The organism is Martinezella multihospitum (assembly GCF_900094585.1).
GTDB lineage: Bacteria > Pseudomonadota > Alphaproteobacteria > Rhizobiales > Rhizobiaceae > Rhizobium > Rhizobium multihospitium.
The window spans coordinates 804,713-920,055 of sequence record NZ_FMAG01000004.1 but is presented as its reverse complement, the minus strand read 5'-3'; the positions used below and the strand labels follow the sequence as shown (position 1 = coordinate 920,055).

The following is a 115,343-nucleotide window of genomic DNA, read 5'->3' as shown; positions in this document are numbered from 1 at the left end:
GATCTTCGTCATCTTCCTGGCTGCCTTCCTGTCGAGCGTCGTTGCGACCTACCAGGGGGTCATCAGCGTCGACAAGACACTCATCAACGCCGCCCGCGTATTGGGGGCGGGCGATTTCACCATTTTCCGGCGTGTGATCATTCCGGCCTCCACGCCCTATATCATGGTCGGCGTGCGCGTCGGCCTCGGCTCGTCCTGGGCGACCGTCGTTGCGGCCGAGCTCATCGCCGCACAGTCCGGCCTCGGCTATCGCATGCAGCAGGCCCAGCTCTATTATGACCTACCCACTATCTTCGTAAGCCTGATCGCCATCGGCATTCTTGGCCTGCTCATGGATCGGATCGTCATGATGGCCGATCGTATTCTCACCGCATGGCAGGAAAAGCTATGACGCCGAAGATCTCGTTTCAGAACGTTTCGAAAAGCTTCGATCTTGCGGGTCAGGCAGCCTTTACCGCGCTGCAGAACCTCGACCTCGATATCGAGGACGGCGAGTTCATCACCGTCGTCGGCCCTTCCGGCTGCGGCAAGTCGACGGCCATGAATATCGCTGCCGGACTGACATCACCATCGTTGGGGCGGGTATTGGTCGACAATATGCCCGTTAAGGGACCAGGGCCTGAGCGTGGCGTCATCTTCCAGCAATATGCCCTGTTTCCATGGCTGACCGTGCGGCAGAACGTCGAATTCGGGCTTCAAATCTCGGGGCGCCCCAAGGATGAACGCCGCCGGACTGCCGATCACTTCATCGAACTGGTGGGGTTGACGGACTTTGCCGATGCATTGCCGAAGATGCTTTCGGGCGGCATGAAGCAGCGCTGCGCCATTGCCCGGGCCTATGCGGTCAATCCGAAGATATTGCTGATGGATGAACCCTTCGGCGCGCTCGACGCTTTGACGCGCGTGCAATTGCAGGACCAGCTTCTCACCATGTGGAGCAAGGAACGCCGCACGGTGATGTTCATCACGCATGATGTCGACGAGGCGGTCTATCTGGCGAGCCGGGTGATCGTGATGGCAGCCCGCCCGGGCCGGCTCCACAAGATTATCCCCGTGGATCTGCCCTTTCCCCGCACGGAGGAGATGCGGCTTTCGCCGCAGTTTTCCGAGCTGCGCAACGAGGTCTGGCGGGCCGTCTATCACCCCGCCTCAAACTGAAGATCAGCAATCACAGGAGGAAATGATCATGCTGACGAGACGCAGTTTATTGACCACGGCCGCGGCTCTGACGGCCGCCGCCACGATGCCTATGATCGCAAAGCCGGCTCGCGCGGCCTCAAAGCCGATCCGGATCGGCTACCTCTCCGACTTCCCCAATTCGAGCCTGTTTGCGATCGCCAACGATCAGAAGCTTTGGCAGGCCGAGGGGCTGGAGCCGGACCTGAAGGTGTTCACCAATGGTCCCATCCAGATTCAGGCCATGGGTGCGGGGAGCCTCGATTTCGGGACGATCGGGCCGGGTGCGCTGTGGCTTCCGGCCAGCGGCCACGCCAGGGTGCTTGGCGTCAACGATATCGGGTTCAGCGATCGTGTCATCGCGCAGGCAGCAATCAATTCGATCTCAGATCTCAAGGGCAAGAAGGTCGGTGTTCCGCAAGGTACATCCGGAGAGATGATCCTGCGCATGGCCCTCGGCAAGGCTGGCCTGACGATCAAGGACGTGCAGGTCGTACCGATGGATCCGAGTACCGTCGTTGCCGCCTTTTCTTCCAAGCAGATCGATGCGGCGGGCATCTGGTATCCCTTGATCGATGCGATCAAGCCGCGAGTTCCCGATATGAAGGAGCTGGCATCGAACAAGGACTTCTATCCCGATACCTCGTTCATCAATACCTTCGTCGCGCGCAACGAAACGATCCAAAGCGATCCCGATCTTGCCAAGAGCTTCCTGAAGGTCATCAAGAAGGCGATGGACTACCGGGTTGCAAATCTGGATCATTCGATTGAGTTGACGGTCGCCTTTACGCAATCGCCTCCCGATGCGACAGCGAAGGTTGCAAAAAGCCGAAAACTTCTGACGAGCGGCGAGCTGAACAAGTTCACCGAGGACGGCAGCGTCACGAAGTGGCTGGGCGAATTCAACAAGATGTTCGTTGATTTCGGAACCATCAAGGATCCACTGCCACCGGAGAAATATTTCGATGCGACATTGTTCCTCTCCGCTTGATTGACGGATCTGTTCGGCGGCTAGGCTGTCGTGTGATGCGGCAGCTGCGGTCAAACATGTTGGCCTCTCGTAGTGGAGGTGGTCCAATATCTCAGGTTCGGCAGTGGGTGAGGGCAAATTGCAACGCCCCATTAGAGGCTCGCTGGAGTTTCTTGGCGCGCAGAGGAAGGGTAAAACACGATTGATACTTAAGGGTGCGCCAGGTATCGACCTTGATCATGGACGATCCGTATTACATCAAGAGCGGAGTGGAAGCACGGGTGAAGGTACCGACTGCGGAGCAATCGAGAATACTGTGCGTAGCCTAAAAGCTGGCAATAGCCGCTTAGATTGTCATGCCGCCCCGCACTTTGTTTCGATGCTGCCGGAACGCCGCGACCATGCGACACGGCCACCCGTCGTCTCAAAATCCGACAACACCGGCTCATTCAGACCACCCTTTGTGGCGAATTCCTTGCTGAGCAAATGAAATGAATGGATATTGGTCTCATTGGCCTGCTGCGCGAGGCTTTCACACAGCGTTGCGTATAGGCTTGTCCCCTCGATCGAGGTAGCCCGTTCTTTTCCAGCTGATCGTTGTGAATTCCACGACGTCGAAGAAGGTCGACATCATGGCGCTGGCCGCGGCAAGGAGGTCATACTCCTTTCGGGACTCGCATTGAACGGCCCTACCAAGAGTATCGAATAGCGCGGCGATTTCAGGGTCGGGAGGGTAGATGGCAGTCACTCCCCGGCAATCTGCGGACGAATGGCCGGGATTACGATGTCGCTCTGATCGACGACTGCCTGGTTGTCAGCCGCGGCAATTAGCGTGTCGAACTTGGCGGCAAGCCTTGCGGCGAATTCCGCATTGCGAGGCGAGACATGGATATTGAAGGAGTGTGCCGGCTCGGCCAGGCGGCTTTCCACCATGGCTTCCGCGATCGTGCCCGTTCCGACAAAGCCGATTGCTTTCATTCCAGCCTTCTATTCTGCGGCTCGCGCGGATCCGAGCGGAACGTCGGTCGTGTAGTTCTCGCGCATGAAGTTGATGAAGTTGTCCTGGAATTGCCGAGTGTGAGCATGGGCGAGCTCATCCGCCAGATCGACGTTCTTGTCACGGATCGCCTCCAGCATCAGACTGTGCTCATCCGTGAGGAGATATCCCTCATGCGTTCGTTCCAGGTATTCGAAATGCAGGTGCAGCATGCGCTGTCCCTGAGACAGGAGCTTGTCATAGAAAGTCGCCAGATACTGATTTTTGCCGGCATAGGCGATTGCCATGTGGAATTCCTTGTTCGCCTCCGACATCGCCAGATGATTTCCGACCTTGACGGCGGTCGCAAATGCCTTTTCCCGTTTGGCAATCAGCTTCAGATCGGTATCGGTTCGCAGTGCCGCGGCCAGGCGCGTGTTCATCCGTTGGGCGATGTCGAGCGCTTCCACATATTTCGGAAAGGTCGCGACTTCGATCGGCGCAACGATCGTGCTGCGGTTGGACAGTGTGACGACGAGCTCGTCGGCGCCCAGGCGGATCAAGGCCTCTCGGACCGGTGATCGCGACATATCGAAACGCTCGGCCAGGCTCATTTCGTCGAGGAGCTGCCCCGGCGGCAAGGTGAGGGCGAGGATCTCGTTTCGCAGCGTCTCGTAGACGTTTTTCCAGCCGGTTCCCCGGACCCGTTTCACTTCAGTCTCGTCAGACACTTAAGTCCCTTTCGTTCGCACATTTGGCATTGGGCCAGAAAAATAGCGTGTCAGCAATCTTAATTTTTCCGCTTGACTTTGTCGACACGCTGTTGACATAAATTTACCAGTCGACACGCAGCCGACAGAAAATCGAGAAGAACGGCCAAAGCCGACGAGTGGAACCGCGCTTCGCGCACAGCAAAAGAGGAATGCCGATGCTTTCGAAGTTGATCACGTCCGCCTTGCGGGCGTTGCCCGCGCTCGCCCTTATGGCAGGCGTTTCCGCAACCAACGCCCATGCGCAAACTGCCGACGGCTATTGGCAGGGCGTGCAGAAGGCGGGTGTTTTGAGATGTGGAGCAGCGGTCGCTCCACCCTATGTCATGCGCGACCCGGCAACCGGCGAGTATTCGGGTTTCTTTGCCGATCTCTGCAAGGAATTTGCCGACGTCCTCAAGGTGAAGCCGCAATTCGTCGATACGACCTGGGACAATATCGTTGCCGGCCTTCAAGCCGGAAAATGGGACGTTTCTCTGGCGTTGAACCGGACGCCGGCCCGCGCCATGGCCGTCCGGTTTTCCATCCCGGCGATGGAGTATCAGATTTCGCTTGCCTACAATAAGAACAACCCGAAGATTCCGGCGACGGCGGTCTCGGTGGCTGACGTCGACAAAGCAGGCGTGACGATCGCCGTCATGTCCGGGACGGCTCAGGACAAGGCAATTTCGACAGCCGTGAAGAATGCCACCATCATGCGGCTTCCGGGCAACGACGAGACACGCCTGGCGCTTACCTCGAAGCGCGCAGACATCCTGGTCGACGCTTCCGATACCAACCAGCTTCTGACCCAGGCAAATCCAGATTGGGCCGTCGCCCTGAACCCGAAGCCTGCCCTCGCCAAGCAAGGCGTATCCTTCGGCCTGCCACACAACATATCGGCCGCTGATGTCGAGGTCGCAAACATCTTTCTCGAAGAGAAGGTCGCGACTGGTCACGTCGACGAGCTGATCCACAAGGCCGTCGACGAGGTTCTCAAAGGGGCAAAATGACTCTCGCCCGGCGTCGGCGACCGGTCGCCGACGCACTCTCTCGCTTTTCAGACAAACCGAGATCGGCCATGACCATGTCCTTCAGCCTTCCCCTCGTCAAAATGCAGGCGCTCCACAAGAGCTATGGCAATGGAGCCATCCAGGTGCTGAAAGGCATCGACATCGAAATGAAACCTGGCGAACGCGTCGTCGTCATCGGTCCGAGCGGCGGCGGCAAGAGCACGCTGCTCAGGGTAATGATGGGCCTTGAGCAGATAGACAGCGGATCGATCAGCTTCGATGGGAAGGCCTATATCTCGTCTGAAGGCCTTGGCAAGAAGACCCTCATCGATACGGAAGTGCGCCGATCGATCGGCATGGTCTTTCAGCACTATACGCTCTTTCCGCACTTGAATGTCATCCAGAACCTCATCCTCGCGCCCTGCAAGGTACGGGGCGAGGCAAAATCGAAGGCGATGGCTCGTGCCCAAACTCTTCTTGAGCGGTTCGGACTTGGTGCAAAGGCCAATGCGTACCCCGCCCAGCTCTCCGGCGGTCAGAAGCAGCGCGTCGCCATTGCCCGTGCTCTGATGCTGGATCCCAAGCTGATGCTTTTCGATGAGGTCACGTCGGCGCTCGACCCCGAGCTTGTCAGCGAGGTGGAGCAGGTGATCCTCCAATTGGCATCCCAGAACATGCCGATGATGATCGTCACCCACGACATGTGGTTTGCCAAAAACATTGCCTCGCGCGTGATCTTTTGCGCCGGTGGAGTTGTCGTCGAGGACGGCCCTCCTGAACAAGTACTCGGCTCTCCCAGGGAAGATCGCACCAAGGAATTCATCGACCGCGTGTTCCACATCAAGCAGCAGGGGGCGGTTGCGTGAGTTACACCTTCGACTTCAACGCAGTCTCGATCGCGCCGCTGCTCAAGGGGTTATGGGTGTCCCTGGAGCTGACGGCGGCGGCCAATGTCATCGGTATCGGTCTGGGATTTGTGCTCGCTCTTTTGATCATGAGTCCTTACCGGCTAATCCGTCTGCCGTTCATGCTGTTTGTCGAATTTTTCCGCTGCACGCCCGCCATCATTCAGATCGTCTGGATCTTCTACTGCGTTCCGATGATCTTCGACGTCTTCCTCGATCCGATCACGATGGGTGTGATGGCGCTCGGGCTGAACCTGATGGCGTTCAATGCCGAAGCCTATCGGGCGGCGATCCAGGCAGTTCCACGGGAACAGCTCGACGCCGGTATCGCGCTCGGCCTGTCGCCGCTGCAGCGGGTGCTCTGCATCGTTTTCCCGACCGCGTTTCGTGCTTCTATCCCCGTTTTGCTGACGAACGGCATTGTCATTTTCCAGCAGAGCGCGCTGGTTGCGATCGTGGCGATCCAGGACCTCATGTACCAGGGAAAGACACTTGCGACCGAAACATACCGGCCGATCGAAACATTCACGGTCGTCGCGCTGATCTATTTCGTCGTGTCCTTTCCGATCACACAGATCGTCGGCTTCCTGGAACGCCGCCGACAGCTTCTCGTCAGCTAGGAGGCCAGGATGACGCTCGACTTCTCGATCCTTTTCCGCTTCGAGCACGCGCTGTTGCTCGGTCTTTGGATGACCGTCAAATTGACAGTCATTTGCATCGTGCTCGGATGCTCTCTCGGCTTTCTGGTGGGCCTTGCCAGAACCTCCCGCAATGTGGCGCTAAGGGCTGTCTCCAGCATCTATGTCGAGTTCTTTCGCGGCACGCCGGTCCTCATTCAGCTCTTCTGGATCTTCTTTTGCCTACCTTTACTGCTTGGTGTCGAACTGTCGAACCTTGCATCGGGTGTGATTGCGTTGACCCTCTACATGGGTGCGATCACCAGCGAGACTTTCCGGGCAAGCCTGAAGTCGATCGGGCCTGAGCAACTGGACGCCTGCGTTGCGCTCGGGCTTCCGCGTAACATCCAGGTGGTCAATGTCGTGCTGCCGCAGGCCGTGTTGCGTGCGATCCCGACGCTGCTGTCGAACTGCGTCAGCCTGTTCAAGGAAAGCGCCCTGGTTTCCGCTGTTGGCATGGCAGACCTCATGTTCGTTGGCCAAAACATCTCGAACAATACCGCAAGGCCTGTCGAGGTGCTGACGGTTGTCGCCCTGATCTATTTCGTCATCGCATTTCCGCTGACACGAGCCGTCTCTCTCATCGAGGCGCGCATCCTGAAGAAACTCGCCATCTAAACGCAATCGCTTCACATATAGGAGACCTCCATGAAACTGTCCGGCGTCATGCCCGCGCTCATCACCCCCTTCGACGCGAACGGCAAGGTCGATTTTAGGGCTTTCGAACGGCATCTCACGGCGCTGCGCGCCGCCGGAGTGACCGGATGGGTCCCCATGGGATCGACGGGCGAATATTCCGCGCTGTCGAACCAGGAACGTGACGACGTATTGAGATTCGTCAAGGACTTCGCCAGGGAAGACGAAGCTCTGATTGCCGGCACGAACGCGCCCGCAAGCCGCGCGGTCATCGAAAACACACTGCGCGCCAAGGAGATTGGCTACGATACCGTTTTGCTGGCGACGCCCTTCTACACACGCCCGACGCAGGACGAATTGCTCGCGCATTTTCGCAATGTGCTCGATGCGACCGATATCAACCTTGTACTCTATAGCTATCCCTACAAGGACGGCGTCGAGATCGGCTTCGATATCCTCGATGCGCTCGCGGACGACCCCCGTGTCCTGGGCATCAAGGAAAGCTCCGGCTCCCTCCAGCGTGCGATCGACATCCATTCCCGTTACAAAGGCCGCATCGACCTGATCTCCGGCTCGGACGACATCGCTCTCGACTTCATGTTCTGGGGCGCCGACGCCTGGATCTGCGGGCCGGCTAATTGCATGGCAAAGGCCTGTGTCGATCTGGATCGAACCTTCCGCTCAGGAGATCTCGCGGCCGCGCGGGAGAAGATGATCGTGCTCTATCGCGCGATGAACATCCTCGAGAGCGGCAAGTTCGTGCAGAAGGTCAAATATGGCTGCGAGCTTCAAGGCCTGGCCGTCGGCAACAGCCGCGCACCTCTTGGCGAACTTACGGCCGATGAAAAGGCTGAATTCAAGGCCGCCATGCAACCCATCCTGAATTGGTGAGCAGATCGAGTGTCGAGGTGCTTCGATACGCATTTTTGAGGAACTGAAGTGGCTTCAATCGTTGTCGTCGGCGCCGGCATTATCGGGACCAGCCTTGCTTACGAGTTGCAGCGCCGCGGCCAATCCGTCGTGCTCATCGACAGGAATACGCCGGGCCAGGGTGCCTCCTATGGCAATATGGCCAGCATCGCCGTGACGGAATTCATGCCTGCTTCGCGCCCCGGTATCTGGGCGCAGATGCCGAAATGGCTGCTTGATCCACGGGGACCTGTTCGCATCCGGCCCTCCTATGTGCCGCGGCTGATCCCCTGGTTTCTGCGCTTCATAGCCGCAAGCCGTCCATCGAAGCTGAGGGAGCTTGAAGAAGCCGGCGCGACGCTGTGCACGCGCGCCCACGAGGATCTGGAGGCACTCCTCAAGACGACCGGCCTTCAGCACATGCTGAGCGCGGAGGGGTGTCTCAGCCTCTATGTCGACGAAGCCGAGTTTAGAGCCGATCGTGCGCATATCGAAGTTCTCGAACGCTTTGGTTTTAGGTACGAAATCCTTGGCGGCAATGCCATCCGTGATATCGAACCGGCTCTGACGACAAAGATAGGCAAGGCCGTCCTGTTCCCGGACAATCGTTCGATCGCCGACCCCTATAAGCTCGTTCTTGCCATCGCCGAGAGATTCAGGACCTTGGGCGGCGTCGTCGAGCAGGGGACAATGAGCGGCTTCGAACATGGTGAAGACGGCATATCCGCCATTCGGTTGAATGATGGGCGATTGCTCGCAGCGGATAAGTTTGTTCTCGCTGCCGGGGCCTTTACCGCACGGCTCTCGGACATGTTGAAGGAGAATATCCCGCTTGAAACCGAACGTGGCTATCATACCCAAATCATGGATCCTGGTGTTTCGATGCGACACTCGATCATCTGGCCCGCGCGCGCTTTCATGGTTGCGCCTACGGCCGGCGGCATCCGGGTCGGCGGGACGGTCGAAATGGCCGGCCTTGACGCAACGCCGGATTACAGACGCGCGCAGGTGCTTGTGACGCGAGCCAAGGAGGCGCTGCCCGATCTGCAAGTGCGTCAGGCAACGGAGTGGATGGGGCACCGTCCGGCTTTGCCGGATACCGTGCCGGTGATGGGGCAGTCAGCCAAGCGGCGAAACGTCTGGTATGCGACAGGCCACGGCCATCTCGGCCTGACCTATGCGGCAACGACCGCCCGGTTGATGAGCGATATCATCACTGGCCTCGAACCACCCGTGGATATGAAACCTTATCGCGTCGACCGGTTTTAGAGCCGCGGCGATCTATGGCAGCAAGGATATGAAGATGCGAAGCGAACTCTACATTGACGGCAAATGGGTCAAACCTCTCAGGGGTGGCGTATGCGAGGTGATCAATCCGGCAACGGAAGAGGTCATACAGACGATTGCCGCAGCCACCGCCGAAGATGTTGACGTTGCAGTCAGGGCGGCCAGGCGTGCCTTCGACCAAGACGGCTGGCCGAAGCTTTTCGGTACTCAGCGTGCGAAATACCTGAGAGCCATTGCGGAAGCTATTCGCACCCGCCAGGCAGAGATCGCCCGTCTGGAAGTCATCGACAATGGCAAGCCATTGCCGGAGGCGGATTGGGATATTGCCGATGCGGCGGGATGCTTCGATTTCTATGCCGATCTTGCCGAGCAGCTCGACAACAGGCCGGAGGAGATCATCTCTCTTGCTGACGATCGGTTTACGTCCAAGGCGGTCAGAGAGCCTATCGGCGTTGCGGGCGCGATTATTCCCTGGAACTATCCGCTGCTGATGGCCGCCTGGAAGGTTGCTCCTGCTCTGGCCGCCGGTTGCACGGTTATCCTCAAGCCTGCCGAGCTGACGTCCCTGACTGCATTGGAGCTCGCCACCATTGCCGATGAAGCCGGGCTACCTCCGGGTGTTCTGAATATCCTTACCGGCTCTGGTTCGATCGCCGGACAGGCCATCATCGACCACAAGGGCGTCGACAAGCTGGCGTTCACAGGCTCAGGCCCTGTGGGTTCCAAAATCATGGCTGCGGCCGCTCGCGACATCAAGCGAGTGAGCCTTGAGCTCGGTGGCAAGTCGCCATTCGTCGTGTTTGAAGATGCCGATATCGACGAGGCGGTGGAATGGATCATGTTCGGCATCTTCTGGAACCAGGGCCAGGTTTGCTCGGCAACGTCGCGCGTTCTTGTGCAGAAGGCGATATACGAGCGCCTTCTTGCGCGTCTGGTCGCGGAGACGGATAAGATCAAGATCGGAAACGGCTTGGAAGAGGGCGTCTTGCTGGGACCGCTGGTTTCCAAGCGCCAGTACGAGCAGGTCGTTGCTGCGATCGAGGGCGCGCGGAAAGCCGGGGCAACTGTCGCGTGCGGTGGAACGCGGCCGGAAGGGTTTGACAAAGGCTATTATCTTCGCCCGACAATATTGACGGATGTTCCGCTCGACAGCGACGCCTGGGTTGAGGAGATATTCGGTCCCGTCGTGTGCATCCGGCCCTTCGAGAGCGAAGAGGAAGCGATCGAGCTTGCGAACGATTCCCGTTTCGGCCTGGCTGCCGCCGTCATGTCCAAGGACGACGCTCGCGCCGAGCGTGTAGCCGCGGCCTTCCGGGCAGGCATCGTCTGGATCAATTGCTCCCAGCCCACTTTCACCGAGGCACCGTGGGGCGGCTACAAGGAATCCGGAATTGGCCGCGAGCTCGGCCGCTGGGGTCTCGAAAACTATCTCGAGACCAAGCAGATCACCAAATACGTCACCGACAAGCCCTGGGGCTGGTACATCAAGTAAAGGCGCGATCGGATGCATTTCGACAGATCTCTCGAATTGCTGCTCGTTCACTGCCAGGGCGAGCTTGGCCACGTACTTGTCGATGGCGCTCCGGACATTCCTGGCGCAACCATGCTCGACAAGATGAATTACATCAATATGGTCGACGATAGCCTCCGGCGCTTCGTCACCTTCGAGCCGCGCGCCAATGTCGCCATGTCCGTCAATCTGCTCATGCCACCGACGCGTGCTGATGCCGACGCGGGGTTCATCGTCCTGCAAGCGGATCGGGCACATCCGATGTCGGGCAGCAACTGCATATGCGTCGTCACAGCTCTTCTGGAAAGCGGTCGGGTGCCGATGACAGAGCCAGAAACCGTGCTTCGGCTCGATACGCCGGCAGGCCTGATTGTCGCCCATGCCAAGTGTGAGGGCGGACGCTGTATCAGCGTCAGCCTGGACAATGTGCCGAGCTTCGTGGAGCTGCTCGATCATGAAATTGAGACATCGGCCTGGGGCAGGATCAAAGTCGATGTCGCATTTGGCGGCGTCTATTATGCGCTTGTCGATGCGGATCAGATCGGGCTCAAAATCGAGCCAGCGAACGCTCGCGAACTGGCTGAAGCCGGTATCGAGCTCAAGCGTCTTGTTGCCGACCAGGTCAAGGTCACCCATCCCACGCTTCCCGGAGTCGACGAGATTGCCTATGTGATGTTTCGCGACAAGGAGCCGGATGGGGCTATCCGCACGTGTACGACCTTACAACCCGGTCGCGTCGACCGTTCCCCTTGCGGGACGGGCAGCTCCGCCAACCTCGCGACGCTCTACGCACGCGGTATGGTCGCGGTGCATGATGCCCGGATATCTCGCTCCATAATTGGCGGGGAGTTCATCGCCGAGGCGATAGGCATAACGCAAGTCGGCGAACGCAAGGCGGTCCTGCCGCGCATAACCGGCCGCAGTTACGTCTACGGCAGGTCGCAGCTCAGGATCTCGCAGGACGATCCGTTCATGGCCGGCTTTGCATTATCGGATACGTGGGGACCGCAAGTCCGTCTGTTGAAGTGAGGAACAAAGATGAGCAAGACGCTTGAAGGGCAGGTCGTGCTGGTCAGCGGTGCTTCCGGAGGCATCGGGGCGGCGATCGTCGAACGGCTTGCCGCGGAGGGCGCCCATTCGATAATTCACTACGGTCGAGACAAAGACGGTGCCGGAGCGCTGCTTGACCGCATAGGGGGACGGGGATGGCTTGTGCAGTCCGATCTTTCGACACCGGAAGGTGCCTTCGAGCTCTGGCGCAAGTCCGTCGAGGCAGCAGGGCGTATTCATGGCCTTGTCAACAACGCGGGCATCCGTTCTGAAATCTCCATCGAAGCTTCGCCGGAGGACTGGAGGGCTGCGTGGCGGGGGGAGTTTCAGATCAACTTCTTCGCCGCAGCCGATCTTTGCAAAGAGGCTATTCGGCACTTCAAGGGATATGGCAGCGGCCGCATCGTCAACATGACCAGCCGTGCGGGCCAGCGCGGCTACACAGCCGATGCCATGCCATATGGAGCGACCAAGGCGGCGCTCGTCAATCTGACCAAGTCCATCGCACGAAGCTTCGGGGCAGACGGCATCACGGCCGTCGCGATCGCTCCCGGTTGGGTCCGCACCGACATGGCGGAGGACTTCGTCGCCACGCACGGAAAGGCAGCCGCCGTCGCCGACATTCCGATCGGTGAGATGGCGGCGCCATCGGAGGTGGCGGAATTGGTCGCATTCGTTTTGCGTTCAAGCCAGGTGTCGCTCAATGGGGCCACGCTCGATGTCAACGGCGGAAGCTACACTCGATAAATGGGAGATATTGTCATGAAACGCTTTGAAGATAAGGTCGCCATCGTTACGGGCGCGGGTGGCGGTATCGGCTCGGCCATTGCCCGTCGGCTGGCTTCCGAAGGCGCGCTAGTCGTCGTTACCGATGTCAACGCCGAAGCCGCCATGCAAGTCGCAAGTGGTATCGGGGCCGGGGGCGGTGCCGCCATGACGATCGCCGCGGACATCTCAAAGAAGGAAGCATGCTTCGATCTCGTTGAGCAAGCCTTCGCGCTTCGCAGGCGTATCGACGTCCTCGTCAACAACGCGGGCATCAATCGGCGCGGCAACCTGCTTTCGCTGTCGGATGAGGATTGGGATATCAGTTTCACGATAAATCTGGATTCTATGTTCCATCTTTGCCGGGCGGTTCTTCCGCATATGATCTCGGCAGGCGGCGGAGCGATCGTCAACACTGCCTCTCAGTGGGGGCTCCATCCTGCGCCCAATCATATTGCCTACAACACGACGAAGGCAGCCGTTGCCGCATTCACCCAGAATCTGGCTCGCGACTATGCGCCGGATAAGATTCGCGTTAACGCCGTCTGCCCAGGCGAGATCCATACGCCAATGCTGGAAGCGGGGGTCAGGAAGTCCGGCCGCACGATCGCAGATCTGGATCGGCTTGTACCCTTCGGACGCGTTGGCAAGCCTGAGGAAGTTGCAGCTCTTGTCGCGTTCCTTGCGTCAGACGAGGCGGCGTTCATGTGTGGTTCTGTGGTAGAGATCACTGGTGCTCAAGCCGTTGCTTAGCGAGCGGAGACTTTGATCGCGTCCGGTTTGCCGTACAACTAACCGTCTGAGCGGGAAGCAAATTTTACGGCGCCGGATTGAATCCCTTCAAGAGCTAAACATTGAGCTTGGTTCGAATCTTGGCGGCCAACGAGGGCACGTGTTCGCGCCTCCAGTTTTTATTCTTCTATTGTCGCTATTGTCGGCCGCCTTTGAGGAGCGTTGACCGTTGCTCATCGGGCCAAAGAAAGGACGGTCTCGAGCAGTACCGTTGCGCCTGTCTCGATATTTTCTGAGGTGACAAATTCAGCCTCGTTATGACTGATGCCGTCTCGACACGGAACAAAGATCATCGCTGTCGGTGCAACACGGTTGATGAAAAGTGCATCGTGAAAAGCGCCTGAAACCAATTTCATGTTGGCAACGCCAAGCCTTTCGCAAGCATTGCCGATCACGTCGACGATTGTCATGTCGAATTGTCCAGGTGCCAAGTCGAAGCGTTTCTTGATGAGTACATCGACCATATGGCGCTTGGCCGACGCGCGGCACTCCGCATCGATCTGGGCTTCGATGGAGGAAAGCACGTCTGCCCGTGGATGGCGGATGTCGATGGTGAATGTCACCCTGCTCGGAATGACGTTGACGGAACTGGGTTCGACGCTCATTCGACCAACGGTCAGCCGTGCCATCGGATCGGCCGGCATGACGACTAGCTGCAGTTGCGCAATCGCCGCGACGGCCGCCGCCATCGGATCTTTGCGGAATTCCAGCGGAGTCGTGCCAGCATGGGCCGCCTCGCCACTGAAGGAAACCTCGAGCCACCTGGTTCCCTGTACGCCGGTGACGAGGCCAATCGGGATGCCCGCGCGCTCGAGCACGGGTCCCTGCTCGATATGCACCTCGACGAAGGCAGACACAGCATGGCCGACCGGCTGCATATCGGCTTCCGGCAGTGCCTTCAATGTCGCTGCCAATTCATCGCCAAGCCTCACCCCGTCGGTGCCAAGCATATCCTGCCACCCGGCGATGTCACCCGCACCAACAAAGGCCATGGATCCCATGCAGCCGGGGGAGAAGCGGCTACCTTCCTCGTTGGTCCACGCCACTATTTCGACTGATCGCTCCGTGACGACGCCTGCATCCTCCAGGGCTTCCAGTACCTCGAAGGCAGACAGCGTCCCAAGAGCGCCATCGAACCTGCCTCCCGTAGGCTGGCTATCAAGATGGCTACCGATCAAAACGGGTGGCAATGAAGGATCGCGTCCCGCGCGGCGAATGAACAGGTTGGCAATCGCATCCTGATGGACGTTGAACCCGCGGGCAACGGCCAGGTCCGCAAGCCGGCGCCGGGCCGCCCTATCCTCAATGCTCAACGCTTGACGGTTCACCCCTCCCGCTGGCGTTGCTCCTATCGTTGCAAAATCGGCAATGCGCTGCAGCAGACGCTGCGCATTGATCTTTGGGTATGACTTCATCGATGGATGCCTGTCACGAAGTCTTTTACCCGTTGCGGATCGACTGCGTTCCACCAGACGCCATCATACTTCAGTGAGCTTGCAATGATCACGCCATCTGCAACCGAAAGTATGTCGTTACCATTCTCCAAGGTTACTCCGCTGCCGACGAGCGTTGGCAGGCCCGCCGCCTGCTTGATCGTTCTGATGTAATCGAGATCGGCTGCATGTCCTGTCCTTTGTCCTGTGGCGATAACCACATCCGCGTCAAAGAAGACGAGATCCTTGACTTGTTCCTCGACCGGTCGGTCCGCAACGATGGCATGCGCTCCATGTTTGACATGCGCATCGGCGAAGATGCGGATGCCATGGGCATTGAGCCGCGCGCGATAGCGCATTGCACGGGCAGCTTCTCCCTCAATGAAACCTTCATTGGCGACATAGGCGTTTGCCCATTGATTGACGCGGACGAAGCCCGCACCTGCCGCACTGGCGATTGCAAGCGCTGGAATGGCGGCATTCGCAAGAACATTGATGCCGACCGGACCGCCGAGTTCGCGGCGGATGCGATCGGAGATGACGGCCATGTAGGCCGAGGTTTCAGGGCCGATATCATCGGGCTTCGAAAAAGGAATATCGCCATGGTTCTCGATGATCACGGCGTCGCAGCCGCCTGCAAGGTAGGCGCGGGCGTCGTCAAGTCCGCGCTGGTAGACGGTCTCAATCTCCTCGCCGGAGTAGCGTGGCGCACCGGGAAGCGGCGCCAGGTGAACGACGCCGATGATCGCCTTGTCGCGCCCGAAAAGATCGATGAGCGCGTTTCCAGCTACCTGCCCGATGGGCTTCATTGTCCCACTCATATGTTTTCCAGTTCTGATCTCTTGATGATTTCCGAAATTTCCGCCCGCGTGGGATAGGAGGCGAGCGTTCCGAGACGGGTGACGGAGATGCCGGCGGCCTTGGTTGCCACTTTTGCAGCTGCAGTCAGGGATTTTCCCTGTGCGAGCAGGCCGACGAGGACGCCCGCAAAGCAGTCGCCGGCACCGCTGGTATCAACGACCGCACTCTTGGGCGCTGCGAGGATAGCAGGCGCATGATCCGCCCGATCCCATATGAGGCTACCTTGGCTTCCAAGCGTCACGACGAGGCGTCTCGCACCGTTACCGAAAAGCAGGTTTGCCGCTGCAGTTAGGCTTTCCGTGCCTGTCAGCGCCGAGGCCTCGCCTTGATTGACGATGACAAGATCCACATCGGCAAGATCCTCGATCGCCATGTCCGACAGTGGACTGGCATTGAGCACTGTCTTCAGGCCTGATCTTTCGGCAAGCTCCAGGCAGGTGGCGGTGACCTCCCTGGACAGGTTGCCCTGCATCAGAAGGATGTCGCCCTTGCTCCAGGTCCACGTCAGGGCCGATTGCCGGATCGGATCGAAGGCTCGCGCACAGGCGACGGCACTGACGATGGCATTTTCGCCGCCCTCTTCCAACAGGATCGTCGAACGGTCGGTGGAAAGGGGCAGGCGGATCAGTCGATCGACCTCAAGGTCGCTCTTCAGCATCTCGGTCGCGCCATCCGCCATGTCGTCGTCGCCAACTGCGCTCCAGAAGCACACAGCCGCCCCGCTTCGTGCCGCCGCGACGGCTTGATTGGCACCCTTGCCTCCGACGCCTTCAACTATCGAGGTCGCGTTGAGCGTTTCCCCCGGACGCGGCAGGCGCGGCAGGCGGAAGCTCGTATCGACGCAGACATTGCCGACGACATGGAGGCGCATGGGCGTCAGTCCTTGAGCGTTGCCCAGGCCAGCATCTGCTCGAAGAGCGTCTTGTAGCCGTTCCAGGCGATGAACTCGGGCGGCAGCCAGTGCGGGCCGACATCCGACGTCCAGACAAGTGTTTTGCCGGCACCATAGGAGCCAGTTACCAAAAGTGGCTGCGAACCATATTCGCCTGAAACCGTCGCAAGCACTTCAGCTCCCTGCTTCACCTTCACCTCGTTGAAACCGAGAAGGTAGGGCCAATCCTTTCCGAGGCCCTTAAGAACCGGGTGGGTGTCGTTGCCCGTTACGACGGGTGAAAATCCCTCGGGAACTTCAACGCGGTCGTCGATGGCAAGGCAGGTTACCGGCAGCACGTCCTCCACCGGCGTTTTATGATAGCGCGCGCCGCCATTGATGCCCTGGAAGCTGTAATAGCCGCCGAACATCAGCAGCGCGCCGCCATTTGCAACGTAATCGCGCAGCAGCTTCAGCCGGTTCGGCGTCCTCCTGGAATGAATCCAGGTATCAGGGTGCAATAGCAACGTGTTTGCGCCGATATCGGACAGAACGATCGCGTCATATTCCGCCAACGCTTCGGCCGTCAGCGGAAAATCGCGCTGTGCCTCATGGGCCGGCATGAAGGTGACGTCAAAGGCACTGTCCTTCAATGCTTTCAGCAATTCGTCGGCACCGGTATGATAGGTCACCGTCGGAAACTGGTCGAAACCCTTGATATGGGTGGCGGTCGAAACCCATGATTCACCCGCCAGAAGAACCTTTTTCTTGCTCATGTCTGCTCCTTGAATGCACCCGACCTTCAGGCCGAGGCGGAAAATACCGATTGGGGATTGGTGATCAGCATTTGGTCGATCGCCTGCTGATCGACACCATGACGTTTCAGTCGCGGCAGGAAATGCTTGAGAATATAGCCATAGCCGAAGCCGCCATAGCGGGTCAGCATGATCTTGAGAAAGACGTCCTGCGACAAAAGCAGCCGATCGGCAAGGCCCAGGTCTACGAGTGCCCTGATCGCCCTGGCGTTCTCCTCGTCCGATGGCGATTGGGCATCCTGATCGGCGTAGTAATAATCCATGCCGATCATGTCGTATTCCAGGAAAGCGCCACGTTCTGCGAGGCTCTTTTGATAATGAAGATCATTATGGCTGGGATTCATGTGGCAGAGCACAGTGTGACGGAGGTCCGCGCCTTCTTCCTCGACTACATCCAGGACGCGATGGGCAAGGCGCTCCCATCCCGGCAAATGGATGGATAATGGCAGGCCAGTCAACCGTGAGGCTCGCGCCGATGCCCTCAAGGATTTTTGCTCCTCGGCCGTAAAGTCCTTGCTGACGCCGACCTCACCGATGATGCCTGCCAGGATGTCTGGCTGGGTTTCACCACCGCCGACGTCGTTGACGATGAAGGCGGTGACCTCGTCCAGATCCATCCCCTTCAGCCACTCCGGATGCGTATGCTCCAGATAGAAGCCAGTCCCCATGACGATCTTCAGACCAGACATGCGGGCGACGCGTCGCAACTGTTCAGCATTGCGCCCTATGCCGAAGTTGGTGGTTTCCACCACAGTGTGGCCACCAAGCTTCTGGAAGCGGGAAAGCTCGGCGAGGGCCAGATCCTGATCGTCCAGCGAGACGTTGTCGCGGTTCATATAGGGGTTCATCCGCAACTCGCCGATGATCTCTATTCCAACCGGCTGTTCGGCGGTCGCCTTTTCGTCGGGATGGCAAGGGCACTTCCATGAGGTCGCTCCGTCAAGGAAGATGTGCTCGTGCATGAGCGTCACGCCCATATCGGCGACCGGAATGGGGCCAAGCACGGTCATTGCGCATCCGGTGTGAACGCCGATGGCATGACGCGTTCTGGTCCCCTCGGCAAAGAGATGATCCATCATGCTCAGCGGCCCCTTACTGCGCCTTTGAAAAGGCGGAAGTTCAACCAGATCGCCACGAGGATGATGACCCCGGTTACGATCGGCGTGAAGAAGGGTGACATGTGCGAAAGGATCAGGCCGTTGGCGATAACGGCAACGGTCAAGGCGCCGAGTACCGTGCCGACGACCGAACCGCGCCCGCCGAACAGGCTCGTACCGCCCAGTACAACCGCGGCAATGACATCGAGCTCGAAGCCTTGCCCGGCATTTGAGGAGCCGGAACCCAGGCGCGCGGCAAGAATGATGCCGGCGACGGAAGCTGCAACACCCGATATCACATAGACGAACAAGGTGACGCGCCGCGTGTTGACGCCGGCGCGGCGGACCGCTTCGGCATTGGCACCGATGCCGGTGACGTATCGCCCGAAGGGCGTTTCGTTGAAGGCGATATAGGCTGCGATAAGGGCGACGATCGCGATCATCGCGGGGGCAGGGATGCCAAAGAACCAGGCCTGGCCGATCGCGGTAAACGGGCTCTGTGGATCGACCGGAATCGAGTAGCCACCGGTGATAAGCAATGCCAGGCCCCTGATGACCGATAGCCCGGCCAGCGTGACGATGAAGGCGGGGATCCGCTCATAGGCGATGAAATATCCCTGAATCAGGCCGGTTGCTGCGCCCAGAAGCATCATCAGAACAACGACAACCGGCCATGCGATTCCAGCCTGAAGGCAGGCAGCCGAAAGCGTTGCGGCAAGGGCCAATACGGATCCAACCGAAAGATCGATACCGCCTGTAGTGATGACGAAAGTCATCGCCGCCGCCACGATCAACAAGGGGGCGGACTGTCTGACCACGTTCAACAGATTGGGAGCGGTCAGAAAGACGTTTGTGAAGAGAGAGAAGAAAAAGCAGACCGCGATGAAAAACAGGGCGATCGAAACAATGCCGCCATTGGCTATCGCCTTGTCATAGAGGCGTGCCTTGCGCAAACGGGATGAGGGGGCGGTTTGGGCGTGAGAGGATGTCATGGTCATACGGAAGCGCCTCGCTCTGTATGTTGGCCGGCCGAGCGTGCGGAGAACTTGCGACCGACGATCAGGTTGACGACTTCTTCGATATTCGTTTCGGCGATGAGGCGCTCGGCGACGTTCTGCCCTTCATACATCACCTGGATGCGATCGCAGACGAGGAAGAGATCCTGCAGGCGATGCGTGATCAGAATGACGCTGACGCCGCGGGCACTGACCGTGCGGATGAGCTCCAGCACCGCCTCGACTTCAGCAACCGCCAGGGCAGCCGTCGGCTCGTCCATGATGAGGACCGAGGGATTGAATGACGCCGCACGTCCGATCGCGATGGACTGGCGTTGGCCGCCTGAGAGATTCTCGACCTTCAGATGCGTGTCCGGAATGACGATGCCGAGCCCTTCCAGCATATGGCGCGCTCGTTCATGCATGGTCTTCTTGTCGAGGATTGGAATGCCTGCAATCTTCCATTTCGGTTCACGCCCCAGAAAGAGATTTCCAGCCACGTCGACCGTGTCGCAAAGGGACAGATCTTGGTAGACCATCTCGACATGCGCGGCGCGTGCATCAGCGGGCGAGGCAAAGGAAACTGGTTTGCCGTCGATCTCGATCGTCCCCGAATCCGGGATGACCGCGCCCGAAAGCACTTTGCTCAGGGTCGATTTGCCGGCGCCGTTGTCGCCGACAAGGCCGAGGACCTCGCCCGGCTTCAAGGTCAACGATACATTGTCCAGCGACTGCATCGTACCATAGCGTTTGGAAATGCCGGTCATCCTGACGCGGTAGGTATCAGCGTTTGTCATATCAATGCTGCCTTGCGGAAATGGCCTTAGCCATGATGCCACAACGTCATGGCCGAAGCGATCGGCCATGACGTGACGAGGTGCGAGAGCTACTTGAACATGCCCCGGAACTTGTCGACATTTTCCTTGGTGACGATGGTCACTGGCACATTGATGATCGGATCGATCTTGTCGCCTTTTTTCACCTTGACGAGGGCTTCGACGGCCGCCTTGCCTTCGCCGGCCGGATCCTGCTGGATAACGGCCGTAACCCAACCCTGATCGATGCCTTCGATCGCCTGCTTGGTCAGATCCCAGCCGAAGACCTTGACGTTGCCAGTTTTGCCCTGGCTGGTGACAGCCGCAACGGCGCCGAGGAGTGCCGGCTCGCCGGTCGCATAGAGCGTCGTCATGTCGGGATTGGCGGTAATGAGATTTTCCGCCGCACTGAGCGCGACATCCTGCACGTTCTGACCGTCTACGGTATCGAGGAAGTCGACCTTCTGGCCGCCAGCCTTTACCGCCGCCTTAAATCCGTCAAGACGCTGGTTCTGGATGAAGGAATTGAGTGCGCCGACCACGCCGACCTTGGCGCTGCCGCCCATCTTGTCCTTGACGTAATCGGAATAGAACTTGCCGATCTCCTCGCCCGCCTTGGTATTGTCGACACCCACGAAGGCGATGTTGTCGCCGTTCGGAATCTGGGCGTCGATGGCGATGACCGGGATGCCGGCCTTCTTGGCGGCGGTGATTGCCGGCTTCACCCCGTTTACGTCGATGGCGACCAATATGATGCCGTCGACCTTCTGGGTGATGTAGTTCTCGATGGCGTCATTCTGCGCACTGGGTACGTTGTTGGCGTTGAATATGACAAGATCGGCGCCGGCCTTTTTTGCCGCCTCCTTGGCGCCGTCATTGATCTGGTTGAAGAAGAGAGCCTGCTGGTTGATCGTCACGAGAGCCAGCGTATTCGCCATCGCGGTGCCGGCACTGCAGGCAAGTGCGACGGTTGCGCCAATCGCGCAACCGAACAGGTATTTCTTGAAATGCATGATCGTTCCCCATGTTTTTGGATTGCAAGGGGAGTATTCAAGTAACTTGAATGATTGTCAAGTGACTTGAATTGGTGATTTTGAAGATGATCGTAAGTTCGTTTTCAGGACGGTGGCGGCGCTAGAAGGTCGCCGGCGTATTGACCCAGAAGATGCTTGCGCGCTCCGATCCCACATTGCGATACCAATGGGGCAGTTCGGAGTTGAAGACGAAGCTGTCGCCGACGGAAAGCCGGAATGTGCGTTCACCAACCATAAGTTCGATTTCGCCGGCAAGAACGTATCCAACCTCCTCGCCGACATGCTGGATCGGCCCGGCACTTTGGCCGCCAGCCTCGATGTGGTGGATGTTGCATTGAAGCAGATGACCTTGCGAATAGGGGATTATCCGTTCGAGAGAGATGCCTTCCCCTCTGCGCAATGGGTCGAGTCCAATCAGAGGCCTTGTCCCGGAACGGAAGACAATACCCTCTTCACCGTCGGCCTCCTCGAACATCCAGCCAATATTCGTACCCAAAACACCGACAAGTCTATGCAGCATCGGCAGCGAGGGCGAAGCCTTGCCGTTTTCAATTTTCGACAACAGGCTTTCAGAGCAATCCGCAGCCAGGGCGAGAGCCTTAAGAGTCAAGCCCCGGGTTTGCCTGGCGAGCCTCAGACGGCCTCCAAGCCGCGTCGGATTGGTCAGTATCTTTTCCTCGTTGTCTTCTCCCGATTTCCCGGGGGATCCAATCATGTTCATGGTTCTGGTATCGCCGTTACAAAGCCAAAGCTTAACGCCAGCCCTCTGCATCTGTCTAGGTATCACGAACACCAGTGACATGCGCGTCGAGTTGGTGCTTTGCCAGGACGACCTCTCCATCAGCGCTTGTTTTATCGAGAACGGTGATTGTCGTCCTGGATCCGTTGCTCGGTCCTCGCTTCAACCTACGGCGATGTTGCCGGAGCTTATTCGCAGACTTCGCGTTGATTGGCCCGCAACACTCAGCGTCTGCCGATCGATGGGCTGAACACCATCAGGCTCAGGATCTCGAAGAGTACCTGTGCTCCGGCATGTGCTGTGTTGGTCGTTGCGTCATATTGCGGCGCAACCTCGACGACGTCGCCGCCCACGAGGTTTATGCCTTTCAGCCCGCGGATCAGCTCTAGAACTTCTCGCGTCGTCAATCCGCCGACCTCCGGTGTACCCGTACCAGGCGCGAAGCTGGGATCGAGGCTGTCGATGTCGAAGGAGAGGTAGGTCGGGCCGTCGCCGACGATGGATTTAGCCTTGGCGATGACGGCTTCCATCCCTGTTCCGCTGAGGTCCTCGGCGTGGATCACGGTCATGCCTGATTTATAGGAGAACTCCCATAAGTATTCCGCCGACCCGCGGATGCCGATCTGGATTGTCCTTGTCGGATCGAGCACGCCGTCCAGCACGGCATTGCGGAACGGCCCCCCGTGATGAAACTTCGTCTGATCGAAGGCGCCGCTGGTGTCGCAGTGAGCATCGATGTGAATGAGACCGACCGGCTGGTTCCGGCCGACAGCCTTCAAGATGGGATGGGTAATGGAGTGGTCACCCCCGACCGAGAGCGGCGCGACGCCGGCATCGACGATCTGGCCGATGCGTTTCTCGATATCGTCGTGACTGAGCTCCAGCCGATAGCGGCTCTGGAACGGCACGTCGCCAATGTCGGCGACCCTGAGATCGAAAACCGGCGCCGTTCCCAGAACGTGATTGTAAGGGCCGATCCTCTCGATGGCGCGAAGGGCGCGCGGTCCGAAGCGGGAGCCGGGGCGATTGGTGACGCCGAGATCCATCGGTATCCCCGTTATCGCCACCTGGAGATTGCCGAAGTCCGGCTCGTCGGCTGCAACCTGCATGTAGGGTGCGCTGAGGAATGTCGGGACACCGGCGTAGGGCGCCAGCCTCGTACCACTCTTGGAGATGATTTTCTCCGCGACCTTGCGAAACTTCTCGTCGAATATCTCGCCGCCATTGGCGTCTGAAAATTCCGCGCGCAGCTGTTCGAGCCGCATCTTGTCCCACACCATGTGCATGCGTCTCCGCTTGAGGTCTGTCTCACTCAATAAAGAGGTTGAGAAAACAATTGGTATCGTTGTAGCAATCGGTATCAAAGAGAAATCGATATGATCGCTGCAAAATCCAATTCGCTCGTTTCCCGCCTCTCCCCTCCGCCCATCCCGTCCGTCGTTGCCTGGGGTCGCGAATACAAAGGGCAGAAGGGGCCGCTCATCGATTTGTCGCAGGCCGTGCCCGGCTACCCCGCGCATCCGGAGATGCTGCGGCTTCTTGGCGAGACGGCTGGACAACAGGCGATGACCGGATATGGGCCGATCGAGGGCGAGCCTGCGTTGCGAAAGGCCTATGCGGCCCATGTTGCAGAACTTTATGGTGCCGACATATCTGCCGCCAATATCCACATCACCGCCGGCTGCAATCAGGCATTCATGTGTGCAGCGATCGCGCTTGCTGGCGCGGGCGATACCGTAGCGCTCACCAATCCCTTTTATTTCAATCACGACACGACGCTGTCGATGCTGGGGATCGGGCGGCGACTCGTCGATTGCGATCCCACCGCCGGCTTTCTCCCCGATCTCGCTTCAGCCGAGGCCGCACTTGCGGCCGGCGCGAAGATGCTTGCCGTTGTTACGCCCAACAATCCGACCGGTGCCGTCTATCCGCCTGGCCTGCTTCACGCGCTTTTCACGCTGTGCCGAAAATACGGCGCCTGGTTGGTCGTTGACGAAACCTATCGTGATTTCCTCGCCGAAGATTATGGCCGGCCGCACGCCCTGCTGTCGGAGCCGGGCTGGGAGGATACGCTCGTTCTTCTCTATAGCTTCTCGAAATCCTTCTGCATTCCCGGCCATCGGCTGGGTGCCGTCACAGCAGGTCCAAAGCTCATCGCAGAGCTCGCCAAGGTGATGGACAATATGCAGATCTGCGCCCCGCGTTCGGCTCAGGTCGCCGTTGCCTCGGCTCTGCCGGTCCTCGCCGATTGGCGGGCGGGCAACCGGCTGGAGATCGCCCGCCGTGCCGAGGCTTTGAGACTGGCTTTTTCCGGGCTGGCAGGTTGGGAGATTGCAGCGATCGGCGCCTATTTCGCCTTCGTTCGCCATCCTCTGGCGGATCGGTCGTCGTCCGAGGTTGCCGAAGACTTAGCCCGCGAGCGCGGTGTCGTCTGCATACCAGGCGCCTATTTCGGGGAGGGGCAGGAGCGCTACCTCAGGCTTGCCTTTGCCAATGCAGATGTCGCCTCGATCGGGTTATTGCCGGATCGGCTCCGCTAGGCGGCATTCATCGACAGCGGCCGGAAGGTCATGATAGCCGCCCCGCCAATAGAGAAGCGGCCCGATGTCCTGCCGGATTTCCGTCGCACAGATGTGCCCGATCAGAATGGCATGGGAGTGATGCTGGAAAGCGGTTTCGAGCTTGCAGTCCAGGACCGTCAGGGCCTTTTCAAGGGCAGCTGCGCCTGTCTTGAGGCGGTACCATCGCGCACCATCGTACCGGTCAGCGCCCTTGCGTCCGCCAATACCGGCGAAGGATTGCGCCACATGCAGCTGGTCGGCAGCAAGCACGTTGACGCAGAAGCAGCCATAGCGCTGCATCGCCGGCCAGGAGGAGGAGGCCCTGTTGACGCTGACGATCACGGAAGGCCGCTCCGCCGAAAACGAGGAAACCGACGTTGCGGTGAAACCGGTACGATCCTGCCCGTCACCAACCGTTATAACGCTGATCGCGCCGGCCAGATGACGCATCGATAGCCGGAATTCCGTGTCGCTGATCAGAGCCTCGTCTCCCATCGGACTGGCCCTCACGCCTTGGCAAAGCGGTTTGCCGGCATTGAAATGCCGAGGTTTTCGCGCAGCGTCCTGCCTTCATAGTCCTTGCGGAACAGGCCGCGGCGGCGAAGCTCCGGCACGACGAGCCGCACGAAGTCGTCGAGGCTGGACGGCAAGGTCGGAAACATCAGGATAAAGCCGTCGGCGGCACGTGTCTCGAACCACTCCTCCATATAGTCGGCGATCTGGGCCGGCGTGCCTGTTATGCCGTTTCCGGTGTGCTTTTCTGCATAGTGCCGGATCAGCTCGCCGACGGTATGGCCGCTCTTGACGAAATCGACCAGTTCGTCGAACAAGGCGCGCGATCCCTTTGGTGCCGCCGGCAGCCGGTCCATCGGGAAGGGTTCATCGAGAGCCACGCCGCGCAGGTCCGCTTCCAGGAATTCGGAGAGCATCAACCGTCCGACATCCGGGTGCATCTTGTCGATCAGATAGTCGACTTTTGCCCTTGCCTCGGCCTCGGTTTCGCCGACGTTGACGACGATGCCCGGCATGATTTTCAGATCGTCTCTATCGCGGCCATAGGCCGCCATCCGGCCTTTGACATTGTCGTAAAAGGACCGGTTCCGCTCGATGTTCGATGCGAGGCTGAAGACGATCTCGGCGGTGCGTGCCGCCATGTCCATTCCGGGTTCGGAGCCGCCTGCCTGGGCGATGACAGGACGGCCTTGCGGCGTTCGCGCGATATTAAGGGGGCCGCGAACCTTAAAGTGCTTGCCCTTGTGGTTGAGCGTGTGGTGCTTATCCTTGTCATAGTAGACGCCGTTTTCGCGATCGAGAAGGAGCGCGCCTTCCTCGAAGCTGTCCCAAAGGCCGAATACGACGTCGACGAACTCGTTGCCCCGCTCATAACGCAGCGCGTGCGGATCGAGCCCCTCGCGATTGAAATTATAGCCGGTTTCGTCATGGTCGGAGGTGACGACGTTCCAGCAGACGCGGCCCTTGCTCAGATGGTCGATCGAGGAAAACAGGCGGGCGACATTGTATGGCTCGTAGTAGCTCGTTGAGACCGTCGCCACGAGACCGAGATCGTTGGTTGTAACCGCCAGTGCCGAGAGCAGCGAGAGGGGTTCGAAGCGGTTCATCTTTGTGGGAATGCGGGCAAGTGCATTCGGATCGCCGACGGCCGCTGCCGGAGAATCGGCCATGAACATGAAATCGAATTTCGCCGCCTCGGATCTTTTGGCGACATCGAGGAGATGCGCGAAGTCGTTGGCGCCGTTGACATTGCTTGCCGGATGCAGCCAGGAGGCCGGATGAAAGCCGAACGTATAGACGAAAGTTCCGAGTTTCATCTTGTCGGTCCGGGCCATCGAACTCTCCCTTTATGTCGGTCACGCCGTCCCTTTGAAGGCGAATGCGCAAATTATCGCCAGGCGCAAAAATTCATCAATATCGTGCAGCTGAGTTCCGTTTTAGTTTTTCTAAACAGTTGATCTGGGTGCCGACAGAATGGCCTGCTGGCGGGAGACGGCGAGCAGCCAATCGCGGAATTGGCGTCCATGCGGCTTTTCCAAAGCCGCCCTGTCCCAGGCGAGAAAGTAACTTTCGCGCAAGGCGATGCGTATGTCGACGGGAATGACCAGCGTCTGCGCCTCAAGCTCATCCGCGATCATCGACATTTGTGCGAGAACGACGCCGCGTTTGTTAACGGCCGCGTCAATGGCGCTGCTGGACAGCGTGAAGGAGAGGCCGGCGGCGGTCTCCGCGAGAGTGGTCCCCGTTTTCGCGGCGAATTCAAGCCAACTCGGATAGGGCGTGAAATGCCGCTCCCATTCGACATGCAGGAGCGGATATTCGAGAAGCTGTGCGGCAGAGGGCGTCTTGCCCTTGACCAATGCCGGCGAGCAGGCGGGAACCACCCAGTCGCGAAACAGCTCCGTATAGTGTTCATGCTGCAGCACGTCCGATCCGTAGCTGATGCGGAAATCGATGTCGTCGAAGCCCATGCGCGGTTCCTTGTCGCGGCCGACGATCCTAACATGCGCGTTTGGATGAAGGGCCTGCCAGTCGAAGATCCGGCGGCCGATCCATTTGTTGACGACGGAAGACAGGGCGCTGAGGACAAGGGCATTCTCGTTACGTGCCCGTTCCAGGATCTGCTCTGCAGCTGCGAACTGTTCGAATCCTTTCGATACTTCCTGATGATAGAGCCGTCCCCATTGGGTGAGTTCCACCGTGCGGCCATTGCGCTCGAGCAAGGTGACGCCGAGAAAGCTTTCGATCTTGCGGATCTGCTGACTGATCGCTCCGGGCGAAACCTTCAGTTCCAACGCCGCGGCGCTCACGCTGCCACAACGGCCGACGGCTTCGAAGGCCTGCAAGCCCTTGAGCGGAACTGCCCTGCTGATCCGTTTGTCGCTCAAGAGGCGCTTCCTTGCGGCGGTTGATCGATGGCGCCTCTTTCATTGGGATGAAAGTCGCCGGCAAACTGGAAACGGTCGCCGGGATGCACGAATTCGACATAGGTGACCGTGCGACTGCTCTGCCATGTCTGGCGGATAAGCGTCAGGCAGGCTTCGCCACGCTCGGTTTCGAGCAGGCGCGCCGTGTTGGCGTCGGCTGATACGGCTCGAATGACATGCCGGGCCTTCGACCAGGGGACCATGTCCAGCAACCATTTGCCGGGCGGGACCGAAGCGAAGCTCTCGGCTCTTGCTGATGGTACCAGGTCAAGCATGATGATGCGTCGCTCCAGCGCATTGGCCTTGCCGTCAACCGCATGCAGGCAGTGAAGTCGCAAGATTTCCGCTCCCTCGGCTTCGCCGAGCCGCGTCGCGGTGGTAGAGTCCAGCATCTCGATTTTCCGCATCAGGATCTTGTGACTGTGTTCATGTCCTGCCAACTCCGCTTCCGTGGAAATGTCCTGGATGTCCATCACCGTCCGGTCGATCTGCCGCGAGGCGACGAAGGAACCAAGCTTGCGGCGACGTATGATCATGCCACGTTCAGCCAGGGTCGAAAGCGCCTTATTCACGGTCATACGAGAACATTGATATTCTTTCAGCAACTCGTGTTCGACGGGTATTCGGTGACCGGGCGGCCAGATGCCGCTCATGATCCTGCTTTCGATGTCCTTGAGAATTCTCTGATGAATTGGGATCAACGCTCACCTTGCTCCAGCGATGAATTCTGTATCTGTGAAGGCCGCTTCTGTCGGATATCTAGACATCATGCGGCACAAATCTTGCGTCTTTTGAGTTTTGTATTTGACAGTGTAGGCCAGTCTGTATCTATTTGTATAGACAAAAGCGGATCATAGAAATCCGCCTAGACGGGACGACGCTTGGGGAACCTGGACCTTCCAACGGAAGGGCAAAAAACTGGAGAGAAAACATGAGGAAGAATTCGCTTCTGAAGGGGCTGGTTGGCGCAGCGCTTTTGTTTGGTGCAACGATTTCGGCCCATGCGGCTGATACGCTTGCCGCCGTCAAGGCTGCCGGCACCCTGAAGGTCGGCACCGAGACGGCCTTTGCTCCGTTCGATTTCATCGATGCTGGAAAGCATGTCGGCTTGAACGTCGACCTCTTCGATGAGATCGGCAAGGAACTTGGCGTGAAGATCGAATGGGTCACCTTGCCGTGGGATGGCGTCTTCCCGGCGCTCGAAGCCGGCAAGTTCGACGTCGTTGCCGGGCCGGCGACCATCACCAAGAAGCGCATGGAGCGCTATCGCTTCACGCCGCCCTTGGCCGAAGCAACCATCGCGATCCTGAAGAAGGCCGGTGACAAGACGATCAACAAGCCGGAAGACATTGCCGGCAAGAAGATCGGCGTCGGCAAGGCGACCGCCCAGCTTGATCAGCTCAAGGAGTTTTCCGACACTCTGCCGACCAAGGCCGAGATCCGCGAATATCCGGCCTTTACGGAATCCTATGCGGATCTGGCAGCCGGCCGTATCGCCGGCGTCGCCAACTCGCTGCCGAATATTGCTTTTGTCGCCAAGCAGCGTGAAGGCACGTTCGAAGTCGTGCTGCCGCCCTTCGGCAAGAAATCCTATTTCGGCTTTATCGGCCTGAAGGATGCCGATCATGCGCCATTGATGGACGCCATCGATGCCGCCATGTTGAAGATCAAGGCGGACGGCCGCATGGCGACGCTGCAGAAGAAGTGGTTCGGCGCGAGCTTCGATACGCCTGACGCCGTCAAGGACCCTGCGTTCTGATCAGTCCTCGGAGATCGGCCGTGCCCGCGCTTTTGTCGGGCATGGCCGGTAAACGAGATCGCGGCTTTCTGGTCACCAAGCGGGCGAAAACTCAACAATGTCCATCGAGCTCTTCGGGTTGCTTCTGCAGGCATCCATCTACACGGTGACGATCAGCCTCGTGTCGATCCTTATCGGTTTTGCGATTGCGATCCTCATTTCAGGAATGCTGCTGACGAGGCGTAGCCTTTTCGTGCGACCTGCCCAGATTTTCATCAGTTTCTTTCGGGGCGTGCCGCTGCTGGTGCAATTGCTGCTGATTTACAATCTGCTTCCAGCCGTCGGCATCAACGTGCCGAGCATCGTTGCCGCGATCATCGGCTTGTCGCTCTGCACGGCCGCATATCAGGCGGAGAACCTGCGCGGCGGCTTTGCCAGCGTGCCGCTCGGTCTGGTGGAGTCGGCAGAGATGGTCGGGCTGACGCCGCGCCAGATCTTTCGCCGCATCAAGGTTCCAATCGCCCTGCGCCTGACATTTCCTGCTCTCGTCAACGAGGCAATCCTCATTCTGAAGGCGTCGTCACTGGTCTCGGTCGTCGGCATCGTCGAACTGACCCGCATGGCGCAGGATCTTGCCGGCAGTACCTTTCTGCCGCTGCAGCTCTTCGCATCCGCCGGCCTCATCTATCTCGTCATCAACTGGGTGGTGGCGCTTGCCGGCGGCCTGATCGAAAGCAGATTGCCCGGGGTGCCGCGATGACCTTCGACATCAATGTGCTCATCGGGCAATGGCCTGCCATCCTCAGTGGCGCCGGCGTGACGATCATGATCTGGATCCTCGGCACTATCGCTGCGGCCGTCATAGGCTTCCTGATGGCGATCGCCCGGCAATATGGCGGCATGTTGGTCGACAAGATACTGGGTGCCATCGTAGCCGTGCTGCGCGGAACGCCGTTTCTCATCCAGATCTTCCTCGTCTACTATGGCGGCCCCTTCGTCGGCCTCGAGCTCGATCCCCTGCCTGCCGGTCTGATCGGCATTTCGATCTATGGCGCGGCCTATTTCAGCGAAATCTTCCGTTCCGGATTTCGGGCCGTGCCAAAGGGCCATATCGAGGCTGGCGAGTGCGTCGGCCTGACGCGGGGGCAGATCATCCGGCGCATTCTCTTGCCCGAGATGACGATGCTGGTGCTGCCGCCCTCCGTGAACATGGTCGTCATCCTGATGAAGGAGACGGCGGTGCTGTCGATCATCACCGTGCCGGAGCTGACGGCGACGCTAAGCGCGATCGGATCGCAGCAATATGCCTTCGTCGAAGCGCTGTCCGCGCTGGCGCTCTTCTATTGGGTGCTCGTCGAAGTCACCGGCTGGCTTGGCAATCTTGCCGAAACGAAACTTTCCAGATTCAGGTTTTTCAACGCATGAGCGTCCCCGCTATAGCAGTCAGCAATCTCGTCAAGACGTTCGGAGAAACCACGGTTCTTCACGGCATCGATCTTGTCATCGAGCCGGGACAGGTCTCGTGTCTCATCGGTCCATCCGGCTCCGGCAAGAGTACGCTTTTGCGATGCATGGCCTTTCTTGAGGAGGCAACGCGCGGAACGATCTCCATCAACGGCGAGGTCCTTGGCTTTGCCGAGGATTCCCAGGGACGTCGTGAACGCATTTCGGCGGCGACCAATCGCGCGATCCGCGCTCAGATCGGCATGGTGTTTCAGCAGTTCAATCTTTGGCCGCATATGACTGCGCTCGGTAATGTCAGCGAGGCGTTGAAGACGGTTCACAAGATGAGCCGGAAGCAGGCCGAAGATGCGGCCATGGTGCAGCTCGTCAAGGTGGGGCTCGAAGCAAGAGCAGGGCATTATCCCTCGCAGCTTTCCGGCGGACAGCAGCAACGCGTCGCGATCGCCCGCGCCCTGGCATTAAAGCCGAAGATCATGCTGTTCGATGAGCCGACTTCATCCCTTGATCCGGAGCTAACGGGCGAAGTCCTGAACGTCATGCGCGATCTGGCAGCCGAGGGTATGACCATGGTCGTTGTCTCTCATGAAATCGGTTTTGCTGCGACCGTCGGTCAGCAGATCATCTTTCTCGATCACGGCAAGGTACTGTTTAGCGGACCGCCTCAGGAGGTTTTCAAGAAGCCGAGAAACCCTCGTCTTGAGCAATTCCTCGATACCTATCTCGATCGCGGTGCGTCGATGTTGCTCTGACATCGCATCAAGGGCGGCCTGAGCGAGGCCGGGCTATTGCTCCGGTGGGCGTGCTTGGGGCGGCGGCTCGCCGCAGATTACTAGGCGTTGGCAAGGCCGAAATCAAAACCGGCCTGGTGAATGGTGCATGTGAGCGACCGCTGGAAGCGCAGCGCCAATTCTGCGCCCGGCACGCTGACGGCGCCCGGCACATGGTCGCGCACGAATTCCGGAACAGTGCGCGTATCGATGACGATGACGTCTTCCCCCCCATCATGCAGCGCCTTCAGATCCTTAGCTGAGATCACCGGTGTGTTCTTCTCCTTCCGCACCCAGATCGGGAAATCAACACCGGGCGTGTCGAAGGTCGGAAGAGGCGCGCCATTGCTATTTGCCGTCCATGCCGGAATGCCGCCGTCAAGTACATGGATGTCAAGTGCATGGATATTGTACCAGCGGGCTTGACTGGATACGGCGGCGACATTGCCAGGTTATTCTGAACGCCTGTATCGACGGTGGTGTTCTCGAAAAGCGATGGATACTCGCTATCCCCGGTGCCGGCCCCGTTTGGCATGAAGGGGGTCGCGCAGGCATTGATGTAGAGCGGACCTGTATTCGTTCAATCCAATTCAGGCTTTGCACCCGCATCTAAAGCGGACTGCTGCAATCGCCAGAAATGCATCCGCAACTTATCGCCTGTCAATCACTGAAAATCCTGAAGGTAGGTGGATGGAAAGATTTAAGCCAACATTTCGATGAAAGATCGGAATTGGGGAAGATTGATCGGGGGCATCGACAACGGACAAAACTTTCGCAACTTATTTCTTGTGCGCTTGACGCCAAAACAAAGTTACTTAATCTAAGTCGGGCTATGCGATCCGCTTGGAGGAGATGGGGCGCAGGGCTTGCGACCTATTTGCACTGATATGTTCTCTCCTCCGCCGTCAGTTGCCGATTTTCCGATAGGACCCGCCAATGTCTCTCACTATTGCCCAACGCCTTGATCGCCTGAAAGTCCGCACTACGGAGCTTGCGCATTGGCGCGACAGGCAAAGCCTCGCGATCGACGGTTGGACCCTCGATGGGGAGCCGATTGCGCATCACCAGGATTGGCCGCATCGCAAGGGAACGGTTCACTTCGCTGCCACGGCAACGGCGCCGCAGGGCTGGCCGCTCGAGCAGATCCGCCTGCAGCTCGACCTTGGCGGCGAGAGCCTGCTGACGCTGCGTTATCCTGATGGTGAAACGGAGACATTCGGGCTCGACCCCTATCACCAGGAGTTTCCGATCAAGGGTCGGAATTTCCAGATCACGACCGAAAGCGTCGCGCGCTTTCCCTTCGGAGAGCCGAACAGGGCGCCGAAGCTGAACAAGGCGCGGCTGATCTGGCTGGATGAACCGGTCCACCGGCTGCATCTCCTGTTGCAGCAGATCGGCGAGGCGGCCGATATCCTCGAGGGCCATGAAGCCGTGCCACATCTGATCGATGCGGCCGAACGGGCACTGCGCAGCCTCGATTGGCCCTCGGACACGTCAGCCTATATCTCGCGCACGGCCAACGCGGCGATGCAGCAGAAGATCTGGGAGCTGCCGGAGCTTCAGGACAATCCCGCCGGTCTCAGCGAAGCGCAGAGCGCTTCGGCCGCCGCTGCCCATGATGAATTGCTTGCGCAACTGAAAGAGCTTCAAAAGCGCTTCCCGCAGAATGGCGAACTGCTGTTGACCGGCCATGCCCATATTGATCTGGCGTGGCTTTGGCCCTATGGCGAGACGCGCCGCAAGATGCGCCGCACTTTCAACACCGCGCTTTCGCTGATGGAACGCTCCGACGACTTCCGGTTCAATCAATCGACTGCCCATTATTATGCGCAGATGGAAGAGGATGATCCGGAACTGCTTGAGCGGATCAAGGCGAAGGTTGCCGAGGGCAAATGGGAAACCGTCGGCGGCATGTGGGTCGAGCCCGACACCAACATGCCGACGGGCGAGAGCCTGGTGCGCCAGGTTCTCTACGGCCAGCGCTTTTTCGAAAAGCATTTCGGCCTGCGCCATAGCGTCTGCTGGCTGCCCGACTGTTTCGGTTTCTCCGGGGCCCTGCCGCAAATCCTGCGGCTTGGGGGCATCGACAGCTTCTTCACGATCAAGGTGAACTGGAGCGAGACCAACCACATTCCATCCGATCTGTTCTGGTGGAAGGGCCTCGACGGTAGCAAGGTGCTGACCCATACCTTCGACAATCCCATGCAAGGTTATAACGGCTTCGTGCAGCCAGATTGCTTCGTCCCGACATGGAAGAATTTCCGTGGCAAGTTGCAGCATGAAGCGTCGCTGCTGGCCGTCGGCTATGGCGATGGCGGCGGCGGCGTCACGCCGGAAATGGTCGAGCGCGAAGTGCAGCTGCGGGACTTCCCGGCGATCCCGAAGGCGCGCTGGGGCACCGTGAAAGGCTATTACGAAAAGGCGCATCGTACCGCGGCGGAAAAGGAGCTTCCGGTCTGGGATGGTGAAATCTACCTCGAGCTGCACCGCGCGACGCTAACGACGCAAAGTGGCGTCAAGCGCAAGCACCGCCAGGCCGAACGTGCCCTGATCACGGCAGAGACGCTTGCCTCGCTCGCCCATATGCTGGGTGCTGCCAAACCTCAAAGCCTCGAGGAGGATTGGCGCGTCGTTCTGAAGAACGAGTTTCACGATATCCTGCCGGGATCGAGTATCCGCGAGGTCTACGCCGATGCCGAGCGGGAACTTGACGGCGTGATCGGCAATGCTAGGGCGAAGCAGGCAAGTGCTCTGAAGACGCTATCGGCCCATCTTCCGGCGGGCGGCGTCACGGATGCGCTCATTGTCGTCAATCCATCGCTTTCGCCACGCCCGCTCACCGCAACGCTGTCTGATGGAACGGTCCTCGCATCCGCCGATCCGGTCGCGCCTCTTGCCGTCGCAATCTTGGACCGCAAGGCGATAAGGCCGGCCGGGCCACTGAAAGCCGATAGCCATCATCTCGAAAACGAGCATCTGTCTGTCGTGATCGGCAAGGACGGTGCCGTATCGAGCCTTAATCACAAGGCGACGGGACGAGAAGCGATCGAAGGGGCTGCGAACCAGCTCTGGGTCTATCCCGCCGACAAGCCGCGCAACTGGGATGCCTGGGACGTGGATGCCGATTATGCCGAAAAAGGCATCCGTCTGGACCAGCCCGAAAGCATCAGCCTGGTCGAGGAAGGGCCGCATCGCGCCGCGATCCGTGTTATCCATCGATATCGAAACTCGACCGTGATCCAGCTTTATGTTTTGACGGCCAATGCCCGCAGGCTCGATATCGAAACGACCATCGACTGGCATGACCGGCGCACCCTGCTTCGGACCCTGAACCCGGTCGCCGTGCGGTCGCGCACCGCGACTTTCGAATGCGCTTTCGGCATTGTCGAGCGGCAAACCCACACCAACACCTCCTGGGAGCAGGCAATGTTCGAGGCGGCGGCACATCGCTTCGTCGATCTGAGCGAGCCTGGTTTCGGCGTCGCTCTGCTCAACAACGCCAAATATGGTCATAGCGCCCGCGGCAATGTCATCGGCATGAGCCTTGTCCGCTCACCGATCTATCCCGATCCGCTCGCCGATGAAGGCCAGCAGAGTTTTACATACGCGCTGATGCCGCATGAGGGTGCCTGGTATGAAGGCGGCGTTCTGCCGGAGGCGATCGATCTCAACCAGCCGCTGATCAGCATGGAGGCAAGCGGTCTTGCGGCCGGCACCTTGTCGCCGCTTGGCATCGAAGGTACACCGGTCGCCTTCTCGGGCCTGAAGCCTGCCGAGGAAGGGGAGGGCCTCGTCCTGCGACTTTACGAACCGGCCGGCCGGCGCGGCCGTCTGTCGCTGACCCTACCATCGGGATGGCGAGCATCGGACCCGCTGAACATCCTTGAGGAACCGATCGAACGCACCGGACCCGCTGACATCATGCCGTTCGAAATCAGAACCTGGAAGTTGCACCGGGTCTGACGGCAAAGTTCGCTTTTGATGGGCTGCTGCCTTGCTCCGGAGAGCCCCTCGTCAGCGGCTCTCCAATATCCGCATCAGCCGGCCGCGGTAGCTGTCGAGAATGACGGCAAGCACGATGACGGCGCCGATGACGATCGGCTTGATATTGTCGTCGGCGCCCAGGAGTTGCAGGCCGGTGGAGAGCACCTGCAGAATGCAGGCACCGACCAACGTTCCGATAATCGAGCCCTTGCCGCCCGAGAGGCTGGTGCCGCCGATGATGACGGCTGCGATCGCGTTCAATTCATAGCCGATGCCGGCCACCGGACTGCCGACATTGAGGCGGAGCAGGTAGACCATGGCGGCAATGCCGGCCGTCAATCCGGAGATGGTGAAGACCGCGATCTTGTATCGCTTCGGCTCGTGGCCTGAGAGACGAACTGCTTCCTCGTTGGTGCCGATCGCGAAGACGAAACGTCCGAACACGGTGTAGCGCAGCACGAACCAGCCGATGAGAACGACGGCAATCGCGATCAGGAAGATCGATGGAAGGACGCCCCAGAAGATCAGATTGCCGAAGTCGACGAAGGGCTGCGGCAAACCGGTGACGGTGGAGTTGTCACTGACGACGCGGGCAAGGCCGCTTGCGACGTTGAGCATGCCGAGCGTGACGATGAAGGATGGCAGTTTCCACTTCTCGCAGATCCATCCGTTGACGGCACCGAGGATCGCGCCTGCGCCCATTGAGGCGAGCGATGCAAGAGCGATCGCCTGCCAGGGGGAAAGCCGCGGGTCGATCATGATCGTCGCGCCGATAACAGTGCAAAGCGCCAGCAGCGATCCGACCGAAAGATCGATGCCGCCCGTCAGAATGACGAAGGTCATCCCGGCGGCAAGCACGGTGTTGATGGCGATCTGCACGAAGATCTTGAGGAAATTCTCCGGCGTCGCGAAATAGGGCGCCGTCAGCGAGAAGAAGATCAGGATCAGGACGAGGGCGATGGTGACGCCAGCCTCTTTCATCGAGATCCGGATGAGCTTGTCCCAGACGCTGGCCTCTTTCGCCTCGGTCGTCTTTTCAATGTTGCCGGACACGACTGTACTCCTTGTAAGCGAGTGAGAGGATCCTGCTCTCGTCAAATTGCTCCCGGGGTATTTCCCCGGCTATCTTGCCGTCCGAAAAGACGATGATGCGGTGGCAAATGCCCATGAGCTCAGGCAGATCCGAAGAGACCACCAGGACGCCTTTTCCCTCGGCGGCAAATTTCCACAGAAGCTCGTAGATTTCCGCCTTGGCGCCGACGTCGATGCCGCGCGTCGGTTCGTCGAAGATCAGCACTCTGGGGCCGCGAAACAGCCATTTGGCGATAACAACCTTCTGCTGGTTGCCACCCGAAAACGTCCGGACAGCCTGATGGACTGATGGTGTCTTTATCCGCAGTTCGCGCACCAGGCGCTGCGAGGAATCATCCTCCGCCTTGCGCAGGATCAACCCGTTGCGGGAGACCTTGGCGAGATCGGTGATGGTGGTGTTTTGTGCGCAGCTCATATCGAGCATGAGGCCCTGAATCTTGCGATCCTCGGTCGCGAGGCATAGGCCTTCTGTAACGGCGTCCTTCGGCGAGTTGATGTCGACGATTTTGCCGTCGATGCGGATTTCGCCTGCGGCCTTGGTGTCGGCGCCGAATATGGCCCGAACCGCCTCCGTGCGACCGCTGCCGACAAGCCCGGCAATGCCGACGATTTCACCCTTGGCGACGGAAAATGACAGCTCCGGGCTGTGGCGCGCCACCTTGAGGCCGGAAACGCCAAGCGCCTCGCCGGAGATGACGCTATCGCCGCGAAAGGCGTCGTGTTGCGCGAGCGTGCGCCCGACCATCAGTTCAACGATTCTCGGGATTCCCAGCCCTTCGAGCGGCCGCGTGATCACATGCTGTCCGTCGCGCAGGATGGTCACGTCATCGCCCACTTCGAAGATCTCCTCGAGCCTGTGCGATATGTAGAGCGTGGTGACGCCTCGTGCCTTTAGCCGCTTCAGAATTTCAAACAGCCGATCGACTTCCTTGGAGGTCAAGGTTGCCGTCGGTTCATCGAGAACCAGCAGCTTGCTTTCGTTGGAGAGCGCCTTGGCGATCTCGAGCAGTTGAAGCTGTGCGACGCTCAAGCTGCTGGCGAGCGTCGTCGGCGCCACATTGAGGCCGACTTCGGCCAGCAGCTCCGCCGCCCTGGCGTTCATCCGTTTGTAGTTCACCAGTCCGTATCGGCGCGGCAGATGCTCAAAAAGCAGGTTCTCGGCGACGGTAAGATTGGAAAGCGGGTGCAGTTCCTGGTGGATGACACGAATGCCCGCCTTGAATGCCTCGAGCGGCGAGGTTGGGCTATAGATTTCGCCGTCGAAGAGGATGCGGCCATCGTCTGGCTTGAAGACGCCGCCAAGCAGATTGATCAAGGTCGATTTGCCGGCGCCGTTTTCGCCGAGAAGAATGTGGCCCTTACCGCGGCCGATCTCTATGGAAACGTCCTTCAGAGCCACGACACCCGGGAAGCGCTTGCCTATTCCTTCCAGCTTCAGGATGGGATCATCTACTGTCTCTGGCACGTCCACCTCATCAGCATTTCTGTTTCGAATTGGAGATGGCGATCTTCCCAGCGTTCCCCTTCACCGAGACAAAAGCCACCGAGCGGCTCGCTGGAAGATCGAGCGGATGCGCCGGCAAAAAGCCGACGCATCCTTGCCCGCAAGGCGGGTTTATCGGCTACTTGACGTCCTTGGCGGTGACGAGCGTTACATCCGTCTTGACCCAGCCGGTGAACTTTTCGCCGGCATATTCGCGAAGGCCGTACTTGATGCCCATGGCCGCCATTTCCGCGCCATACTGTTCGACGGTCGCCAGCATCTTGCCGTCCTTGAGCAGCGGCTTGACGGACGGAATATTGTCGAAGCCGACGACTTTGATCTTGCCTGCCTGGCCTGACGCGTCGAGCGCCTTGACCACGCCGAGGGCCATGGAGTCGTTGGCGGCCATGACGCCCTGAATATCCTTATATTTGGTCAGGAAATTCGTCATGACGGTGTTGGCTTCTTCTGTCTCCCAATGTGCGGTCTTGCTGTCGAGAAGCTGCAGCTTGCCGTTCTTGATGGAGTCTTCGAAGCCTGCCTTGCGCTCCTTGGCGTTGTCGGCCTCGGGATTGCCTTCCAGGATCACGACCTTTGCGCCGGGACCCAGATCCTTGGCAAGCGCATCACCGGCAAGCTTCGCGCCGGCGGTGTTGTCCGGCCCAAAGAAGGCGAGATCGATACCGGCGGCCTTCTTGGCGTCGGCATCGAGCGGCACGTCGATGTTGATGACCTTTACGCCAGCCTTCACTGCCTTTGCGAGCGGCGTGGCCATGGCCTTGGAATCGGCGGGCGCGACGACGATGATGTCGTATTTCTGCGTCACGAAGTTTTCGACAGCATCGACCTGAGCTGCGAAGTCACGTTCGTCCTTCATGCCGACGGCCTTGAAGTCGAACTTGTCCTTGTTTTCGGCCGCATACTTGTCGGCGCCGGCCTTCATCTGCTTGAAGAACTCATTGGACAGAGACTTCATGATCAGCCCGACCTTCGGCTTGCTCGCGGCAAAGGCAGGCGACACGCCGCAGGACAGCGCGAGCACCAAGGTGCCGGCAAGCCCCAGTTTCAGCGCCGCACGCCGCTTCGCATTGATCAAGACGGATTCATGCTTTGTAGAATTGGTCATTTCTTTCCTCCCGAACGGTCCTGGGCTCAGCTCCACCTGAGTTGTCTGCGACAATGAACCGTTTCCACGCATATTGGGTAGCATGCCGTCAAGAATTGTCAAGGCGCCGAGTTTGTGCTGAAAAACAGCTGAAATTGTAACTTTACCAGCCCAGGAAGATAGGTATGATGAACCGTTTCCATCCGGGCGGCTTTGCTCTCGTAATGGAGGATCAGCTTGACATGAAGCCCTTTGACTAAGGTGGGAGAGACCATTAGCTGAGTGCCTATATCAGGCGCCTCCAAGATGTCTCGGAAGGTGAAATGAAGGGATATTGGTTTCGTTATGCCGAAGGTTGGAATTCGAGACGTTGCCAAGCTGGCGGGAGTTTCCACCGGGACCGTCTCAAGGGTTTTGAATGACCACCCTTCCGTGACGGATGAATTGAGGGCACGGGTCAGAAGCATCATCGAAGAGCTCGGTTATACGCCCGATCCTTCTGCCAGAAGCATGCGCAGCAAGGTCAGCCGTCTCATTGGCATCATCATTCCCGATCTCACCAATCCCTTCTTCTCGGAGCTCGTCCAATCCGCGGAACAAGCGGCAGCGAGACATGGCTATAACATCATCGTCATGACCTCTTTCGACCATGCGGCCAAGGAGGCGGATCGGATCGGCCAACTGACAAGTCGGAAGGTGGATGGCATCATTCTTGTTCCGAGCAACGATTTCCATACGCTCAGGCTGCCGAAGGGGTTGCCAATCGTCATCGTCGATCGCCTCTTGCCGGGATATTCCGGCATTGCCGCCGATCATCGCAGAGGCGTGCGTCTCGGCATCGAGCATCTTGTGAAGCTTGGCCATCGCCGCATCGGCTTCATTTCGGGTCCCAAAGACTCCGTCCCCGCCAATGATCGTCTCAAAGGCTATCTCGATGCGATGAAGTTGGCCTGCGATGGCGAGCAGAATGCGGCGCCGCTGATCGCGGAAGCGGCTTTCGACTATGAAAGCGGGCGATCTGCCGGAAACTATCTTCTCGCGCGTGCCCGTCACGAGCGCCCAACCGCCATATTCGCGAGTTCCGACCAGCAGGCGATCGGCTGCATGCGTGCAGCCCATGATTTGGGTATCCCAATCCCGGCTGCCCTTTCGATCGTCGGCTTTGATGGCATTCCGCTCGCAAGCATGACAACACCACGCCTGACCACTGTAAAACAGCCGATTCAGGAAATAGCAGCAGCGGCAGTTGCTGTTTTGTTGAGTAAGCAGGATGCCCCGGCACTCGGTAAACCACTCCTGTTGGCCTGCGAGATTTCCGAGGGGGAAACAACGTCTTCACCGCAGCCGGATTAAAAGGCGATGCCGGTGGTTGTGGATGACACTACACCTGAATATTGATGAACTACATGCATGTCTTTATCTGCCACTGCCCATGAGACATGTGTTCAGTAGCCTCCGAATTGTATCGGAACCCTTACCACTGCATTGTTTGTACTCGTCAAATACCCAGCGTATTAAGCCAGTCGCTGAAGCTTGATGTCTTCGTCACGCGCGGTAGGTGCTCTACCTTGCATTCTCCCGTATGTCTGCGGACTTCGCTTGGGCTGTAGCCGAATTCATGTGTGAAGGCCCTGCTGAAGTTGGCCGCCGATTCGAAGCCGAGATTGCTGGCGATATCTGCAATTTTCTGACCATTGCTCAGGTCGGCTAGTGCCGCGCGTGCAGCCAGAAGTCGCCTTCTGCGCACATAGTTCAAGACGCCACCCGATGCCTGGAACAATTCGTACAGTCTGGTTCGGGAGATCGCCAATTCACGGCTCAACGCTTCCGGAGTCAGGTCTGCTGATCCGAGATTGCTCTGGATAAAGCGACGAGCTTTCGTCATCAGTCCGATCTCGGAGCTACGATCGCCGGTTGCATGGCCATCCACCAGCGGCGTGACGCTATGAAATATCATCTCTTGCAGCTGGTTGCGTACACTGTGCAGGTCATCCCTTGTCAAACGACTGAGGTTCGCTTCGAGAAAAGCGATGTAGTCGGCCAGTAGCTTGACGCGCGCGCCCCCCAGGACAATGTTGTTGCTTGCTCCCGGCAGTCCGCCGTGATCGGCGAATAAATCGCAAGGTAGAATGAGGGTGACGGACTGCGCGCTTATGGTGCGGCCGTAAAACGGGCAGCCAAGTGCCCGGATTTCCATCATGCCGGGCTCGTTTTCGACCACATGCCCATTGACGCTGGTCCATGTCTTGCCCGTGCGCAGGAAGGTGATTTGCCAATGATCTATGGCGCTGAAGCGTAATTTCTCCGGTGAGCGTTCATAGCTGAAGGCCGGCGTTTGTTGCTGGATGAGAAGCGCCCCTTCAAGATTCCAGATGGTTTGAGTTGCTGCAAAACCATCTCCAGCCTGGCCACTTTCGGGAAGATATGCGTCTATCAGCGGCGCCATATGCTTCTGCCAGGCCGGGAACTGCTGGCTGGGAACCTCATTGGATGTGGAAAATGGCAGTGACACGAGCTCTGGCAGATCTGCGGTCTCGCCGCAAATGGGAGCTTCGGAAATGCGGGGCCACCGGCGCCTTTCGACGAAAGCTGGTTGCCCGGCGGTAATCTCGGTCTTGTTCCACATCATCGTGGTGACCTTTCGACAAAACGTGCCAAATCGGCTGGCAGTCGCCGCGGCATCCTTGCCGCAGGCGAATGAAGAGGACAGGCGCCTATGGGGACGAGTGATGGGCGTCCAAAACGGGCCGCGGGCGGATAGTATGGGCCTCGTCCGGCTACGATCTTTCCCAATCGTCGCAAAACAGCCTGAATTTCAGTCCATCCGGGCGCCCGCCGGTTGGCGGACGGACATAAAGAAAGTGATCGCTTCATGTCTTGAGCAAAGAATTCTACCTCGCGGTGCGCCTTGGCCGGCAAACCAAAGAAGTCTGTGGATGTCTGAGTCGAGGCTCTGTGCATCCGCCGAATGTCGCGCCAAGTTATTATAATCGCAGGCAGCATTGTTGCAGGTCCCCCGCCCGAAGGCTGTAAGGGGAAATTAAGCAGATTTCATTAATATTTTCAAGATATTTATAGAAGTTGCTTAAATATTTTCCGCTGAAATACACGAAGGAAACTTGTCAAGGAGAGTAAGCTTATGGGTTTTTGGAAGAACTCTTGCAATCTATCCGCTGGTAATCGAAAAGCTGGTGCCTATTTATCGATAATACTTGCGATTGCATCTTCGGTAGTCATGCATGAAACTGCAAATGCTGCCGAGAATGCGCACATAAAGAATAAGACGGTTCAGCTGTACATGAAGAAGTATCAAAAGAACAATGTTATCTTCTATAGTGGAAGTTCACTTGCGAAGACGACTTCGGTTTCCGCCGAGAATTACTTCAAAGGTTCTCCCTATATCTGTACGCCAAGTGGATTTGGAAGAACGTCGCATTGCTACAATCGCAGCGCATTTTGAGTTGAGCTGGCTGATGTCGCGCAGTTTGCGCGGCAAAGAATAGGGGCATTTCCCGGATGGCGGTTCGACGGAACAGGTGAGACGCATGCCGCTCGCTATCCAAGAAAAAGCCCCTATGTGAGTATTCGACTTCAACCGGGCAGATGTCTGCGAACATAGTCGCCCGGCCGCAGCTTCAGAACTTCGTCATCGTGTTTGATCGGATTATGACGGAACACATACCATTTTCCGCCTGATGCTCGTTTCTGATAGATGATCCCGGCCTTCTTGCGATGCAAGAAGCAGGACACGTTGGGTGCGGCGCTCTTCTTGCTGTACCAGACAGCGCTCATGCAGAGCCTACCGCGATCGGTCGCATACCAGATGCCCCTTGCGTAGGATTTTTGAGCGCCAGTATGCGACCAGGCCGTAAATCGACGGTGATGACGCGAGAAGAAGCCGGCCCCGTCCTTCCACATCCAGGAACGTCCCGAGTAGAGCTTTTTCAGTTCCTTGGCGCTCATCGGCATGGCCTGATGCGCCGCACGCGCCGTCATTCGATCGATTTGATGCTGTGTCGCCGCGTTCGCGGTGCCAACCAGCAGCATCGCGAACATGGCATTCAAGATGATGAAACGGAACCAAGACATGTGTTTCTCCTCAACCTTTCATCATCGCGGTCAATTCAGGAGGGGTGGCGTGGCAACGCGCCAATCCGGCCTGCCCAGACCATCCGGCCAGGGGTAGACTTCACGGTCGTTGAAGTAGACCACCGCTTTCAGGTCGGGGAATTCGGAATGCGGCTTGTTGGCTTCCTCGGCCCACGCGTGAACGTAGGCCTCATTTCCCTGGTAGCCCAATTCCGCGATCACGATGGGCTTCTTGAAGCGTTTCACACGGTCGTAGCCGGGTTTGGTCGCTTCCACAAAGGTCGAATCCCGCCCGAGCTTGCGCTGATCGAACGGCTGGTAACCGAAGACCGACAGCCCGACGACGTCGACGAATGAATCGCCGGGATAATAGGCTTCAAGCCCGTCCTTGCCCATCGGCGACCACATGTACTTTGCCGAGGGAAGGCTCTTGCGGCAGACGGTGACTGCGTGCCTGTAGGCTTTCACATAGTCCTCCGCATTCCAGTAGGCCCAGGTGAACTGCCCGTTCTTCTCATCCATTTCCTGCGCCCAGCGAATGGTGACGGGCGCATTGAGCTTGGCGGCCGCGGCGCAGATCGCCGTCATGTTGGAATCGTAGTGGCCCGCCAGAATTCCATTGAGTAGATCGGTTGGCGTGACGCGCCAGTCGCGGGCCCATGACCAGGGCTCGATGGTGATCAGCAGCGAACGCCCACGCTTGCGGGCATAATCGTCTGCCGTGCCCAGCGTCGACAGATCGACATCTTCCCAAGGCAGGAAGAGGTGCTCGATCTTCGGATTGGGGTCATTGGAAAAGTCCCCGTTGGGATCATAGGCGCCCCCCGGCAGCGATTGGGGTGTGATGATCGGCCTCTTGTCGTTGAAGAGAGGCCGGGTCTCGGCCCTTGCATCCAGGCCGTTACTGGCAGCGTATACGCCCCCGCAGAGGGCGCCAGCTGCGAGCAAGGCCGTCGTTAGTTTTGATAGGGTTTTCATAGCATTGCCTCCTTCCTCTATTCGGTCTTGCGGACGGTCAAAGAGGTCTTCAAGGCCTCCAGTCGTTGTGAGACCAGATCATCGGCGATCAAGTTTGTCGCCTCATCGGTTTTCTTTGTGACGGGATGGCGAAACACGAACCATGCTCCGCCAGTCTCGCGTTTCTGATAGATCGTTCCATCGAGAATGCGATGGATGAAGCAGGTCTTGGCGGGAAACTGGCCGTTTACGGCGTGCCAGGTTGCCTCGAGACACAGACGGCCGGTGTCTGTCACAGCCCAGCGGCCCTCGGCCCAGGATTGCCCGCCGGTTCCGTCGACCCAGGCCGAAAACCGTCGGTCGGTATTCTGCATTCGGCCTGCGCCATCGGGCCAGCGCCAGCTCTTGTCGTGATAGAGCATGTAAAGTTCAGCTGCCGTCATGGGTCTTGCTCCATCCGGCACCTTGGTGGTCGTCGCGGCTACCGCCGCATTGCTCCCCGCTGCAAGTCCAAGCACGATCGCACATGCCAGCGATGCTGCAGGGACCAGGGAGGTCTGTTTCCTTGATGGCTTCATATTATTTCTCCCGTATCGTGGATTGGAACGAGCTTTGGGGTTGCCGCCTTTACGGCTCGCTGTCGGTTTCGTCGCTTGGCAATGTCGCGCAGGCTGCTATGTGTGCTTCCCGACTTACCTATGGCGCAGACGTGAAAGCCAATCCGGCGGGCGGCTTCCGTATCCAGCGCATTTCGCAGATCTATGAGAACAGGCTGGCGCAGCTTCTGCTTGAGCTGGACCAGGTCGATCTTTCGGATGGCGTCCCATTCCGTCATGACGACGACGGCATCCGCATTTCTCGCGCATTCATAAAGATCCTCATAGAAGTCGACACTGCTGAGGACCTTCGCTGCATTCTCGATGCCGACGGGGTCATATGCCCGGATGCGGGCACCCAGGCGCTGCAGGGTTTCGATGAGCGGTACGGAGGGCGCATCGCGCATGTCGTCGGTATCGGGTCTGAAGGTCAGGCCGAGGATAGCAATGGTCAGGCCGTCAATATCGCCGCCGAGTGCCTTGGTGACCTTACGTGCCATGCGCCGCTTGCGCATCTCGTTGACGGCAAGGGTTTCCTCGACGATACGTAGCGCCACGCCATGGTCCTGCGCCGTCTGCAATAATGCGAGTGCGCTTTTGGGGAAGCATGAACCGCCATAGCCGGGGCCGGCGGCAAGGAGGCTTGCCCCGATGCGCTTGTCGAGCCCCATGCCGAGAGCCAGCTCTCCGACATCGCTGCCCATCTCCTCGCAAAGATCGGCGAGCTCGTTGATGAAGGTGATCTTCGTGGCAAGAAAGGCATTGGCAGCATGCTTGATCAGCTCGGCCGTCCGACGCATCGTGATGATGACGGGCGTATTCTGGCGCTCGATCGGGACATCGTAGAGCTCGACAAGCCGTTTGCAGGCCCACTCTTCCTCTACCCCCAGAACGATACGGTCCGGAACGAGAAAATCGCGCACGGCAACGCCTTCGCGCAGAAATTCCGGATTGGAGGCGACGGCGAAGGTGCCCGGTGTCCGGGCCGAGCCGATGATCCTGTGCACGGCGTCGCCGGTTCCGACTGGCACCGTCGATCTTATCACCACAATGCTATCGGCCGAGATAAGCGCTGCAAGCTCGCGCGCTGCCTGGTAAATGAAGGAAAGGTCGGCGTCCGCTTGTCCCGGATGCGGCAGAGCGGCGAGCGCGATGAAGACGATGGCTGCGCCTTCGACTGCCTTTGCGATGTCGCAGGTAAAGTCCAGCCGCCCTGCGGCATAGTTTCGTTCCACCAGCTCGTCGAGATCCGGCTCGTAGATCGGCATCCTGCCGTGACGAAGGGCAGCGATCTTATCGGCATTCTTGTCCACATAGACGACACGATTGCCCCATTCGGCGAAGCATGTGCCGCTGACCAAGCCCACATATCCGGTTCCAATAACAGCTATCTTCATGTGCGTTCCCGCCAATAGCGTCCTTCCCGTCATGAACCTCAATTGTCCGTGTCACTCACGTGCCAATGCGGATTGAGCACCATTCTGTGCAGTCCACGCCCGCCAATTCCTGCGCCTGCCACCGAAAAGCGATTGTCGAACAGCACGTAGCCGTCGGTGTCCCAGATCAGTGATTGTACTCCGGCGCGGCCGTGCTCCATGATGCCGACAAATGGCAGCGCAGTCAGGGCAAGCAGAGCGCTGGCGAGTGCCGGCCGATAAAAGCGCTTGTTCGTGCCGAGCGTGTTTTCACGCGCATGCTGGACGATGATGACCAGCAGCAGCAAAGTATAGATGGCGGCATTCATCGTTGCGAAGATATAAAAGCCACTGCTCTCCTCCGCGCTGACGGACAGCACCGGCAAGATGGATGCGAGAGAGAGAAGGGCGTAGGGTGCAAGGACCCGGAACGGCAGCGGATCGACCTCCGATGTGCCTTTCGGCGTGACGCGGAAATCCACGAATGATCCGGTCGCCCAATCGCGAATGGCAGCTAAAGCGCCTGCGAGTGCCCACGGCCAGCGGGCAAACAGGAACAATGTCATCTCCCAGCTTAGGATCCTTGCATCGACCGGTCTGAACGTATGCGTACTGCGCCAGCGATAGGCGAACAGGATCAGCAGAACGGATTGCGGCACGAAGTGCAGCAGGAAGTCGGGATAGGAGACATCGACGAAGGTCTTGCCTCTAACAAGCGCGATGATCGGCATGATGAACATCAGCGCCATGAAGAGCGAGAAGAGGGAATACCAGAGCTGCGAAAACAGGAACTGGATCTTGAGACGCAGCGGCAGCCGTTTGATCAAGCTCGGTGAATATTGCAGCAGGATCATCATCAGGCTGCGCGACCACTGAAACTCCTGAGTGATGAGATCGGCAAAGGTGCGTGGGCCATCGCCATGCGCAATGGCATCGAGCGCATGAATGCCACGCCAACCATGCGCATTCATCATCAGCGTGGTGGAGTGGTCTTCCGCCAGCTCTGGCCCCAGTCCGCCAATGCTCTTGAGGGCCTTGGTGCGAACGGCATAGTGCGAGCCGATGCAAAGCGGCGACAGCCCGTGATTGAACCCCGCCTGAAGCGATCCGTGCATGCTGGCTTCCGCATAGAGGCGGCCGCGCGCCGACCAGCTTTCACCGGCATTCTGATCGCAGATGCTCGGCGCGGATACATAGCCGACCGCCGGATCGGCGAAGGGGCGAAGCATCTGGAAAAGATAGCCTTGCTCGGGCACATGATCGGCATCGAGCTGCACGACGAAATCATAGCCTTCATAGCCGTAGTGATCGTAGAAGAAGGCAAGATTGCCTTCCTTGCAGCGGGTGCGCCGCGGCCAGGTCTGGCGATGATAGTCTTCGCGGCCCCTGCGGGTGGAAACGCGGACGCCATGTTTGCGGCACCAATCCAGCGTCGAGGGTGACGGATCTTCATCCGCGAGCCAGGTGTCGTGCGGCACCTCCTGTGCCAGCATGGCATCCAATGTCCGGGCCACCACCGCAAAGGGCTCCGATGGTGCCTTGGTGACCACCATGGCGATGCGGCTGCCGGCAGGAAGCCGCAATTGTCCCGTCGGCTTTTCGGCGCGAAAGAAGACGATGATGAAATAGGCTGGAATGATCGTCACCCAGGCAAGCACCAGGGTCAGCAAGACCGATCCCATGGGGTCGACATGGTGTGCGGGCGTAAACCACCAGTTCCAGAAATAGACAAGTGCCGCAAGCCACAGCGTGGCGCAAACGTCATATTCCGTGCGCTGGCGGCCCTGCAGGACCGGCGTCATCAACGCCCTTTCCTTCATTGCTTCAGCTTGTGTCCGGATCGATGTCATCCTCGCATCTCCAGCCCGAAGAAGGGAGCTGCGGTTCGGATGATCGTTTCGATGTCCGAATGCAGAGCGCGGAAGCCGAGTTTTTCGGCAGCAAGATCCGAAGCGGCATAAAGGGCAGGCGGATCGCCCGGCCGTCGCCTGTGCATGACGACGGGAACCTTGCGCCCGCAAATGCGCTCGATCGCGCCGACTATCTCCTTGATCGATGTGCCGCGGCCGGTCCCCAGATTGACGGCGAGATTGTCACCACCGGCCAATAGATACTCGACTGCCAGGACATGCGCCCTGGCAAGATCCAGCACGTGGATATAGTCGCGCACACAGGTACCATCCGGCGTGTCGTAATCGTCTCCATAGACTTCCAGGGTTTCGATCGCGCCGCCCGTCGCCAGCAATGCGCGGGGAATGAGATGCGTTTCCGGATCATGCCATTCGCCGAGCTCCCGTTCCGGATCGGCGCCTGAGGCGTTGAAGTAGCGCAGCGCCACATAGGAAAGCCCGTAGGCGACCGAATAGTCGGCAAGCATGTGTTCGGCAATCAGCTTCGTTCTGCCATAGGGATTGATCGGTTGAGGCGTCTCGCATTCGCGGATCGGCAGATGGGTGGGAATTCCGTAGATCGCGCAGCTTGATGAGAAGATCAGCTTATCGGTCTGCGTGCGGCGGCATGCCTCCAGAACCGACAGCGTGCCGCTGACATTGTTGGCGTAGTATTTCGCAGGATTTTCAACGGACTCGCCGACATAGGCCGAGGCGGCGAAATGTATGATTGCCGCAGGCTTGTGCCCCTCGATCGCCTCGGCAAGACGGGGCGTGTCGAGAATGTCTCCCTCCACGAAAGACCCCCAGCGTACGGAGGTCAGGTGGCCCGTCGAGAGATTGTCATAGACGACGGGCTCGAAGCCCTGACGATGGAGGAGTTTCGCGGTGTGGCTGCCGATGAAGCCGGCGCCACCCACGACGAGTATTTTTTGCCTGACCATCACGCAACCTCGAAAAGCTCGCTGCTTGGACGAACCAGCTGACGTTCGAAGTAGGCGATGGTGGATTTCAGCCCATCCGCCAGTGCGACCGACGGTTCCCATCCCAATTCGCGTTTCGCGACGCTGATGTCGGGCCGGCGCTGACGCGGATCGTCGATCGGCAAGGGCTTATGGACGATCTTTGAGTTGGAGCCGGTGATTGCAATGACCTGTTCGGCAAGATCACGCACGGTAAATTCCGCCGGATTGCCGAGATTGACAGGCGTATGGATGACCGTTTGGTCGGCCATCAGGCGGACGAAACCATCGATCAGGTCGGCGACATAGCAGAACGAGCGTGTCTGGGAGCCATCTCCATAGACGGTGATGTCCTGGCCCCTGAGTGCCTGGACGATGAAATTGGAAACCACGCGGCCGTCGTCGGGGCGCATGCGCGGCCCATAGGTGTTGAAGATGCGGGCAATCCTGATGTCGACGCCGTGCTGGGCGTGAAAGTCACGGAAAAGCGTTTCGGCGGAACGCTTGCCTTCGTCGTAGCACGAGCGGGGGCCGAAGGAATTGACGTTGCCCCAATAGTTCTCCGGCTGCGGATGCACTTGGGGATCGCCATAGATCTCCGAGGTCGAGGCCTGGAAGATGCGCGCCTGGTGATGCGTGGCTAGCTCCAGCAGATTGAGCGAGCCGAAAACGCATGTTTTCATCGTATGGATCGGATCGGCCTGATAATGCGGCGGAGATGCCGGGCAGGCCAGATTGTAGATCTCGCTGACAGGCAGATCGAGTGATGCTATGACGTCGTGGCGGATAAAGCTGAATGTGTCGTAGCGAAGCAGGTGCCATAGATTGTCCATCCGCCCGGTTGAAAAATCATCCACGCAGATAACTTCGTGACCATCCTGCAGAAGCCGGTCGCAAAGGTGCGAGCCGAGGAACCCCGCGCCTCCCGCAACAAGAATCGTACGTCTCTTGGTATTTTTTGGAGTTATGCCTGCAGATTTGAACGCTATGCCCATCAAACCCTCCCGGTAATTTAGACACGCAGCCGAGTATTCAGGGCGAAGTAAGACTTCCGCCCCAGTGCAAGGCTTTTACAACTGGGAATTATTGCTGCAATTTACAGTTATAGTTTACTAATGTTTAACTATGCTGTCGTTATCAGGGAATGCAGAAGTTTTACATTCTGTCCATTTTTGTAGCCAGCGGCGCAGGCAGATAATAAAAAATATTATACATATAATTATTTATTTTAGATGCAGTTTTTATTATAGAAATTCTACTCTATTTTCCAATAGCAAGTAATGAAATCCTATAATAGGATATTTATACTTTATACCTAGACAGGTAGGCCGATAGATGTAAGGGAGAGCTAACCAAATTCGTCTTCAAACAAACCCGCGCGATATGTTGTGTCACGATGCGTCTCTTCTCCAGCAAGCTTTCGTGTCGATACGCGGCGCAACAGTGACAAAAGCGCTGTGGCTTATCTGAGATTTGGGAGGCAGACATTCCCATAAACCGAATGCCCGAGCGGGTGAGCTTTCGGACGTCCGTGAGAGCACCCAAGATAAAGGGAGTGAGCGTTTGATGGCTAGGTCAGGCGCAGATCCAGGCGCGGATGCAGCTTTTTCAGGTTTGGCAATGATTTCATCTGCCAGGGAATTTGCGAGGAACCGCAGACGGTGAGATGAATATCCGGATGCTTGCGTGCCTCTATCGTCAGTTTGGCAAGCAGGTTGATACCCGAAGAATTCAAGAATTGCAGGCCGGTGAGATCGAAAATCGCTTTGCCTCCACCCCCATGAAGGATCGTCCTGGCCAGATCATAGACCGGTGCATAGGCATCGGGACCCGCCAGACGCATGGTTCCGTCAAAATACAAAGTGCTGCCTTCGGACCAGACGCGGAATGCTTCTTCTTTGATTTCCATAAAAGGCCTCTCGCGGGTTCACGCCGATGAAATCGCCATTGCGGCATAGGTTTGCAGCTTGATCCGCTTGTGCGGACCATCCTCGTCGAAATGCCAGGCCAATTGAACCTGGTAGTCGCTCATCAATGTCAACAGTCCTAACCCGGATGCATTGTCGCCGGCAAGAACGCTTGCCTCGATCTGTTCTATCAGGAGATCGCCGGGATCACCGGCCGTAACCCTAAGCAACAATTGTTGGAAGTGGTCGGTCGCTTCGCGGTCGATCAAGTTCACGATCCGCATCCTGAAATGATGGGCATCCCTCAGCGCCTCGATAAGAATCTCGCCCGAGGCGCGGAACTTGATGGAATTTTCGATGAGCTCGTTGGTCAGATAACCGATGTCGTGCCGTACCGTCTTGTATTGGCGCTCGGAAGCACGGAAATCGAGCGCCATCGTTTCAGCGATAAAGTCGGATGTCATGGCCGAATGGCGCCACGCCAGATGAAGAGGTCCGTCGAACAGGCGGATGCGAAGGGCATTGGTGCCGTCAAACGAAACCAGATGTTCCTTGCCGAAAATTGCTGTTGTCATCTCCTCACCTGTGCCGCATCACCACAAGGGTAATATCGTCATGGATCTTGTGGGTCCCGATATAAGCCATCAAGTCGTCGAGTATGCCCTCGACGACTTCTTCCGCAGTCCCGCCATGCAGGCGGCGGGCATCCTCCAAAAGCCTGTCGAAGCCGAACAGTTCGCCCTTTGAATTCTCCGCTTCAGTGACGCCGTCGGTATGCAGGACCACCATGTCGCCTTTCTCGAAGGATACTTGCCGCGTATCGATAAAGGGAGCTATGTCGGGCTCGAGGCCGACCGGAAGACCAAGATCGCCTGTGTCTATCCGCTCCACCTTGCCGTCCTGGCGAATGATGATCATATCCTCGTGCTGGCCGGATATGGTCAATCTCTCGCCGTCATAGTCGAGGAACGACAAGGTCAGATGCTTGTCCGTCCGTGTCCGTTCGATGTTCTTGAAGATTGCGCGGTTGAGATCGGTCAGGAATTTTGCCGGGTCCATCTCGCCCGCTTCCTGCAGGGCGCGGGCGATCGATTGCACCATCAGCATCAGCACGCCGCTCTCCAGCCCGTGGCCGGTCACGTCGCCGATGCCGATCTTGAGGTTGTTTCCGTTCTGCAGAACATCATAGTAATCGCCGCCGACCTCATCGGCCGGGCGCATGTAGGCGGCTATTTCCAGGTGCTTGATCGCCGTCAGTTCTTTGGCTCGCGGCAGCACCATGAGCTGGATCTGCCGGGCGACATTGAGTTCGGCACCCAGCCGCAGGTTTTCGTTCTTCAACTGGCTGTTAAGGGTTGAAATCTCCTCCTTGGCCGCCTCGATCTCCTTGGTTCGATCCGAAACCAGCCTTTCGAGGTTTTCGGTGTGAAAGCTGATATCCTCCGCCATCCGGTTGAACGCGATGCCGGCCTCTGCCACCTCGTCCCTGGTCGAGATATCGACCCGGACCGAATAATCCTTCGCCTGTATGCGCTTGGCGGCGCTCGCCAGAGCGCTGATGCCGCTGGTGACGCGTTTCGAGGCGGCGAAGACCGCCGCCGTGACGATCATCAGGGACACAAGGACCGCCATGATCTGATAAAGCAGGATGCGGTTGGTCGCCCGCGATATCTCATCCTTGGCGGCAATGAGCGAGGCGTAGATCTCGCGCTCAGGCACGACTATCCCGAGCGACATGACCTCGCGTTGCACCGGTCCATCCACCCAAAGATTGGTCGGGTGCAACTGCTTGACGACCACGAGATAGGGAACATCCTCTCCCTCTTGGCTGAGGGTGATATGCTGGATCACGCCGTCGGCATCGAGCGGCAGCTTGGTGATTGCCGTTTGCGTGCTGTTGCGCAAGGATCGATCGACGCCGGTGACGCCCTTGGCGCCAGCATCGTTGGCGGCACGCAAGCCGATGACCTTCTCGCCCACGGGATTGATCGCGACGACATTTCCATTCGACATGGCGAGGAAGCCGAAGCCAGTCTGGGCGACTTTCACATGCTCAACGATTTCGGCAAGTTGTGTGAGCGTGATATCGGCGCCGGCGGCACCGGCCAGGTGATGGCGATCCGCTGTCCAGAGCGGATGAAAAAAGCTGACGATCAGCTTGCCGGTGATGGCGTCGGTATAAGGAGCCGTCTGGGTGATGTAATCGGCAACGGGCCGTGATGACGGGTTGGAGGCCCATTGCTGCCAGGACTCGTAGAGGCCTGGAAAGAAGAATGCCCAAAAATCGGAGCTGTTGTGGCCGGGATAGAGCCGGTCGAAGGTCTGGGCCTGCGTCGTATAGGGCGCAGTCCGGAAAATCGGACGCTCCCTAGGCCCGATATAATACATCTGAAGCTTCGACGCGCCGTTGTGCAGCAATGAAGGGGCGACCAGATCAAGCACCGCGCTCCATTCTATGTCTGCCTGTACCTGGGGCAGCGGGCGATGATCTTTGTCGAGCAGGTACCCCCAGACACTGATGACCGAGGGCGTGCCGGGCAGGTTCTGCGACCACTGGCCAACCGGATCGTAGGTCACCGTTACGGCGCCTGGAGAAGCCCTGCTCATGGCAGCCCCCACATCGACACTTCGCGCCGGATTGTCGATCTGTCCCTGCAGCACGCCCGCCAGCGCCTTCACATCGGAATGGACCTGGTCGATCAGCAAACCGACCTCTGCGGCGGTCGAATCCGCATAGGAGCCGATATAGTCCTGGCTCGCCTTCTCCAGGCCTTGTCCCACTTCCGTCGTGGCGTTGCGCGAAAGACGCTGCACGTTCCATAGCGCAAGGCCGCCGCTGACGAGCAGGTCGAAAAGAACGGCTCCGCCGACGACGAGTAGAAATTTGGCGCGAAATGAGCGCAGTCCGAGCCGTTGCTTGGCGATTGACGCGTCTGTCATAGCGGTTTCTGTCCCGAAGAAGCCCAGATCGGCCAGCCGGCATAGCCTCTTGGATGGAGCGCGGCAAAAATATGATCGGCAAAACCCTGCTTGAATCGCTCGATGAATGCGGCCGAATCCCCTCTTCGAACCGCCATTTCATCGGCATAGACATTCTGCCAAGCCGTGATGATGTCGGCGAAATCCTGTGGATCGCCGTCGAGATTGGTGACCATGAAGCTTTCCATCCGCACATCCTTGAAGCCGGCGTCCAGCAGCATGCGGCGGCCCTTGGGACCCATTTCGACATCCATGTCGAAGTGAGCGAACAGCTTCGCGACCTCGTTATAGGTCCATTGGATGCTGTCGGCTCTGGGCTCGCCAAGGCAATGGGAATTCTTCTCGTTGGTGATATAGACCCGGCCGCCCGGCTTGCATATGCGATAGAGTTCCCGCAGCAGAACATCCGGACGGTCGAAGATCTGCAGCGAATGTCTGCAGGTCACGAAATCGAACTGGTCGCTCTCGAACAGCATCTGGGATGCATCGCCATAGGTATATTCGATGTCCTGGACGCCGAAGTCGTCTGCGACCTTGCGGGCATATTCCAGGCTGGGCACCGAGTGATCGAGGGCGACGATCCGTGCCGGCTTGAAATCCTTCCGCAACAGCATGGCGAAATCGCCGATGCCGCAACAGATGTCGGCGATATGCAGACCCTCGCGAAGGCCGTGCCGCGGCAATATCTCTCGCTCGTGCCGCCAGGTCATTTTCGTCTGGGTCCGAAGGATCGGGATGAAGCTCTGGTTCTCCACGAATGTCTGCCCGGGATAGAAGGCGGAATCGTAGATCTCGACGTTGATGTTGGGCGACAGATCGCTCAAATGGCGAAACAATCGTGATGCCCATGCGACGACGCTCGAAGCGACGACAGTCAGTTCGAGATCCGGCCTCGACCGCGTGGCATCGAGGAGCGCATGCGTCAGGGCACGGAACGCCGTATTGTTCATGTGGATGACGCGCTTCAGATTGATGTAGCAGACGCCATTCACCGTCTCGATGCCGTTGCGCAGCAGGGCGAGATCATCGGCGAGCTCGGCGACCGAATGCGGTCTGAGGACTCCTGACAGGGAGAATTCCTGATTATTGGCATCGAATTGCGCCGTGAAACGGCTAGAGGAGGGGTTGTTCAATTGAGCAGCCTTTCGAGTGCGAGATCCACCACGAAAGTCATCACTCCTGTATTTTGGCCGGACAGCTCGATATCGGCATCGTAATTGACGGCAAGGCCCAGAAGGATCGCATGCTCGGCACGCGCGGCGTCATCGGTGATGGCATCGAGATAGTTTGCAAGCGCCTGGCCATTTCCGATGTGCGCGACGATTGCCTCATATGAATCTCGTTGTTCGGCCGAGCAGGGAAAGGTCAATTCGATCCGCTCGGTCAAGCCATTTCTGTAGAAGCGGCAGGTAAGAGCACCGTCGCTTTCTCGGGTATGGAATGACATCTCGAAGAGTTCATTCAGGGCCGCCGAAAGCAGATTGGCATGGCGGATGGGATCGAGGCGATCGTGGCTGACCATGCGGGCCACATAAGCGGCGCATTGGTCGCAATGCGACCAGTCCGCCACCAGAGTGGCCATCTCCATCTCCAGCTCAAGCAATGGCTCGAAAGCCGCGTCCACTTGCACCTCCTCCATGGTCCCCCCTCGAGAAATTCCCGAATGAAATGCGCTTCAGAAACTCACGGGCTGGCGTGATATTCGTCGAATGTCGCGGCCGGTTGGGTGCGCGCACCCTGCCTTATGAAATCATCGAGTTTGTCGGCGCTGAGCGGAGGGCTGATGCTATAGCCCTGCAAGCGGTCGCAGCCTTCTTCGCGGAGCCAGGCTGCCTGTTGCTGCGTTTCGACGCCTTCTGCGGTCACCCGCATGTCCAGACCATGGGCGAGGCCGATCACGGAGCGCACAATGGCTTGGCTTTTGCTGTCCTGCAAAAGATCCCTGATGAAGTAGCGATCGATCTTGATCGTATCGAAGGGGAAATTCTTGAGATAGCTGAGCGAGGAATACTCCGTGCCGAAATCATCGAGGGAAATCTGGATGCCAAGCACGTTTAGCGTGTTCAGCGTGTCCAGATTGTTGGTCGTGCGTTCCAGCAGCACGCCTTCGGTGATTTCCAGTTCCAGGCGCTCGGCCGGAAATCCGACGATATCGAGCGTTTGCGAGACGCGGTCGGTCAGGCCCGGCGTCAGGAACTCCGCCGGAGAAAGGTTGACTGCAAGCGTATAGTGCGCCGGCCATGCCAGGGCCTCGCGGCAGGCTTCTTCCAGCATCCACTGGCCGATTTCGCGCATGAGACCGTCGGCTTCGGCCATGGGGATGAAAGCGGCAGGCGGAATGATCCCGAGAGTCGGATGCCTCCAGCGCAGCAGCGCCTCGAAGCCGACCACATTGGACGGAGGCTCCACCAGCGGCTGATATTCGATGAAGAACTCGTCGCGCTGCAGGGCCACGCGCAGGCTGCGCCGCAGCAGCTCCCTTTGTTCGACCACGATCAGCATGGCTGGATCGAAAGTCCGCGCCCGTCGCCGCCCTTCTTTCTTGGCGGCATAAAGGGCGACATCGGCAGCCTTCATCAGCTGTTCTCCCTCGTTGCCGTCGCGCGGCGCAATTGCAATGCCGACGCTCACCCCGACGAAGAGAGAGATGCCGTTGACCGTGAACGGCTTCTTGAATTCGGCCACCAGCGCGTCCGCCAGCCGTTCCGCCTCGAAGGCACGCTGCGGTCCGACCTGGATGATGGCGAATTCATCGCCGGCGAGACGATAGACCGTTCCGCCCTGGCCGAGTGCTTCCTTGATTCTTTCGGCGGCCAGTTTCAGGACGATGTCGCCGGCACCGTGACCGAGCGTATCGTTGACGGGCTTGAAGTCATCGAGGTCGAGCTGCATCAGCGCCGGCCCAATCTTGCCGCTTGCCGGAAGCAGTTGCGCCAGCGCCGCACTGAATTGGCGGCGATTGGGCAATCCGGTCAATGCATCGTGCGTTGCCTGATGGATGAGCCGCGCTTTTTCACTGTCTTCGGACGACAGGTTCCCATTCGGGCTTGCCCCGTTGGTTTCGACAATCAGGAGGCCTACTCGAATGTAGGAGACGAGAACGTTGCGTTTTCCTCGCCTCGGATCGTCGAGCGGGATCGTGCGAGGTTCACCCGTATCGATTACTTGACGAATGAGCTCGGCAAGCGCCGGTTTTGCAAGTGCCGGATAGGCCTCCCACAATGTCACCTCGTTCCTCGAGGCAAGACCGATATGCTCCTTGAACCTCTTGGAGGAATCGAGCAGCCTGAGATCGAGGTCCCAAAGCGAAATCACCGCCTCTAAACCGTTGTCGGATTCGGACTCATATGGAATTCGCTGCGACCGATCCACTCGGTTCTCGGGCATATGGCCTCGTCCTCCCCAAGCCGGCCACGCAAAATCCGGCCATTGTCCAGTTTGAGCTGGTCCGTTCGCATCGGAGCATGCGCATCGACAATCGCAGTCTCATCGAGCGTGCGGGCGCAAGTCATAACTTACCAGAACGTGACAGCCGCTTTAAGTGAATATATTACGAGATCTTCATATTTAGCAATGATTGCTAAGACATATGCAGATTAAATCGACCGCGGCGACATTGTCTGTTTCAATCCGGGCGCTAGAAGATTGCAATCCCTGAGTGGAGGATGCGCGGCGGTTGTAGTGCTCCCATGAGGCGGTTTCGATTGCTCCATGGTTGATTCGCGGAGCGGGCCCGCCATCCATGCTTCTTTTCTGATCGAGGCCGGTGGTCGCTGCCCCCTGACTTCTACTGAAGTGTCCTGCTTTGTGGCTCCATCGCAAGCACCGGCAATTGCGCTTCGCGGCCTCCTTGAACGGCAGGGTGGCTGCGAAGCCTCGCGGCCTTGCGGATCAGCAGCTCCTCATTGATGATCGCTTGCATGCCTGCGGTGAATTTACGCGGGCTGAACTGTTCTGCATGCGCTTGCAGTGTTTCCGGGTGAAAGCGGTGCTGCATGGCCTCGAAATCGATCACGGCCTTGATCAAAGCATCGACGGACTGTTGGTCGAAGAGAAGACCGGTCACTCCCGGCGCGACCGTTTCCAGCGCGCCGCCGCTTCCGTAAGCGATGACGGGCCGCCCGCTTGCCATCGCTTCCACTGGAACCATGCCAAAGTCCTCCTCGCCGGGAAAGATCAGCGCACGGCAGCGCGCAAGCTTTTCCCTCAATATCGGAAACGGGGTCCGGCCGAGAAAAGTGATCGAGGGACCGGCGACGCGTTTCAGCGCCTCCGCTTCGCTGCCTTCGCCGATGACGACCAGGGGGCGATTCATCCGGGTAAAGGCCTTCACCGCCAGATCGATCCGCTTATAGGGAACCAGCTGGCCGGCGCAGAGATAAAAATCCTCGGTCGATGGCGCCGGCGTGAAATCATCGACATTGACGGGTGGGTAGACCACGGTCGAGGGCCGCCGATAATATTTGCCGATGCGGTCGCAGACATGATGCGAGTTGGCGACGAAGCGATCGACCCGCATGCTCGTATTGACGTCCCAGGAGCGCAGCATCGGCGCCAGCATCGGCAATATGAGCCGGGATGCGAGGCCCGCATGGGATCGATAGAAGTGATAGTGATCCCAAAGATAGCGCATGGGGGAATGGCAATAGCAGACATGCGTTGCCCCCGGCGGCGGGATGATGCCCTTGGCCGGGCCGGATTCGCTGGAAATGATCAGATCGTAGCCGGTAAGGTCGAAGCTCTCCAATGCGAAAGGCATCAGCGGCAGCAGCGATTGGTAGGTCTTGGCGGCACCCGGAATCCGCTGAAGGAAGGAGGTGAAAATCTTATGTCTGCGAATCTTCTCGGAGACACGGCTTTCATCATAGACGAGAGTGAAGATATCGGCGTCGGGATACATGTCGCAGAGCGCCTCGATCACTTTTTCTCCGCCCCGCATCGACACCAGCCAATAATGCACGATCGCTACCCGCATTGCTCTTCCCTCCATGGGCCGAAACAACATTGGGCAGCCGGCAACTTTTGCGACAGGGCCTACATCGGTTCACCGCGGCATACAAATGGCCGAAGGGAGTAACCAAAAGATTTAGCTGCCGGTGTGTGCCTGCACACAAGGATATGCCCACCCGACCAAGAGACGGCAGCGTCGCCTACCTCCCTGCCAGAAATGATAAGCCCTGTTGCTTCGGTAGGGGATTTACACGTTATGCGTTCAGCTGCTGATCTCGCTGCATGGCGCCTTGTCCGCGTGACGGCGCAAGCGATCAAGAAAGCGAGATTTCGACTCATGTCCAGAGTGTGCGCTTCGGCTTACCATTCCCTCTCCAGGCCATCTCGATTGATGGCGCCCTGGTTGATGGCTTTGCTTCTTTCCGGCGTGGCCATGCACGGCATAGCGAGTGCTGCGGCCGCCGACGTCTATCGTGTCGGGCCTCAGGCACGGATCAAGGTCGCCATCGTCGAATGGATCGCTGCAACAGGCGAATACAAGGAATGGACGGCGCTGAACGGCGAATATGTCGTGTCGCAATCGGGTTCGATCTCAATCCCGATGATTGGAGAAATGCAGGTCGGCGACAAGACCGTCGAGGACATCAGTGCCGATATCGGCGAGAAGCTGAAGCAGATCACCGGTCTGGCGCTCGCACCGACTGCTTCGGTCGAGGTCGTCAAATATCCGATGATCTATGTGTCCGGCGCTGTCGAAAAGCCGAGCGAGCTGGAGTTCAGGCCCGGCCTGACGGTGAAGCAGGCGGTTGCCATGGCGGGCGGGCGTGAGCGCCGGTCCAGCCAGACCGGCGACTACTCGGAGGCGCAGCAGGTCAGCTATGCCGGCGAGATCAGCCGGATGGAGCTGCAGCTGAAACAGCTCGGCGCCCGGCGGGCTCGCCTGATGGCCGAACTCAACGATCAGCCGGCGATCGCATTTCCGCCGGAGATCAAGGCCGCTCCCGAAGGATCGGCCGTCTGGCAGATCATGACCAGCGAAGTCGATCTGTTCAATGCCAGGGCGGATGCCTTGCGTCAGCAACTCGCCGCCGCCGCGGATCTCGAAGTGCTGTTGCGTAACGAGATCAACATCCTTGATGAGAAAATGTCGTCGCAGGACGAGCAGGTAAAGATCGCGCAGGACGAGTTGAGCGACATTTCCAAGCTGGTCGATACGAAAATCCTGACCACCTCGCGAAAGACCTCGCTGGAGCGGATCGTCGCCGAGATGCAGGCAGGCAAGCTGGATCTTGTCGTTGCTTCGATGCAGGCAAAGCAGAAGCTGAGCGAGACCGAGCGCGATGCGCTCAATCTCACGGGTCAACGCAAGACCGATGCTGGCCAACAGCTGCAGACTACCGAGACCGAAATCGAGGATACGAAACTAAAGCGAAACACGACGCTGCAGCTGCTGCAGCTTTCAGGCGCTTCGCTTTCGAGAAGTCAGAGCATGAAGGCGCTCGATCTCCAGCCGATGGAATACTGGATCACCCGCAACGGCGATGAGGCCAATGCGATCAAGGCATCGGAAGCGACTGCGCTACAGCCGGGGGACGTTCTGGATGTGCGCTACAACATTTCCGGAAGCCTGGACGGCACGGCGCTTTCGTCTGCCGATACCGGCCAATCTCAATAGTGATAAGCGAGCAATGTGGGGCGACAATCATGGCAATTCACGAGATCGGTAAGGGCTTGCGCAGCATTCCTTCGAACACCAAAGGTACAGGGGGCAGCGAATATATCTCCTTTCGTGACGTCTGGCGTTTCCTGCAGCGCCACTGGATGATCTTCGCACTGTGTACGGGAGCGGGTCTCGGCATCGGCGGCTTCTATATGGCGACGACCCAGCCGGTCTATTTGGCGACCACGCGGCTCGTCATGGATCCCGATCAGGGGCGCATCGTCTCGCAGGATGCCTTCACCGGAACGGTCATCATCGAGGCGGCGGAAATTGCGAGCCAGGTCGAGATCGTCAAATCCGAGGCGATTGCGCGCGCGGTCGTGCAGAAACTCAATCTCACAGAAGATCCGGAGATCGTGGGCGGCATGTCCTGGCAGGCGACGCTGCATGATAAGCTGCGCACAATCTTCAGCTACTTCAAGCATGGCGATGATGGCAGCGCGAAGGCAGAAACCACAGAAGATGACCTCATGCGCCGCACCATGGCCTCCTTCCTCTCCAGGGTCGAAGTTACCCGCGTTGGTCAGTCCTACATTCTTGAGATCGGATATAGTTCAGTCGATCCACAGAAAGCAGCGGATGCAGCGAATGCCATTGCCGAAGCCTATATCAGCACAGGTCTGTCGGAGCGGGCATCAGCGGCGCAAAGTGGTGCGAAATGGCTGGAGACTCGTTTGATCGAAGTCGGACGGCAGGCTCGCGAGGCAGCGATGAATGTCGAGGAGTTCCGCGCCAAAAACGGTATCATGGAGATCAGCACGTCGTCCTCTCTCGATCAGCAGCAGCTATCGGAGATCAGTAGCCAGGCCGTTGCAGCCAAGGCACAAACAGCAGCGGAATCGGCCAAGCTTGCGACACTCAACCAGTTGATGTCGGGCGGCAAGGTCGAAGGCGATGTCGATGAGACGATGAACAATCCGCGCATACAGAAATTGCAGGAGGATCTTGGAGCTGCAACAATCAAATTGAACAACCTTACCGGCAGATATGATGCCGATAATCCCGCCATCATTGCCGCGCAGCAGGAAATCGATCGAATAAAAGGAGACATGCGCAAGGAGTTCGAGCGCATCCAGGCAGTCTACAAGGTAAATCTGGAAGTTGCCCAAACCCGCGAAAAGCTGCTCAGCGACGAATTGGCGTCGCTCAAAGACGCTGGAACGGACAAGAATCTGGCAAGGGTGGAGCTGTCGGAGATGGAAAGCCGCGCCACAACCTACCGACGGATGTATGAAAGCATCCTGCAGCAGCTGATTGGCGCGCTGCAAAAGGAATCGTTTCCGCTTGGCAATGTTCGTGTCGTGACCGCCGCCGCCGTGCCGCTGGCAAAGACCTGGCCGAAGTCCTCCTTCGTCCTGCCGTTCACGGCCATGCTTGGCCTTGCAGCCGGCGTCATGGCAGCACTTTTGCGGGATGGCCTGGATCGCCGCGTCAGCTCCAGTGAAAAGCTGCGGCGGGAATTGGGGATCAGCTCTCTCGGCCACGTGCCCGTCTACATGAGCCCGTCCTTCCTGCCGGGAAGCATGGCGGCCGCCAATGCCGGCTGGCGACGAACGATGCTGCCGTTGAGATCCGTGCTCGATACGCCCTATTCGCAATTTTCCGAAGCCTTGCGTGGCGTCAAGCACTCGATCGATTCCGCTTTTCCGCCGAATGCACCCATGGTGATCGGCATCACCTCGGTCGGTACCGGCGAAGGCAAGACCACGATCGCAACCAATCTCGCACAGCTTTACCAGCACGAAGGTGCATCCGTTGTGCTCGTCGACGCCGATTTTCTCAATGCGAGACTGAGCTGCGTGGTGACCGAAGCCGGCACGGATTTCGGCATGGAGGCCTTGAGCATCAACGATGTTCCGCGCCGCTATGCCGTCGCCCATGAAGGCGGCCTGCTTGTCGCGAAGGCCGAGCATGAGCCGGAGGCGGAGGTCATACAGGCCCATGGCGGTGTCCCGGTCGTCACCGTCGACGAGACCGAAAAATCCGTTACTGCTTTTCAGCGCTATGGGCATCTGCCCGCGCTGAAGGCTGAGATCGATTTGTTGCGTCGGCGATACAAGGTCGTCATCGTCGATATGTCTGCTTTCGAGGATTCTGCCGATACCCGTGTCATCTGTACCTATCTCGAGGGCATTGTCGTCGTCGTCGGGCAGACGAACAAGATGACGGTGGAGAGGCTGTCGGACGCGCTGGCAAGCTTCGGCACGACGACGATCAATATCCTCGGCATCATTGCCAATCGCAGCTATGAGAGGCGTCACCACCAGGACAAGCGTCTTTGGCGCCGCCGCCAGGACCGCCGCCAGGTGCGTGCATCGGCGCGACGGCTTACGGGCAGCGTAACGGGTCGGCCCTTGAAGATTACGCTCGGTATCGCAAGCTCCGGCCGCCGCGATATCCTGTCGTCCATCCTCCCCCATGTTGCCAGCCAAACCCGGAAGCCGGATGAGATCGTCGTCTGCCTTTCCTCGCCGGAAGACATCGATCCGAGCTGCCTCAGAAATCTCGACATTCCGGTGCGGGTGCTTATCAGCGAGCGCGGGCTCTGCCGTCAGCGCAATCGCATCCTCGACAGCGTTCAGGACGCGGATATCGTCCTTTTCCTCGATGATGATTTTCTGATGACGCCTGCCTATATCGAGGAAACGGAACGGCTGTTTCAGCTGCAGCCGGATGTCGCCATGTGCACCGGCACGGTTTTGGCCGACGGCATTACCGGGCCGGGCATTTCCGTTCGTGATGGCTTACGATTGGTCGGCTCGGAGCGCCGGCGCCGCTCCGAGCCATCGATGCAAATCCGATCTGTTTACAATGCCTATGGCTGCAACATGGCGATCCGCATGGCCATCGTCAAAGCCGCGGCCCTGCGTTTCGACGAGAACCTGCCCTTCTATGGCTGGCTCGAGGATGTCGATTTCAGCAGGCTTGCGGCCCATTATGGCCAGGTTGTCAGCGTCAAGCAGCTCGAAGGCGTTCATCTCGGCACGAAAGGCGGCCGGTCGGGTGGTGTCCGTCTCGGCTATTCGCAAATAGCCAACCCGCTTTATCTCATGCGCAAGCGCACGATGAGCGTGCCGCAGGCAACGATGCAGATCGGCCGCAATCTTGCAGCCAACCTCGTCAAGGTCTGGCGGCCGGAGCCCTGGGTCGATCGTAAAGGTCGCCTTAAAGGCAATGTCATCGCGCTTCGTGATCTGCTCAAGGGCAGGCTGGCACCGCAGAACATCGAAGCGCTGGAATAGTCTGGTGGTGCGCTCATCCGGCCTCGATCGTGTTGTCGTCATCAACGACCGCTCCGCCAAGATAGGCGGAGCGTCGAATCTGGCGATACTCTCTGCCGCTTTGCTGCAGGAAGCCGGGGTTGCCGTGACCTACTTCGCCGGCGATATCGCCGGCTCCGAACGGCCGGCATCCGACACCGTCAATCTGGCAGCGCAGCCGCTGATGCTGCAGCCGCGTCTCAGCGCACTTGCCAGCGGCCTTTACAACCGTCAGGCCTATGATGGCCTGAATGCCCTCATGTCGCGTGTCGATACCAAGGGCACCATCTATCACGTCCATGGCTGGTCGAAGATCCTGTCGCCGTCGATTTTCCGTGCCTTATGGCCGGTTCGGGACCGAGTCGTCCTGCACGCTCATGACTATTTTCTCTCCTGCCCGAACGGAGGATTTGCCAATTACCGCAAGAGCCAGGTCTGCCCTCTGACGCCGATGTCGCTCGGCTGTCTGGCGACAAACTGCGACAAGCGCGGCTACCATGAGAAGATCTGGAGATCGGCTCGTCATATGGTGAGGGAGCATTATTATCCCATCCAGCAATTTGCCGCCAATATCATCGTCGTGCATCAACGCATGCGCGAGTATTTCGCTCGCGGGCAGATCGACATGGGCAACATCGAGACAATTCGCAATCCGGTTGAACCTTTCCTCGCCCATCCGACTGAACCCTGGAAGAAGCGTGACTTTTTCTTTGTCGGCCGGTTGGAGCCGGAAAAGGGATTTGAGGATGCCGCGATCGCGGCACGGCTCGCTGGTGAGAAGCTGCAGGTTATAGGCGATGGCGCCGGTCGCGCTCGCCTGGAACGGGACTTTCCGGAAGTCGTCATTCATGGCTGGAAGTCCAAGGGCGAGATGCGGGATATCCTGTGCGATGCGCGCGCGCTCGTCGTTTCCTCCCGGGTGCCGGAGCCTTTCGGGCTGGCGGCGTTAGAGGCCGTGACGAGCGGCATACCGGTGATCTTGCCGGATACCGCGCTTCTCGGCGACGAACTTGCGATGCTCGGATGCGGATTGACCTTTCAGGGCGGCAAGGTGGAAACGCTCGCAAGCGGAATACGCCGGCTTGCCAGCGATGACATGTTGCTTCGCCTCATGAGTGTGAATTGCCTCCGCCGATCAGGCGAGCTGGCGCACACACCGGTCTCATGGCGCGACGCATTGCTCGCCCTGTACGATCGCGTTCTCGATCGTGCAAACGCCGCCAGGATGAACTTTCCGTCGACCTTGGATGACGACTTTTCAGCCGCCCATCGGCTGATCGATGAGGCGGGCTGAGGCTTGTGGGTAGCTCTGTGCCCGGCGTCCTACGCCAATGGGACTAACCCAATGTCCGCAGGGTCAATTGTCAAGGATTGGGGCAGCTGGCAGCCTTTGAAGGGAGCATGATAGTGGTGAGGGATCCGGAAGATGTTATCGACTTTTGACAGCATTGCCCATCGAGAGCGATCTCGCCGCGAGGCGAAGCGGACGGAGCGGCTCGGACGAGCCAAGCGTCTTGTCGACCTTGTTCTTTCTGGGCTCGGGCTGTTGTTTCTGGCGCCGGCGCTGCTTGTCATCGCGATTGCATTGCTCTTGGTCGACGGCCGGCCCATCATCTATCGCCATACGCGCGTCGGCCGCGACGGACGCCCGTTCGACTGCCTGAAATTCCGCACCATGCGCAAGGATGCCGATCGGCAGCTGGCGGAGCTGCTTTCGCGTGACGAGACGCGAAGGCAGGAATGGCTATCGACGCAGAAGCTGACGAACGACCCGCGCGTCCACTGGCTCGGGAAATATCTGCGCATGAGCAGCGCCGACGAGCTACCACAATTGGTGAACGTTCAGCGCGGTGACATGAGCCTGGTCGGACCCCGACCCGTCGTCGCCGCCGAGCTCGATCGCTATGGAGCCAATCTCTATTGCTATCTGGGGCTGCGGCCGGGGATCACGGGTCTCTGGCAGGTCAACCGCCATGCCGATACCACTTACGAGGAGCGTATCCAGTTCGATCTGGATTACTTCCACAGCCGCTCATTGCGCACCGACTTTGCAATTCTCGTAAAAACGGTTGGCGTCGTGCTGCTCGCACGCAACGAAAAAGAACGTCTCACCAAATGAAAAAAGCGACTACGGCAATCCAGACGACAAGACAGAAGATTACCAGAATCCAACGAAGCAAAAGTTTCTGGCGCAATCCACCTGGCTGTTCCGAGGCGAGGCGATCATGGTTTTCGTCTTTCATAAGCGGCTCTGCGTGGTGTTTCATGACAATTGCCGGCAAGCCCCCCTTCTATTGCCGAGAATTTCGATCGGACCCTGACGTTCAGGGTAATAACTTCTCTGAAACAAAATCGAACAATTCCGGCACACCCCGCTTGCAGGCAGCGTTTCATTACACGGAATCATGTCCTGAATGGGAACGCTATAGACTTTATCTGGTGCAAGGCTGGAAACAACTGTGGATTATCATGTTATTTTTCAACGAAATTTCTCAACCGGGCGATGCGAAGGCCGGCTTTGCTCGTGTTTACTTACCGCGACGGTGCGCTGATGGATAGCTTTCCGCTTCGCCCCAAGCGCACTGTCTGGGCGAGCCTGCGTCACTGGCTACGCGCCCGCATGCCTGCGATCATCGGCGACGGAGCCTCGACGCTTGTTTCGAAAGTCGTATCTCAGGTCGTCCAGCTTCTCATATTCCTCGTCGCCGCCCGCGTGTTGGAATCGGCCGAATTCGGTCTCTACGCGTTCAGTTCCGCCATCGTCGTCATGCTTGTCGTGATCTCGGAAGGGGGATGGGGCGAGTTCGTCATGAAGGCCGAGTGCACGGATCGGGAGCTCGATCAGATCGGCACGATTTCGATCGTCGCCGGCGTGCTGGTCACGATCGTCGGGCTGCTGGGTGCCGCCATTGCCTGGCTCGTTTTCGGCAGGCCGCATGAAGCGCTTCTCCTCGTTCTTTTCAGCTGCTGGTTTTTGCCATCGTCTCTTTACGCCGTTTACGATGGGTTGTTGGTCGCGCGCGGCCTGCTGCGCAAACAAGCCGCTATTCGGATAGCGAGCGAAATTGCCGGGCTCTGTGTTGCGATGCTGGGGCTTTGGCTTGGCTGGAACGTGTTTTCGCTCGCGGCCGGCCGGCTCGTTTCGCAACTGGTCTGTCTTGCCGGCTCGGTAGCCGTGCTCGCCTGGCGTCCCAAGTTGTATCTCACCTGGCCTTTCGCACGCGAGATTCTCGAATTTTCGAGCCATATCCTGTCGAACCGGCTGATCCTCTTTCTCCGCTCCTATTCCGGAACGCTCGCGATCGGCAGCTTTCTGGGCCTTGCGGAGGCGGGCTATTATCGCGTCGCGGAACGCGTCGTCGCAGCATTTTCCGAACTCATCGGCGAACCGGCGCGAATGTTGGCCTGGACGTTGTTTCGCCGGGCTGCGATCGTGATCGGGGTGGACGGAAGGCAGGTTCGCGACGCCGGCCCCTCCGCAACCGTCTTCATGACGGTTCTCATGGCAATTTCGACGCCGATCTATCTCGGCCTTTCGCTGATATCGTCCGATTTGATCGATATCGTACTCGGCGAAAAATGGGCGCCAGCGGCGATTCTGGTCGCGATCCTGTCGATGAAACAGATCCTGTTGATGCCGGGCTACGTTACGGAAGCTCTTCTATCCCTGTCGGGCAATATCAGGCGCATGCCTCCGACTCTGCTATTGAATGCAGTGGTCTCCGTCTCCCTGATCCTGCTTCTGGCGCCCTTCGGCGTGGTCGCGGCTGCCTGGGGACAGTGTTTGGCGTCGCTGATCTCCTTCTTCACATCGATGCATTTGCAAAAGAATTATGGCGGCCTTCGGTGGGGGCGTGTGCTGCGCAAGAGTGGTTATCTTGCCGTTGCCGTCGTGTTGATGGCGTCAGCGGTTTACGGGCTCGGCTATTTCGCCGGATCGCTCAGCATGCAGCGCGTGCTGACCGTGTTGCTGCAGGTGGTCTCGGGCGGCGCAATCTATATCTGCACACTTCTGGCTCTGGAGAAGATGAGTGGAGGCGCGGTTTCGATTCTCTCGGGCAGGCGATGATCGGCGACGACAGGATAGATAGAGATAGGGGGATGCAGGATGAGGGCTTTGTTGCAATCCAATTTGTCATGGTCGGCGCATGCGCGCTCGGCCTTGAAGAGCGCCGCACAGACGGCCGCTCAAGGGCTTTCGCCACTGCGCCTTGCCAGAGGACGGCTGAACTATCTCTTGCCCTTTCCACGGCGGTTTACGGGCGCCTATGACACCTATCAGGCTGCCATGGCTGCCGCCCGAAGGCAGACCATGGCCGGCTATGATCACGATGAGATCGCAACCGTCGCCTTCGCCAAAATGTGTGAGGTGACGCCCTGGGACTATCCGGTGCTGTTCTGGGTCCGCAATTTGCTGCACGAGATCGATGGCCTCGTCGATGCTGGTGGGCACATGGGCACGAAATATCGCGCCTTCCGTCCTCTGCTGCCGCTCGACGGCGCTTTTCGCTGGGTCGTCTACGATCTGCCGGCCATCGTCCGCGCCGGGCAGAGCCTTGCCGAAAAGGAAGGCCTGACGAGCCTGTCCTTTGTCGATCGGATCGCAGATGCCGGCGAGATGCCATTGTTGCTTGGATCGGGGCTGATGCAATATCTCGATATGCCGCTGTCCGGATTGCTATCGCAAATGCCCTCGCGGCCGCAGCACCTGATCCTTAACAAGGTTGCGCTGCGCAAGGGCAGTACCATCGTCACGCTCGAGCGCATCGGCAGGTCCTATGTCCCCTATCACATGCGCAACGAGGCGGACTTCATCGACGATATCGCAAGGCTCGGCTACAAGCAGGTCGACCGCTGGTCCATTCCCTCCCTGTCACACGCCATAGACACGCACCCGGAACTCGGCCGTAGCGAGAGCGCCGGTTTCTATTTTCGGCTGGGCTAGGACAATTCCGGGAAAAGTGCATAGCGGTTTTCCGCCGGGAATTACGCAAAAAGGCCGGTGCATTTTCGCGATTCGAGCAGAAGGTTCTAGCCATGATGGAGCGATAGGTCCGCTTCGCTCCGATGATACGCTCTGTGCAATTGCGTGGCCGCGTGCCGTTGCTTGAGGTGATCGGCAAGGCGGATAGACAAGGCGAGTAGCATCAGCGTCGGATTGGCGTGGCCCGGCGTCGGGAATACCGAGCTGCCGGCAACAAACAAGCCATCGATGCCGTGTACCATGGCGTCGGCATCGACGACGCTCGTTCGTGGGTCAGTCCCCATGCGGGTGGTGCAGGAAGGGTGCGCCATATCCATGAAGACGGGCAGGGCGTTCTCCCTTGCCGTGATCCAATCCGGCAGCGTTGGTTTCGGTAAGCCAACGCGAACGAATTCGTTCGAGATCAATTCTGCAAGCCGTTTGACACTGGCTATTTCGCACTGACCGATCTTCCAGTTGACCCGTGGCAATGGCTGACCGAAGCGATCACGCTGCTGCGCGAGTGTGACACGGCTTTCAGGATTGAGCTGTTGCTCGACCATGACGTCGAAGCGCAATTCCGTCGAGCGGTGCGGCAGGCCGCGCTTGCGCACGAGACGTTCGTAGAGCCCGGAGGTGATCATGTCAGCCGATCTCGCGACTGTTGCAAGGTCTCCGATGACGGTCCTGCCTGCACCCTTCGTCAAGCGCTTCAGCGCCGCCCAGGGATCATCCCGAGCATGGAGCTGCACAGGATAGGCGGCGCAGTTGGTAAGACCTTCGTGTGCCTGAATTCCAGGGCTCAAAGACAGGCCCCTGAGATAGAAATGCGTGCGTCCACCATGGCTGAGGCCATAGAAATTGAAATGCCGTGCGATCGCGTCGATGTCGCGCCCTGCGAAGCGGCAGAGCGATGTGCGGGGATGGTCGCAGAGATAGCGGCCGACAACGCCATGCCTGTTGCCTATGCCCGCCGGCAGCAGGGAATTGGATGCAAGCAGCAGGCGTGCATTCTCGACGCCCCCGCCGCAAAGAACGATCGTGTTTGCACGGACAGTTGCGCTCCGGCCGATGGCGTTCCGCAGATTGAGGGAGGTCACCCTACGGCCTTGGCTGTCGACATTGATCTCGGTCACCGTGGCATGTGTCAGAAGGCTTATGTTCGCGGCCGTGATATCGCCTGCAAGTCGGGCAAAGCGTGTCGGCTCGGCACGCGGATGGCGCATATGGCTGAATTGCCAGAAGAAGGGCCTGAGAAGCTGCTTGTCCAGACCGAGATCCTCCGGGCGTGAATGGAGCAGCGCGAAGAGGCGTTCATCGTAAAGATTAGGCCCGAGGTTGAGCAGTTTGCCGGCACGATCGAGAGCAGGCAGCAGTTGCTCGCGATCGATCGGCCAGCCAGAAAGCGGCAGCCAAGGCCGGTTCAGGAAATCGATGTCATCGAAGGCGGCGCATTTGCCGATCCAGGTATGGCTGCTGCCGCCGAGCATGCGATTTCGCAGCTCGAATGCGGGAACATCGTTCAGCCATGCCAGCCTGCCAGTATAGCCCCGCCCTTCAGGCACGGCATTCGCCGAAACGAATGGCTCACCAATGTTTTCGACGGAATTCAGCGCCTGGATTTCCGCCTCGTAATCCTGGCCGCCGCTCTCGATGACAAGGACACGAATGCGGGTATCGGCAAACTCGCGGGCGATCGCAATTCCCGCCGGCCCCCCACCGATAATCGCAATATCGGCATGTATTTCAATCCCTTCCGGCATAGATCTCAAGTCACTGGTTATCATGATCGTTTTCCCGCCCGTTTTCCCATTTTTTACCAGCATCGCGAGCGTGCGGATAACTGTTCGATTGGCATAGGTGCGTGCGATATCTACCGATTTCGGATAGGTGATCTGATCGGTTCCGGCGCTCCGTTCAGTCGGAAGTCCATGCTGAAAATGCGGCAATCACAGGCTAGGCTCATCAGCAAATGCCGAGTTTCCTGGGAGCGAAAATCATGGCCAAGGTGGGGTTACGGGAGTGGTTGGCGCTCGCGCCGGTATTTGCCTCGGGCAAATTGGCACGCTACAGCGACGAGACTGGCGGCCCGCTCGGGCGCTTCGAAGCCGATTTTTCCACCAAGTTCGGTGTGCGCCACACGTTGGCCACGAGCAGCGGGACGGGCGCCCTGATCTCGGCGCTGGTTGCCGCCGGCGTCGGCCCCGGAGATGAAGTGCTCGTGCCGGCCTATACCTGGATCGCGACCGCTGCTGCTCCGCTGGCCGCCGGCGCGGTGCCGGTCCTGGTCGATATCGACCACACGCTCACCATGGATCCGCAGGACATCCTGCGTAAGATCACGCCGCAGACGAGGGCAATTATCCCAGTCCATATGTCGAACATGGTGTGCGATATGGACAGCATCATGCGCATTGCCCGCGAGAACAACCTCGTGGTCATCGAGGATGCCTGCCAGGCTGTCGGATTGCACTACAAGACCAAGCGGGTCGGGACGATCGGTGATTTCGGGGCTTTCAGCTTCAATCAGTTCAAGAATATCAATTGCGGGGAGGGCGGGGCCGTTGTCACCAACGACGCACGGCTGTTTGCGCGTGCCCGGATGTATCACGACATCGGCTCCATGTTTCGCGGCCATCTCGACAACGCCAACGAGCCACCCATGCTGGGGGTGAATTTCAAGGCGAGCCAGATTCAAGGCGCCATGCTGAACGTGCAGTTGAAAAAGCTTGATCCGATGATTGCCCGCATGCGTGAGCGCTACGATGTGATGAGCGAAATCTTCGCCAAGAGCGCGCAGATCATGGTGGGGCCTCACAACGATATCGGCAATGCGGCAGGCCTCCACGTCATCTTCGAGACGTCGGACGAGGCCAAGAGATTTGCCGAGGAAAACAAGCGCGGTGTCTATCGGCTCTTCGATTCCAGCCGCCATGTCTATACCAACTGGCAACCTGTTTTGCAGCAACGCACCGGCCATCCGGCGATGAACCCCTTCCACTGGACCGATCGGAAGATCGAATACACGCCGGAACTTTGCGCGCAGACACTCGATATCCTGAAGCGCAGCTGCCGCATCAGCCTTGGAGAAAACTATCCCGTCGCGTTGGTCGCCTATATGGCCCGGCGGATGTCGCGGCAGGCCAAATCGAAGAACGCCAATCTCTTCTACGCCACGATCTGACATGGAGAATATCGGGCCTGACACAATCGATGTCTGGCACTGGAAGCTGGACATGCCGTTGCCTGATCCCGGCATGTACATCACATTGCTGTCGCTCGACGAATGCGTTCGGACCATTCGCTTCGTCCATGATCGCGACAGGCATCGTTTCGTCGCCGCCAGGACCGGAATGCGGGTGATCCTCGGGCGCTATCTCGGCATTTCTCCGCGGTCGATAGGCTTCGACTATGGCGACAACGGCAAGCCCTACGTCGCGATCGGCGGTGCTTGTCCCATCCACTTCAATCTCAGCCACAGCGCCGACCTGGCCGTGCTTGCTGTTTCCGATCGTTATGAACTCGGCATCGATATCGAGGAAATTCGATTCCTGAAGGAAGATATTGCGAAATGGTTCTTCTCCCGCAAGGAGTACCAGACGCTTCGATCTCTGCCGGCTGACGGCTACCTGGATGGTTTCTATCGCTGTTGGACGCGCAAGGAAGCGTTCATCAAAGCTCATGGTGCCGGCTTGTCGCTGCCGCTCGATAGTTTCGATGTCACCTTCGACAGATCGAAACAATCGCGATTGGAACGGCTGGAGGGGGATGAGGATGCACCACAGAACTGGGCCATTCTGGAGCTTGCGACACCGGCCAACTTCGCTGGCGCCGTTGTCGCCTCGACCGGCGGGCACCAAGTATGCCTGCGCTATCGCAATGGAAATATCAGTCAGATGGTCAGCCGCGCATCGAGAATGTAGCGCCCGTTGGCGGCATCGAAATGATGGCAGCCGTGGAGCCCGGCCTTGAAAGCTGGGGTAACGGTGCGGATACGGCGCTCGCAATAGTCGTCGAGCGTGAGTTTCTCGATCTCCATGATGTTGAGAGCATAGCCATAAATGCCGTACGCATTGTGCTGCGAGGGCCGCAAGAGTCTGCCGCCACGTTCGAAGATGCGACCTGCGCCTCGCGCCTCGGTGCTGCCGATGACGACGGGATTTCGCTTGTGGGGTCTTATGCCCGTGAGCGCCGGGCCGTCGACCTCGAACAGATAGAGCTCGCTGCAATGGTCTTCGTAAGCATGGAAATCCGACAGGTTGGTGAATAGCCACCATTTGCCGCCATGGTGGATCAAGACGCTATCGGCCGGCGATTGGCCCTCGAAGGCCGTGGCATGCAGCTCCCATTTCAGCGGAAACTCGCAGCAGCGCCAGACCTCGAGCCGCCGTGCCTGATGCGTTTCCGGTATCATGAAGATCTGATCGCCATCGCGAAATATGAATGGATAGGAGAGATGGTAAGGGCGCTCCAGCGCCACCCCGACCTGTGTGAGCGCATCGCCGTCGAAACGGCCGACCGCGATATGCGCCTTGCGGTCGCCATGGGAATAGGCCTCATAGAACAGGTAGCATTTGCCATCCTCCTGAAACAGGAACGGATCGGCCTTGATGCTGTTGTCGGAAGGTGGAATTTCGACCGCCTTGCTCGGATCGAAATCATCGATGTGACCGTGTCCCGTATAAAGCGTCCATATGGCCGACTCGGCGCGGAGTCTCGCCCTGATCGATTTGAATGCCTTGACCGAGACCGATCCCGCGACGATGCAGCCGTAGCGAAAGAGGTCGCCGGGCGATGGTGCCTGATCGACGATCGAGCCAGCGAAAGCGGATGGGTCGAACCGCCTGGTGTCGGCGAGTCGCGTCAGTTCCCGCAGCAGAAGGGTGACGCTGCGCTCCCGCACGAAGGCGCTCAATCGCGCGGCACTCGGCTTGATGTTGAACGACGCCCGCGCAATCTCGAACCTGCCGGCCTTGCCGCCGCACTTGGCATAGAGAACCAGATCGGCAGTCGACGCGCGGGCAAGGACCTCGGCATAGCCGTACCAATCCACGTCGGCCGATCGCCGGTCGGAGAGGTTGAAGGCCCATTCTCCGAATGGGAGAGCGGCGATCGCGTCGTCGGCCATGCTCATTGGAACCATGCGGATGACGAGGTCGAGCTTCAGACGGCGCAGCGATGCCGGCGTGATGTTGTCGGGGGGGCATGCCTTGTCGTCATCGGATTCGTAGCAGTCGATAAAATGACGCCGGCTATTGAAATGCTTTGGTGAATAGGCGGGTTGACGGGCAAGGGCCTGGGCCTCCAGTCGCGCACTCCAGGAGAACAGCTTCGATGTCTTGCCGTCGCCGAACGGATAAGGCTGGGTCAGCACGGCTGCAAGCTCCAGACCCGGGGCGGCCAGAATTCGGTCCAGGATCATCAGCTCCCAGTTTTCGAGCGCATGTCCGCGCGCGACGAGAATGCCGACCCTCAATGGCTTGGTCTCGTTCATAGCTCTTCCTCTTATGGCTCGGCCCTTTCCCGAACATTGTTCCGGGACATTGCATTGGTGGCTACCTAGGGCAATTCCAGGAAAAGTGCGCAGTGCTTTTCCGTCCGGAATTGCGTGAAAACAAAGAGCTAGAGCGGTTCAGATATTCCGTGAAAAACTGAACCGCTCTAGTCGTCGGCGAGTTTACCCGAGAGCGTCGACGCCAGGTCGCGGATACCGTTGCTGGTCAGCGAATCCTCGTGCCAGCCGTCGATGTCGACCACCATGCAGTCCTCTCCGACCGCATCACCCCATCCAAAGCGCATCTTGCGCGCCCGAGGATTGGTCGCACTGCTTCGAAGCAGAACGACACTCTCATCCTTTGTCTGTGGCGGCTTGTAGCGACGCGCTGCCATCACCAGCAATTTGGTAACGGCCTCGTTCGCCTCCTCTTCAGGCGAGTATTGACCGGCCTTGACGCCAAAGATCCTCAGAAGCGCCAGTGAGACTTCGAACTCCTTGAGATAGTCGATCAGCCGGATACGGCGGGACAGCAGTTTCCGGGTGAAATAGGCAAGACGCTTGCGCCGCCGCTCCCGGTGCCATCGCGCTTGTTCCCGCTTGGGCAAGGAGGCGAAGTAGCCTGGAGCCCAGGCATCGATGATGGCCGTGACGCCGACATCCATGCCTCTTTCGCGCAGTTGCCGGCTGAGTTCCATCGCAAGGACGCCATTGACGCAGAGCCCGACGATGGCAATGCGGCCCACGGCCTTGCCGATCTGCATGGCATCGATCGCATGGCTGGCGATATCCTCGATGCTGAGACGATCCAGGCCGCCCGTCAGATCCGCATGGAACATGTTGACGTTGTATACCGAGATCTCGTCCGGCAATTCATTGGCAAGGCGGTAGTACAGGAATGGATGGTTGAGGGTATAGACCGCGCCGGTTCCTGCGCCATGTTTGCAGGTAATCAGCTCCCACGGGTTTACTGCTTTTTCCCGCGGTTTCTCGATCTCCTCGCTATCGAAGATCGCAGCTGCAAAGCCCGCAAACGTCGGCTGTTTGAATAAAAGCTGCAATGTCGGGCTTGCATCGAATCTGGCGCGTGTTTCCGATAGTAGCCGGAGCGCGAGAAGCGAGTGGCCACCGAGCGCGAAGAAATCATCATCCGGGCGTATTTGCGGAACCTGTAGGACTTCCTTCCAGATTTCAGCAAGCGCTTCCATTCGCGTATTCGGTGGCGATTTGCCTGTGACGGCGCCATCCATCGGCGCAGTCTTGGTGGAAGCTGCCAGGTGCCGTTCCGGCGCAACGAGCGAAGAAAGCGGCGCCTCAGGGCGATCGAGAGCAATTTCATAAGCGTTCCTCCATAGTTGCAGGAGGCTTTCGATGGTGCTGGCTTCGAACAGGTCGGCATTGTATTCGATCGACATGCGCCAGCCGGTCGGCCGTCCGATCATGATGAAGCTGAGGTCGTAGATGACGCCGGGGGATTGCGAGGGCGAGCTGATCAGCTCGAAGCTGCCGTAGCGACGATCCTCGAGAAAGGCCTTTTGCAGATTGAAGTTGACCGAGATCAGCGGGTTGCGAGCCGGATCGCGCACCGGATTGACCAGTTCCACGAGCTTGTTGAACGGCATGCGCTGATGGTTCAGCGCTCCTTCGATTGTCGCGCTGACGAAACGAATATGCTCCGCAAAGGTGACATCGGAGCCGAAATCGAAACGCAGCACCAGATTGTTGATGAAGACGCCGATCATATCCTCCAGATCGCTATGTTCGCGGCCGGCGATCTGCGAGCCGAAGAGCACGGTCGGGGCCTCGGTCAAGCGATGAAGGGCTGCACTGAGGACGGCGGCGCCGAAACTATATTGCGAGACGCAATGCGCGCGCGCGGCCGCATCCATGCGGTCGGTGAAGGCGGGTGGCTGGACAATGGAGAGAATATCGCCGCGATTGGTTTTGACCTGACCGCGAGGCCGGTCGGAAATGACTTCGAAATAAGGGGCATCGAGCAGAGTTTCGCGCCAGAAGGTTTTTTCCGTCTCGAAGCCGTAGCTTTGCAGATATTCCTGCTGCCAGAGGGCGTAGTCGCCATATTGCAAGGGCAGCTCGGGCAGGGCCGGTGCACGCCCGGCATCGATGGCTGCAGCTATTTCGCCGACCTCCCGCCCGAGGACACGGATGGACCAGCCGTCAAAGCAGCTTTGATGAGCGGTAATCAGCAGGAAGCCGCGCTCGTTTTCGGCCATCAGCAGTGTGACGCGGAACAGGCCCGGCATGCTGAGATCGAATGGCGCCTGCGCCGTCTCCTCGCCGATCGACAGGATCCGTGCCTGGCGCTGTTCCGGCGGCATGCCGCGCAGATCAATCACCGACATCTTGAAGTTGACGTCGCTGACGGCCTGCTGGAAGGGCCTGCCGTTCCTCTCGATAAAGCGCGTTCGAAGGATCTCGTGACGCTGAATGATCTTTCGAAAGGCTGCCTCAAGGGTCGAGACCCTGAATACCCCCCGGATCTCCCACCGGACCGCGACATTGAGTGCGGGGTTGCCGGGATTGAGCTGATCGAGAATCCAGCAGCGCAGCTGTGTCTGCGTACACGGAAATTCACCGATGATCTGCGGTTCGGCAAGCGAACCGCTTGGACTGTTATCGACTGTACTCATAGAGATGCCCCCAGGCCGCGGCGCGCGCCGTTACGAAAATCTCGCAGTGATGGAATGTGGAGATGCACGGGATCGGATGGTTCCTCTCCCTGGGCGTCGGCAAAGGCGGCCAGCGCGGCAATCGTCGGATGGCGCAATAGATGTTTTGCCTCGAGCGGCAGCCCGTTGTCGCGCATGCGGGCAGCGATGCGAAATATGGCAAGTGAATCGGCGCCCAGCGCGTAGAGATTGTCGTCAATGCCGATGTCGCCAAGGTTCAGCACGTCCTGCCAGATCGCCAGCAGCCGTTGTTCCATCTCGGTTTTCGGCTGGACCTTGGTTGGTGCCGCACCACGCTGCGGCACACCGCGCTGCTGCAAGGTCTTGCGGTCGAGCTTCCCGTTGCCGGTTTGCGGCAGCTCGCTTTCCATCACCCAGAAGCTCGGCACCATATGCGTCGGCAGATTGGCTTTGGCATGTGCCGCGATATCGGCTGCAAGCGCATCGCCGCCCTCCGCAGCCGGCACGATGTAGCAGACCAAGGAACGATCGCCCCTGGCGTTTTCAGCGACGACGGTCGCACATTGGCGCACACCTTCCACCTTGGAGATGACGGCCTCGATGTCGCCGAGCTCGATGCGGAAGCCGCGCAGCTTGATCTGCTGGTCACGCCGCCCCAGCAGCTGCAGCGACCCATCGGCAAGCCGCCGTCCGACATCGCCGGTCTTATAAAGCCGCATCGGCCTGCCGATAGCAAAGCAATGCGGAACGAAAGCTTTCTCCGTCAGATCGAGACGATCGAAGTAGCCCTCGGCAAGCCCGTCGCCTCCGATGTGCAGTTCGCCAATGACGCCGACCGGCGCGATATTCTCGCTCTGGTCGAGGATGAAGAGCTGGGTGTTGGCGATCGGATGGCCGATCGTGATCGGCTGATCGGCGTCCGTGATGCGCTGCAGCGACGACCAGATCGTCGTTTCCGTCGGACCGTACATGTTCCAGAGCTCGCCGCCGATCTGAAGCAGGGAGCGTGCCAGTTCCTTCGGCAGGGGCTCGCCGCCGCAGAGCATTTTCAGCGCCGGCCGGTCCTTCAGGCCCGCCTCCACCAGCATCTGCCAAAGCGTGGGCGTTGCCTGCAGCACCGTGGCGTCGTGGTCGCAGACGAGCTTTGCGAGAGCGAAACCGTCTTGCACCTGGCTGCGGCTGGCGATGACGACCTTACCGCCCGATATCAGTGGCAGGTAGAGTTCCAACCCCGCTATGTCGAACGAGATCGTCGTGACTGCGACCAGCGTATCTTCTGCACTAAAGCCCGGTTCCTTCGCCATGGAGAGCAGGAAGTTTGTCAGGGACCGATGCGAGACCTCCACGCCCTTCGGCATACCGGTCGAACCGGATGTGAAGATGATGTAGGCCGATGCTGTGGTATCGACGGGCAAGGTCTTCAGCGGGAGGCCGGTCATCGAGTTGATCGCCTTGGCATCCTGATCGAGCCGGATAACAGGGATATCCGTCGCTGCCAGCCGGGCCATCTCGTCGCTGTCGCAGATCAGGCTGCGGATGCGGGCGATTTCCAGCGTCTGCCGCAGGCGCGGCTCCGGATGCGCCGGATCCATCGGCACGTAGGTATGCCCCGCCTTCATGACGGCAAGGAGGGCGACGATCATGTTCAGTGACCGTTCGACCAGGATGGCGATGCGCTGACCCGGGTCCGGAAGCGCCATCTGGAGGTAGAGGGCCAGCTGGTTCGATCGGCTTTCCAGTTCGCCATACGTGATCGACTGGCCGTCATGTTGAGCAGCAACGGCATCCGGATGTTCGGCTGCGCGCTTGGAGAAGAGCGAGAAGACGAATTGATCGTGATCGTAAGGCATTGCCGTCCGATTGAGATCGTCGACCAGCCAGGACTTCTCCGCCGCGGAAAGCAGCGGCAGCTCGCCGATCTTGTGATCCATATCCTTGGCCAAGGCTGCCGCCAGCGTCGAGAAATGGCCGATCCATCGTTCCACGGTCGTGCGGTCGAAGACATCGGCGTTGTAGTCGACATCGATGCGGATGTGGTCGCTCGCTTCGATCATGTTGAAGAACAGGTCGAAGTTGGAGAAGGCTTTTGCGTTCGGTTCGATGGTCGGCTTGAGGCCGCCAAAGGACGATCCACCGGCCATGCGCTCGAGGTTGAACTGGATTTCAGTAAGCGGCAGGCGGCGTGGATCACGCTTGGTATCCAGTTTGCGCACCAGCGTGCCGTAGGTGTAATCCTGATGTTCAAAGGCCTGGAAGACGAGCTGCTGCGTTGCTTTCAGGTGCGCCGCAAACGGTTCCGTCAGCGATACGGCCTGACGCAACGGCAGCAGATTGACGCAATGGCCAACGAGGATCTGGCCGTCAAGCAGGCTTTGACCGGCCGAGGGGATGGCGATGACGATATCATCCTGGCCCGATAGCCGTGATACCATCACCTGGAGCGTCGCGAGCAGGGTCGAAAATAGCGTGGCGCCCGACTTCGCCCCTCTTTTCTTCAGCGTCTTGTAGACGTCGGCGCCGATGTAGCCGGTGCAGCTTCCGCCGGCAAAGCTGCGATATTCCGGCCGCGGGCGATCCAGCGGCAGATCGGGAAGATCGGGAACCGTCTTGAACTGATCGAGCCAGAATTGCTCGGTCGTCTGCGATTTCTCCGGCCTGGGTGAAAGGTCGGTCGAATAGGTGGCGAAGGAAAGCGCCGGCTGGAATTCCGGAACATTGCCGGCCTTATAGGCCTCGTAGGCCGTCGCCAGCTCTTCGACGAAGGTATTGATCGACCAGCCGTCGCAGATGATGTGATGAGCCGTGAAGACCAGCACATGCTTTTCTGGCGTCAGCTTGACGATGCTCGCGCGAACAAGAGGCCCGTTGATGAGGTCGAAGGGGGTACGCGCTTCGTCGTCAATGACGTCGGCGAGGCCTTTCTCATCGAGACCCTCGAGGATCGGCAGGTCGGGCTTGAAGTCCGGGATGAACTGGAAATGCTCGCCGCCACGGTCGAAGCGAATGTGAAACGCATCATGGCGGGCGATGACGGCGTCGAAAGCCTTCCGGATGGCTTTTTCATCCAGCTGCCCCTCCAGCGTCAGCGAAAAGGATTCATTGAACGAGCAGGAGGCTTCGTCGCCCGCCTGGGCCGCAAGCCATATTTCCGTCTGCGCTTCCGTCAGTGGCGCGGATTGCGGCCTTGCGACAGATGCCTCTATCGGCATCGGGGATAGGGTTGGCTCCTTGACCGCGGTGAATATTCCGACCGCCTGCATAGCGTCCAGACTGTCGCGGAAGGCTTTCGCGATGGAGCGGAAGTCGTCCTCGCTGTGCGCTGTCGTCAGAAAGCAGGGGTAACCGTCCTGTATATGGACGCCATTCAGCCGCATCTGCGCATAAAACAGCGCGCCAAGCGGGTCCTGGCTGGAGAAGTCGGTGGCAAACCAGCTCTTGTAGCCATGAACGACATCGGCGATGCCGCGTCTGGCGAGATCGGCTTTGATCTCGGCCACGAGTGCCTCCGTTCGCTGGGCGACACGGTCGTAGAGGGCGGAGCCTTCTCCCTTGATATGATGCAACACGGCTTCGGCGGCGGCGAGCACCAGCGGATGGCGGACGAAGGTGCCGGCAAAGAATGTCGGTGCCGTCATGGGAACGGAATTGTCGCCGTAGGTCCAATGGCCGCCGTCGAGTGCATCCATGAAACGCGGGCTGCCGACCAGCACGCCGATCGGCATCCCGCCGCCGACGACCTTGCCATAGGTCGCCATGTCGCCTTTGACGCCCCAGATCGCCTGCATCCCGCCCGGATCGACGCGGAAGCCGGTGACGACCTCATCGAAGACGAGGGCGAATTCCGACTTGGTGGCGATATCACGCAATTCCTGGACGAATTCGCGCGGCTGCAATTCCGGATGACGGCTCTGGATCGGCTCGATGATGACGGCCGCTATATCGGCTGCGTTTGTGCGGATGAAATCGAGGCTTTCCGGCGCACCGTAGCGCAGGACCGTCATGTTCGACACGGAGGCCAATGGAATGCCGGAGGCGACCGGCAGAGCAATCGGCTTGTCGGCGCGATTGCGTCCCTTGACCAGAACCTCGTCGAACTGGCCGTGATAGTCGTTGGCAAAGACCACGACCCGATCGCGGCCAGTGACGGCGCGCGCCAGCCGCATCGCGGCCATGACGGCTTCCGAGCCGGTGTTGCAGAAGGTCACCCGATCATGGCCGGTCACTTCGGCAATCATCTTGGCAACATCGCCGGCAAGCGGCGTCTGCGGACCGATGGCAAATCCACGGTCGGCTTGAGCCTTGACGGCGTCGATCACGAAATCAGGCGCGTGGCCGAAGGCCGTCTGTCCGAAGCCGTTGACCAGGTCGACATACTGGTTGCCGTCGATATCCCAGATATAGGCACCTTTGGAGTGATCGCAGACGATCGGGAACACCATCTCTTTCCAATCCGCCCGGAAGCCGGATGCCGAGCGGGGATCGGCCAGGTGTCCGCGATGGCCCTGTGTGAACGACTTGGACTTGGCGTTCTTGGTTTCATAGGCCTTGGTGAGATTGGTGATGAAATCCTGTTTGGCGGCGGAAATCTCGGAGGTCACGCTCTTGGCGTTCGGGCGATAGAGCTTGATGCGTTCGGTGCCGAAATCGCTTTCGGCAGGTGCTGCGGGAGCTACCGGAGCCGACGGGGAGGAGAGCTGGCTTGCTGCAGCTTGCGGCGCCGGCACGACGGGTGCTGCGGGCAGCACACTTGGTACTGCGGCAGCAGGAGCTCCGCCTTGCATGGCCTGCAGCATCAGTAGCTGCTGGGAAAACAGCGTTTGCGCCATCTGGATCTGGGATTGCAGCACCGTCGCAAGATCCGATACCCCGGCCGGTATCGATGCGACCTGCGGAGCAGGCACCATGATTGGCATCGGTGCCGAAACCGGCATGGCTGGCATCGATGCAGCAGCGATGGGGGCCGCGGGCAATGGTTCTGCTATTTTTACGGCATCCGGTGGCATTTGCCGATCGAGATAGACAGCCAGGTCGGCAACGGAGGGAATATCGCTCAGCAGTTCCCGGAAGGAGATCTTGACTTTGAAGTCTTTCTCGATGCGCTGAGCGAACTGGCCGACGAAAAGCGAGTCGAAGCCGAGCTCGAGGAAGGTTGCTGCTCGCTCGTCCGGCCCGAGCGTTTCGCCCGACATGTCGCTGAGCAAGGTCAGAAGAGCCGTTTCCAATTGCGGCAGACGGTTGGAGGTGGGAATGGGTGCTGCAACATTCATTGCTCGATTCTCCCCGGTAAGGTTGACGTCAGAGACAAGGGGTTCGGCGACCGGCCGATTGTCGGTTTCGGCATGCGGGCGCTGGGTCGATGCACGGCGGGCGGGTGGCGGGGCATCGATCCAGTGGCGCTGCCGCTGGAAGGGATAAGTTGGCAGGGACAGCCGCTGCCGTGCGGCGGAAGGATAGGTTGGCCAGTTGAGACGGCAGCCGGCCATCCATAGCTTGCCATGAGCTTCGCCAAGAGTTGCCGCTGCGGCGGATGCCCGATCATGTTCGGGCAGGCTTTGTACGACTGCGGCAAGACCGTCTCGTGCGATCGTCTGTGCGGCAAAGACCGACAGCGTACGCCCTGGCCCCACTTCGAGAAGAACCGGCTTGCGGTCGCGGCAAAGTGTGGCAAGCCCGTCGGCAAAGCGAACAGCGTCGCGGCAATGCATGGCCCAGTAATCCGGGGAGGTTGCGGATTCGGCGGTCTGCCAATCGCCCGTGACACCGGAGATGAAGGGGATGGTGGCCGTGCCGTAGGTCACCTTCTCGGTCTCCTGGCGCAGTGCCAGAGCCGCATCGTTCATCATCGCGGAATGGAAGGCGTGCGATGTGTGCAGCCGGCTGAAGGCGATCTCAGCTTCCGAAAGTGCTGCGCAAACCGTCTCGATATCGGCAAATGGACCGGAGATGACGCAAAGTTTCGGGGCGTTGATTGCGGCGATCTCCACCGCGCCGTGCAGATAGGAGGCCGTCGTTGCGGCATCGGCGCGAACGGATACCATCGCGCCTTGCGGCTGATGCTGCATCAACCGGCCGCGATTGGCCACAAGACGGAGACCGTCTTCGAACGAAATGACGTTGGCGAGCGTAGCGGCAACAAACTCGCCAACGCTGTGACCGATCATGGCGTACGGCTTGACGCCGCGGCTGAGCCACAATCGGGCAAGCGCATATTCGACAAGATAGAGGCAGGGCTGCGCGATGCGGGTTTCGCGCTGCTCGTCGGTGATGGCCTGCGTCGCTGAGCCGGTGTGGCAGATGTAGTCGCGCAGATCGAGCCCGAGCGTCATCTTCAAAAGCTCGGAACCGCGATCGATCCAGCGCGCAAACTCCGGTTCCGAACGGTAAAGCCCGGCACCCATGCCGACATATTGCGCGCCCTGACCGGGGAACATGAAGGCGACGGACGGCTGATCGGCGGCGACGAGGGGCTGGTAGCTCTCCGTCGTCAGCTTGAGGATCGCTTCCTCGATATTTTCGGCGGCAACGGCCAGCCGGTGGCCGAACTCGCGTCGTCCGGTTTGAAGTGTGTGAGCCAGTTGCGCCATCGAAAGCTTCGGATTTTCGGCGAGATGGTCGCTCAGATTGGTGCGCATCTCGGCAAGCGCCTGCTTGTTGCGGGCCGAAAGGGGGAGAATGTAGTGGCCCTCTACCTCTTCCGACTTAGCCGGCGGGTAGGGGGGCTCCTCCAAAACGACATGAACATTTGTTCCGCCTACGCCGAAAGCGCTGACACCCGCTCTTCGCGGCGTTTGTCCCTGCGGCCACTCGGTTGCCGTTGCCGGAATGTAGAAAGGGCTCTTCTCAAGATCGATGCGCGGATTGGGCTGGTGATAATTCGGCATGGGCGGGATTTTCCCGCTACGCAGAGCCAACGCCGTCTTGATGAGGCCTGTCACGCCGGCTGCCGCGTCGGTATGGCCGATGGTGCCCTTGACCGATCCAAGCGCACAGCGGGCCGATCCCGACGGGTCCTGCGCGAAGGCGCGCGTCAATCCGTTGAATTCGATGGGGTCGCCGAGCGGTGTCGCCGTGCCGTGGCATTCGATATAGCCGATGGTCGAGGGATCGACGGCCGCATTGGCGAGAGCCGTGGCAATCGCTTCGGCCTGGCCTTCCACACTCGGCGCCGTGAAGCCGACCTTGTCGCTGCCGTCATTGTTGATGCCATAGCCGCGAATGACCGCATAGATGTGATCGCCGTCCTTGAGCGCGTCCTCATACCGCTTCAGGAGGACGACGCCCGCCCCGCTGGCAAAAACCGTTCCCGCTGCGTTGGCATCGAACGGCCGGCAGGTTCCATCGGGTGAGGCCATCCCGCCTTCCTGGTAGATATAGCCGCGCTTTTGCGGAATGGTAACGGAAATGCCGCCGGCCAGAGCCATGTCGCAGCTATAGGTCAGCAGGTTCTGGCATGCCTGGGAAACCGCGAGGAGCGAGGTTGAGCAGGCGGATTGCACTGTGAAAGCTGGACCGCGCAGGTTGAATTTATAGGCGATGCGGGTCGCCAGCGTGTCGTTGAGCGCGCCGACAAGCTCATGGAAGCAGCCGATCTGGTAGTTCGATGTGAACTCTTCCGCCTTGGCGCGATCGCGCAGAACATTGTTGATCAGGTAGGTCGGCATCGAAGAGCCGGCGAAAACCCCGATCAGGCCGTCATAACGCTGCGGATCGTAACCGCCGTCCTCGAGGGCTTCCCAGCATATTTCGAGGAAGATCCGGTGCTGCGGATCGGTAATGGCGGCTTCGCGCGGAAACATGCCGAAGAACTCGGCGTCGAACATATCGGCACCGTCGAGATGGGGCCTTGCGGCGACATAATTCGGCTGTGCCCGCTCCTCGTCGGTAAACGCGTCTTCGATCTCATCCGGTGAGAAAAGCGAAAATGCGTTCTTTCCTTCGAGCACGAGCTGCCAGAGCGCCTGCACCGAGGGGGCGCCGGGAAAACGGCCGGACATGCCGACAATGGCGATGTGCCCGGAAATTTGCTCGCTCAGGTCCTCATTGTCTTCGAAATCACGCTGTTTGCCATTGTCCTGGTGATTCCCTTTCATAAGGAGCTCCTGCGGATATGAGAGATCGCTTTTTTCTGCAGCGCGGCACGCTGCGCCGCGGCGGCAAGACGGGTTGGGCCGGATGTGCGGCCATCCAGGTGAAGCGCCAGTTCGCGAATGGTTGGATGACGCAGCAACGCAACCACGTCGATCGCGTGACCGAGCGCCTCTTCGAGACCGGCATGAATTTCCATCAGCTGAAGGGACGTGCCGCCAAGATCGAAGAAGTTCCGGTCGAGATCGACGCCTTCGAGCGCCAATGCGTCTTGCCATAGCGCCGTCAGCAGCTCCTCCGTCCGGCTCCTGATATCTGCAGGCTTCGTCTGGGTTTCGACCGGAGGCGGCAGCAATTTCGAACGATCGACTTTGCCGGCCGGCGTCAGCGGCAGGGCATCAACGATGACCGTGGCATTCGGGATCATATAGGCGGGAAGAGCCGCGCGCAGTGTCGTCATGACGCCTTGCGCCAGATCGGCGCCGGCGCCCACATGGCTTTCCTTCGGGCACAGATAGGCAACGATGCGCTTGAGGTTCTCGCCCTGTATGTGGCAAAGCACGATGCCGTCGGCAAGGCGTGGATCGCGGCGGAGCGCGGCCTCGATCTCATCGAGTTCGATGCGCTTGCCGTTGATCTTGATCTGCCGGTCGCGGCGTCCCTTGAAGGTGACGGTGCCGTCCGGCTTCAGGCAGGCCACGTCACCCGTCAGATAGAAGCGTGTTGCGCCATCCTTGATTTCGACCGTGACGAATTTCTGTTCCGTCAGCTCCGGCCGCTTGAAATAGCCGATGGCGAGCCCGTCGCCCGATATCGCCAATTGGCCTTCAATGCCTGCAGGAACGACACGCAGTTCCTCGTCCAATATCGCTACACCGGTATGAGCGATTGCCTTGCCGATCGGCAGCTCGGTGCCCGAAAAGCTCGGCAGAACCTGAAAAGCGGTGGCAAAGACCGTTGTTTCGGTCGGCCCATAGGCATTGGTGAGCTTGCAGCCGGGATAGTGCTCCAGAAAACGGCGGGCGTGGACGGCCGAGCCGACATCGCCTCCGAAGAGGATATGGCGAAGCCTCGGCAGGGTCGCGCGGGCATGATCGGCGAAGAGATTGAACAGCCCGGTCGTCAGGAAGGCGATAGTGACACCCGTCTCCTGCATGAAGTCGGACAGCCGTGAAATCGAGAAATCGGTATCGGGCATGACTGCCAAAGTGCTGCCATTGAGGAGCGCACCCCAGATTTCGAGTGTCGATGCGTCGAAGGAGATGGTGGCCGTGTGCAGGACGACGTCATTACGGTGGAATTCGACATAGTTCTGATCGAGAACGACCCGCGAAATACTGCGATGGCAGATCATCGTCCCCTTGGGCCGCCCGGTCGAGCCGGATGTGTACATGATATAGGCAAGATCGCCGCCCGTTATCTCGATGGACGGCATGGTTGCGCCGGGCCGATGCGCCATTTCCGTGATAATGGCATCCGCTTCGATGACCCTGCCGTTCATGCTCGGCACGCTGGCCAGCTTCTCGCCATGGGGGGAGTCGACGAAAATGACCTTGGGAGCACATTCTGCGATGACGAAGTCGAGATGCTCCACGGGAAAGGCTGGATCGAGCGGGAGATAGGCGCCGCCGGCCTTCAGTATGGCCAAGGTACAAATGATCGCATTGATGCTGCGCGGCAGAAAGAGGCCGACAATATCGGCCTTGTGGACGCCTACCTTTATCAAGTGCAACGCCAGCGCATCGGATATGCGATCAAGGTCACGATACGTGATACGAGTGTCGCCGGAAACAAGAGCTGTTGCCTCCGGTGCTGCTCTGGCTTGTTCGCGCAGCATTTGCTGAAGGCAAAGATTGCGATCGTAATGCATGCTTGCTGCGCCAATTGCGTCTGCCTGCGCCTCGCGGTCAATCATTATCGCTCTCCGGGTTGTCCTGCGATGGATGACGGCATGTTGCGAAATGCTTCGTCGTCGATCGCAGAATTTCACGCTGGAGCAAAAGCACCAGCTGGTCATTGGGATGATTGTCCGCACCACCGAAAGTCGTAAGTCATAAGGGCGCGTAGCCATTTTGTCGGAGAGGTCCGCCATGGCGGCCGCAACCCGGCCGAAAGCATTATGCACGGCATCAATCCTGCCCATCGGGCGAAGGCCACGTAGTCGCTGCGGTTCGGGAGGAATTGCCGGAGAGCTCGATGATGCAGAAGCTATTTGAACTGATAGGCTCTGACGTAATCGACGAACATGAAGGATGGGTCGGCGGCAGCCATCCTGGATATGCCGTCGACGATACCGAGGTCGATGAGCATATACATCGGCTGGCGATGTTCCGGCGGAATTTTGGTTTTCCAGACGAGATTACCGTCGAAATACATGCGTATGAAATCGGAATCGATCTTCACGCCATAGGTGTGCAAATCAGCGGGACTTGCAGTGGCAAACACATTGATGCGGGAAAAGGCAGAATCGTGCCGCCCATCCCGATGCCAGACATGTACCGTTGAAGAGTAGGCAGCGGGCTTATCGCCATAATATTCGATAACATCTATTTCGGCGGTAGCCTTTGAGCGATCTTTGCCGATAAGCCAGAAGGCTGGCCAGACACCTGGGCCATCCGGCAATCGCGCCCGCATCTCGAAGTAGCCATATTGCTGAGAAAAACCATTTCCATGCTCATCGACAGAGGCAATCAAGCCGGAGCGCCATAGACCTTTGCTGTCACGTGCAGCAGTAATACGCAACATCCCGTCCTGTATTGCGAAGGGGAAGTCGCCGCTCGGATCCGAGAAGCGAGCGCCGCCGAAGTCGCCATTCCATGGTGTATGGGAAATCCAGCGGGTACCAGGACCCCAGGCGGAGATGCTGAGATCGTTGAAAGCATCCTCGAAGGTGAGTGTCATGCTGCTGACATCAAGCGTATCGCCGGTATCACCGGCGCGAACAATTCCTACATCCATGATCGAAATTAATGCAGCCGCAATTGACGCGCGAAGAAACACGCGGCGGTTGCTCATGCATCGAACATTAGATATCGGCGAGAACTGATCCATGCATGTAAGCATGAACGGTACAATTTCTGCGGTATAGAACGTATTTCGGCCAGGACGTCCACCAAAAGGCTTAGGCGCGGCGGAAATACAGCTGCATGGTGCCGTGATAGCTTGCGGCAACATTGAGGCAGAACAACCGGATTGCCAGACATGAATGCCATGGGGCTCGTAACGCTGATTGTAGGAGTTGTTGCGCTGACCGCGCCTGTGCGATGGTCGTTCATCATCATGGTTTTGTCGACGGTATTCGGTGCGGCTGCAGCCTTCAGCCTACCCGGTCTTGGCGGTGCGTCGGTACTCGTTCCAAGCCTGTTTCTGATATTCTTCGCTGCACGGTTGTTTGCGGCCTACGGAGAGGGACCGTTCCTCGGCGCCCTGGCTCCCTGGCGTCCAGGTTTCTTTCTGCTGCTTCTGACGGCCTTCGGCGTCTTCTCGGCGATTTTCTTCCCGCGCATGTTCCAAGGCATGACGCAGACGATGACGGTTGAACGATCGATTGGGGCACATAGCCTGATTGCGCTGGTGCCGCTGCGTTTCTCCTCAAACAATATCACTCAATCGGTCTACGCGGTGGGCGGCCTCATCTGCTTCATAACGACCTTTGCCTTTTTTCGGCGTCAGGGCACGCCTTCGGCCTTTATCAACGGCATGCTGGTCGTCGTCGGTGTCAATCTCGGCTTCGCGCTCGCCGATATAGTGACCCATTTCACCCATACGGACTTTCTGCTGAGTTTCGTGCGGACAGCCAATTACGCACTCTTGACCAATGCCGAAAAGGGCGGGCTGAAGCGCATTTCAGGAACTTTTCCCGAGGCCTCGGCCTTTGCCGATTTTACGCTCGTGCTTTTTGCCATCGTCACCAGCCTCTGGCTTGGAGGTATTCGTTCGAAGGTCACCGGTACTTTCGCGGGTCTGCTGCTGGTTGCGCTGATCCTATCGACGTCGGCGACCGCACTTGTCGGGCTCGCGGCCGTCCTGCCGATCCTCAGCCTGCAGTCATTTCTGGCCTCCCGTCGCGAGCCTGGTGCGGGCCGGCCCGTTCTGATCGTGTCCATTCTGGCGAGCATGCCGCTCGTCATCTTCTTCGTTCTCATCGTCATGCCGGATCTCGCGCATAATCTGCATGATTTTCTGGACGAGATGCTCTTTTCGAAGGCCGATAGCCAGTCGGGACGCGAGCGCTTCATGTGGAATGCCATGGCTTACCAGGCCTTTCTGGACACGAGCGGCTTCGGTGCCGGCCTCGGGAGCGCGCGTGCGTCGAGCTTCGGTCTGGTGCTGCTGTCCAATATCGGCATCTTCGGCACGCTGCTCTTTGCAATGTTCGTCGCTCGGCTGCTCATGACCGACATGCGCGCCTCGCATCCATCATCGCGGGAAGCCGCTGCGGTTCTGCGCGCCGCCAAGGCAGGGATCATCACGGTTCTCATTTCTGCGGCCACGTCCGGTACGGTGTATGATCTCGGACTGGTGTTCTACATCCTCGCTGGCAGCATTTCCGCGCTCAGTGCCGGAGCACGGCAGATCCGGAGCGACTACAGCCCGCAGCTGCGCACCATCGGAGAGCTGCAATGAGGATTGTCGTCTTCAACGTCAAATACAGCGAAAACCTCGGCGATGGGCTGCTTGCGGAATGCGTCGAATCCGCCCTGGCGAGCGGCAGGGATGAGATCGAAGTGGAGACGATCGACCTTGCCGGGCGACAGGCCTTCGCGACAGGCCATGGCGGCCGCAGACGGCTCGTGCTGGGATTGCTCCATCGACTGCCCGCAGGCGCCCGTCGGCGGCTTGTTCGCGCAGTACTGGAGCGCAGGCTACGCGCGCTTCGCGGACAATGGGAAGAGAAGGTTGCGGTTGCCGATGCCGTCGTGATCGGCGGCGGGAACCTGTTTCAGGACGATGATCTCAATTTCCCGCTGAAGATCGGTGCTGTGCTCGATTGTGTCGTACGGTACGATCGGCCCCTGGCAATCTATGCGGTTGGGGTCGGCGGCCATTGGTCGGAGCCTGCATATCATCTCTTTGCCCGATTGAAGCAGGCGCGCCTTGTTCATCTTTCCGTGCGGGATGGCTTTGCGCAGGATACCTGGCGCGAGCACTTTCCCGATGGACCCGGTGCGAAGATCGTGCGTGATCCCGGACTGCTGATCCAGACCTTGCCGGGGCATGAAGGCGTGCGTGTTCCGTCCAAAGGCCCTTTGACTATAGGTCTCTGCGTCACGGATCCTATCGTCCTGCATCGGCATGGTGCCGTTCAGACCGATGGTATCCCCTTTGCCGATGTTGAAGCTTACCGGGATCTGATCGAGCTTCTCCTGGATGACGGCCAGCATGTGGTCTTGTTCTGCAACGGAGCCAAAGAGGATCAAGCCTTTGCGGAGCGTATCGGCGCTTCGGTCGCCAAGCATCGTACCGTCTCGTCCGGCACTCTTGATATTTCCAGACGGCCGCGGCTTCCGATCGATCTCATCCAGATCATTCAGTCGCTGGATGTGGTTCTGGCTCACAGATTGCACGCATGTATTGCCGCCTATGCCCTCGGAATTCCACATGTCGGCTTGGCTTGGGACAAGAAGGTCGAAGGCTTCTTCAATTCCGTCGGGCGCGAAACCTACTTCATAAAGGGGGCATCGCCGCCGCCGAAGCACGTCGCCCTGTTACTGAAGGCAGCACAGCAGGAAGGCATAGAGGCTCGCCGCCATCACGACACGATTTCGGAAGCCCGCGCCGGAATCTCCAACATGCGGCGACATCTGGTCGAGCGCGACCAATGCGCTATGTCGCGAATATAGCTGCACGTAAAACGATACAAGAGACTCTTAGTATAGAATTTGTGACACTGACGGAAATACTAAAAAATATACATAAAAATGGCGAATTTTGTCCCGCTATGGCGGTAAAAATTCGAGGAACAACGGATATCGATTTGCAATAAAGACATCGCGGATTTTCTATGGTATTAAATACTTGGAACTCACGAAAAATATATTTTCGAATGGCCCATAAAGCATTCGAAATATGCTTTTCGTCCGAGGGGATGACGGCATGGCAGCGCAGCTTTCAATTGAGCATATTCGCAGCCTCGGTGGTGTAGCGCGGACCTTTGTTGCAGGTAGTGCGATCTGCGACTACGACAGCGATACGCCGCGCCTTCTCTTTGTGCTCGATGGGTGGGCCTCGTGCAGCAAGATGCTGCCGAACGGCACGCGCTTCATGACGGAATTCGTGTTGCGTGGCGATATGATTTCGACATCCCTGACGGCGCTTTCGCGCGAGACCGTGCGGGCGATCACCAATGTCACGGTGATGGTCTTCCCGGACTTCACCTCTCTGCCGAAGATCGAAGCGCCAACGTTTTTTTATCGTATCGTCATTGCGGAACTGGTGCGACATCAGGCGCGCATGTCGGAGAGGCTCGCCAATATAGGGCGCCGCGACGCTCTGGAGAAAACCGGCTACCTGCTGCTCGAGCTCGGGGCACGCATCGGCACCTCGCGAGACTATGCAAACGCAGAATATTTCGATTGTCCTTTGACCCAGGCGGATATTGGTGACGCGGTCGGCCTGTCGACCGTGCACATCAACCGCGTCCTCAGGGACATGCGTGAGGCGGGCCTGTTGTCCTTCCGCAACGGCATTGTCGCCTTTCTCGATCGGCCGCGTCTCGCCGATCTCGTCGACTTCGACGAGTCCTGTTTCGACACAACTATGGTTTGAACAATACTTTGTCTCCATTACTAATGGAGCAAGAAAGAATTATTTTATCCAATATTTAAATTCATTATTAACATATGTTAATGCGCGGAAAAACAAAATAAGCAATTACTACGGTAACATAAACCTAAAAAGAGGGGAGAGATATGGGAACTCAAGAAAAGCCTCGGCTTAAACGGATGTTATTCTCTTTAAATCGAGTAAATACTCTAATAGTTGCAAGAAATACAAAGGCCATTTTAAAAGTTGGGGGTAACGGCCATGATTGGACAATCGCTCACAAGTGAAAAATTCACGTCAGACACGGGCGCACGCATCATTTCAGTTCGGACATCCGACACGTTGAGACCATTCATCGCATCCGGCGCGCCCGGGATCGATGAATGGGAAGACTATATTCTTCTCATAGATTCTCGCGCTCTCGATCGCGAGTGCCTGTCGAAAAGTCTGACCGAATGCGACAGCGCCATGCATATCGTCACGGTGGGCTCGCTCGACGAATGGCAGATGCGCAATATGCAAGTATTACCGTCCGCGGTTCTCTTCATGATCGGCGGCCGCAAGGTTTCCGACGCGGATGTGAGTGCCAAGATCTGCGCTCTGGTGGAAAGATTCCAGACGAGCCCGGTGATCGTGGGCGCTGATGGCGACGAACTCGCACAATTGCTGCATGCGCTGGAATGCGGCGCCCGCGGCTACATCCCGACCAGCGTCGGAATCAAGGTTGCCGCCGAAGCGGTAGCTCTCGCCCGGGCGGGCGGTGTTTTCGTACCGGCAAGCAGTCTGCTGGCTGCCAAGGAGGCGATCGCACCCGTGGCCAGCCGCAACTGCTGCCTCGACAGCCTGTTTACACCGCGCGAAGTCGTCGTCGCGGAGGCTTTGAGGCGAGGCAAGGCAAACAAGATCATCGCCTATGAGATGGATCTTTGCGAGAGCACGGTCAAAGTGCACATTCGCAATATCATGAAGAAGCTGAATGCGACGAACCGGACGGAAGTTGCCTACAAGATCCGGGAACTCGTTCGGTAATAGGTCGGCCGCGGCCGTCGATCATGTAAAGAATGCCGGGAAGCGCCGTGTCGCTCCAGCTAGAAGCTATCGGCCCCGGCGCCGACGCAGCAAGTGCCCTGTAGGGCAGGCTCGCAAAGCCCCGGCTCTGGAAGCTGCGGTCAGTTGATGGAAAAGTGACGGCGGCTGATTGCCGCCGAAAGATCACAGGCAAAGGCCGAGATTCCCCCCATGTTCGAACTGCGTTGCCGGGACCTTGAGGGACCGGCCGCAAACATGTTTTCCCAAGGTTTGAGCTTTGTGTCATGGGCGCGACGAGCGGGGCAATATCCTCACCCGCTACGACAGAATCTCGAAGAACGACCGCATCCGATAAATGGCAATATTGTCTGGCGGCCGAAGTTCATCAGGCTTGGGCAGTTCCAGAAAAAGGGAAGTGGTTTGGCGTCGGCAACTGCGTGAAAGCGATGGGATTAAGGGGTTCCCCCGCTCCGTCCAAAGCGGAAATGCTCTCGATCAGCGTTGGGCGACGCGCAGGGAAGCGATCTCCGCGGGTTTGTCGTCGATGATCGCGCTGACGGTCAGGAGGCCCGGCTGGCGCAATCTCAGCGGTGAAAAGACAAGGCTGGCACCGACGACGACATTGATCGGGATATCGCTCGTCTCCGCATCCTCCACGACATCCTTCTGCTCGCTGAGCTGGGCGGCGTCCAATCGCTCCTCAAGAAGCGGCTGCCGGTCGCCGGGCGCAGTGCAGCGCAAAACGATCGATCGGTAGGGTTCCGTCGCCAGAGTGATCAGATTCACATGCACGCAGAACTTCGGCAGTGAAAAGGGAAATTCCGGCAGCATCAGCACGCCGCTATAGACGCCGATGAAACTGAGCTTTTCGCCGATTTCGGTGCGAACGTCGTCGCAAAAGATGCAATATCCATAGCGCATGGTTTCAATCGTCCCGATCGTTGTTGCCGCGAGCAATTATTGTGCGGATGGCCCTTGAAGAGCTCCAGGAAACGGCTCCGCCGGAACGAACGGGATGGATAGCTGCCCGCGTCTCCGGTTCGGAGAGGTAACTGCCGTCTGCTGCCGACCCCTTGGGATCGCACAGCTCAATGTGGATCTCTTTGTCGAGCGCCCATGCGAGATCCGCAATCGAACGAAGCGGAAGCTCTGTCTGCCCGCAGAGATAACGGTTCAGATCCTTTCGGCTGACGCCGACCAATTCAGCAAGTCGCTGCTGAGTAAACCCTTTCTGTGACCGCCTTTCGAGGACGGCGGCAGCCAGGTCACTGCGAACATTCGCGATGAAACGGCTGGCCGCCCGCGCCCGCGCCCCTATCTCAAACCGAAATGACATCTTCCGGATTTACTCCCTCTACGCACAACGCATCATCCACACCAAGCGTGCGGCGCAATCGGCGCACCTCCAGCCGATAGCCGCGGTAAAGATCATGGTCCTTCACATGATCGGCCCAGTCTCCAAAGACAGCGACAAAACAGTCACGCATGGCGAACCAGCCGAATATGCGGAAATCGACGGTCTTCAATTCCCAAACCGCATTTCGTTCGACCCGGATTGCCCGGTATTGTCTGCAGTGAATGAGCGGTTTCCCTGAAACGAATGTATAGAAAAGAAAATCCAGCTGCTCGACGGGCCTGAGGACAGCACCGAGCGACGATGGTTCGTCCTTGCTTACGCGTTCACTCAACCAGTTCACAAAGCTTGGCGTCGCGAAAAGCAGTCGCTTGGGTGACTGCTTTCGACCAAGCTGAATCTCAACTTTAACGATTGCTTCGGATGCCACGAGACTGTCAAACGTAGCCATAGCTGTCAACTAATCCATTATCATGTGGCAAGCCTTTCATCGAAGCTATCTATGGGTAGCATGAATTGCTGCACACTTGGATTGTATTTATCTAGCTTTCATATGGGTTAGGATGCCTAATCAATGAAGAGTATAGCTCATACGTCATAGCGATACACATCTAATCCGTTACTCATTTCGAGGTAGGCGATTTCTATTTCTCATAGACCTGCGTTGCTGTCTTAGTCCGAACGGTTCTCTTGTTCGGCTCTCCTTCCGCAGCCTATTAAAAAGCTCGAGGGCGGCGAATGGTCGCTTGCCCCGTCATGGAGAACAGGGAGGATCACATGAGGACGATTGGAGCTCTCGCCATCTTGCTGGCAAGCACGTCTTTGACACTTGCCGGACCCCCGTCGCCGCCAGCCGAAAATGAATCGTTTATCGGCCAGGTGGGTGCGTTCAACGGTGCTTTCGTCAGTCAGAACACTGGTAATAATGATGCTCTGACATTCCAGAATGGTGTTGGTAACTTCGCCGTCACCAATCAGGACAAGGCAAAATCCAACACGTCGGCCATCCTGCAATTCGGTGACGGCAACGTCGCCTTCGCCGACCAGAAAGGCAAGACCAACGACCAAAGCACGATCCAGGCTGGCGTCATGAATTTCGCCTCGACCCTGCAGCGGGACGGCGCCGATAACAATTCGACGATCGCCCAGTTCGGTTTCGGCAACTCCGCCTTCGCTGATCAGTCCAAGGGAGATAACTCCCAAGACACGTTGCAAGTCGGCGGCCTGAACTTCGCCTCGACGACCCAGACCGACGGCAAGCATGGCGGAAACGACTCCGATACCATGCAGTTCGGCTGGGGTAACGGGGCCATCGTCGGCCAGGACGGCGGCGGCAACGACCAGACGACCCTGCAGGTCGGCGCCGGCAACTTTGCCGTCACCTCTCAGTTCGGTGTCATCGGCTTCAACGGCAATTCCTCGACGACGACCCAGTTCGGTTGGGGCAACATATCCTTCGCCGATCAGGCGGGAGGCAACAACTCGCAGGACACGTTCCAGGCGGGCGGGCATAACTTCGCCCTGACTGGTCAATCATCGTTCTTCGGCACGAACAAGGCGACCACGGCGCAGTTCGGTGTGGGCAACACCGCTTTGACATCCCAGATCGCCAATCCGCTCGGCTCCAACAATTCGATGATCGTGCAGGCCGGCTATCGCAACACTGCGATCGCTTCGCAATCGGGGCTGCAGACCGTGTTCCCCGTCAGTGGCTCGAACCTTCAGGGAACCATCCAGATCGGTTCGGGAAACTATGCCGTTACTTCTCAGACCAGCTCGAGTGGGCTGACGAACACGTCGGTTACGGCGCAGTTCGGCTATCGCAACACGGCCGTTACGGTCCAGCACTGAGTGAGCCGATGGAGGAGGCGAAAGCAAATGTCCGCCTCCTCCTTTAACCGGATTGAGCCAGTCATCTATGTTGGTACCAATCGCAGGCGATCAGCGTTTTCTTTATTTCTGCATTCCTTTTTCTTTTCGATGCTGCTGCTTCCGCGCATCGCTCCCGCCTCGCAGACCGGGATCGAGTGCCTGGTAACGGCAGATAAAAGGGAACCATTTCTTGTTGTACGGGCGATCGCAAGGTCAGATGTACCAGTATCCGGGACATACAAGCTGGTTCTCATCAAGCACAATATAGAAGGTACGAGTCACAGCATTCAGCAAGGCAGTTTTGACTTGCAGCCAGGTTCGGACAATCTCCTCGCCACGACGATGATCGATGCCGGCGACGATGCCGAACTGATTGCAAAACTGTTGATCGAAACCGATCGAGGTACGTCACAATGCGAATTACCGGAATGAAATGTCTGAAGAGTTCAAAGATCTTATCAAGTGCGATCATCGCATTGAGCACTTCATTCTATGTGATGACAGCAGAATGCAGAGCCGAAACGGCCTATGTCGCTCAAATTCCGGTTAATGTGACCACACCGGTAACATTCAACGATGTTACCACTCAGCCACTACCGGAGAGGCACCATCCATCGGCAAACTACGCCGGGACAGGCGCTATAAATGTGCCGGAAGCGAATATTGGGTCACGCGGCAATAATGTAGCGCAGACATTGCAGATTGGTATGCGTAATAGTGTGCATCAGCTCCAAGGCGGGTCAGGTAATATATCAACTGCAGGAATCATAGGAAACTACGGAAATATAAACGTACTGCAAGCCGGAAGTAACCTTAGATCGAATGTCGTATTGCTGAATGGGGCGGGCCTGAATGTCAGTGTTCTTCAGCCTGCAGGTTCCGCACCGGTCAATGTTCTGATCGCACGCTTGCCGGGCGGCGGATTGCTTATCAAGCGCTAAGTGGGCGCGGCCATGTTTTTGGGCAACGGAGAAGATGCCAATGATGATACGTAGGGCGATATCTGCAATTGGTCTGATTGCAGCAATGACAATGTCGGCCTCCGCCGGGCAGTTGGTCTATCAGCCGACCAATCCGACCTTTGGGGGCAATCCGCTGAATGGCACGTTCTTGCTGTCGACGGCGCAAACGCAGGGCGATGGCGTCAAATCCGGCCAGCAGCAGACGCCGGATCTATCCGGTCTCAACAATGCGTTGGGCAACCTTGGAAATGTCAATCAAGGCACGGGTTCAACTGGAACATCTCCGGTCATCGTGATCCAGAGCGGCCAGGTGCCGGCTAATCCTTGAGCCAAATTGATTGCGTCATCGTTCGGTGTTGTTGGGAGCGATTTATTCGAGCGGCCATGTCACATGTTGGTTTTCCTGTCGCAGCCATTCTATGCGGGTTGAGTCTTGGTGGCTGCGCCGCCGCGGGCAGCAGCCTCGACCCGATGAGTACTCCAGCAACGCTTATGCCTGCCACGAAGTCGGGTGTGGCATTGGAGAGTCTTCCGCCGCCCATACAAAAGCTTGATGTGGCAGTCTATTCGTTTCCTGACCTGACGGGGCAGAACAAACCCAATGAAAACTTCGCCGAATATTCCCGCGCTCTGACGCAGGGTGGCGCGCAGCTGTTGACTGATGTGCTGACCAAAGCAGGTAACGGCAACTGGTTCAATGTCGTCGAGCGCACGGACCTGCAATCGCTACTGCAGGAACGGCAGATCATCCAGAACACGCGATCGGCGGTTTACGGCGCGAAGGCCGGCGGTATCCCGCCGCTCCGGTTTGCCGGCGTGCTGCTCGATGGCGGTATCATCGGCTATGATTCCAATGAAACGACGGGCGGCATCGGTGCCAACTATCTCGGGATCGGCGGAAACACGCAGTATCGCAAGGACATCGTAACCGTATCCTTGCGGGCCGTCAGCGTCAGTACGGGGCGGGTGCTGGCTTCGGTCAGCACGACCAAGACGATCTATTCCGTGCAATTGCAGGGATCGGCGTTCCGTTTCGTCGGTGTCGACCAGCTGCTCCAGATCGAGGGCGGCATTACACGAAATGCACCCACGACCCTGGGCGTCCAGGAAGGCATTCAGCTCGCAGTCTATTCGCTGATCTTCGAAGGCGTAAGGAACGGGCTGTGGCAATTCAGGGATGCGGCCGCCGGTGCAGCCTTCATGCGATATCTGGACGAGCATCAAAGAGCCATGACGTATAAGCTCGATGCCAACGGTCGGCCGATCGGCCCGGCGGTCACGGTTCCCGCCGCCAGCGCAGCGCAACCGGCCGTGGAGGCTGCGTCCCAGCCCATTCTGGTCAAGGACAAGCCAAAGAGCTCATGATCATTGTCGGCGCCAAATCATTTTTTCCGGCAGATTTCAGATTGTGCGTTGTCAGGTCCGCAGGTCGCCGCTCCGTTCTGGGTGCTGGCATTCGGATTTGGTTTGGCCGGAGCCTTGGCGGCAGGTCCTTTCTCCAGGTTGCCGTTTCTCCTCAGCGGAATACGTCTTTTCACCTGGGGAATTTGGGTCTCTGAAAATCCGGAACGCCGGATGATGGGTTGGCTGCTTGCTAGAACATCAGCTGAGCCAAGCGTGCCGGCAAGAAGCAAGATAGTTGTAACAGCAATGACTTTATTGGGATGCATCATGTCGATACTGCTCCTGAATCGCAATCTCGAGCCGATATCGAATTATCGGTTCCGAACATGCCGCTCTCGAAGTTTCAACTGGCCGAAGGCCTCTCAGTTCCATGTTTGCTGCCGCTCTTATCGGCGGTCTTGCCCTAGTCGCGCGCGAAGTGGTCGCCTGGCGCTCTCATCATTGCCCGTCGTCGAAATACGGTCAGCGTGATACTGTGCCTGACCCAACCGTCGGCAAATGGCCATCGGTCGGTGCGGGTGCGGCTCGCTCGGTAACGCCATTGCCCACATTTGGAAAAATGCTGCTTGCCAATCGGACGTTGGCCTGTGTCCGTGATGCCTGCCTCGGCTTGTGCGGCATCACCCGGCGATTAGCCGGAGGCTGAGCCGCGGGCATGACGGATGTCTCCGGCAGCTGTTCGACGAAGGCGGGATTTGCTTCCAAGGAGGGAGCCTGTTGCAGATAGCTTTCGTCGCATACAGCGCCATCGGCCAGCGCGAGTATGACGATCAGGGCGTAACCGATAGCGAGCTTTGGCATCATCTGAATCGATTTCCTTGCGTGCTAATAAATATTAAACGTCTATATTTCCCTATATAAAATAAATGAATTGAAAAATCATCGGAATTTTATCTGTTTTAAAGGCAATTTAAATTTCTTCTATATTCGACATTATTGCAATTTTATTGTAAAATTGCAAATAAAATCGGGAGGAAGGCATGAGTTTATATTTGAAGGCATCCGTATGTTGTGTGGTTTTCTTGCTTTGGGGAGCGGGTGTTTCCTCCACGCTAGGAGCCGACAATAGTCCAGGGGCGCCACAATCGGGGACTCAAAATGTGACACCGGATGCCGGCAAGAGCGATCCATCCAATGCCGTGGCTCCGGCTCCGGCTACATCCGCGCCGGCCGGTTCGCAGATTACCGAACAGAAGTTCGATGCGTGGACATTGCAATGTTCGGCCGACAAAACGATGAAGCCGCGCTGCCAGATCGTCTACCGATTGACGTCACCGGATCAAAAGCAGGTATTCATGGTCATCAGCATGGCGCGCTCCGCGGACAAAAAGATTGGCATGCAAATGGCTCTTCCGCTCGGTTTTGCTATTCAGGGTGGTGTGAAGATTGGCTTCGGCAGCAAATATTCGACGATCGCGAAGGTATCGCGCTGCACCACGCAAGGATGCCTGGTGGAGGGGTTGTGCCCACCCGAGATGCTTGCCGCCCTGATGAAGGAAAAGTCGGGAAAAGTCTCGATCCGGATGATGCAGGGAAACATGGCGGAGCTTCCGATCTCTCTGAGCGGGTTCGGCGCCGCCTTCCAGGCAATGCAGGCCGATAGCGGATGATGATTGAGGCGCTTTCGTCCGGTCGCACGTCGTCTGTTTACGGCTACAACGGAAAGCTTCGGATATCGCTGCCAGCGAGTGCTTGGCGATTTCCGGAAATTCAGGATCTTCCCGACTTCCTAGAATTGGCCGGCTTCATGTCCTCGCGTGTTTCCGGCAAGGCGGCGAAGGAGGCCGCTCGCACGATCTCCTTCGCCGCTTTCGTCATCAGTCGAAGCTACGTTCCATTCATTGCTTGCAGGTCGGCAACATCGATGCCGTGCGTGTCGAACCACCACTCCGGCGGCATGTCGGGATATTTTTCGCGAAGGCGCAGATATTTTGAGCGCAATCGTTCCTGACGCACGACTTCCTGTTCGAAATAGGGATGGTCCAGTGCTCCGCCCATCACATGGATGCGGCGAAGGAGCTTTCGCAAGACGTATCCCTGCTCCTTGTTTCCCGGTTTGTAGCCGCTCTCCACGATCGTCGTGACGGTGTCGCGCAGTGTGCTCAGTGCATCGGTAGGCAGGGTGCCGTTCACGATCATATCCAGGCGTTCGGCGCCGAAACCGACGTCGATACAGGTCCCGAGCGGATTGACGATGTTCCCGATCTCTATGCCGTCCTTGTAGAATTCGGTGCAGTATCCGCTGATGCTGCCGTCGCTCCAGGTGCATTCGTCATCCGGGATGATGGGAATGCGGCCGCGATAGAATGGTGTCCATTCTTCGAGGCGATCCGGATGGATCGTGACATGATCGGGCACGAGGCCAAGGGTTGCGAGAAACTCGAGCCAGAAATCGATGGCGTCGCCGACAGCCATCTCCCTGAACGAGAAAAGCCCGAGCATCGTGAAGTGAAGGAAATGCGTTCCGTCCCCGATCTCGTCGAGATCGCCCATTCTCAGGCAGACCTGAGCGTTGGCAACGGTACCAATGTCGGAAGGATCGGAGAAAAGGGGTTTGTACTGCTGCATTCCAGCGCTGCAGAAGAGCGTGGTATTATCGTGCGGCCTTACGGAGGCCATGCGTGTGAATTTGATGCCTTTGGAAAGGCAAAAGTCTTGGTATTGCTGGATCAGGCGTCCCGCGATGACATAGGCAACCTCCTTTGCTGTTCGTATGCCTTCCCAAAACATAGCGACACGATGCGGGATCTGCAATGCACAGATCCGAGTTTCACCTTGCCAGGCAGAAAAGGGCACGCTGCCTCAAATCGTGGATCGTCTTCACCTTTGCTACATGCCTGTCTTGTTTTTACTGTAGATCAGGCTTTGGTGTGCTGATGGCTATTTTGGATGGGAGCGGCGAGATTGCTTCATCGATCGGTTTGGTGTACGGCCTTGGCCAATAATGATCGCAAGCGATCGCCGCGCGACGGTCGTTGCTCTCAGAGAATGCAAGCCTCTCATCAATGCTGATTGTCCATCAATTGCGCTCCGTCGTCGAGCACACACTGAAATATCATGGTTAAACAGACAAAACCCTTCATCATCGAAATCAAAACCTCCCGTCGAACAAAAGCAAAACCAGTCGAATCGGCAAGATCGATCTGGGGGGAGCTTGCGGCCGATCTCAAGCAGACCCTGGCAATGGAGCAGGAAACGCAAGCAAGTCCGTCTGCGCAAGCGGATTGTGCTGAGCGGCCGGCGCCTGATTCCGCAGCGCTGATCGATCATGATGAAGCAACGGCTCCGCAGCCCGGGTTCCAGTTCCTCGAAAAATGGATTGCAAAGAAGGCTGAGAAGCCAAAGGCCGGCTCGCAGGGCGTGGTTGAGACGTTCCTCGCGCGGCTTGACCAGCAAAAGATCCTGCTTGCGGAGTTCCAGTCGGATCCTGACGGTTTCAAGCGCTGGCGCTCGGCATGGTTTCGCAAGGTTGCCGGTGGTTTCGGCGTGAGTGTCAGCCATGACCTGATCGATGCTGGCGGCGGTCTGCGATATGTCGTCGTCGATACGCTCGATGGCATCTCTCAGTTTCTCGAGGATCTCCGTCACCACGCTCAAACCGACCTGGATTTTCAGCGGGCTTTGGAAGCGAACCGCATGCAGCGCGCAGCACGGCTGACGGGCGGCAAAGCGGTGTGACGGCTTTTCGGGACAGCTGTATGTCTCAAGTCGAAGACCCGGAGTGCGGCGCGATCTAGCAGATCGGCTTCAGCCCTTTAATGGCCAATCTTCGGTATCCTTGCCGTAAAGCCGCCACGCGTTTTCGCGCGGCTGGCTTGCGGCTTTCGAGAGCCGTCGGGCCATCTACCGGTCGCGCCTCAGTATTTCATCTTTCTTCCGGTGGGCGCCCTCCATGCGGCGCTCCCACAGGATGAGCAGGAAGCTTGAGGCGATGATGAGGAGAGCGCCGGCAAAGACATTCGTCGCCGGAATCTCGGCCCATATCACATAGCCGTACACGAAAGCCCAAACGAGGCCGCTATATTCGATGGGCGCCAGCGTCGAAGCGGGTGCGTATCGAAAGCCTTCATAGAGCAGAAACTGTCCGATCGTAGAGATAACGCCAAGGGTCAGCATCAGTACCCAGCCGCTCGCGTCAGGGGTCTTCCATGTCCATGGAAATGACAGGGCGCAGACAATGCCGAATATCAGGCTCGTGGCATACATCTGGGTGAGCGTGGTCTCGCTTCGGCTGACGAGCCGGATCAGGATCGTGCTCCAAGCCCAGCAGAAACCCGCGACGATGCACATGGCGGCGGGCAGGAGATTGGGCGAATAGCCTGGATTTGCCGCGATCGTCACGCCGATGAAGCCTCCTATGCAGGCGATCCAGCGGCCCGCATGGACCTTCTCCTTGAGAACGAAGATCGACAGAATCAGGACGATGATCGGCGCCGAGAAATACAGTGTCGTCAGTTCTGCCAGACCCAGATAGCGGGCCGCATTGTAAAACAGCAGCCAGGCAAGCAGCATCAGCCCGGCGCGCAGGGCGACCGTGCCGCGATAGGGGCTTTTGAAAATTGAAGGATGGCGCCGATAACGGACGAGTACGCCTGCGACCAGCACGATGACCAGACTGCGCATGAAGAGGATCTCCGGCACTTCGTAGCTGGCGACCAGCCACTTCACCATCGCGTCCTGAAGTGAAAAGCAGGCATATCCCGCGCAGGCGAGTGCGATCCCGGCAATGGGTCCCTTCTCACGGCTTCCGGAAATCATATGGCCTCGCAGCGTATGTCGAATCGATATGGTCGCTCCCCATTGCAGGAAGCGGTTCGCGGCGCAGTGGCGCGAGCGATCTTCTGGCTAAGCGCTTTCCCTCGAACTGACAAGAGAGCCGGAAATCATCATGCTGCTTCGATGGTGCTTTTCGTGAGCAGCCCCGATCGAGGATGGAACGAAACATCGTCTGCGATGTTCCCCAACTGGAAAATCCCGGTGGTGACACTCCTTGGGAGGACATCATGCCTGACCTCAACGATATCATGCGGGTGGATGCGGATTGGCTGGATATTGTCGTCCGTCTGGTGCTGGTTACCGTCGCCGGAGGGCTGATCGGCATCAATCGAGAGATGGGCGGGCATGCAGCCGGGTTTCGCACCACGATCCTCGTCGGGCTTGCCGCGTGCCTGTCGATGATCCAGGCCAATCTCCTGCTGTCCACATTGGGCAAGACGTCACAGTCATTTGCCTCGATGGATGTGCTACGCTTTCCACTCGGCGTCCTGACCGGCGTCGGCTTCATCGGTGGCGGCGCTATTCTCAAGCGCGGAGATCTCGTCACCGGCGTAACGACGGCTGCGACCTTGTGGATCATGACGGCCGTCGGCCTGTGCATCGGCGGCGGTCAACTCGTTGTCGGTTCGGCCGGCGCCCTCATCGCCTTTGTGGTGCTATCGCCGCTTAAGCAGTTCGACAGGTTGATTCCGCGCAGGCAGAAAGCGCGTATCGTCATAGAGCTGCCTCACGATGCCGGCGTTGGGATTACTGATATGCAAGCAGCGCTTGAACCGCTCGGATATGTCTTTTCCTTTGTCGGCAAGGCGGCGGGCTCGACCGAGGCAGTTGCGCATATTTCCTATGAGGTGCGATGGCGGCAGGCAGGACCGGATGGCGGCGGCGCGCAACTGCTGACATCCCTGCAGGAGCATCACAAGGTCGTATCCTTGGAAATGCTGACGACTGGAACTTGATACAGGCCCCAGATCGGAACATTCCGGAGCGGTAAAAGTTTGTCCCTTATCAAGGAGGGAGAAAACGATGACCGAAACCAAGCAACAGACAATGGCAAAGGATTCTCTCGATCGCGGCGATATGCGCACCCTTCAGGCGCTTGATCAGGCAGCCGGTGGTTCCGGGGATATTGCAGCTGAGGAAAAGAGGCGACATTCGTCAGAGGAAATCCGGCCTGAGCATGGTACCGATGACGCGCGCTGCGAGGATTCAGCCGAATGCGACCTGCAGCGCAAGCAAACGGCCGATGAAGTTTCCGTCAGGATTTCCAATACCAGGACGATCTCCGGATCAAGGGAGGTCGGGGATGGGAGAATGCCTGAAAACTCTCCCGCGAATACCTCTACGCCGACGCAGGAAAGGACGGATGGGGAAATTCGCAGCGACATCGAAGGCAGGCTGAAGGCCGATCGATTGCTCAACGAGGCGAGCATCTTCGTCACCGTCAGCCGTGGGCGCGTCATTATCGAAGGATCCGTCGAAAATCACGAGGCCAAACAGCGCGCCGAAGCGATCTCTCGGCAAGCCAGCGGCATAGCCGGGCATGACAGCAATCTTACCGTGCGCAAATCCTCATAGGGTCAGGACTTCGACATGCGAATGCTGCTGCTCCTCATTTTCGGTTTGATGATCGCGTCCATTCTGGCGATTCTCGTCATCAAGCCGTTCACGTCGAGCGATGGTCGAGATTCTGGGGCCGTTACGCACGGTCCCATAGAGCAACCCGAGCCAAAGCCGTAAGAAGGATCGGCATTATTTGTCTGGCTGTTGTTGGCCGTTCTGCTGTTCTTTCTGCTGATCGCCGGGCTTGATGACGGGCATGTTGCCGACCTGCGGCGCGGGCTTTTCCATTTTGCTGTCGCCAACTGGTGGTGGTTTCAGCACGCCGCCGCAGTCGGCCAGTTTCTGGCTGGGGTTGCCGTTCGGCGTCGATGCCTGTCCGCCTTCCGCATGCTTGTCGTCAGTCTGCCGGTTGGTATCTTCTGCTCTGCATCGATCATCGTTCGATTGTTGCTGTGCGAACACGAAATTCGATGACATGCCAGCCGCCACCGCCGTTATCAGCAGGAAGCGTCCGTATTTGGCCACCATGCTGCGGCTGTTCGAAAGGCGCGACCAATCAGACCTGGGTGGAGATGATGGTGTCGACGCCGATGGTTCCTTCGACGACACCGCGCTGACGATATTCCTTGCCATTGTTCACCTCGATGACGGTGTAGAGTTTTTCGTTGCGAAAGACGCTTGCCATCCTGGTCGTTTTGTCCTCTGCGGGGGCGGCATCGATATCCATGAAATCCAGCTCCCTTTCGGCCGCCACGATACGGGCATCGCCCGCGGTGCGGGCAGCAACCAGAACCTCGCCATGCGATTTTGCATCCAGCCAGTTGGGGTCGTCGTCGGCCGCGACTGGGACCAGACGGTAAAGCTTCAAAAGCTCATCCATCTTCCATCTCCTTGAACGTTGGCTCCTTGAGCGTTGGAAGGCTGCAGATCGGATGGCTAGGAAGCTCGGCTGCCGTTTCGTTGGCTATGGAGAGAAAGCGGAAAAATCTCCATATTCTTCAGCACCATCGCGTCCGCTTGGTACGATCTGTAACCTCATGAAGCTAACGCCGGGCTTTGCGCATTGTTCCGGTTTAATGCCCCTCGGATACGGGTGCTCCTCGATGGAACCATCTTTCGGCGTCCCGGTTAGGCCAATATGGAATTTGCAAACATGGAGGCTTGCAATGGCATTCGAGGAACCGAAGAAGCCGCAGGACGAGAAGAAGCAGTTGTCCGCGACCGAAGCCCGTCAGGGTGTGCGCGGCACGCATCTGTTCACCGTCCTGATCACGGCATTGGTTCTGGCGGCAATCGTTTGGGCCGGCGTTGAAGTTTGGGGTCGTTATATCGAGCCAAACAAACCGCAGAACCCGGCACCGACGATAAGTTCCTCCGGCGGGCAGCCGCAGGCAGGCACGATAGACAATACGCCGCCAGCAGGGCAATCGGCACAGCCCGTTCCAACCGATCGAACGGAGAACAATCAGCAGGGCACGAAGAGCACGCCGGCCCAACCAAATCGCGACGGAACGCAGAATTAGCAGGCAGGCTTTCGAAATTTGGGGGGATCAATGTGCATTGCGCATATCCGTTCCTCTTTGAGGAACCGGACATGGGAACGGCTCGGCGGCTTTCTGGCGGGAGCTGCCTTAGAAATTATCCGATGCGCCGATCGTCGGAGTGGGTGTCTTCTTCGGTTTCCTGAGCATCATCCGCGGATGGATATGTTGTCGCCGCCCGTCGAAATCTTGCGAGCACTTCTTCGCCGTCTGCGGAGGCTCGTGTTCTCTCCATGATCTCGCGTTCCTTGGCTGCCTGCTCCCAGTGATGCTGGCTGCGGCCCCAGGGACGGCCGGCTGCTTCCCAAATGGCGTAGGCCCGCTTGCTGATCCACTCGAACCGTTCGTCCGTCATCTTTTCCTCCTTCATAGACGCTCCCACAACTGCGGGTGAAAGCGAATGTTCCCTATGGGGAACAATAATGATTCTGATGTGTTCCATCTTAGGTTCAGAACTTCACAGCCTCATGAATCCATGACAGCAAGAGGAGGATCGAATGGCTTTGACGTTGATCAGCAAGGCCTTTGCTGAGGATGCGCCGATACCGAGCAAATATGCGCTGGATGGCGAAAATATATTCCCGCCGCTTGCCTGGGGCGGCGCTCCCGAAAAGACCCAAAGCTTCGCCTTGATCATCGAGGACCCGGATGCGCCGGGTGGAACATTCCGCCATTGCGGCATCGCCAATATTCCGGCGGAGTGGAGCGGCTTGGTTGAAAACGTGGATACGATGCAGGAGCAGGCGCTGCGCTTCTATAAGAATGATTTCGGCAATGCCCGTTATGATGGTCCGCAGCCGCCGGACGGCGATCCTCCCCATCGTTATGTTTTCCGGCTCGCTGCCCTGGATTTGCCGAGGATGACGCTCCCTGATGCCGCCGGAGCCGAGGCAATGTGGCAAAAGGTGAGGAAACATATGCTTGCAGAAGCAAGCCTTACCGGCACCTATCAGTCGTAAGCCATAATCTGCAAGCAGACATGATCGGCAGATTTTGCCGCCGAGGTGTTCGTGGTTCTGATGGTGCGCTTTGCCGGTATTGATCGTCAGGTAAAGCTGTCACCCACTGGCAAGCCAGCGAAATGCGTGTCGAAGAAATGCCTGACCATTCGCGGTGATCGGGGTCCCGTGCGCCATCAGAACATTTTTCGTGGGCCAGGCGAGGATATGGTCGAGCGCTGTGCGGGCGGCCCGGCGATCGGTGAAAGCGATGCGAAATTTGCGGGGTACGGATGGTTCCGGCGCCACCATGAGATCGAGTCGGGCGACGAGACCTCGCCACCCCCTGAACCACCGCTGCGGAAACTGCTGGAGGAGATCGGCAAAGATCGCCGTTTCGCTGCGATGGTGAAAGAAGACGGCTTCCGTCGTTATACGGTTTCCTTCGACGATGGCGATATCGATCTCTCCCGCCCAGGCGGAAATCGGCGTGTCACAGCGAAGGTCGTCATCAAAAACGATATCCCTGCGCTTTTCCCGCAGACCCGGAGGTGCATAGATTTTCGCCTCGGGAAAGGCCTCCCGCCATTCGGAAAGCCATGTGTGATGCAGCGAATTCGGCGGCACGAGGTGGCGCACCGCGCCTAGCGCTTCGATCGCGAAGCGAAGGTCGCTCGAGAGTTTCACCGGCGACCAGAGAACCAGATCGCGGTTGCGCAGTCGGATGACGGCCATGCGCGTCGGATAGTGAAATCCCGCCGCGGCCGTCACGATCGGGCCATCAGCAGTCCAGATATCGGGGCCGAATTCCTTCAACATGGCACCATCCGATTTCATTTACATGTGTGTAAAATTACACTATTGTATAAAAATGGCAATCTTGAAGCGCACGGAACGATCGCGAAAACTCATCCTCGATGCTGCGGATGCGGCTTTCAGGGAGCTTGGATTTGCTGCGACCTCCATCGAGGAGATAGCCAGCCGCGCCGGTTTGACGCGCAAGACGGTCTACAATCTTTTTCGCTCAAAGGAGGAGATCGCGCTCTGCCTGATCGCAATGGTCGAAGCGCGGGATGCCGGTTATCGCGTGAGAATGGCAGCCAACGAGAATGTCTTGTCCCTGCTCGAACTGGTACTTCTCGACAGCGCAGGCTGGTGCCTCGCCAATCCCTCGCTTGCAAGACTTGCCCTCAGTCCCGCCGATCGGCCATCACTCGAACCGCCGCCTGGTCGGGCTTCGTTTCAGGGCCTTGTGCGAGACATTCTGGTTCTTGGCCAGCGGCAAGGGATCATTCGCAGGGATGAGGATCCCAATTTCATGACCCTCGTCCTGCTCGGCGTCTTTGGGCAATCCATGCTGACGGCGCTGTCGACGGGATACTTCAGCGGGCAGGAGATCCGGCGCATTGTCCGCATCCTTGTCGAGGGTATCGGTTCTGCCGCGCAGCCCCCGCGTTGACGGCCCTCAAAAGGCCCAGTTTCCGCGTGGTGTCAGATTTCCATCACGTCCACGAACGCTTCAGGGAAGCTTTCGCGCGCCAGTTTTTCGTTGATCACAAGCATGGCTTCGTAAGAAAGCGGGTCGAAGTCCTTGTCTGCTGGCAGGACCTCGCGCTCAAAGAGGAGGTTCAGCCGAGCGGCGTCGAGATTGCCGCGCTCGAAGGGTTCAGTTCCGAAATGATGCCAAAGCGCGTGCAGGAATGCGGCATCGATCCGATGTTCCTGCGATCCTGGTCGCGCGCGGCGCGGCAGTTTCTTGATCGGTGTCACGCCCTTGGGATTTGCACGGCGAATGGTGAATTGCACGCCTGTACCCGGCATGCCGGAAGGAAAGCCGCGGTGTTTCGTCATGTCGGGAAGCTTGCCCATGGCTGCTGCTCCTCTCTCTTGATTAAGCAATCGGGTGGCGCCTTTTCCGATGTCAGGCAAGCCGATGCGATGGAGAAGGCCGTGGAGACGCACTCTGTCGTGATTTCCTTCTTCCAGTCAATTGTAAGCCTCCGTTTTCGCGTCCCGACGAAAGGATGTCAGGCGGGTTGATAGCAGAAGGTCATTGTCTTTCCGCGCTTGTGCCGTCGAAGACGGCGTGACGTGCGGAGCGGGGAGGCTGCCGGCTCCGAGAACAAAACTATCGCTCGAGCGTCAGCGGAGCGATCCGTGGAGGCGAGCCATGCACGGAAAAGTTCAATTCCACGTCCAGCAAGTGATACATGAGTGCGGCGAGTGCGACAAAAAAGACGGTGCCCAGAATGAGGCGAAGGAATATCGGCCAAAGATAAGCGGTGATGATCGGCGTCAGGCGTGCCAATAGCGCAAGCCAATCGACAAGCGTGGGCGTCCTGTGTTTATACATGATGTTCCCCCTGCGGAACCTTGGCACTGTCGTTTGGCGCTATGTCCGTCTCCGCTTGGAGCCCTATGCCTGCTAAAGGCCCTTTCGCGGTGGGCGGCTGCCTCATCGGAAGACAACATGAATATGGTGCAGGTTTCGTGGAGATGGGATGCAGGCTTGGTGGAGGCCGCCGCCGTTCGATCCACTATGTTGCCGGTTATCCGACCGTGTAGGGACAGTGTTCGGAGGCGCGCCGTTTCGTCCAGTGCGCAGCCCCGATGCACTACAACGGAAAGTGGTATTGAGGAGCGGCGTGAAGTCGTCGAACGATGGATTCCTGACGCCCATCAGATCTGTTTTACTTTTACGTAAGCTTCATTAAACTTCCCATCTGGTTCACGTTCGCTGGGAGGTCGAATGGGCAATAATGCAGATGTCGTCATCGTCGGAGCTGGCCTGTCGGGCCTTGTTGCCGCCTGCGAGCTGATAGAGCGCGGAAAGCGGGTGATCCTTGTCGATCAGGAGCCGCGTGCTAGTCTCGGTGGCCAGGCCTTCTGGTCGCTCGGCGGTCTGTTCATGATCGATACGCCGGAACAGAGGCGCATGCGTATTCGTGACAGTCTCGATCTCGCTCGTCAGGATTGGCTGGGTGCGGCAGGCTTCGACCGTGCCGAAGACTTCTGGCCGCGTGCCTGGGCGGACGCCTATCTCGATTTTGCCGCCGGCGAGATGCGCAGCTGGCTGCATGGGCTCGGCATGCGCTGGTTTCCCGTCGTCGGCTGGGCAGAACGTGGCGGAGGCCTTGCCGACGGACATGGCAATTCCGTGCCGCGCTTCCATCTGACCTGGGGTACGGGTCCCGGCGTTCTCGATCCATTCCTAAAACGGGTTTTGGCGGCGGAGAGGGAAGGCAAGGTCGAGCTGTTGTTCCGTCGGCGGGTGACGCGGCTGATCGGCGATCACAATGGCATAACCGGTGTGGAAGGCGAGCTTCTGGCGGAGGATGCCATCTCCCGCGGTCAGCAATCGAACCGTGATGTCGTGGGGGACTTCCGCATCGAGGGTACCGTGATCGTGGCAAGTGGCGGCATCGGCGGCAATCCGGAACTGGTTCGCCGCGCCTGGCCCGTCGACCGTCTCGGTTCCCCGCCTGAACGGATGCTGAGCGGCGTACCCCATCACGTGGATGGCTTGATGATCGGTCATGCCGAGGCGGCCGGCGCGCGGCTGATCAATGGCGACCGGATGTGGCACTATACCGAAGGCATTGCCAACTGGGACCCGATCTGGCCGAACCACGGTATCCGCATCCTGCCAGGTCCGTCGTCGCTCTGGTTCGACGCCAATGGCAATCGCATGCCGGCACCTTGCCTGCCGGGCTTCGACAGTCTTGCGACGCTGCAGCACATCTGCAAGCTCGGCCATAGTTACAGCTGGTTCGTGACCACGCAAAAGATCGTCAAGAAGGAGTTTGCCCTTTCGGGCTCCGAACAGAATCCGGATCTTACGGGACGCGACATCGGGCTCCTTCTGCGCAGCCGCTTGGGGCGGTCGGCTCCGCCGCCGGTGGAGGCCTTCAAGGCGAAGGGTCGGGATTTCATCGTTGCTGAAACACTGGACGAGCTGGTCGCCGGCATGAACCGTATCGGCGATCACCCGCTCGACCTTGCCCATCTGCGGTCTCAGATCGAAGCCCGCGACCGCGAATTGGACAATCCCTTTGCCAAGGATGCCCAGATCGTCGCGTTGAGACAGGCGCGCGGATATCTCGGCGATCGCTTCATGCGTACGGCCCCGCCGCATCGCATATTGGATGCGAAAGCCGGCCCATTGATTGCGGTGCGCCTCAACATCCTTACACGCAAATCTTTGGGCGGGCTTGAAACCGATCTGAATAGCCAGGCGCTTGGGCAGAGCGGCGCGCTCATACCGGGATTGTATGCCTGCGGCGAGGCGGCAGGCTTTGGCGGCGGTGGATATCACGGCTGCAATGCGCTGGAGGGCACGTTCCTGGGGGGATGCATTTTCTCCGGCCGCAAGGCGGGGCGGGCAGCATGAGCCGGTCGAATTAAACGCTCTTTCAAGGGAGGGGTGTCCGACGACACTGCGAGGGCATGCAGTCTCGTCGGACGCTGCAATGGCCGGCCCGGGGGTGGCATCCAAGCCGGTAGAGCAAGTCATAGCATCTACCAGAGGTTTATTTAACCTACCCGAATGGACGGCTGGAAGCTCTGGCTGCAGGGAAGATCCAGCGGCTTGGGCGCACGCAGAACAATTGACGTTTCCGTATCGGCGTCATCCGAATAAATGCGACGGGATTATTCATGTCCGGTAGTCGGCTTGTGAAGTTTCGCTATAAGCCGCTTTTCGCCAGTGGCGCGAACGCAGGAGGTATAGAAGCATCCTCGCCCTTTCGAAATAGCCGGGCGGCACGGCACTGCCGGCAATCTCGTGTCCTGCAGTGAACCGCCGGTCGGGGACGGGGAGAAGCACACCAGCGAGCGACCCGTGATATTGCCCAATCATCTCGCCTGACCCGTCCATATGGGTTTTGACGACGACGGAAGTCCACCCCACAAGCGCCAAAGCGCCGATAAAGAGAAGCATGGGAAGAGAGCAGCGAGGCAACATTCGGAAATCCAGATTGTTGCCAAGCCACTAGAAGCCGAAGATTGCGTCGGCATTACACATGCACGAGCAAGTCGAGCCATGTCCGCGAGCAGGATCGCAGCGGGTTTGCTGCGATCCAGGGTTGATGCCCGTCAGATCTCAGGTGTTGTCATTTTTGCCGAACCAGAAGTCGAGCTCGCGTATGCGACGCTTGTCATAGGGTTGATCCGGCGATTTGATCTGCCAATTGTCATCATCGGCAAGACCGGTCCACTTGGGCGCGCCACCCTGTTTCTGAACGGATTGCCGCCAGCGATACTGGGCATAGATTTCCATGATCTTGCCGGCATATTGGCTGGCAAGATCGCCGTTGCCGGTGATGATCACCAGGTTCTCGTCGTTCACGCCGCTCGCCTTCGGACCCATATTGTGGGAGCCGGTCATGACGACGGGATTGGGACCATATGGATCGACGATGACCACCTTGCTGTGGACCATGGCGTGGGCCGTCGGCAGCTTCAGAACTTCCTTCTGCCAATAGGCGAAACGGCCGGGGATTGCGGCGGGCAGGACGACATCGGCATTGGCGTCGATCCGTTCGCCTCTGTTGAACAGCACGACAGGGTTCTTTGCCGTGCCGGGGTTCTGGTTGACCACGCCCTGGATGTAGAGATCGGGTTTGAACGAAGGGCTCGACGGAGACGCAAGCTCGATGATGTCGTTGAGAAGCGTACCGCGAGGACCCGGATTGAACATGGCGAACAGGATGCCCTGCTGGGCGCCGCGGATCAGCTCGCCTGCCTGTTCGAGATCGAGTCCTTCGCGCATGGGCGTGAACCAGACCGTCGTATTCTTGGCCTTGGACGTTGTTCTGGGCTCGGCATTGCTTTGATAGAGGGCGGGCGGGGAATCATTGCCGTCGGCGGCAAGCGTCTTCCACTGATCGAGGTAGAATTCCGCTACGGCCGGGTTGTCGACCAAAAGCGCATTGTTGGCCTGGGTGCAAAGGCCGGTCATCGTCCAGTTCGTGCTGCCGGTCCATACGGCCTGGGGCGACTTGTCGGCATCGCAGATGACCAGGAATTTATTGTGCGCGAGTGCCCGCGGCGCGCTCATGCGATCCTTGACATCGCAGGAAGACAGCTCGGATCGGGCGTCCTCGTTTTCGTCATCGCCCTTTTTCTTGACGCTGCCATTGCCAAGCACGATGTGAGCCCGTTTCTTGAAGCCCTGCAGCAGGGGAATAAGTTCCGGATCGTCCAGTTCGAACAGGGCGGCATAGATATGGCCGCCATTCGATCGCGCATCGTTGAGGAGCGATACCAGCTTGTCGCGGATCGGCCCCGCAAGAAATCGACGGATCGGGTCTTCCGGGTTGGCGATCGCCTTCTTGAGTTTCGTGGTGGGAGCCTCTTCCGGTAACACGCGCGCAAGCCACTGGCTGGCGACGATGCCGCGATTGAAATAGCAGCTGACATGGCCGCTGGTTTCGGCCCCGATCTGCATGGCATCGCTCCAGTCCGATACGTGATCGGCCGATTCCTGCAACGCCGTTTCGGGTCCGATCATGGCGGAGACCCGGTAGGCGACGACATCGCCCGGATTGACGGCAAAATCGGACCAGAGATATTTCTGGATCGGCCATTCCGTCGTCGGCTTGCGCGTGCCTTCTTCGACGGCCGGCCCATCGGCGAAGCCGACCCAACTGGCAACGATCTCCTCATGAAAGCCGTCGGCGTCGACATCGGAGACCGTATTCGGGCTTTGCGGGCTTCCAGCCGCGCGCTTGATCTTCCGTCGCAAGGCAAAACCACGGCACTGGTCGATAAAGTCGCTGCGCCAGGCAATAAGAGCACTATCGACACCGGGATGCACGATCAGACTTATGTTCATTGTACCTCTCCCTGGATGGTTGCTTCAGTTTCTGCATTTGCTGTCGACCATGAGATTTGCGCCGCGCTCCGAGCGGCGCAAGACTTTGAGCGAAAGGCCCGTCAGGTGAGCGGGGCGCCGGTCTGATCGTCGGTCTTGAGCGCCTGGACGCTGAAGCGCACGAACAGGGCTATGGTCTCGCCGCCGGCAAACCGGATGAACAGCCCGCCGTCGCCGTGGACGCGGTTGTCGTCGGCGAAACTGCCTGAGTTGCCTTGCATGAAGTGGATATCGTGGACGCCGCGTTCGGGGCTGAAATGAAAGGTTTCGTCGCTTCCCTGATCCTGAAAATACTCTCCGAAGGCGACGATGACGGCGCTTGTGTCGGCCTTTGCGCGCTCGATCTGTGCATCCAGCATATTGGCCAGCGACAGCTGCGCACCGTCGGCCGGAATGGCGGTCATATCATCGATCGGGAAAAGCGTGTCGCGAATATAGTCCAGACCCTCGCCATCCGGTCCGGTCTGCAAGGACTTGAAGCCTGCCGGGCCTTGGGCAAGCCCGGCAATATCGTGGCCGCTATTGTCCTTGAAGTCGGGGTCGTAGTGAGCCAGCACGTCACTGCCATCAACGGATTGGACATTGACGGCAATCCGGAAATCCTCGTCGTCTGCTTTGACCCAGATCTCATAATGCGGCGAGGAGCCTGACGGTTTCAGAGTTCCATCGGCGACCTTGCCGACCAGGACTCCGTAGGTGCGCTGGGCATTCTTGGGCTTGCGACGTTGACGTGTCATGAGAGGCCTTCTCTGGGGGCTAGAAAATGCTTGCCTGGTCGCCTGCCAGTACCTGCTGCGGCTCCTGGGAGAGACGCCAGGCCGGGTCCTGGGTCAGCACGAAGATCATATCAAAACGATCATCGGGCCAACTCGGCGCGTTTATCTGACTTTGCGTCAACGCCGTGACGATCTCATGAATTGCCTTATGCTCCCAAGCGATAAGCACGACGCCATTTTGGCCCATAATGGCCTTCGCCAGTTCGGCCTCTTCCCCACGTCCATGATCGGTATTCACAGTTAGGCCCAGGAGGTCGGCAAGCGGCTGCAGCGTCGAGCGTGTGCGGTGGCTGCGATGCTTGTCGTCCGGATGCGCCGCGTAGAGAGCTGTCGGCGGCTCGATAAGGCCTTGCACGCCGCTCTTGAC

100 protein-coding genes and 2 pseudogenes (2 of these 102 running past the window's edge) are annotated in these 115,343 nt (G+C 58.5%); 45 read left to right on the top strand and 57 right to left on the bottom strand.

Annotated elements, in window-relative coordinates; genetic code table 11:
* The 3 genes and pseudogenes from GA0061103_RS20340 to GA0061103_RS20330 all read left to right on the top strand — a co-directional run.
* Positions 1 to 391, top strand: the final stretch of a protein-coding gene (locus GA0061103_RS20340) for an ABC transporter permease (protein ID WP_092714250.1). Its footprint begins 416 nt before the window's first position; the window shows 391 of its 807 coding nt (coding positions 417–807); its start codon lies beyond the left edge, outside the window; its stop codon occupies positions 389 to 391.
* A pseudogene (locus tag GA0061103_RS20335) lies at positions 388 to 1,171 on the top strand (ABC transporter ATP-binding protein); the annotation flags it as partial. The gene GA0061103_RS20340 and the pseudogene GA0061103_RS20335, both read left to right, overlap by 4 nt.
* A gap of 18 nt (positions 1,172 to 1,189) precedes the next feature.
* Positions 1,190 to 2,167, top strand: a complete 978-nt coding sequence (locus GA0061103_RS20330; protein WP_162747812.1) for an aliphatic sulfonate ABC transporter substrate-binding protein — start codon at positions 1,190 to 1,192, stop codon at positions 2,165 to 2,167.
* 333 nt (positions 2,168 to 2,500) lie between these two features.
* Here the strand turns inward: GA0061103_RS20330 and GA0061103_RS20325 are convergent.
* Together GA0061103_RS20325 and GA0061103_RS20320 are read right to left on the bottom strand one after the other, a co-directional pair.
* Positions 2,501 to 3,124: pseudogene (locus GA0061103_RS20325) on the bottom strand (NAD(P)-binding domain-containing protein).
* A 9-nt stretch (positions 3,125 to 3,133) separates the two neighbouring features.
* Positions 3,134 to 3,853 (bottom strand): GntR family transcriptional regulator, encoded by a 720-nt coding sequence (locus GA0061103_RS20320; RefSeq protein WP_092714244.1) that lies wholly within the window; start codon positions 3,851 to 3,853, stop codon positions 3,134 to 3,136.
* A gap of 197 nt (positions 3,854 to 4,050) precedes the next feature.
* Here GA0061103_RS20320 and GA0061103_RS20315 point away from each other — a divergent pair, with 197 nt between their 5' ends.
* The 10 genes from GA0061103_RS20315 to GA0061103_RS20270 all read left to right on the top strand — a co-directional run bounded on the left by GA0061103_RS20315 (position 4,051) and on the right by GA0061103_RS20270 (position 13,376).
* A complete protein-coding gene (locus tag GA0061103_RS20315) occupies positions 4,051 to 4,884 on the top strand; it encodes a substrate-binding periplasmic protein (protein ID WP_092714446.1) in 834 nt (277 codons plus the stop codon).
* Between the two features lie 68 nt (positions 4,885 to 4,952).
* On the top strand, positions 4,953 to 5,750 hold the full coding sequence (locus GA0061103_RS20310; RefSeq protein ID WP_092714243.1) for an amino acid ABC transporter ATP-binding protein: 798 nt from the start codon (positions 4,953 to 4,955) through the stop codon (positions 5,748 to 5,750).
* Complete coding sequence (locus GA0061103_RS20305; RefSeq protein ID WP_092714241.1) at positions 5,747 to 6,409, top strand: amino acid ABC transporter permease; 663 nt, start codon at positions 5,747 to 5,749, stop codon at positions 6,407 to 6,409. The genes GA0061103_RS20310 and GA0061103_RS20305 overlap by 4 nt, the downstream gene beginning before the upstream one ends.
* Positions 6,410 to 6,418: 9 nt before the next feature.
* On the top strand, positions 6,419 to 7,084 hold the full coding sequence (locus GA0061103_RS20300) for an amino acid ABC transporter permease (protein ID WP_092714239.1): 666 nt from the start codon (positions 6,419 to 6,421) through the stop codon (positions 7,082 to 7,084).
* Positions 7,085 to 7,114: 30 nt separating this feature from the next.
* Complete coding sequence (locus GA0061103_RS20295; protein WP_092714237.1) at positions 7,115 to 7,993, top strand: dihydrodipicolinate synthase family protein; 879 nt, start codon at positions 7,115 to 7,117, stop codon at positions 7,991 to 7,993.
* A gap of 48 nt (positions 7,994 to 8,041) precedes the next feature.
* Positions 8,042 to 9,280 (top strand): NAD(P)/FAD-dependent oxidoreductase, encoded by a 1,239-nt coding sequence (locus GA0061103_RS20290; RefSeq protein ID WP_092714236.1) that lies wholly within the window; start codon positions 8,042 to 8,044, stop codon positions 9,278 to 9,280.
* A gap of 34 nt (positions 9,281 to 9,314) precedes the next feature.
* The gene (locus GA0061103_RS20285) at positions 9,315 to 10,790 is read left to right on the top strand and encodes an aldehyde dehydrogenase family protein (protein ID WP_092714235.1); all 1,476 of its coding nucleotides are present in this window, start codon (positions 9,315 to 9,317) and stop codon (positions 10,788 to 10,790) included.
* Between the two features lie 12 nt (positions 10,791 to 10,802).
* A complete protein-coding gene (locus GA0061103_RS20280; protein ID WP_092714234.1) occupies positions 10,803 to 11,837 on the top strand; it encodes a proline racemase family protein in 1,035 nt (344 codons plus the stop codon).
* Between the two features lie 9 nt (positions 11,838 to 11,846).
* A complete protein-coding gene (locus tag GA0061103_RS20275) occupies positions 11,847 to 12,605 on the top strand; it encodes an SDR family NAD(P)-dependent oxidoreductase (protein ID WP_092714232.1) in 759 nt (252 codons plus the stop codon).
* A 15-nt stretch (positions 12,606 to 12,620) separates the two neighbouring features.
* Positions 12,621 to 13,376, top strand: coding sequence for an SDR family NAD(P)-dependent oxidoreductase (locus GA0061103_RS20270; protein ID WP_092714444.1), 756 nt, complete (start codon positions 12,621 to 12,623; stop codon positions 13,374 to 13,376).
* A gap of 212 nt (positions 13,377 to 13,588) precedes the next feature.
* Here GA0061103_RS20270 and GA0061103_RS20265 read toward each other — a convergent pair whose 3' ends face one another.
* The 10 genes from GA0061103_RS20265 to speB all read right to left on the bottom strand — a co-directional run bounded on the left by GA0061103_RS20265 (position 13,589) and on the right by speB (position 23,355).
* On the bottom strand, positions 13,589 to 14,830 hold the full coding sequence (locus tag GA0061103_RS20265; RefSeq protein WP_092714230.1) for a Zn-dependent hydrolase: 1,242 nt from the start codon (positions 14,828 to 14,830) through the stop codon (positions 13,589 to 13,591).
* The gene (locus tag GA0061103_RS20260) at positions 14,827 to 15,669 is read right to left on the bottom strand and encodes a BtpA/SgcQ family protein (protein WP_092714229.1); all 843 of its coding nucleotides are present in this window, start codon (positions 15,667 to 15,669) and stop codon (positions 14,827 to 14,829) included. Before GA0061103_RS20260 ends, GA0061103_RS20265 begins: the two co-directional genes overlap by 4 nt.
* The gene (locus GA0061103_RS20255; protein WP_092714227.1) at positions 15,666 to 16,580 is read right to left on the bottom strand and encodes a PfkB family carbohydrate kinase; all 915 of its coding nucleotides are present in this window, start codon (positions 16,578 to 16,580) and stop codon (positions 15,666 to 15,668) included. Before GA0061103_RS20255 ends, GA0061103_RS20260 begins: the two co-directional genes overlap by 4 nt.
* 5 nt (positions 16,581 to 16,585) lie before the next feature.
* Positions 16,586 to 17,356 (bottom strand): glutamine amidotransferase, encoded by a 771-nt coding sequence (locus GA0061103_RS20250; protein WP_092714225.1) that lies wholly within the window; start codon positions 17,354 to 17,356, stop codon positions 16,586 to 16,588.
* A 26-nt stretch (positions 17,357 to 17,382) separates the two neighbouring features.
* Positions 17,383 to 18,471 (bottom strand): phosphotriesterase family protein, encoded by a 1,089-nt coding sequence (locus tag GA0061103_RS20245; RefSeq protein WP_092714442.1) that lies wholly within the window; start codon positions 18,469 to 18,471, stop codon positions 17,383 to 17,385.
* A 5-nt stretch (positions 18,472 to 18,476) separates the two neighbouring features.
* Positions 18,477 to 19,484 (bottom strand): ABC transporter permease, encoded by a 1,008-nt coding sequence (locus GA0061103_RS20240; protein WP_245304832.1) that lies wholly within the window; start codon positions 19,482 to 19,484, stop codon positions 18,477 to 18,479.
* A gap of 2 nt (positions 19,485 to 19,486) precedes the next feature.
* Positions 19,487 to 20,284 carry an ATP-binding cassette domain-containing protein gene (locus tag GA0061103_RS20235; RefSeq protein WP_092714440.1) on the bottom strand — a complete coding sequence of 266 codons (798 nt, stop codon included), beginning with the start codon at positions 20,282 to 20,284 and terminating at the stop codon, positions 19,487 to 19,489.
* Positions 20,285 to 20,373: 89 nt separating this feature from the next.
* Positions 20,374 to 21,315 carry an ABC transporter substrate-binding protein gene (locus GA0061103_RS20230; protein WP_092714222.1) on the bottom strand — a complete coding sequence of 314 codons (942 nt, stop codon included), beginning with the start codon at positions 21,313 to 21,315 and terminating at the stop codon, positions 20,374 to 20,376.
* Between the two features lie 121 nt (positions 21,316 to 21,436).
* The gene (locus tag GA0061103_RS20225; protein WP_092714438.1) at positions 21,437 to 22,051 is read right to left on the bottom strand and encodes a cupin domain-containing protein; all 615 of its coding nucleotides are present in this window, start codon (positions 22,049 to 22,051) and stop codon (positions 21,437 to 21,439) included.
* 248 nt (positions 22,052 to 22,299) lie between these two features.
* A complete protein-coding gene (gene speB, locus GA0061103_RS20220; protein ID WP_092714220.1) occupies positions 22,300 to 23,355 on the bottom strand; it encodes an agmatinase in 1,056 nt (351 codons plus the stop codon).
* Positions 23,356 to 23,451: 96 nt separating this feature from the next.
* Between speB and GA0061103_RS20215 the strand changes: the two genes are divergently transcribed.
* Positions 23,452 to 24,615 carry an aminotransferase gene (locus tag GA0061103_RS20215; RefSeq protein ID WP_092714218.1) on the top strand — a complete coding sequence of 388 codons (1,164 nt, stop codon included), beginning with the start codon at positions 23,452 to 23,454 and terminating at the stop codon, positions 24,613 to 24,615.
* Here the strand turns inward: GA0061103_RS20215 and GA0061103_RS20210 are convergent.
* The 4 genes from GA0061103_RS20210 to GA0061103_RS20195 all read right to left on the bottom strand — a co-directional run bounded on the left by GA0061103_RS20210 (position 24,592) and on the right by GA0061103_RS20195 (position 28,276).
* A complete protein-coding gene (locus tag GA0061103_RS20210; RefSeq protein ID WP_092714216.1) occupies positions 24,592 to 25,131 on the bottom strand; it encodes a flavin reductase family protein in 540 nt (179 codons plus the stop codon). The genes GA0061103_RS20215 and GA0061103_RS20210 overlap by 24 nt on opposite strands.
* A gap of 11 nt (positions 25,132 to 25,142) precedes the next feature.
* Positions 25,143 to 26,483 (bottom strand): LLM class flavin-dependent oxidoreductase, encoded by a 1,341-nt coding sequence (locus GA0061103_RS20205; protein ID WP_092714214.1) that lies wholly within the window; start codon positions 26,481 to 26,483, stop codon positions 25,143 to 25,145.
* A gap of 111 nt (positions 26,484 to 26,594) precedes the next feature.
* Positions 26,595 to 27,536: a LysR family transcriptional regulator gene (locus tag GA0061103_RS20200; RefSeq protein ID WP_092714212.1), complete on the bottom strand. Its 942-nt coding sequence runs from the start codon at positions 27,534 to 27,536 to the stop codon at positions 26,595 to 26,597.
* The gene (locus tag GA0061103_RS20195) at positions 27,533 to 28,276 is read right to left on the bottom strand and encodes a histidine utilization transcriptional repressor HutC (RefSeq protein ID WP_092714210.1); all 744 of its coding nucleotides are present in this window, start codon (positions 28,274 to 28,276) and stop codon (positions 27,533 to 27,535) included. Before GA0061103_RS20195 ends, GA0061103_RS20200 begins: the two co-directional genes overlap by 4 nt.
* 230 nt (positions 28,277 to 28,506) lie before the next feature.
* Here GA0061103_RS20195 and GA0061103_RS20190 point away from each other — a divergent pair, with 230 nt between their 5' ends.
* The 4 genes from GA0061103_RS20190 to GA0061103_RS20175 all read left to right on the top strand — a co-directional run bounded on the left by GA0061103_RS20190 (position 28,507) and on the right by GA0061103_RS20175 (position 31,526).
* Entirely contained in the window at positions 28,507 to 29,334 is an 828-nt protein-coding gene (locus GA0061103_RS20190) for a transporter substrate-binding domain-containing protein (protein ID WP_092714208.1), read from the top strand.
* A 97-nt stretch (positions 29,335 to 29,431) separates the two neighbouring features.
* On the top strand, positions 29,432 to 30,073 hold the full coding sequence (locus GA0061103_RS20185; protein ID WP_092714206.1) for an amino acid ABC transporter permease: 642 nt from the start codon (positions 29,432 to 29,434) through the stop codon (positions 30,071 to 30,073).
* Positions 30,070 to 30,738, top strand: a complete 669-nt coding sequence (locus GA0061103_RS20180; RefSeq protein WP_092714204.1) for an amino acid ABC transporter permease — start codon at positions 30,070 to 30,072, stop codon at positions 30,736 to 30,738. Before GA0061103_RS20185 ends, GA0061103_RS20180 begins: the two co-directional genes overlap by 4 nt.
* Positions 30,735 to 31,526, top strand: coding sequence for an amino acid ABC transporter ATP-binding protein (locus GA0061103_RS20175; RefSeq protein WP_092714202.1), 792 nt, complete (start codon positions 30,735 to 30,737; stop codon positions 31,524 to 31,526). Before GA0061103_RS20180 ends, GA0061103_RS20175 begins: the two co-directional genes overlap by 4 nt.
* Positions 31,527 to 31,606: 80 nt before the next feature.
* Here GA0061103_RS20175 and GA0061103_RS35425 read toward each other — a convergent pair whose 3' ends face one another.
* Positions 31,607 to 31,813: a rhodanese-like domain-containing protein gene (locus GA0061103_RS35425; RefSeq protein ID WP_245304819.1), complete on the bottom strand. Its 207-nt coding sequence runs from the start codon at positions 31,811 to 31,813 to the stop codon at positions 31,607 to 31,609.
* Positions 31,814 to 32,480: 667 nt separating this feature from the next.
* On the opposite strand from GA0061103_RS35425, the gene GA0061103_RS20165 reads away from it, so the two are divergent.
* Positions 32,481 to 35,507, top strand: coding sequence for an alpha-mannosidase (locus GA0061103_RS20165; protein WP_092714198.1), 3,027 nt, complete (start codon positions 32,481 to 32,483; stop codon positions 35,505 to 35,507).
* A 51-nt stretch (positions 35,508 to 35,558) separates the two neighbouring features.
* Here GA0061103_RS20165 and GA0061103_RS20160 read toward each other — a convergent pair whose 3' ends face one another.
* From GA0061103_RS20160 to GA0061103_RS20150, 3 genes are all read right to left on the bottom strand, one after another.
* On the bottom strand, positions 35,559 to 36,581 hold the full coding sequence (locus GA0061103_RS20160) for an ABC transporter permease (protein ID WP_092714197.1): 1,023 nt from the start codon (positions 36,579 to 36,581) through the stop codon (positions 35,559 to 35,561).
* Complete coding sequence (locus tag GA0061103_RS20155; protein WP_425349521.1) at positions 36,565 to 38,091, bottom strand: sugar ABC transporter ATP-binding protein; 1,527 nt, start codon at positions 38,089 to 38,091, stop codon at positions 36,565 to 36,567. Before GA0061103_RS20155 ends, GA0061103_RS20160 begins: the two co-directional genes overlap by 17 nt.
* 151 nt (positions 38,092 to 38,242) lie before the next feature.
* Entirely contained in the window at positions 38,243 to 39,229 is a 987-nt protein-coding gene (locus GA0061103_RS20150; protein ID WP_092714196.1) for a sugar ABC transporter substrate-binding protein, read from the bottom strand.
* Positions 39,230 to 39,553: 324 nt separating this feature from the next.
* Here GA0061103_RS20150 and GA0061103_RS20145 point away from each other — a divergent pair, with 324 nt between their 5' ends.
* A complete protein-coding gene (locus GA0061103_RS20145; RefSeq protein WP_092714195.1) occupies positions 39,554 to 40,561 on the top strand; it encodes a LacI family DNA-binding transcriptional regulator in 1,008 nt (335 codons plus the stop codon).
* A 145-nt stretch (positions 40,562 to 40,706) separates the two neighbouring features.
* Here the strand turns inward: GA0061103_RS20145 and GA0061103_RS20140 are convergent, their stop codons facing one another.
* The 15 genes from GA0061103_RS20140 to GA0061103_RS20065 form a co-directional block, all read right to left on the bottom strand.
* Entirely contained in the window at positions 40,707 to 41,837 is a 1,131-nt protein-coding gene (locus tag GA0061103_RS20140; protein WP_092714193.1) for a helix-turn-helix domain-containing protein, read from the bottom strand.
* 962 nt (positions 41,838 to 42,799) lie between these two features.
* Positions 42,800 to 43,297 (bottom strand): DUF995 domain-containing protein, encoded by a 498-nt coding sequence (locus GA0061103_RS20130; protein ID WP_092714189.1) that lies wholly within the window; start codon positions 43,295 to 43,297, stop codon positions 42,800 to 42,802.
* Positions 43,298 to 43,327: 30 nt separating this feature from the next.
* Positions 43,328 to 44,275: a glycoside hydrolase family 26 protein gene (locus GA0061103_RS20125; protein WP_092714187.1), complete on the bottom strand. Its 948-nt coding sequence runs from the start codon at positions 44,273 to 44,275 to the stop codon at positions 43,328 to 43,330.
* A 17-nt stretch (positions 44,276 to 44,292) separates the two neighbouring features.
* Positions 44,293 to 44,832, bottom strand: coding sequence for a DUF995 domain-containing protein (locus GA0061103_RS20120; RefSeq protein WP_092714185.1), 540 nt, complete (start codon positions 44,830 to 44,832; stop codon positions 44,293 to 44,295).
* Positions 44,829 to 46,247, bottom strand: coding sequence for a UDP-glucose dehydrogenase family protein (locus tag GA0061103_RS20115; RefSeq protein ID WP_092714183.1), 1,419 nt, complete (start codon positions 46,245 to 46,247; stop codon positions 44,829 to 44,831). Before GA0061103_RS20115 ends, GA0061103_RS20120 begins: the two co-directional genes overlap by 4 nt.
* 38 nt (positions 46,248 to 46,285) lie before the next feature.
* Positions 46,286 to 48,115: a glycosyltransferase family 2 protein gene (locus tag GA0061103_RS20110; RefSeq protein WP_167376619.1), complete on the bottom strand. Its 1,830-nt coding sequence runs from the start codon at positions 48,113 to 48,115 to the stop codon at positions 46,286 to 46,288.
* Complete coding sequence (galE, locus tag GA0061103_RS20105) at positions 48,112 to 49,098, bottom strand: UDP-glucose 4-epimerase GalE (protein ID WP_092714181.1); 987 nt, start codon at positions 49,096 to 49,098, stop codon at positions 48,112 to 48,114. Before galE ends, GA0061103_RS20110 begins: the two co-directional genes overlap by 4 nt.
* Positions 49,098 to 50,111: a UDP-glucuronic acid decarboxylase family protein gene (locus GA0061103_RS20100; RefSeq protein WP_092714179.1), complete on the bottom strand. Its 1,014-nt coding sequence runs from the start codon at positions 50,109 to 50,111 to the stop codon at positions 49,098 to 49,100. The genes galE and GA0061103_RS20100 overlap by 1 nt, the downstream gene beginning before the upstream one ends.
* A gap of 575 nt (positions 50,112 to 50,686) precedes the next feature.
* Positions 50,687 to 51,025 carry a slr1659 superfamily regulator gene (locus GA0061103_RS20095; RefSeq protein ID WP_092714177.1) on the bottom strand — a complete coding sequence of 113 codons (339 nt, stop codon included), beginning with the start codon at positions 51,023 to 51,025 and terminating at the stop codon, positions 50,687 to 50,689.
* Between the two features lie 18 nt (positions 51,026 to 51,043).
* Complete coding sequence (locus GA0061103_RS20090; RefSeq protein ID WP_092714175.1) at positions 51,044 to 51,598, bottom strand: slr1658 superfamily regulator; 555 nt, start codon at positions 51,596 to 51,598, stop codon at positions 51,044 to 51,046.
* A 4-nt stretch (positions 51,599 to 51,602) separates the two neighbouring features.
* Complete coding sequence (locus tag GA0061103_RS20085; protein WP_092714173.1) at positions 51,603 to 53,963, bottom strand: PP2C family protein-serine/threonine phosphatase; 2,361 nt, start codon at positions 53,961 to 53,963, stop codon at positions 51,603 to 51,605.
* Positions 53,960 to 55,135, bottom strand: coding sequence for a class I SAM-dependent methyltransferase (locus tag GA0061103_RS20080; RefSeq protein WP_092714171.1), 1,176 nt, complete (start codon positions 55,133 to 55,135; stop codon positions 53,960 to 53,962). Before GA0061103_RS20080 ends, GA0061103_RS20085 begins: the two co-directional genes overlap by 4 nt.
* Positions 55,132 to 55,641 carry a ubiquinone biosynthesis methyltransferase UbiE gene (locus GA0061103_RS20075; protein ID WP_092714169.1) on the bottom strand — a complete coding sequence of 170 codons (510 nt, stop codon included), beginning with the start codon at positions 55,639 to 55,641 and terminating at the stop codon, positions 55,132 to 55,134. Before GA0061103_RS20075 ends, GA0061103_RS20080 begins: the two co-directional genes overlap by 4 nt.
* A gap of 44 nt (positions 55,642 to 55,685) precedes the next feature.
* Positions 55,686 to 57,389, bottom strand: coding sequence for a putative bifunctional diguanylate cyclase/phosphodiesterase (locus GA0061103_RS20070; RefSeq protein ID WP_092714167.1), 1,704 nt, complete (start codon positions 57,387 to 57,389; stop codon positions 55,686 to 55,688).
* Between the two features lie 400 nt (positions 57,390 to 57,789).
* The gene (locus GA0061103_RS20065; protein ID WP_092714165.1) at positions 57,790 to 58,977 is read right to left on the bottom strand and encodes a glycosyltransferase; all 1,188 of its coding nucleotides are present in this window, start codon (positions 58,975 to 58,977) and stop codon (positions 57,790 to 57,792) included.
* Positions 58,978 to 59,358: 381 nt separating this feature from the next.
* Between GA0061103_RS20065 and GA0061103_RS20060 the strand changes: the two genes are divergently transcribed.
* The 6 genes from GA0061103_RS20060 (at position 59,359) to GA0061103_RS20035 (ending at position 68,877) form a co-directional block, all read left to right on the top strand.
* A complete protein-coding gene (locus GA0061103_RS20060; protein ID WP_245304818.1) occupies positions 59,359 to 60,627 on the top strand; it encodes a polysaccharide biosynthesis/export family protein in 1,269 nt (422 codons plus the stop codon).
* A gap of 29 nt (positions 60,628 to 60,656) precedes the next feature.
* A complete protein-coding gene (locus tag GA0061103_RS20055; protein WP_245304817.1) occupies positions 60,657 to 63,914 on the top strand; it encodes a nucleotide-binding protein in 3,258 nt (1,085 codons plus the stop codon).
* Between the two features lie 4 nt (positions 63,915 to 63,918).
* Positions 63,919 to 65,226 (top strand): glycosyltransferase family 4 protein, encoded by a 1,308-nt coding sequence (locus tag GA0061103_RS20050; protein WP_092714163.1) that lies wholly within the window; start codon positions 63,919 to 63,921, stop codon positions 65,224 to 65,226.
* A 132-nt stretch (positions 65,227 to 65,358) separates the two neighbouring features.
* Complete coding sequence (locus GA0061103_RS20045; protein WP_092714161.1) at positions 65,359 to 66,051, top strand: sugar transferase; 693 nt, start codon at positions 65,359 to 65,361, stop codon at positions 66,049 to 66,051.
* A 405-nt stretch (positions 66,052 to 66,456) separates the two neighbouring features.
* Positions 66,457 to 68,001: an oligosaccharide flippase family protein gene (locus GA0061103_RS20040; RefSeq protein WP_245304816.1), complete on the top strand. Its 1,545-nt coding sequence runs from the start codon at positions 66,457 to 66,459 to the stop codon at positions 67,999 to 68,001.
* Between the two features lie 48 nt (positions 68,002 to 68,049).
* A complete protein-coding gene (locus GA0061103_RS20035; protein ID WP_245304815.1) occupies positions 68,050 to 68,877 on the top strand; it encodes a methyltransferase, TIGR04325 family in 828 nt (275 codons plus the stop codon).
* Between the two features lie 86 nt (positions 68,878 to 68,963).
* Here the strand turns inward: GA0061103_RS20035 and GA0061103_RS20030 are convergent, their stop codons facing one another.
* Entirely contained in the window at positions 68,964 to 70,682 is a 1,719-nt protein-coding gene (locus tag GA0061103_RS20030; RefSeq protein WP_245304814.1) for a GMC oxidoreductase, read from the bottom strand.
* Positions 70,683 to 70,894: 212 nt separating this feature from the next.
* On the opposite strand from GA0061103_RS20030, the gene GA0061103_RS20025 reads away from it, so the two are divergent.
* A complete protein-coding gene (locus GA0061103_RS20025; RefSeq protein ID WP_092714155.1) occupies positions 70,895 to 72,079 on the top strand; it encodes a DegT/DnrJ/EryC1/StrS family aminotransferase in 1,185 nt (394 codons plus the stop codon).
* A 1-nt stretch (position 72,080) separates the two neighbouring features.
* On the top strand, positions 72,081 to 72,818 hold the full coding sequence (locus GA0061103_RS20020; RefSeq protein ID WP_092714153.1) for a 4'-phosphopantetheinyl transferase family protein: 738 nt from the start codon (positions 72,081 to 72,083) through the stop codon (positions 72,816 to 72,818).
* Here GA0061103_RS20020 and GA0061103_RS20015 read toward each other — a convergent pair.
* From GA0061103_RS20015 to GA0061103_RS19995, 5 genes are all read right to left on the bottom strand, one after another.
* Positions 72,788 to 74,389: a glucosamine inositolphosphorylceramide transferase family protein gene (locus GA0061103_RS20015; protein ID WP_092714151.1), complete on the bottom strand. Its 1,602-nt coding sequence runs from the start codon at positions 74,387 to 74,389 to the stop codon at positions 72,788 to 72,790. The genes GA0061103_RS20020 and GA0061103_RS20015 overlap by 31 nt on opposite strands.
* A gap of 167 nt (positions 74,390 to 74,556) precedes the next feature.
* The gene (locus GA0061103_RS20010; RefSeq protein ID WP_092714149.1) at positions 74,557 to 77,040 is read right to left on the bottom strand and encodes a condensation domain-containing protein; all 2,484 of its coding nucleotides are present in this window, start codon (positions 77,038 to 77,040) and stop codon (positions 74,557 to 74,559) included.
* Positions 77,037 to 85,130 carry a hybrid non-ribosomal peptide synthetase/type I polyketide synthase gene (locus GA0061103_RS20005; RefSeq protein ID WP_092714147.1) on the bottom strand — a complete coding sequence of 2,698 codons (8,094 nt, stop codon included), beginning with the start codon at positions 85,128 to 85,130 and terminating at the stop codon, positions 77,037 to 77,039. Before GA0061103_RS20005 ends, GA0061103_RS20010 begins: the two co-directional genes overlap by 4 nt.
* On the bottom strand, positions 85,127 to 87,040 hold the full coding sequence (locus GA0061103_RS20000) for a non-ribosomal peptide synthetase (protein WP_092714145.1): 1,914 nt from the start codon (positions 87,038 to 87,040) through the stop codon (positions 85,127 to 85,129). The genes GA0061103_RS20005 and GA0061103_RS20000 overlap by 4 nt, the downstream gene beginning before the upstream one ends.
* A gap of 293 nt (positions 87,041 to 87,333) precedes the next feature.
* Complete coding sequence (locus GA0061103_RS19995) at positions 87,334 to 88,140, bottom strand: glycoside hydrolase family 16 protein (protein ID WP_092714143.1); 807 nt, start codon at positions 88,138 to 88,140, stop codon at positions 87,334 to 87,336.
* Between the two features lie 186 nt (positions 88,141 to 88,326).
* Here GA0061103_RS19995 and GA0061103_RS19990 point away from each other — a divergent pair, with 186 nt between their 5' ends.
* The 4 genes from GA0061103_RS19990 to GA0061103_RS19975 all read left to right on the top strand — a co-directional run bounded on the left by GA0061103_RS19990 (position 88,327) and on the right by GA0061103_RS19975 (position 92,919).
* Complete coding sequence (locus GA0061103_RS19990; protein ID WP_245304813.1) at positions 88,327 to 89,751, top strand: hypothetical protein; 1,425 nt, start codon at positions 88,327 to 88,329, stop codon at positions 89,749 to 89,751.
* Positions 89,748 to 90,968, top strand: coding sequence for a polysaccharide pyruvyl transferase family protein (locus GA0061103_RS19985; RefSeq protein ID WP_092714141.1), 1,221 nt, complete (start codon positions 89,748 to 89,750; stop codon positions 90,966 to 90,968). The genes GA0061103_RS19990 and GA0061103_RS19985 overlap by 4 nt, the downstream gene beginning before the upstream one ends.
* A gap of 253 nt (positions 90,969 to 91,221) precedes the next feature.
* Positions 91,222 to 91,893, top strand: coding sequence for a Crp/Fnr family transcriptional regulator (locus GA0061103_RS19980; protein WP_162747797.1), 672 nt, complete (start codon positions 91,222 to 91,224; stop codon positions 91,891 to 91,893).
* A gap of 258 nt (positions 91,894 to 92,151) precedes the next feature.
* Complete coding sequence (locus GA0061103_RS19975; RefSeq protein WP_092714137.1) at positions 92,152 to 92,919, top strand: response regulator transcription factor; 768 nt, start codon at positions 92,152 to 92,154, stop codon at positions 92,917 to 92,919.
* 495 nt (positions 92,920 to 93,414) lie between these two features.
* Here GA0061103_RS19975 and GA0061103_RS19970 read toward each other — a convergent pair whose 3' ends face one another.
* From GA0061103_RS19970 to GA0061103_RS19960, 3 genes are read right to left on the bottom strand one after another with little or no spacing between them, the layout of a single operon-like run.
* The gene (locus GA0061103_RS19970) at positions 93,415 to 93,840 is read right to left on the bottom strand and encodes a DUF6941 family protein (RefSeq protein WP_092714135.1); all 426 of its coding nucleotides are present in this window, start codon (positions 93,838 to 93,840) and stop codon (positions 93,415 to 93,417) included.
* A 4-nt stretch (positions 93,841 to 93,844) separates the two neighbouring features.
* Positions 93,845 to 94,255: a helix-turn-helix domain-containing protein gene (locus tag GA0061103_RS35675; RefSeq protein WP_092714133.1), complete on the bottom strand. Its 411-nt coding sequence runs from the start codon at positions 94,253 to 94,255 to the stop codon at positions 93,845 to 93,847.
* Positions 94,239 to 94,724 carry a hypothetical protein gene (locus tag GA0061103_RS19960; protein ID WP_092714131.1) on the bottom strand — a complete coding sequence of 162 codons (486 nt, stop codon included), beginning with the start codon at positions 94,722 to 94,724 and terminating at the stop codon, positions 94,239 to 94,241. Before GA0061103_RS19960 ends, GA0061103_RS35675 begins: the two co-directional genes overlap by 17 nt.
* A gap of 326 nt (positions 94,725 to 95,050) precedes the next feature.
* Here GA0061103_RS19960 and GA0061103_RS19955 point away from each other — a divergent pair, with 326 nt between their 5' ends.
* The 5 genes from GA0061103_RS19955 (at position 95,051) to GA0061103_RS19940 (ending at position 98,472) form a co-directional block, all read left to right on the top strand.
* Positions 95,051 to 96,124: a hypothetical protein gene (locus tag GA0061103_RS19955; RefSeq protein ID WP_092714129.1), complete on the top strand. Its 1,074-nt coding sequence runs from the start codon at positions 95,051 to 95,053 to the stop codon at positions 96,122 to 96,124.
* Between the two features lie 27 nt (positions 96,125 to 96,151).
* Positions 96,152 to 96,577: a curli-like amyloid fiber formation chaperone CsgH gene (csgH, locus tag GA0061103_RS19950; RefSeq protein WP_092714127.1), complete on the top strand. Its 426-nt coding sequence runs from the start codon at positions 96,152 to 96,154 to the stop codon at positions 96,575 to 96,577.
* Positions 96,559 to 97,086, top strand: coding sequence for a hypothetical protein (locus GA0061103_RS34790; RefSeq protein ID WP_141694453.1), 528 nt, complete (start codon positions 96,559 to 96,561; stop codon positions 97,084 to 97,086). Before csgH ends, GA0061103_RS34790 begins: the two co-directional genes overlap by 19 nt.
* Positions 97,087 to 97,126: 40 nt before the next feature.
* Positions 97,127 to 97,435, top strand: a complete 309-nt coding sequence (locus tag GA0061103_RS19945) for a curli assembly protein CsgF (RefSeq protein ID WP_245304812.1) — start codon at positions 97,127 to 97,129, stop codon at positions 97,433 to 97,435.
* 227 nt (positions 97,436 to 97,662) lie between these two features.
* Positions 97,663 to 98,472, top strand: a complete 810-nt coding sequence (locus GA0061103_RS19940; protein WP_245304811.1) for a CsgG/HfaB family protein — start codon at positions 97,663 to 97,665, stop codon at positions 98,470 to 98,472.
* A gap of 17 nt (positions 98,473 to 98,489) precedes the next feature.
* Here the strand turns inward: GA0061103_RS19940 and GA0061103_RS34785 are convergent, their stop codons facing one another.
* Positions 98,490 to 98,780: a hypothetical protein gene (locus tag GA0061103_RS34785; protein ID WP_141694452.1), complete on the bottom strand. Its 291-nt coding sequence runs from the start codon at positions 98,778 to 98,780 to the stop codon at positions 98,490 to 98,492.
* A gap of 193 nt (positions 98,781 to 98,973) precedes the next feature.
* Positions 98,974 to 99,315: a hypothetical protein gene (locus tag GA0061103_RS19935; protein WP_092714123.1), complete on the bottom strand. Its 342-nt coding sequence runs from the start codon at positions 99,313 to 99,315 to the stop codon at positions 98,974 to 98,976.
* A gap of 176 nt (positions 99,316 to 99,491) precedes the next feature.
* Between GA0061103_RS19935 and GA0061103_RS19930 the strand changes: the two genes are divergently transcribed.
* On the top strand, positions 99,492 to 100,121 hold the full coding sequence (locus GA0061103_RS19930) for an invasion associated locus B family protein (RefSeq protein ID WP_092714121.1): 630 nt from the start codon (positions 99,492 to 99,494) through the stop codon (positions 100,119 to 100,121).
* A 217-nt stretch (positions 100,122 to 100,338) separates the two neighbouring features.
* On the opposite strand, the gene GA0061103_RS19925 is transcribed toward GA0061103_RS19930, so the two are convergent.
* Complete coding sequence (locus tag GA0061103_RS19925; RefSeq protein ID WP_092714119.1) at positions 100,339 to 101,241, bottom strand: alanine--tRNA ligase-related protein; 903 nt, start codon at positions 101,239 to 101,241, stop codon at positions 100,339 to 100,341.
* A gap of 327 nt (positions 101,242 to 101,568) precedes the next feature.
* On the opposite strand from GA0061103_RS19925, the gene GA0061103_RS19920 reads away from it, so the two are divergent.
* A complete protein-coding gene (locus tag GA0061103_RS19920) occupies positions 101,569 to 102,189 on the top strand; it encodes a hypothetical protein (protein WP_092714117.1) in 621 nt (206 codons plus the stop codon).
* 165 nt (positions 102,190 to 102,354) lie between these two features.
* Here GA0061103_RS19920 and GA0061103_RS19915 read toward each other — a convergent pair whose 3' ends face one another.
* Positions 102,355 to 103,269 carry a DMT family transporter gene (locus GA0061103_RS19915; protein WP_092714115.1) on the bottom strand — a complete coding sequence of 305 codons (915 nt, stop codon included), beginning with the start codon at positions 103,267 to 103,269 and terminating at the stop codon, positions 102,355 to 102,357.
* 245 nt (positions 103,270 to 103,514) lie between these two features.
* Here GA0061103_RS19915 and GA0061103_RS19910 point away from each other — a divergent pair, with 245 nt between their 5' ends.
* Positions 103,515 to 104,243, top strand: a complete 729-nt coding sequence (locus GA0061103_RS19910; RefSeq protein ID WP_092714113.1) for an MgtC/SapB family protein — start codon at positions 103,515 to 103,517, stop codon at positions 104,241 to 104,243.
* 67 nt (positions 104,244 to 104,310) lie between these two features.
* Positions 104,311 to 104,862, top strand: coding sequence for a BON domain-containing protein (locus tag GA0061103_RS19905; RefSeq protein ID WP_092714111.1), 552 nt, complete (start codon positions 104,311 to 104,313; stop codon positions 104,860 to 104,862).
* A gap of 174 nt (positions 104,863 to 105,036) precedes the next feature.
* Here GA0061103_RS19905 and GA0061103_RS19900 read toward each other — a convergent pair whose 3' ends face one another.
* Positions 105,037 to 105,375 (bottom strand): hypothetical protein, encoded by a 339-nt coding sequence (locus GA0061103_RS19900; protein ID WP_245304810.1) that lies wholly within the window; start codon positions 105,373 to 105,375, stop codon positions 105,037 to 105,039.
* A 28-nt stretch (positions 105,376 to 105,403) separates the two neighbouring features.
* Positions 105,404 to 105,727, bottom strand: coding sequence for a hypothetical protein (locus GA0061103_RS19895; protein ID WP_092714107.1), 324 nt, complete (start codon positions 105,725 to 105,727; stop codon positions 105,404 to 105,406).
* Positions 105,728 to 106,013: 286 nt separating this feature from the next.
* Here GA0061103_RS19895 and GA0061103_RS19890 point away from each other — a divergent pair, with 286 nt between their 5' ends.
* Positions 106,014 to 106,370: a hypothetical protein gene (locus tag GA0061103_RS19890; RefSeq protein WP_092714105.1), complete on the top strand. Its 357-nt coding sequence runs from the start codon at positions 106,014 to 106,016 to the stop codon at positions 106,368 to 106,370.
* A gap of 115 nt (positions 106,371 to 106,485) precedes the next feature.
* Here GA0061103_RS19890 and GA0061103_RS19885 read toward each other — a convergent pair whose 3' ends face one another.
* Positions 106,486 to 106,743 carry a DUF2934 domain-containing protein gene (locus tag GA0061103_RS19885; RefSeq protein ID WP_092714424.1) on the bottom strand — a complete coding sequence of 86 codons (258 nt, stop codon included), beginning with the start codon at positions 106,741 to 106,743 and terminating at the stop codon, positions 106,486 to 106,488.
* Positions 106,744 to 106,885: 142 nt separating this feature from the next.
* Between GA0061103_RS19885 and GA0061103_RS19880 the strand changes: the two genes are divergently transcribed.
* Positions 106,886 to 107,347 carry a YbhB/YbcL family Raf kinase inhibitor-like protein gene (locus tag GA0061103_RS19880; RefSeq protein WP_092714103.1) on the top strand — a complete coding sequence of 154 codons (462 nt, stop codon included), beginning with the start codon at positions 106,886 to 106,888 and terminating at the stop codon, positions 107,345 to 107,347.
* 99 nt (positions 107,348 to 107,446) lie between these two features.
* Here the strand turns inward: GA0061103_RS19880 and GA0061103_RS19875 are convergent, their stop codons facing one another.
* On the bottom strand, positions 107,447 to 108,145 hold the full coding sequence (locus GA0061103_RS19875) for a DUF4336 domain-containing protein (protein WP_092714101.1): 699 nt from the start codon (positions 108,143 to 108,145) through the stop codon (positions 107,447 to 107,449).
* Between the two features lie 52 nt (positions 108,146 to 108,197).
* On the opposite strand from GA0061103_RS19875, the gene GA0061103_RS19870 reads away from it, so the two are divergent.
* Positions 108,198 to 108,785, top strand: a complete 588-nt coding sequence (locus GA0061103_RS19870) for a TetR/AcrR family transcriptional regulator (RefSeq protein ID WP_092714099.1) — start codon at positions 108,198 to 108,200, stop codon at positions 108,783 to 108,785.
* A 32-nt stretch (positions 108,786 to 108,817) separates the two neighbouring features.
* Here the strand turns inward: GA0061103_RS19870 and GA0061103_RS19865 are convergent, their stop codons facing one another.
* Positions 108,818 to 109,195: a hypothetical protein gene (locus GA0061103_RS19865; protein WP_092714097.1), complete on the bottom strand. Its 378-nt coding sequence runs from the start codon at positions 109,193 to 109,195 to the stop codon at positions 108,818 to 108,820.
* A 259-nt stretch (positions 109,196 to 109,454) separates the two neighbouring features.
* Positions 109,455 to 109,679, bottom strand: a complete 225-nt coding sequence (locus GA0061103_RS19860; RefSeq protein ID WP_092714095.1) for a hypothetical protein — start codon at positions 109,677 to 109,679, stop codon at positions 109,455 to 109,457.
* Positions 109,680 to 110,075: 396 nt separating this feature from the next.
* Between GA0061103_RS19860 and GA0061103_RS19855 the strand changes: the two genes are divergently transcribed.
* Positions 110,076 to 111,716: an FAD-binding dehydrogenase gene (locus GA0061103_RS19855; protein ID WP_092714093.1), complete on the top strand. Its 1,641-nt coding sequence runs from the start codon at positions 110,076 to 110,078 to the stop codon at positions 111,714 to 111,716.
* 711 nt (positions 111,717 to 112,427) lie between these two features.
* Here GA0061103_RS19855 and GA0061103_RS19845 read toward each other — a convergent pair.
* The 3 genes from GA0061103_RS19845 to GA0061103_RS19835 all read right to left on the bottom strand — a co-directional run.
* Entirely contained in the window at positions 112,428 to 114,161 is a 1,734-nt protein-coding gene (locus GA0061103_RS19845; protein ID WP_092714089.1) for a phospholipase D-like domain-containing protein, read from the bottom strand.
* 101 nt (positions 114,162 to 114,262) lie between these two features.
* Entirely contained in the window at positions 114,263 to 114,937 is a 675-nt protein-coding gene (locus GA0061103_RS19840) for a DUF2278 family protein (RefSeq protein WP_092714087.1), read from the bottom strand.
* A 19-nt stretch (positions 114,938 to 114,956) separates the two neighbouring features.
* Positions 114,957 to 115,343: the 3' portion of a hypothetical protein gene (locus tag GA0061103_RS19835; RefSeq protein ID WP_141694451.1), read on the bottom strand. The gene runs 159 nt beyond the window's last position; only the last 387 of its 546 coding nucleotides appear in the window; the start codon falls outside the window, past its right edge; it ends in the stop codon at positions 114,957 to 114,959.

Bases quoted from the DNA above. Each gene is read 5' to 3' on its own strand.
- GA0061103_RS20315 (WP_092714446.1), top strand. From the start codon at position 4,051: ATGCTTTCGAAGTTGATCACGTCCGCCTTGCGGGCGTTGCCCGCGCTC.
- GA0061103_RS20310 (WP_092714243.1), top strand. From the start codon at position 4,953: ATGACCATGTCCTTCAGCCTTCCCCTCGTCAAAATGCAGGCGCTCCAC.
- GA0061103_RS20300 (WP_092714239.1), top strand. From the start codon at position 6,419: ATGACGCTCGACTTCTCGATCCTTTTCCGCTTCGAGCACGCGCTGTTG.
- GA0061103_RS20295 (WP_092714237.1), top strand. From the start codon at position 7,115: ATGAAACTGTCCGGCGTCATGCCCGCGCTCATCACCCCCTTCGACGCG.
- GA0061103_RS20285 (WP_092714235.1), top strand. From the start codon at position 9,315: ATGCGAAGCGAACTCTACATTGACGGCAAATGGGTCAAACCTCTCAGG.
- GA0061103_RS20280 (WP_092714234.1), top strand. From the start codon at position 10,803: ATGCATTTCGACAGATCTCTCGAATTGCTGCTCGTTCACTGCCAGGGC.
- GA0061103_RS20275 (WP_092714232.1), top strand. From the start codon at position 11,847: ATGAGCAAGACGCTTGAAGGGCAGGTCGTGCTGGTCAGCGGTGCTTCC.
- GA0061103_RS20270 (WP_092714444.1), top strand. From the start codon at position 12,621: ATGAAACGCTTTGAAGATAAGGTCGCCATCGTTACGGGCGCGGGTGGC.
- GA0061103_RS20265 (WP_092714230.1), bottom strand. From the start codon at position 14,830: ATGAAGTCATACCCAAAGATCAATGCGCAGCGTCTGCTGCAGCGCATT.
- GA0061103_RS20260 (WP_092714229.1), bottom strand. From the start codon at position 15,669: ATGAGTGGGACAATGAAGCCCATCGGGCAGGTAGCTGGAAACGCGCTC.
- GA0061103_RS20255 (WP_092714227.1), bottom strand. From the start codon at position 16,580: ATGCGCCTCCATGTCGTCGGCAATGTCTGCGTCGATACGAGCTTCCGC.
- GA0061103_RS20250 (WP_092714225.1), bottom strand. From the start codon at position 17,356: ATGAGCAAGAAAAAGGTTCTTCTGGCGGGTGAATCATGGGTTTCGACC.
- GA0061103_RS20245 (WP_092714442.1), bottom strand. From the start codon at position 18,471: ATGGATCATCTCTTTGCCGAGGGGACCAGAACGCGTCATGCCATCGGC.
- GA0061103_RS20240 (WP_245304832.1), bottom strand. From the start codon at position 19,484: ATGACATCCTCTCACGCCCAAACCGCCCCCTCATCCCGTTTGCGCAAG.
- GA0061103_RS20235 (WP_092714440.1), bottom strand. From the start codon at position 20,284: ATGACAAACGCTGATACCTACCGCGTCAGGATGACCGGCATTTCCAAA.
- GA0061103_RS20230 (WP_092714222.1), bottom strand. From the start codon at position 21,315: ATGCATTTCAAGAAATACCTGTTCGGTTGCGCGATTGGCGCAACCGTC.
- GA0061103_RS20225 (WP_092714438.1), bottom strand. From the start codon at position 22,051: ATGATTGGATCCCCCGGGAAATCGGGAGAAGACAACGAGGAAAAGATA.
- speB (WP_092714220.1), bottom strand. From the start codon at position 23,355: ATGGTGTGGGACAAGATGCGGCTCGAACAGCTGCGCGCGGAATTTTCA.
- GA0061103_RS20215 (WP_092714218.1), top strand. From the start codon at position 23,452: ATGATCGCTGCAAAATCCAATTCGCTCGTTTCCCGCCTCTCCCCTCCG.
- GA0061103_RS20210 (WP_092714216.1), bottom strand. From the start codon at position 25,131: ATGGGAGACGAGGCTCTGATCAGCGACACGGAATTCCGGCTATCGATG.
- GA0061103_RS20205 (WP_092714214.1), bottom strand. From the start codon at position 26,483: ATGGCCCGGACCGACAAGATGAAACTCGGAACTTTCGTCTATACGTTC.
- GA0061103_RS20190 (WP_092714208.1), top strand. From the start codon at position 28,507: ATGAGGAAGAATTCGCTTCTGAAGGGGCTGGTTGGCGCAGCGCTTTTG.
- GA0061103_RS20185 (WP_092714206.1), top strand. From the start codon at position 29,432: ATGTCCATCGAGCTCTTCGGGTTGCTTCTGCAGGCATCCATCTACACG.
- GA0061103_RS20180 (WP_092714204.1), top strand. From the start codon at position 30,070: ATGACCTTCGACATCAATGTGCTCATCGGGCAATGGCCTGCCATCCTC.
- GA0061103_RS20175 (WP_092714202.1), top strand. From the start codon at position 30,735: ATGAGCGTCCCCGCTATAGCAGTCAGCAATCTCGTCAAGACGTTCGGA.
- GA0061103_RS20165 (WP_092714198.1), top strand. From the start codon at position 32,481: ATGTCTCTCACTATTGCCCAACGCCTTGATCGCCTGAAAGTCCGCACT.
- GA0061103_RS20150 (WP_092714196.1), bottom strand. From the start codon at position 39,229: ATGACCAATTCTACAAAGCATGAATCCGTCTTGATCAATGCGAAGCGG.
- GA0061103_RS20145 (WP_092714195.1), top strand. From the start codon at position 39,554: ATGCCGAAGGTTGGAATTCGAGACGTTGCCAAGCTGGCGGGAGTTTCC.
- GA0061103_RS20140 (WP_092714193.1), bottom strand. From the start codon at position 41,837: ATGATGTGGAACAAGACCGAGATTACCGCCGGGCAACCAGCTTTCGTC.
- GA0061103_RS20130 (WP_092714189.1), bottom strand. From the start codon at position 43,297: ATGTCTTGGTTCCGTTTCATCATCTTGAATGCCATGTTCGCGATGCTG.
- GA0061103_RS20125 (WP_092714187.1), bottom strand. From the start codon at position 44,275: ATGAAAACCCTATCAAAACTAACGACGGCCTTGCTCGCAGCTGGCGCC.
- GA0061103_RS20120 (WP_092714185.1), bottom strand. From the start codon at position 44,832: ATGAAGCCATCAAGGAAACAGACCTCCCTGGTCCCTGCAGCATCGCTG.
- GA0061103_RS20115 (WP_092714183.1), bottom strand. From the start codon at position 46,247: ATGAAGATAGCTGTTATTGGAACCGGATATGTGGGCTTGGTCAGCGGC.
- GA0061103_RS20110 (WP_167376619.1), bottom strand. From the start codon at position 48,115: ATGACATCGATCCGGACACAAGCTGAAGCAATGAAGGAAAGGGCGTTG.
- galE (WP_092714181.1), bottom strand. From the start codon at position 49,098: ATGGTCAGGCAAAAAATACTCGTCGTGGGTGGCGCCGGCTTCATCGGC.
- GA0061103_RS20100 (WP_092714179.1), bottom strand. From the start codon at position 50,111: ATGGGCATAGCGTTCAAATCTGCAGGCATAACTCCAAAAAATACCAAG.
- GA0061103_RS20095 (WP_092714177.1), bottom strand. From the start codon at position 51,025: ATGGAAATCAAAGAAGAAGCATTCCGCGTCTGGTCCGAAGGCAGCACT.
- GA0061103_RS20090 (WP_092714175.1), bottom strand. From the start codon at position 51,598: ATGACAACAGCAATTTTCGGCAAGGAACATCTGGTTTCGTTTGACGGC.
- GA0061103_RS20085 (WP_092714173.1), bottom strand. From the start codon at position 53,963: ATGACAGACGCGTCAATCGCCAAGCAACGGCTCGGACTGCGCTCATTT.
- GA0061103_RS20075 (WP_092714169.1), bottom strand. From the start codon at position 55,641: ATGGAGGAGGTGCAAGTGGACGCGGCTTTCGAGCCATTGCTTGAGCTG.
- GA0061103_RS20070 (WP_092714167.1), bottom strand. From the start codon at position 57,389: ATGCCCGAGAACCGAGTGGATCGGTCGCAGCGAATTCCATATGAGTCC.
- GA0061103_RS20065 (WP_092714165.1), bottom strand. From the start codon at position 58,977: ATGCGGGTAGCGATCGTGCATTATTGGCTGGTGTCGATGCGGGGCGGA.
- GA0061103_RS20060 (WP_245304818.1), top strand. From the start codon at position 59,359: ATGGCTTTGCTTCTTTCCGGCGTGGCCATGCACGGCATAGCGAGTGCT.
- GA0061103_RS20055 (WP_245304817.1), top strand. From the start codon at position 60,657: ATGGCAATTCACGAGATCGGTAAGGGCTTGCGCAGCATTCCTTCGAAC.
- GA0061103_RS20045 (WP_092714161.1), top strand. From the start codon at position 65,359: ATGTTATCGACTTTTGACAGCATTGCCCATCGAGAGCGATCTCGCCGC.
- GA0061103_RS20030 (WP_245304814.1), bottom strand. From the start codon at position 70,682: ATGATAACCAGTGACTTGAGATCTATGCCGGAAGGGATTGAAATACAT.
- GA0061103_RS20025 (WP_092714155.1), top strand. From the start codon at position 70,895: ATGGCCAAGGTGGGGTTACGGGAGTGGTTGGCGCTCGCGCCGGTATTT.
- GA0061103_RS20020 (WP_092714153.1), top strand. From the start codon at position 72,081: ATGGAGAATATCGGGCCTGACACAATCGATGTCTGGCACTGGAAGCTG.
- GA0061103_RS20015 (WP_092714151.1), bottom strand. From the start codon at position 74,389: ATGAACGAGACCAAGCCATTGAGGGTCGGCATTCTCGTCGCGCGCGGA.
- GA0061103_RS20010 (WP_092714149.1), bottom strand. From the start codon at position 77,040: ATGAGTACAGTCGATAACAGTCCAAGCGGTTCGCTTGCCGAACCGCAG.
- GA0061103_RS20005 (WP_092714147.1), bottom strand. From the start codon at position 85,130: ATGAAAGGGAATCACCAGGACAATGGCAAACAGCGTGATTTCGAAGAC.
- GA0061103_RS20000 (WP_092714145.1), bottom strand. From the start codon at position 87,040: ATGATTGACCGCGAGGCGCAGGCAGACGCAATTGGCGCAGCAAGCATG.
- GA0061103_RS19995 (WP_092714143.1), bottom strand. From the start codon at position 88,140: ATGAGCAACCGCCGCGTGTTTCTTCGCGCGTCAATTGCGGCTGCATTA.
- GA0061103_RS19990 (WP_245304813.1), top strand. From the start codon at position 88,327: ATGAATGCCATGGGGCTCGTAACGCTGATTGTAGGAGTTGTTGCGCTG.
- GA0061103_RS19985 (WP_092714141.1), top strand. From the start codon at position 89,748: ATGAGGATTGTCGTCTTCAACGTCAAATACAGCGAAAACCTCGGCGAT.
- GA0061103_RS19980 (WP_162747797.1), top strand. From the start codon at position 91,222: ATGGCAGCGCAGCTTTCAATTGAGCATATTCGCAGCCTCGGTGGTGTA.
- GA0061103_RS19975 (WP_092714137.1), top strand. From the start codon at position 92,152: ATGATTGGACAATCGCTCACAAGTGAAAAATTCACGTCAGACACGGGC.
- GA0061103_RS19970 (WP_092714135.1), bottom strand. From the start codon at position 93,840: ATGCGCTATGGATATTGCATCTTTTGCGACGACGTTCGCACCGAAATC.
- GA0061103_RS35675 (WP_092714133.1), bottom strand. From the start codon at position 94,255: ATGTCATTTCGGTTTGAGATAGGGGCGCGGGCGCGGGCGGCCAGCCGT.
- GA0061103_RS19960 (WP_092714131.1), bottom strand. From the start codon at position 94,724: ATGGCTACGTTTGACAGTCTCGTGGCATCCGAAGCAATCGTTAAAGTT.
- GA0061103_RS19955 (WP_092714129.1), top strand. From the start codon at position 95,051: ATGAGGACGATTGGAGCTCTCGCCATCTTGCTGGCAAGCACGTCTTTG.
- csgH (WP_092714127.1), top strand. From the start codon at position 96,152: ATGTCCGCCTCCTCCTTTAACCGGATTGAGCCAGTCATCTATGTTGGT.
- GA0061103_RS34790 (WP_141694453.1), top strand. From the start codon at position 96,559: ATGCGAATTACCGGAATGAAATGTCTGAAGAGTTCAAAGATCTTATCA.
- GA0061103_RS19945 (WP_245304812.1), top strand. From the start codon at position 97,127: ATGATGATACGTAGGGCGATATCTGCAATTGGTCTGATTGCAGCAATG.
- GA0061103_RS34785 (WP_141694452.1), bottom strand. From the start codon at position 98,780: ATGATGCATCCCAATAAAGTCATTGCTGTTACAACTATCTTGCTTCTT.
- GA0061103_RS19935 (WP_092714123.1), bottom strand. From the start codon at position 99,315: ATGATGCCAAAGCTCGCTATCGGTTACGCCCTGATCGTCATACTCGCG.
- GA0061103_RS19930 (WP_092714121.1), top strand. From the start codon at position 99,492: ATGAGTTTATATTTGAAGGCATCCGTATGTTGTGTGGTTTTCTTGCTT.
- GA0061103_RS19925 (WP_092714119.1), bottom strand. From the start codon at position 101,241: ATGTTTTGGGAAGGCATACGAACAGCAAAGGAGGTTGCCTATGTCATC.
- GA0061103_RS19920 (WP_092714117.1), top strand. From the start codon at position 101,569: ATGGTTAAACAGACAAAACCCTTCATCATCGAAATCAAAACCTCCCGT.
- GA0061103_RS19915 (WP_092714115.1), bottom strand. From the start codon at position 103,269: ATGATTTCCGGAAGCCGTGAGAAGGGACCCATTGCCGGGATCGCACTC.
- GA0061103_RS19910 (WP_092714113.1), top strand. From the start codon at position 103,515: ATGCCTGACCTCAACGATATCATGCGGGTGGATGCGGATTGGCTGGAT.
- GA0061103_RS19905 (WP_092714111.1), top strand. From the start codon at position 104,311: ATGACCGAAACCAAGCAACAGACAATGGCAAAGGATTCTCTCGATCGC.
- GA0061103_RS19900 (WP_245304810.1), bottom strand. From the start codon at position 105,375: ATGGTGGCCAAATACGGACGCTTCCTGCTGATAACGGCGGTGGCGGCT.
- GA0061103_RS19895 (WP_092714107.1), bottom strand. From the start codon at position 105,727: ATGGATGAGCTTTTGAAGCTTTACCGTCTGGTCCCAGTCGCGGCCGAC.
- GA0061103_RS19890 (WP_092714105.1), top strand. From the start codon at position 106,014: ATGGCATTCGAGGAACCGAAGAAGCCGCAGGACGAGAAGAAGCAGTTG.
- GA0061103_RS19885 (WP_092714424.1), bottom strand. From the start codon at position 106,743: ATGACGGACGAACGGTTCGAGTGGATCAGCAAGCGGGCCTACGCCATT.
- GA0061103_RS19880 (WP_092714103.1), top strand. From the start codon at position 106,886: ATGGCTTTGACGTTGATCAGCAAGGCCTTTGCTGAGGATGCGCCGATA.
- GA0061103_RS19875 (WP_092714101.1), bottom strand. From the start codon at position 108,145: ATGTTGAAGGAATTCGGCCCCGATATCTGGACTGCTGATGGCCCGATC.
- GA0061103_RS19870 (WP_092714099.1), top strand. From the start codon at position 108,198: ATGGCAATCTTGAAGCGCACGGAACGATCGCGAAAACTCATCCTCGAT.
- GA0061103_RS19865 (WP_092714097.1), bottom strand. From the start codon at position 109,195: ATGGGCAAGCTTCCCGACATGACGAAACACCGCGGCTTTCCTTCCGGC.
- GA0061103_RS19860 (WP_092714095.1), bottom strand. From the start codon at position 109,679: ATGTATAAACACAGGACGCCCACGCTTGTCGATTGGCTTGCGCTATTG.
- GA0061103_RS19855 (WP_092714093.1), top strand. From the start codon at position 110,076: ATGGGCAATAATGCAGATGTCGTCATCGTCGGAGCTGGCCTGTCGGGC.
- GA0061103_RS19845 (WP_092714089.1), bottom strand. From the start codon at position 114,161: ATGAACATAAGTCTGATCGTGCATCCCGGTGTCGATAGTGCTCTTATT.
- GA0061103_RS19840 (WP_092714087.1), bottom strand. From the start codon at position 114,937: ATGACACGTCAACGTCGCAAGCCCAAGAATGCCCAGCGCACCTACGGA.